This window comes from Hellea balneolensis DSM 19091 (genome assembly GCF_000428525.1).
GTDB classification, from domain to species: domain Bacteria; phylum Pseudomonadota; class Alphaproteobacteria; order Caulobacterales; family Maricaulaceae; genus Hellea; species Hellea balneolensis.
This window is the reverse complement of sequence record NZ_AUAC01000002.1, coordinates 1150842-1236178: the sequence shown is the minus strand read 5'-3', so window position 1 is coordinate 1236178 and position 85337 is coordinate 1150842. Positions and strand designations below refer to the sequence as shown.

70 protein-coding genes (1 of these 70 only partly in view) are annotated in these 85337 nt (G+C 48.8%); 34 read left to right on the top strand and 36 right to left on the bottom strand.

Features of this window, described 5'->3' with window-relative positions; genetic code table 11:
* Positions 1-369 precede the first annotated feature (369 nt).
* Positions 370-1398, bottom strand: a complete 1029-nt coding sequence (locus F569_RS16745) for an IS110 family RNA-guided transposase (protein ID WP_051279389.1) — start codon at positions 1396-1398, stop codon at positions 370-372.
* 28 nt (positions 1399-1426) lie between these two features.
* Here F569_RS16745 and F569_RS0105960 point away from each other — a divergent pair, with 28 nt between their 5' ends.
* From F569_RS0105960 to F569_RS0105945, 4 genes are all read left to right on the top strand, one after another.
* Positions 1427-1699 carry a hypothetical protein gene (locus F569_RS0105960; protein ID WP_026941459.1) on the top strand — a complete coding sequence of 91 codons (273 nt, stop codon included), beginning with the start codon at positions 1427-1429 and terminating at the stop codon, positions 1697-1699.
* A gap of 65 nt (positions 1700-1764) precedes the next feature.
* Positions 1765-3150 carry a dihydrolipoyl dehydrogenase gene (gene lpdA / locus F569_RS0105955; RefSeq protein ID WP_026941458.1) on the top strand — a complete coding sequence of 462 codons (1386 nt, stop codon included), beginning with the start codon at positions 1765-1767 and terminating at the stop codon, positions 3148-3150.
* Between the two features lie 97 nt (positions 3151-3247).
* The gene (locus F569_RS16740) at positions 3248-4522 is read left to right on the top strand and encodes a serine hydrolase domain-containing protein (protein WP_051279387.1); all 1275 of its coding nucleotides are present in this window, start codon (positions 3248-3250) and stop codon (positions 4520-4522) included.
* 99 nt (positions 4523-4621) lie between these two features.
* Entirely contained in the window at positions 4622-5740 is a 1119-nt protein-coding gene (locus F569_RS0105945) for an acyltransferase family protein (RefSeq protein WP_084168820.1), read from the top strand.
* 23 nt (positions 5741-5763) lie between these two features.
* Here the strand turns inward: F569_RS0105945 and lpdA (F569_RS0105940) are convergent, their stop codons facing one another.
* The 17 genes from lpdA (F569_RS0105940) to arfB all read right to left on the bottom strand — a co-directional run bounded on the left by lpdA (F569_RS0105940) (position 5764) and on the right by arfB (position 24240).
* Positions 5764-7155 carry a dihydrolipoyl dehydrogenase gene (lpdA, locus tag F569_RS0105940; RefSeq protein WP_026941456.1) on the bottom strand — a complete coding sequence of 464 codons (1392 nt, stop codon included), beginning with the start codon at positions 7153-7155 and terminating at the stop codon, positions 5764-5766.
* 238 nt (positions 7156-7393) lie between these two features.
* A complete protein-coding gene (locus F569_RS0105935) occupies positions 7394-8638 on the bottom strand; it encodes a hypothetical protein (protein ID WP_026941455.1) in 1245 nt (414 codons plus the stop codon).
* A 133-nt stretch (positions 8639-8771) separates the two neighbouring features.
* Positions 8772-10163 carry a pyruvate dehydrogenase complex dihydrolipoamide acetyltransferase gene (locus tag F569_RS0105930; RefSeq protein WP_026941454.1) on the bottom strand — a complete coding sequence of 464 codons (1392 nt, stop codon included), beginning with the start codon at positions 10161-10163 and terminating at the stop codon, positions 8772-8774.
* Positions 10153-10587 (bottom strand): hypothetical protein, encoded by a 435-nt coding sequence (locus F569_RS0105925; RefSeq protein ID WP_026941453.1) that lies wholly within the window; start codon positions 10585-10587, stop codon positions 10153-10155. The genes F569_RS0105930 and F569_RS0105925 overlap by 11 nt, the downstream gene beginning before the upstream one ends.
* On the bottom strand, positions 10580-11977 hold the full coding sequence (locus F569_RS0105920) for a pyruvate dehydrogenase complex E1 component subunit beta (protein WP_026941452.1): 1398 nt from the start codon (positions 11975-11977) through the stop codon (positions 10580-10582). Before F569_RS0105920 ends, F569_RS0105925 begins: the two co-directional genes overlap by 8 nt.
* Positions 11977-12378: an MAPEG family protein gene (locus tag F569_RS0105915; protein WP_026941451.1), complete on the bottom strand. Its 402-nt coding sequence runs from the start codon at positions 12376-12378 to the stop codon at positions 11977-11979. Before F569_RS0105915 ends, F569_RS0105920 begins: the two co-directional genes overlap by 1 nt.
* Entirely contained in the window at positions 12378-12866 is a 489-nt protein-coding gene (locus F569_RS0105910; RefSeq protein ID WP_026941450.1) for a DUF3291 domain-containing protein, read from the bottom strand. Before F569_RS0105910 ends, F569_RS0105915 begins: the two co-directional genes overlap by 1 nt.
* The gene (pdhA, locus tag F569_RS0105905) at positions 12866-13873 is read right to left on the bottom strand and encodes a pyruvate dehydrogenase (acetyl-transferring) E1 component subunit alpha (protein ID WP_026941449.1); all 1008 of its coding nucleotides are present in this window, start codon (positions 13871-13873) and stop codon (positions 12866-12868) included. The genes F569_RS0105910 and pdhA overlap by 1 nt, the downstream gene beginning before the upstream one ends.
* 78 nt (positions 13874-13951) lie before the next feature.
* Positions 13952-14260: an FtsB family cell division protein gene (locus tag F569_RS0105900; protein WP_026941448.1), complete on the bottom strand. Its 309-nt coding sequence runs from the start codon at positions 14258-14260 to the stop codon at positions 13952-13954.
* 43 nt (positions 14261-14303) lie between these two features.
* Positions 14304-15167 carry an alpha/beta hydrolase fold domain-containing protein gene (locus tag F569_RS0105895; RefSeq protein ID WP_026941447.1) on the bottom strand — a complete coding sequence of 288 codons (864 nt, stop codon included), beginning with the start codon at positions 15165-15167 and terminating at the stop codon, positions 14304-14306.
* Positions 15168-15178: 11 nt separating this feature from the next.
* Entirely contained in the window at positions 15179-16468 is a 1290-nt protein-coding gene (gene eno / locus F569_RS0105890; RefSeq protein ID WP_026941446.1) for a phosphopyruvate hydratase, read from the bottom strand.
* 33 nt (positions 16469-16501) lie between these two features.
* Entirely contained in the window at positions 16502-16681 is a 180-nt protein-coding gene (rpmF, locus tag F569_RS0105885) for a 50S ribosomal protein L32 (protein ID WP_026941445.1), read from the bottom strand.
* A gap of 132 nt (positions 16682-16813) precedes the next feature.
* Positions 16814-19492: a DUF3857 domain-containing protein gene (locus F569_RS16735; protein WP_051279385.1), complete on the bottom strand. Its 2679-nt coding sequence runs from the start codon at positions 19490-19492 to the stop codon at positions 16814-16816.
* Between the two features lie 176 nt (positions 19493-19668).
* Positions 19669-21012 carry a malonyl-CoA decarboxylase domain-containing protein gene (locus F569_RS16730; protein ID WP_051279383.1) on the bottom strand — a complete coding sequence of 448 codons (1344 nt, stop codon included), beginning with the start codon at positions 21010-21012 and terminating at the stop codon, positions 19669-19671.
* Between the two features lie 84 nt (positions 21013-21096).
* Complete coding sequence (locus F569_RS0105870) at positions 21097-22248, bottom strand: hypothetical protein (RefSeq protein WP_154813650.1); 1152 nt, start codon at positions 22246-22248, stop codon at positions 21097-21099.
* A 16-nt stretch (positions 22249-22264) separates the two neighbouring features.
* Positions 22265-23647 (bottom strand): vanadium-dependent haloperoxidase, encoded by a 1383-nt coding sequence (locus F569_RS0105865; protein ID WP_162143748.1) that lies wholly within the window; start codon positions 23645-23647, stop codon positions 22265-22267.
* A gap of 173 nt (positions 23648-23820) precedes the next feature.
* The gene (gene arfB / locus F569_RS0105860; RefSeq protein ID WP_026941442.1) at positions 23821-24240 is read right to left on the bottom strand and encodes an alternative ribosome rescue aminoacyl-tRNA hydrolase ArfB; all 420 of its coding nucleotides are present in this window, start codon (positions 24238-24240) and stop codon (positions 23821-23823) included.
* A gap of 106 nt (positions 24241-24346) precedes the next feature.
* Here arfB and F569_RS0105850 point away from each other — a divergent pair, with 106 nt between their 5' ends.
* From F569_RS0105850 to F569_RS0105835, 4 genes are all read left to right on the top strand, one after another.
* Positions 24347-27061, top strand: coding sequence for a M1 family metallopeptidase (locus F569_RS0105850; protein WP_026941441.1), 2715 nt, complete (start codon positions 24347-24349; stop codon positions 27059-27061).
* A 3-nt stretch (positions 27062-27064) separates the two neighbouring features.
* The gene (locus F569_RS0105845) at positions 27065-28258 is read left to right on the top strand and encodes a hypothetical protein (protein ID WP_026941440.1); all 1194 of its coding nucleotides are present in this window, start codon (positions 27065-27067) and stop codon (positions 28256-28258) included.
* A complete protein-coding gene (locus tag F569_RS18815; RefSeq protein WP_051279380.1) occupies positions 28255-29223 on the top strand; it encodes a Gfo/Idh/MocA family protein in 969 nt (322 codons plus the stop codon). The genes F569_RS0105845 and F569_RS18815 overlap by 4 nt, the downstream gene beginning before the upstream one ends.
* A 125-nt stretch (positions 29224-29348) precedes the next feature.
* Positions 29349-30671 (top strand): GntP family permease, encoded by a 1323-nt coding sequence (locus tag F569_RS0105835; protein WP_026941439.1) that lies wholly within the window; start codon positions 29349-29351, stop codon positions 30669-30671.
* Here the strand turns inward: F569_RS0105835 and F569_RS16720 are convergent.
* Positions 30654-31157: a gluconokinase gene (locus tag F569_RS16720; protein WP_034387267.1), complete on the bottom strand. Its 504-nt coding sequence runs from the start codon at positions 31155-31157 to the stop codon at positions 30654-30656. The genes F569_RS0105835 and F569_RS16720 overlap by 18 nt on opposite strands.
* Before the next feature lie 49 nt (positions 31158-31206).
* Positions 31207-32244: a PLP-dependent cysteine synthase family protein gene (locus F569_RS0105825; protein ID WP_034387264.1), complete on the bottom strand. Its 1038-nt coding sequence runs from the start codon at positions 32242-32244 to the stop codon at positions 31207-31209.
* A 105-nt stretch (positions 32245-32349) separates the two neighbouring features.
* Between F569_RS0105825 and F569_RS0105820 the strand changes: the two genes are divergently transcribed.
* On the top strand, positions 32350-32817 hold the full coding sequence (locus F569_RS0105820) for an Lrp/AsnC family transcriptional regulator (protein WP_026941437.1): 468 nt from the start codon (positions 32350-32352) through the stop codon (positions 32815-32817).
* 54 nt (positions 32818-32871) lie between these two features.
* Here F569_RS0105820 and F569_RS0105815 read toward each other — a convergent pair whose 3' ends face one another.
* Together F569_RS0105815 and F569_RS0105810 are read right to left on the bottom strand one after the other, a co-directional pair.
* Positions 32872-33552, bottom strand: coding sequence for an oxygen-insensitive NAD(P)H-dependent nitroreductase NfsB (locus F569_RS0105815; protein ID WP_026941436.1), 681 nt, complete (start codon positions 33550-33552; stop codon positions 32872-32874).
* Positions 33553-33582: 30 nt separating this feature from the next.
* Complete coding sequence (locus tag F569_RS0105810) at positions 33583-34380, bottom strand: SDR family NAD(P)-dependent oxidoreductase (protein WP_026941435.1); 798 nt, start codon at positions 34378-34380, stop codon at positions 33583-33585.
* 104 nt (positions 34381-34484) lie between these two features.
* On the opposite strand from F569_RS0105810, the gene F569_RS0105805 reads away from it, so the two are divergent.
* The gene (locus F569_RS0105805) at positions 34485-34832 is read left to right on the top strand and encodes a winged helix-turn-helix transcriptional regulator (RefSeq protein ID WP_026941434.1); all 348 of its coding nucleotides are present in this window, start codon (positions 34485-34487) and stop codon (positions 34830-34832) included.
* 15 nt (positions 34833-34847) lie between these two features.
* On the opposite strand, the gene phoB is transcribed toward F569_RS0105805, so the two are convergent.
* The 3 genes from phoB to F569_RS16710 form a co-directional block, all read right to left on the bottom strand.
* Positions 34848-35531, bottom strand: coding sequence for a phosphate regulon transcriptional regulator PhoB (gene phoB, locus F569_RS0105800; RefSeq protein WP_026941433.1), 684 nt, complete (start codon positions 35529-35531; stop codon positions 34848-34850).
* 18 nt (positions 35532-35549) lie between these two features.
* Positions 35550-36248 carry a phosphate signaling complex protein PhoU gene (phoU, locus tag F569_RS16715; protein ID WP_034387260.1) on the bottom strand — a complete coding sequence of 233 codons (699 nt, stop codon included), beginning with the start codon at positions 36246-36248 and terminating at the stop codon, positions 35550-35552.
* A gap of 160 nt (positions 36249-36408) precedes the next feature.
* Positions 36409-37665: an ATP-binding protein gene (locus tag F569_RS16710; RefSeq protein WP_162143747.1), complete on the bottom strand. Its 1257-nt coding sequence runs from the start codon at positions 37663-37665 to the stop codon at positions 36409-36411.
* 377 nt (positions 37666-38042) lie between these two features.
* Here F569_RS16710 and F569_RS0105785 point away from each other — a divergent pair, with 377 nt between their 5' ends.
* The 5 genes from F569_RS0105785 (at position 38043) to F569_RS18810 (ending at position 48071) form a co-directional block, all read left to right on the top strand.
* Positions 38043-39473 (top strand): efflux transporter outer membrane subunit, encoded by a 1431-nt coding sequence (locus F569_RS0105785; RefSeq protein ID WP_034387258.1) that lies wholly within the window; start codon positions 38043-38045, stop codon positions 39471-39473.
* A gap of 64 nt (positions 39474-39537) precedes the next feature.
* On the top strand, positions 39538-40920 hold the full coding sequence (locus F569_RS16705; RefSeq protein ID WP_162143746.1) for an efflux RND transporter periplasmic adaptor subunit: 1383 nt from the start codon (positions 39538-39540) through the stop codon (positions 40918-40920).
* Complete coding sequence (locus F569_RS16700; RefSeq protein ID WP_051279375.1) at positions 40917-44144, top strand: efflux RND transporter permease subunit; 3228 nt, start codon at positions 40917-40919, stop codon at positions 44142-44144. Before F569_RS16705 ends, F569_RS16700 begins: the two co-directional genes overlap by 4 nt.
* A 38-nt stretch (positions 44145-44182) precedes the next feature.
* Entirely contained in the window at positions 44183-46273 is a 2091-nt protein-coding gene (locus tag F569_RS0105770) for a M13 family metallopeptidase (RefSeq protein WP_026941431.1), read from the top strand.
* A gap of 169 nt (positions 46274-46442) precedes the next feature.
* A complete protein-coding gene (locus F569_RS18810; RefSeq protein WP_051279373.1) occupies positions 46443-48071 on the top strand; it encodes a sensor histidine kinase in 1629 nt (542 codons plus the stop codon).
* 429 nt (positions 48072-48500) lie between these two features.
* On the opposite strand, the gene F569_RS0105755 is transcribed toward F569_RS18810, so the two are convergent.
* A complete protein-coding gene (locus tag F569_RS0105755; protein ID WP_026941429.1) occupies positions 48501-51014 on the bottom strand; it encodes a cellulose biosynthesis cyclic di-GMP-binding regulatory protein BcsB in 2514 nt (837 codons plus the stop codon).
* A 109-nt stretch (positions 51015-51123) separates the two neighbouring features.
* Between F569_RS0105755 and F569_RS0105750 the strand changes: the two genes are divergently transcribed.
* Positions 51124-51453: a DUF1491 family protein gene (locus F569_RS0105750; protein WP_034387255.1), complete on the top strand. Its 330-nt coding sequence runs from the start codon at positions 51124-51126 to the stop codon at positions 51451-51453.
* Here the strand turns inward: F569_RS0105750 and F569_RS0105745 are convergent.
* Positions 51450-52838 (bottom strand): MATE family efflux transporter, encoded by a 1389-nt coding sequence (locus tag F569_RS0105745; RefSeq protein WP_026941427.1) that lies wholly within the window; start codon positions 52836-52838, stop codon positions 51450-51452. The genes F569_RS0105750 and F569_RS0105745 overlap by 4 nt on opposite strands.
* 191 nt (positions 52839-53029) lie before the next feature.
* Here F569_RS0105745 and F569_RS0105740 point away from each other — a divergent pair, with 191 nt between their 5' ends.
* The 5 genes from F569_RS0105740 (at position 53030) to pstB (ending at position 58344) form a co-directional block, all read left to right on the top strand.
* Positions 53030-53758 (top strand): porin, encoded by a 729-nt coding sequence (locus F569_RS0105740; protein ID WP_026941426.1) that lies wholly within the window; start codon positions 53030-53032, stop codon positions 53756-53758.
* 27 nt (positions 53759-53785) lie between these two features.
* Positions 53786-54883, top strand: a complete 1098-nt coding sequence (locus tag F569_RS0105735) for a substrate-binding domain-containing protein (protein WP_026941425.1) — start codon at positions 53786-53788, stop codon at positions 54881-54883.
* 132 nt (positions 54884-55015) lie between these two features.
* On the top strand, positions 55016-56260 hold the full coding sequence (gene pstC, locus F569_RS0105730) for a phosphate ABC transporter permease subunit PstC (RefSeq protein WP_026941424.1): 1245 nt from the start codon (positions 55016-55018) through the stop codon (positions 56258-56260).
* Complete coding sequence (gene pstA / locus F569_RS0105725) at positions 56261-57550, top strand: phosphate ABC transporter permease PstA (protein WP_026941423.1); 1290 nt, start codon at positions 56261-56263, stop codon at positions 57548-57550.
* A gap of 23 nt (positions 57551-57573) precedes the next feature.
* Entirely contained in the window at positions 57574-58344 is a 771-nt protein-coding gene (gene pstB, locus F569_RS0105720) for a phosphate ABC transporter ATP-binding protein PstB (protein WP_026941422.1), read from the top strand.
* A 3-nt stretch (positions 58345-58347) separates the two neighbouring features.
* Here the strand turns inward: pstB and F569_RS0105715 are convergent, their stop codons facing one another.
* Genes F569_RS0105715 through rfbC form a run of 4 tightly spaced genes read right to left on the bottom strand, consistent with a single transcriptional unit; the run spans position 58348 to position 61725 of the window.
* Positions 58348-59289, bottom strand: a complete 942-nt coding sequence (locus tag F569_RS0105715) for an ABC transporter ATP-binding protein (protein ID WP_026941421.1) — start codon at positions 59287-59289, stop codon at positions 58348-58350.
* 14 nt (positions 59290-59303) lie between these two features.
* Positions 59304-60161 (bottom strand): dTDP-4-dehydrorhamnose reductase, encoded by an 858-nt coding sequence (gene rfbD, locus F569_RS16690; protein WP_034387250.1) that lies wholly within the window; start codon positions 60159-60161, stop codon positions 59304-59306.
* Positions 60158-61177, bottom strand: a complete 1020-nt coding sequence (rfbB, locus tag F569_RS0105705) for a dTDP-glucose 4,6-dehydratase (protein ID WP_026941420.1) — start codon at positions 61175-61177, stop codon at positions 60158-60160. The genes rfbD and rfbB overlap by 4 nt, the downstream gene beginning before the upstream one ends.
* Positions 61174-61725, bottom strand: a complete 552-nt coding sequence (gene rfbC / locus F569_RS0105700; protein ID WP_026941419.1) for a dTDP-4-dehydrorhamnose 3,5-epimerase — start codon at positions 61723-61725, stop codon at positions 61174-61176. Before rfbC ends, rfbB begins: the two co-directional genes overlap by 4 nt.
* A 76-nt stretch (positions 61726-61801) precedes the next feature.
* Between rfbC and F569_RS0105695 the strand changes: the two genes are divergently transcribed.
* Together F569_RS0105695 and F569_RS18805 are read left to right on the top strand one after the other, a co-directional pair.
* Complete coding sequence (locus F569_RS0105695; protein ID WP_026941418.1) at positions 61802-65293, top strand: mechanosensitive ion channel domain-containing protein; 3492 nt, start codon at positions 61802-61804, stop codon at positions 65291-65293.
* Positions 65294-65400: 107 nt separating this feature from the next.
* Complete coding sequence (locus F569_RS18805; protein WP_084168810.1) at positions 65401-65958, top strand: TetR/AcrR family transcriptional regulator; 558 nt, start codon at positions 65401-65403, stop codon at positions 65956-65958.
* On the opposite strand, the gene F569_RS0105685 is transcribed toward F569_RS18805, so the two are convergent.
* Positions 65955-67874 (bottom strand): beta-galactosidase, encoded by a 1920-nt coding sequence (locus F569_RS0105685; RefSeq protein WP_026941417.1) that lies wholly within the window; start codon positions 67872-67874, stop codon positions 65955-65957. The genes F569_RS18805 and F569_RS0105685 overlap by 4 nt on opposite strands.
* A 78-nt stretch (positions 67875-67952) precedes the next feature.
* Here F569_RS0105685 and F569_RS0105680 point away from each other — a divergent pair, with 78 nt between their 5' ends.
* The 8 genes from F569_RS0105680 to F569_RS0105645 all read left to right on the top strand — a co-directional run bounded on the left by F569_RS0105680 (position 67953) and on the right by F569_RS0105645 (position 77682).
* Positions 67953-69965, top strand: a complete 2013-nt coding sequence (locus tag F569_RS0105680; RefSeq protein WP_026941416.1) for a TonB-dependent receptor — start codon at positions 67953-67955, stop codon at positions 69963-69965.
* Positions 69966-69982: 17 nt separating this feature from the next.
* The gene (prfA, locus tag F569_RS0105675; RefSeq protein WP_026941415.1) at positions 69983-71050 is read left to right on the top strand and encodes a peptide chain release factor 1; all 1068 of its coding nucleotides are present in this window, start codon (positions 69983-69985) and stop codon (positions 71048-71050) included.
* A gap of 3 nt (positions 71051-71053) precedes the next feature.
* On the top strand, positions 71054-71449 hold the full coding sequence (locus F569_RS0105670; protein WP_026941414.1) for a DoxX family protein: 396 nt from the start codon (positions 71054-71056) through the stop codon (positions 71447-71449).
* A gap of 72 nt (positions 71450-71521) precedes the next feature.
* A complete protein-coding gene (locus tag F569_RS18800) occupies positions 71522-72223 on the top strand; it encodes a head GIN domain-containing protein (protein WP_026941413.1) in 702 nt (233 codons plus the stop codon).
* A gap of 14 nt (positions 72224-72237) precedes the next feature.
* Positions 72238-72651 carry a hypothetical protein gene (locus F569_RS0105660; protein WP_026941412.1) on the top strand — a complete coding sequence of 138 codons (414 nt, stop codon included), beginning with the start codon at positions 72238-72240 and terminating at the stop codon, positions 72649-72651.
* A 118-nt stretch (positions 72652-72769) separates the two neighbouring features.
* Positions 72770-75796 carry a TonB family protein gene (locus F569_RS0105655; RefSeq protein ID WP_026941411.1) on the top strand — a complete coding sequence of 1009 codons (3027 nt, stop codon included), beginning with the start codon at positions 72770-72772 and terminating at the stop codon, positions 75794-75796.
* A gap of 15 nt (positions 75797-75811) precedes the next feature.
* Positions 75812-76543 carry a hydroxyacylglutathione hydrolase gene (gene gloB / locus F569_RS0105650; RefSeq protein WP_026941410.1) on the top strand — a complete coding sequence of 244 codons (732 nt, stop codon included), beginning with the start codon at positions 75812-75814 and terminating at the stop codon, positions 76541-76543.
* An 8-nt stretch (positions 76544-76551) separates the two neighbouring features.
* Complete coding sequence (locus F569_RS0105645) at positions 76552-77682, top strand: CDP-glycerol glycerophosphotransferase family protein (protein WP_051279371.1); 1131 nt, start codon at positions 76552-76554, stop codon at positions 77680-77682.
* Between the two features lie 137 nt (positions 77683-77819).
* On the opposite strand, the gene F569_RS0105640 is transcribed toward F569_RS0105645, so the two are convergent.
* Positions 77820-79418: an isocitrate lyase gene (locus tag F569_RS0105640; protein WP_026941408.1), complete on the bottom strand. Its 1599-nt coding sequence runs from the start codon at positions 79416-79418 to the stop codon at positions 77820-77822.
* The gene (gene aceB / locus F569_RS0105635) at positions 79418-81055 is read right to left on the bottom strand and encodes a malate synthase A (RefSeq protein ID WP_051279370.1); all 1638 of its coding nucleotides are present in this window, start codon (positions 81053-81055) and stop codon (positions 79418-79420) included. The genes F569_RS0105640 and aceB overlap by 1 nt, the downstream gene beginning before the upstream one ends.
* A 149-nt stretch (positions 81056-81204) precedes the next feature.
* Here aceB and F569_RS0105630 point away from each other — a divergent pair, with 149 nt between their 5' ends.
* Positions 81205-82635 (top strand): helix-turn-helix domain-containing protein, encoded by a 1431-nt coding sequence (locus tag F569_RS0105630; protein WP_026941406.1) that lies wholly within the window; start codon positions 81205-81207, stop codon positions 82633-82635.
* Positions 82636-82667: 32 nt separating this feature from the next.
* On the opposite strand, the gene F569_RS0105625 is transcribed toward F569_RS0105630, so the two are convergent.
* A complete protein-coding gene (locus F569_RS0105625; protein ID WP_026941405.1) occupies positions 82668-83903 on the bottom strand; it encodes a hypothetical protein in 1236 nt (411 codons plus the stop codon).
* Between the two features lie 216 nt (positions 83904-84119).
* Between F569_RS0105625 and F569_RS18795 the strand changes: the two genes are divergently transcribed.
* Positions 84120-84851 (top strand): helix-turn-helix transcriptional regulator, encoded by a 732-nt coding sequence (locus F569_RS18795; RefSeq protein WP_051279368.1) that lies wholly within the window; start codon positions 84120-84122, stop codon positions 84849-84851.
* A gap of 76 nt (positions 84852-84927) precedes the next feature.
* Positions 84928-85122 carry a zinc-finger domain-containing protein gene (locus F569_RS0105615; protein WP_051279366.1) on the top strand — a complete coding sequence of 65 codons (195 nt, stop codon included), beginning with the start codon at positions 84928-84930 and terminating at the stop codon, positions 85120-85122.
* Here F569_RS0105615 and F569_RS18790 read toward each other — a convergent pair.
* Positions 85119-85337, bottom strand: partial view of a TonB family protein gene (locus F569_RS18790; RefSeq protein WP_026941403.1) — the 3' portion only. The gene runs 714 nt beyond the window's last position; 219 of the gene's 933 nt are visible here — the last part of the coding sequence; its start codon lies beyond the right edge, outside the window; the stop codon is at positions 85119-85121. The two genes, F569_RS0105615 and F569_RS18790, sit on opposite strands and share 4 nt — an antisense overlap.

Genomic DNA, 85337 nt, shown 5'->3' with positions numbered 1-85337 from the left:
TTATCTTGCTCTCCTAATCGTTTCTCTCGTTTGCGTGCACATCATCGGTATCTCCTGTGTTTCTCGTAGATGTATCTAATTAATTTGTCAGCTCTTCTTTGAAGATCAGGTGCGCCGTGCTCTCCTGCGCACTTCCCGGCGGCCAAAGCGCTCGTCTTTCGGCGCTGTGTCTCTCCGCAAGGGTGCAATCCGGCTTCGGTTAAATGGGGCAACAGTACAGGCTAAACGTCGTGGTCCATGCCAAGCGGCATGCTCACAAGCAAGATATCGGGCTTCCCATAATTCAAAGTCTACACCATCTCCTCACATCCGCTTTCGCGGTGTCTCACAAAATCATTTAAGTCAGTTGTTTCTTTCAATGCGTCTCCTTTATGTCACCATCAACGGGTCATCAAAGAAGGTTCCGTCCCGCCACATCGCATGCATGATAACCGCCAGCTTACGCGCCACAGCAACAAGGGCTTTCTTATGCCCGCGTCTTTTTTCAATCGATAAGCCCCAGTTCTTGAGCGCCAAGCGGCCCTTATAACGCGACAGCATGGCGCTTGCCGCCGTATACAGCGCCCTGCGGACATCACTATCGCCTGCCTTTGAGATGCGGCCTTTAATGTCTATTGAACTCCCGGACTGCCAACATTTTGTCGTCAGGCCAAAATAGGCCCCGACATCGCGTGAGCGTTTGAACCGGGCCGGGTCATCCACCCCCGCCATAAAGGACAAAGCCGTCACAGGCCCGACGCCGGGTATCTCCATAAAACGGCGCGTTAGCTCCGTCTCGCGCGTGATCTTGACCACTTGCGTGTCCAGTTTTTTGAACTGCTCCCAAAGCCCGGCGCGCGCATCCAGCATCGTGCCGATGAGGTCGCGCGTAAAGGGCTCATCATCTGTCAACTCGCGAATGCGCTTGTCAAAGCCCGCACGGCCTGTCCCCTTTATACGGATGCCAAACGCCTTGAGCGAGTGCCGGATGGCGTTTTCAATATCGAGGAACTTACGTTTGAGGTTGCGGCGGTGAGTCAAAAGTAGCCGCAGACGGTATGTGCCTTCCGCCTTCATATGCGCCCGTTTAAACCAACCCGTACGCATAATATGGGCCAGACCCAAAGCATCCGCCGCATCCGTTTTATTGCGCTGCGCCGACATCGCCGCCCGCGCATGACGCGCCTCAACACAGATCACAGGCAAGCCAAGGGCGAGTAATTCGGACTGCAGCCAAGGGGACAAAGCCCCCGCCTCGTGCCCTGCACGGCGCAGCGTTCTGCGGTAAGGTTTAAGACTATTTGCTATCACTTGCGGGTCGGTCGGCACTTCCGTTTGAAGCAAGACCGTTCCGTCAACATCGACAACACATAATGCCGTGTCTTCAACACCAACATCTAATCCGACAAAATAATCCATTACTCACCCTCCTTTGAAAAAGGAGAATGTGGACTATCAAGGCCGTTTGGTAAAATTGGGGGTGAGGTTTCGGAAGGCAGAGCGATTACTCCGGCTAATCCTGCGCAAAAAGCTCTGTTTACCATTTTTCTATGCCTCATTTTTGGGTGCAGTTATTGGATTTATTCCCTCCATTTTTGATACGCGTTTCAAAGCTGTGATGGGCGACGGTGATTATGGCTTTATGATTTTCATCTGGTTTATGTGCATTTTCATCATTTGGTTTGCACGTAAAATGCTCTCCAGAGGCATTATACGTTAGGGCTGTTGACCTTAAATCGCGCCGCGCGTAAGTGAGATGCTCACTAAGCAGATGCGGAGTTTTTCATGTCAGACAATTATGATGTCATTATTATTGGCGGCGGCCCAGGCGGCTATAATTGCGCCATTAGGTGCGGCCAATTGGGGCTAAAAGTTCTGTGTGTAGAGACTCATACAAAATTGGGCGGGACATGTTTGAATGTTGGCTGCATCCCTTCCAAAGCCCTGCTTCATGCCACTGAGATGCTTGAAACCTCACAAAAAGACTTTGAAGGCATGGGCCTAACAGGTGAGGTTGGTTTTGATCTAAAAAAGATGATGGCGGCCAAAGACAAAACAGTCAGCGGTCTTACATCGGGCGTTGAGTTTTTATTCAAAAAGAACAAAGTCGAACATATGCAAGGCTTCGGTAAGATTATTGACGCGACCACTGTTGATGTTGATGGCAAAAAACTAACCACAAAAAACATTGTTATCGCAACGGGCTCAGAAGTTGCAACACTTCCGAATGTTGAGATCAATGAGAAGACGATTGTCTCATCAACAGGCGCCCTTGAGCTTTCCTCTGTTCCGAAGAAAATGTGCGTTATTGGCGGCGGGGTTATTGGTCTTGAATTGGGCTCTGTTTGGAGGCGGTTGGGCTCAGACGTAACTGTTATAGAATATCTGGATCACATTATGCCGGGCATGGACGGTGAAGTGCAGAAGCAAGCGCTGCGGGTTTTCAAGAAACAAAAAATGAAATTTGAACTTGGCCGTAAAGTCACCGGCGTCGAGAAATCCGGAAAGAGCTTAACTGTAAAAACTGAGGCAAGTGCTGGCGGTAAAGAAAAAGATATCGAAACGGATGTTGTACTGGTTTGTATTGGACGCCGTCCTTATACTGCGGGATTAGGCCTTGAAGCAGTGGGTGTCGAGACAGATAAGCGCGGCTTTGTTTTGACGGATCACTTTAAAACAAATATTTCTGGAATTTATGCGGTTGGGGATTGCACCCATGGACCAATGCTTGCCCATAAAGCTGAAGATGAAGGCGTAGCTGCCGCAGAAATTATTGCAGGTAAAGCAGGCCATGTGAATTACGATGCGATTCCGGGCGTGGTTTACACCTATCCGGAGATCGCCAGTGTTGGAAAGACTGAAGAAGAGCTGAAAGAGGCTGGTATTCCATTTAAAAAGGGTAAGTTTTCTTTCACTGCCAATGGACGGGCACGTGCCAATCATCAAACAGACGGTTTTGTTAAAATCTTGGCGCATGAAGAAACAGATGAAATCCTTGGCGCGCATATGATTGGCGCGCATGTTGGTGACTTGATTGCCGAAGTTACATTGGCGATGGAATTTAAGGCCGCTTCAGAGGATATCGCCAGAACTTGCCATGCTCATCCGACAATCACCGAAGCGGTTCGCCAAGCGGCTATGGATGTCGAGGGATGGACAATGCAAAGCTAAGGTTTTGCCAGTAACAAAATCATAAGCCGCCATGCACAAATGTGCTTTGGCGGCTTTATTGTTTCATGCTAACCTTTGAAAAAAGATCGGGGATATCATGAAATTCGCACTCACACTTTCGGCCATGCTGCTTATGGGCTGTTCAGCCGCCACATCACCCACGCCGGAGCCTAAGCCTATGCCAAAATTTGACAAGGCCGCGATGGATACATTGCTCAGCACGGCGGTAGAAAATGGAGACGTTATTGGGACATCTGCGCTAGTCTTTAATGAGGGCCAAACGGTATACACAGGTACATTTGGCCTGAGGGACCGGGAACGTAAAACGCCTGTCACACTCGATACGGTATGGCGCATATATTCCATGACGAAACCCGTTACGTCCGTCGTTATTATGGATTTGCAGGAAGAGGGGAAGTTAAAGCTCTCTGACCCGGTCTCTGAATATATTCCAGAGCTTGGAAATATGCAGATCGCTAAAATGGGCGAGGACGGAACGCCCTCCTTTGAACCCCAAGCGCGGCCTATAACGATTGAAGATCTTCTGCTGCACCGTTCAGGTCTGGGCTACGGTATTTTTGGACCCGTAAACCCGGTTGCGGCCGCTTATGAAAAGGCGGGATTGTTCACACCAGAAGAAACCCTTGAAACAAAAATGACCAAGTTGTCTCAGCTGCCCCTTATGTTCCAGCCCGGAGAGGCGTGGTATTATAGCTATTCAATTGATGTGCTGGGCCGCATTGCAGAAGTGATTGAAGGCAAGACCTTGGGCGAGATTATGGAGGCTCGAATCTTCTCTCCGCTAGGTATGAACGAGACCGGATTTGGCGTAAGGCCAGACCAGAAAGCCCATTTCGTGTCTAATTATTTTATTGCGGAAGATGGCTCGTTTGCTTTGGCTGAAGATGGCCAGACAAGCCCTTATTTAAATCCCGATAATAAGTTCCAAAGCGGGGGCGGCGGTCTGGTCTCCACATTGGGCGATTATGCTCGGTTTGCGCAAATGATGCTCGAGGGCGGCGTCTATAACGGTCACCGTGTTTTGGATGAGGCGACAGTCGAGCTGATGATGCAGGACCATATGGGGCAAGATAAGCCTTATTTACTGCCGTGGATAGGTCCGGCGCAAATGTCTGGATTTGGTTATGGCGGTTCAATAGAAATCGCCGATACGCCCGAGAAGTTGGCCAAAAGCGGTAAAGCTAAAGGGCAATGGGGATGGAGCGGCGCTGCGCGAACAGTCTTTTATGTTGATCGCCCCAATAACGCCTTTGGCATTATCATGCTGCAATTCTTTAGTGCTGAAGACCCACAGATTCATGACGACTTCCGCGCTTTGGCTTATGAGCAGACCAAAGACACTGCGCCGTAAGTCTTTTTAGCCGAGATTTAGGAGCCGAAAAAAAAGCCGGTTCATATTTCGCTTATTTTAACCCCTACCAGCTAAGAATATTGGCTGAATAAGGGGAATATGATGTTCAACGCCGTAAAAATTCGTGACGGACACGATAATTTTTTCACGCCGCTCCGGCTGATATTCGCGTCTTTGGTCGTGATTGGACATGCTTATGTCATCGCTTTAGGCGGTACGGAACATGAGCCTCACGTGTTTTATCATTACACTTTTAGCTATATTGCGGTGAATATGTTCTTCATTGCTTCGGGCTTTTTGGTAACGAAATCCATGCTCTTTCGAGGAGATAGTGCGAGTTTTATATCCGCGCGAGGGCTTCGAATTTATCCGGCACTCATCGTTCACATGCTGTTTTTGATGCTAATTATCGGGCCTTTCGTGACCAATCTTCCTCTTAAAGAGTTCTTTTCATCACCTGATTGGTATTTGCAGCCTTTGAAAGTTCTGACATTTATTGACACAGATATGAATATGCCCGGAATTTTCTCAACAAATTCAGAGCAAATAGGATCTGGCGCCTTATGGACACTTCGTTATGAATTTTTGGCCTATATCGGGACATGGCTGTTATTCTTAATCGGTGGCTTGCGTCATAAATGGATGATTGCAGCGCAATTTGTCCTGCCTTGCTTGGCTTGGGTGATAGGAAAACATTTTGGAATTTTTGAAAAACTTCCTGCCACAGTCGAAAGTCTTGGGCGTTTTGGGATCGCTTATGGTCTCGGCGCTGCGCTTTATGCTTACCGCGAGAAAATTTCATTCCATATATTGCTCATACCCGTCTTTCTTGGACTGACATGGCTCACGCGAAATAATGTTGCCGTGCTGGAAATATTTATGAATCTTATGTTGGCCTGGGGCGTTATGATTGCAGCTTATATGAAAGCTCCAAAGCTTGAATGGACACAAAAGCTATCAGATGTCTCATATGGAATTTACATCTACCATTGGGCCATATTGCAGAGCCTATATTATTTCTTCCCGGATCTAACGGTATGGCCCCTCATTATTATTGGCTATGTGATTACCTTGGGTCTATCTCAAGCCTCATGGCATATCGTTGAAAAGCCCACATTGCGCCTGAAAGGCCCCATGGCGAAGTTTCTGCAGAGCCTCATGAATAAGGTCGGCCTGCGGCGTAAATCACCCAAGCCTATGCCACGCCTTGGCTCGTAAATCTTAAGTCTGAGCCTTAGAGCCTAGAAATGAATGGTGCGGTCATAGGCATCCAGCACCGCTTCATGCATCATTTCTGATAAGGTTGGATGCGGGAAGACCGTCTCCATCAGCTCATGCTCTGTCGTTTCCAGCTTTTGCGCCACAGTATAGCCTTGAATAAGTTCCGTGACTTCTGCGCCGATCATATGCGCGCCTAGCAGCTCGCCTGTTTTGGCATCAAAGACCGTTTTGACCAAACCTTCAGGCTCGCCTAGCGCAATGGCTTTGCCGTTGCCGATAAAGGGGAAGCGCCCGACTTTGATGTCATAGCCGGCCTCTTTGGCCTGGGCTTCAGTGTAGCCCACGCTTGCGACTTGAGGATGACAATAAGTGCACCCCGGAATGGCATTGGCATCGAGTGGATGCGGATTACCGCCCGCAATTTTTTCAATGCATATAATGCCTTCATGCGAGGCTTTATGCGCCAGCCAGGGCGGCGTTGTGACATCACCAATCGCATAAAGCCCATTAACGCCGGTAAAGCTATACTCGTCAACGGTGATATGTGTGCGGTCGATTTTTACGCCGAGCGCTTCAAGGCCCATATCTTCAGTATTGCCGACAATCCCTATGGCGAGGATAACGCGGTCAAATTCAGCCGTTTCGGATTTACCTTTATGTGTCAGCGTAGCCGTAACGCCTTTGGCGTGGGTTTTAACGCTGGCTTGCGTTTCTGTGCGAATTGTGACGCCGCGCTTTTCAAAAGCTTTGCGCGCCATTTTGGAAATCTCTTCGTCTTCGGCTGGAAGGATGCGGTCTACCATTTCTACAACCGTGACATCAGATCCAAAAGCGTCGTAAAATGAAGCGAACTCCATGCCGATTGCGCCGGAGCCAATGACAAGGAGCTTTTTCGGCATCGTGTCTGGCACCATGGCTTCGCGGGCTGTCCAGATGAACTTTCCATCCACCTCTAATCCTGCTTGCGGGATTTGCCGTGCGCGTGCGCCAGAGGCGAGGATAACATGCTTCGCTGTGTAGTCTTTGTCTTGAACACTAACGGTTGGCGCGTCCTTGCCGGCTTTCAACGTTGCAAAGCCTGCAATGACAGTAACTTTGTTCTTCTTCATTAAGTGTTTAATGCCGCCTGAGAGTTGCCCGGCGATATTGCGTGAGCGTTTGACAATGGCCTTTAAGTCAAATTGCGGAGACGCCGAAAGGCCATAATCGGCTGCATGTTGCATATTATGATAAACTTCAGCCGAACGGAGCAGGGCTTTGGTTGGGATACAGCCCCAGTTCAGGCAAACACCGCCTAAATCCTCTTTTTCTACAATCGCGGTTTTAAAACCTAATTGGCTGGCGCGAATAGCGGTAACATAACCGCCAGGGCCGGAGCCAATTACAATAACGTCAAAAGATGTTTCGGACATGAAGTAACCTGTCGTGATGCAAAGAATATTCTTACGTATCTATACAGATTTCAGCTCAGCTTTGAACCGCTATTTTGGCAGGAAGGCTATGCTAATTATAATGTCATAGCGACACAACGCAAAGCGTTGACGCTACCCATGCGTGAGTGTGTCGCCAAAAGGCAACTTTTACTTAAGACACGATATTCAGCTATGGGTTCCGCTAGCGCTTCGCGCTGACGCGGAATGACGACCTTAGCTACTGCATATCTTCGGGCAGTTGATCCGGGGCTATCATCGCTTCAATGACTTGCAAGCGCATGACGTCGCGCAGGGCATCGACTTCTAGCGAGTCTAAAATACCGAACGCCTCTTGAGCATTGCCGTCCTTGGCATGCGCGACGGCCATACGGTTACGCGCTGTGTCGCGTAATTCGACTTGCTCGATCTCTGTCATAGCGCGGCTGGCAACTTTATAGTCCCCATGCTCTAAGCCGTAAGAGACAATATCCAAATAAGCGCGATCGCGCAGCTCTGGCATTTCAATCTTCGCAGCTTCAGCCATGACGATGTTAACCGTGCCTGAAATATCCTTGGCTTTAGCTTTTTTCAAAAGCGTGTGACCCGAGGTATCCTCAGTGATGCCTAGCTCTTTGATATCTTCAGAGCTCATACCGCCCATGCCGTCTTTGGAGGTAAAGACGCGTATGCGCATGTCTTTGTCAGTTTCATCAAGGTTCGTTTCTGACTTAACTGTCTTTTTAACGATTTTCATGATTTTTCCGTCACCCATATCAATGGTTTCGGTTTCAATTCTGGTTTTACCATCCTCATTTTGAATGATTTTGACTTCGACGTTTTTCGTCTCGCCATCAGGGCCCTCACCTATGAAAATCGCATTGTCCTTTTTGACGATCTCTTCAATGATGATTTTTTTGTCATCGCCGGTCGCCGTATCATCTTTGACCCAAATATTCTCGGTCTCCATGACGCGCTCTTCAAAGCCCTCAGCTTCGGCCACTTCAATTTGCGTTTCTGTCAAGGCGTTATCTGTATCTTCGATGATATATGACGCCGTGTCCGAAGCCGTACTTTTTTCAGCCTTTGTTTCACCACTGTCCTCGGATTGGGTCTTTTCAGTTCTGAGATATTTATCGAGCCAGTTTTTTTTGGGCTCCTCTTTGACTTCAGCTTTCTTCGTCGCAGATTGTGATATCATTGGCGCTTTAGCGGAAATAGTTTTGCCTGAGGGCGTCTTGACACTTGGAATATCGGCTGAGCTTTCGGATATGTTATCAGATGTGGAGTCGTGCGGGTGATCATCTTCGCCGCCAACCAAAACATCATCAGCTATTTCAGCGGTTGTGTCAGACCATGTTTCCTCGGCGGCCACACGCGTCTCATAGGAGTTTGCAGCCTCGACCTCTGTGCCAAAATAGACGACTCCGCCGGCCATAAGAGACATAACGGTTCCTGCAATAACAGACTTCATGATCATAGCCATAACTCTCAAAAGCTTTAATACTCTATTAACTATAGATTATGACCAAAAAGGGGCAAGGGTACTCCCCTATAAAGGGAAGACTTTTTACAGTTGCAGGTTATGCGTTGCGGGGCGGTAATAAGCCCCTATACGATTAAAGCATCATAGTAATTGGCGACTCCACATAGCGCTTAAAGTGCTGGAGCCATTTTGCTCCTAAAGCCCCGTCTACAACGCGGTGATCACAGGTGAGGGTGACGGTCATGACGGTGGCCACGGCGAGCGCGCCGTCTTTGACAACTGGACGAGGGCCGCCGGCCCCGACAGAGAGTATCATACCATGCGGTTCATTGATGATAGAGCCAAATTCCTTGATGCCCATCATGCCAAGATTGGAAATGCTGAACGTGCCGCCCTGATATTCTTTCGGCTTAAGTTTTCTATCACGCGCGCGGGCGGCGAGGTCTTTCATCTCGCTTGAGATAGTGGACAAGCCTTTATTCTCCGCTTCGCGCACAATCGGCGTGATTAACCCGCTATCAATCGCCACAGCCACAGCGACATCGGCATGCTTATGCATCGCCACACCATCGGGCGTGTAACTCGCATTGGCTTCGGGCACATGTTTTAGGGCAAGGGCAGACGCGCGGATGAGCATATCATTGACGCTGATTTTCACGCCTTCAGGCGCTTGGGCGTTAAGCTCTTTGCGCATTTTCAACAGCTCATCAATTTCGCAATCAATGGTGAGCGGGAAGTCAGGGACATTGTTGTTGGAATCCGCGAGGCGTTTCGCCACGACTTTCTGAATACCGTTAAGCGGGACGAGGTCGTAAGTGCCCGCCTCGACGCCAAGTTTAGCGAGATAATCCGCACCGCCGCCAAGGACAGGGCCGAGTTCGGTTGAGGTGACTTCGGGGGCTGTGTCTTTAGCGGGCGCATCGGTTTTAGGCGCAGATTTAGCCGCACCGCTCGATTTAGCCGCTTCGATATCGGCTTTGATGATCCGTCCATTCGGGCCGGAGCCTGAGATAGAGGCAAGGTCAATATCTGCATCTTTGGCGAGACGCTTGGCGAGGGGGGAGGCTTTGATACGGTCCGCACCGCTCTTCTCTTCTCCCCGTTCACGGGGGGAAGTGGCCGGAGCATCAGCGGAGGTCGATGGGGGGCTGTCAGAGTCTTGATCCGACCCATCGTTCTTAGTCGAGGGTGACCCCCCATCCCCCCCTTCGGGGGTACTTCCCCCCGCTTGCGGGGAGAAGGAGCCGCCCGCCTCATACCCGTCTAGCGCACTCGCATCCTCATCCTCTTCGAGCAATATCGCAATCGGCGTATTGACCTTCACGCCTTCGCTCCCGGCCTCGACGAGCAGTTTGGCGACGGTGCCTTCTTCGACGGCTTCGACTTCCATCGTCGCTTTATCGGTCTCAATCTCGGCTAAGAGGTCACCGGAATTGACAGTATCGCCTTCTTTGACAAGCCATTTAGACAAAGTGCCTTCTTCCATGGTCGGAGACAGGGCAGGCATGAGGATTTCAATGGGCATAGGGAACCTCTGTTATTGTAGGTAGGTCTGTATCAATTACGTTTAGTAGTTCTTCATCGGCACAAATCATAAAATGTCTTTGGTGTTCTTTTGATGCATCAAATACGACTTCAGTTTTTGCCCAGTTATTTATTATCGGAGAATTCAAAACTTCATACACATTGGGTTGGAGAAAGGGTTCAAAATTTTTCTTTGCATTGAAAATACCAAGATGATCTGACTCTTGAGAGGAGAAGATTACACCTCTCCCCCAGTTAAAGTTAATTTCAAAAGAGCGAAAATTGTTCTTTTTATCTTTACCTAAAACAATCGCTTTGGCGGTTCCTTCTACTTGTTCCCATTCAAGATTGGTTATGTCCTGAATGACGACTCGATCAGGAATATCGAGTATTTTAATGATCTCAGAGTGAGACCAATCAAACATAACAAACCTTCTTAGCCGCTTTCACCACATCCTCGGTTCCCGGCAAGCTCAGCGCTTCCAAATTCGCGGCATATGGCAGGGGCACATCCACTTGGAAGACACGTTCCGGCGGGGCGTCTAGGTAATCGAAAGCTTCGGCGACAACGCGGGCGGCGATTTCTGAGCCTATGCCGCTTTGGCCCCAGCCTTCTTCGGCACAGACCAAGCGGTTGGTTTTCTTTACGGACTCTATAACCGTATCACTGTCCAGCGGGCGGATTGTACGTAGGTCGATGACTTCAGCGTCAATGCCTTCAGCGGCGAGCTGTTCAGCGGCCTCTAAGCAACGCCCGACCATGCGGCTATGGGCGACGAGGGTGACATCCGCGCCTTCGCGGCGGACTTTCGCTTTACCAATCGGGATAAGGAAATCATCCATATCGGGCACCTCAAAGGTCTCGCCGTAAAGCAATTCATGCTCGAGGAAGACAACAGGGTTCGGGTCGCGAATGGCGGCTTTCAGCAGGCCTTTGGCATCGGCGGCGTCATAAGGCGCAACGACTTTCAGACCCGGTACATTGGCATACCAACTGGAATAATCATGGCTATGCTGCGCGCCGACGCGAGAGGCCGCGCCGTTTGGCCCGCGGAATACGATAGGACAGCGCATTTGACCGCCTGACATATAAAGCGTCTTAGCGGCAGAGTTGATGATGTGGTCAATCGCCTGCATGGCGAAGTTGAAGGTCATAAATTCGACAATCGGACGGAGACCCCCCATGGCCGCGCCGACACCGATACCGGCAAAACCATATTCTGTAATCGGCGTATCAATGACGCGTTTGGAGCCAAATTCCTGCAAGAGCTCGCGGGTGACTTTGTATGCCCCTTGATATTCAGCAACTTCTTCGCCCATGACAAAGACTTTTTCGTCGCGGCGCATTTCCTCGGCCATAGCATCACGGAGCGCATCGCGGACGGTGGTGTCGACCATTTTGATATTGGTCGGTATGGCAGGATCACTTGGTACGTCCTTCGAGACGGTCGCTTTCGCGCCCTCCTCAGGATGAGGGGCAGTCGTTTGAGGTTTTGGAGAAGTGGGTACTGTTTGTGTCTCCTCATCCTGAGGAGCCGCGACAGCGGCGTCTCGAAGGACGCTTTCGTCTTCGCCGTCCTCAAGCAATTGCAAAATCACTGTGCCGACTTTGACGTTATCCGTGCCGGCTTCAACCGTGATTTTTCCAACAACACCCTCATCGATGGACTCGACTTCCATCGTCGCTTTATCGGTTTCAATCTCCGCCAGAATATCGCCGGACGAAATCGTATCGCCCTCTTTAACGAGCCATTTCGACAGTGTGCCTTCCTCCATGGTCGGAGAAAGCGCGGGCATTTTAATATCAATAGCCATTAGGTTAAAAGCTCCCAGAGGATCATAAGTATTCCGGCGATGGAGACAAACCACGCCAATGTGCGTACCCAAGGTACGCCCAGCCAATATGTCGGGGCAAAGACAACACGCCCCCAGAAAAACAGAGCCGCGCCAAGGGCGGTTAAATCTGAAAAACTATTTGTGACGGCGGCGACTAAAACCAGCGGCGCAAACATGCACATGCTTTCAACGAAATTAGCTTGTGCGCGTTTTGTACGGCCATGTAGCGGCGTCAGCCCGTCTTTGGGCATGTTATCACGAGGTCCAACAAGTTCAGACAAACTGGCTTTTTTTGATAATGTTGCCGCGATAGCTTGCGCCAAAATCATGACGAAAAAGAGCGCTACGCTCCAGACGAGATATTTAAGTTCAATAGCCATTATGCACAGTCCTTTTTGGGGAAATTGGTTTTGACGGGAGCACCGCTATCAGAAAACGGCGTTTGAAAATCAAAGGCCTCAGGCGAGGGGCCATGGGCGCGGATAGCATCGAGTTTAGTCTTGGCTTCATCCATGGACGGGATATGGCCGTCTTCGACCCACCATAGAACCATATGATTGCGGCTCATGGGGTTAAACCAATCATTCTTGCCCTGCATAACTTTGGCATGTGCCGTTTTGTAAATGAAATGAAACAAGCTTTCGATATCGGCCCAAACAGACATGTTCACGAGGGTGTAATCATTCTGCCCCTCCATGCGTAGCGACAACGCTCCATCCGTTTCGTCATCATCGGTCAGGCGCCAGATAAATCCTGGCGAACGATCTGCCATAGCGTTGATGATATCCACGCGGCCGGTAAAGCCGTCCATGCGGGCGTCCTCGGTGCCATATTTGGCTTCAGCGATATTTAGCTGCGCCAGTTGCATTAGGCGGCATCAACCGGAAGCAGCACATCCGTATAAAGCTCAGACGGATCTGGCTCGGGGCTGGTCTGGGCAAATTCGGCGGCGTCTGCGACAATGGCTTTGATCTCTTTATCAATGGCTTTCAGCTCGGCCTCATCGACCCATTTTTCGTCCAAGAGGTGAGCTTTTGCCATATCAATGGGGTCGCGTTCGCTGCGCGTTTTAGTCACTTCATCGCGGGAGCGGTATTTAGCAGGATCAGACATAGAATGGCCACGATAGCGATATGTTTTCATTTCCAAAATCATCGGACCTTTGCCGTCGCGGGCATGTTTGATCGCTTTTTTGGCAGCGTCGCGCACTTCGAGGACATTCATGCCGTCCACTTGCAGGCCTTCTATTTCAAAGCTTGAGCCGCGTTTAAACAGCTCTGTTTCGGCGGAGCTTCGCTGGACCGATGTGCCCATAGCATATTGGTTGTTTTCAATCACGAACACGACGGGAAGGTCCCAAAGCTTGGCCATGTTAAAGGCTTCATAGACTTGGCCTTGATTGGACGCGCCGTCGCCAAAGAAGGCGAGGGAGACATTACCATTTTCGGTATATTTATTTGCGAGGGCGAGGCCAGCACCAATCGGCACTTGCGCGCCGACAATACCGTGACCGCCATAAAAGTGCTTCTCGGTAGAGAACATGTGCATGGAGCCACCCTTACCGCGTGAATAGCCGCCGCTGCGTCCCGTCAGTTCAGCCATAACGCCACGTGATTCCATGCCGCAAGCGAGCATATGGCCATGGTCGCGATAGCCTGTAATCATTTGGTCGCCCTCAATCATGCCGGCACGCGCCCCGACGACAACGGCTTCTTGGCCGATATAAAGGTGACAGAAACCTGCGATTTGGCCCATGCCGTAAAGCTGTCCGGCTTTTTCTTCAAAGCGGCGAATGAGCAGCATATCGCGATAATATTTGAGAAGTTCTTCTTTATCCGTCTTAAGCTTCTTTGCCGTTTTTTTCTTGGCCGCCATAGTCACACTCGCTCATAATATTACGCATGTGAATTAAGCCACAATGCTCAAGGAATATTGACTGTCTTATGAGTGTTTTTAAGGGGTTGGGTCAAGCCAAATCGTCTTTTCATTCGGACGCGAAACAAAAAGCATTTCTCTTGATTTTCTGTCAAGCATATCCAAATCAAGCTGGGAAGCCTTAAGGCTATCTGCATGGGCTTCGAGAGCCTCTCGCCGTGCTGTCACGGCTTCAAGTTTAATCTTATTTCGTTCAATATCATTTTCATAATCAACCCAACGCATTAAGCCTTGTGAGCCTGAAAAAGCATGAAAAGCCAGATAGATATAAAGCGTAATGAGCGCGAAAAACGGCCATTTATTGCGTATTTTCTTTAGGCGTTCCATGAGCCATCTATGCGCGGTTTATGGTTAGGATTGCGTTAATAATTTACGAAAAGCGGGCGGCCTCAGCAATGCGGCTCAGCCCCGCTTTGCCCTCAGGTGTAGGGAGTAACATATAAACATGAGCCAAGCCTTCGGCCAAATCGAGAGCCGGCGTGAGGCCAGCCGCGCGCATTTTCTCAACCGAACTCATAATATCAGGATGCAGCAGATCTTTATCGGCGGTGAAGACCCATGTCGGAGGTAGGGACGCTAGATCGCCGAAAATGGGGCTAATCAGCGGATCCTCCAGGCTTAGCTCTCCCGCATGGCGCTCTGCAGCGAGGTGAACTTTGCTGCCGTCTAGTAATTGCTCTTCATCATGCTGCACCATATCTGGATGCACCATGCGCAGGTCTATCCAGGGCGAGAGCATAACAAGTTTATCTGCCGGCGTCTTAGATTTAATGAGGCTTTGGGCCAGAACCATGGCGGCATTGGCCCCCGCAGAATCCCCCATCAGGACAACTTTGGACGGGTTTAGCTGCTTTATTGTTTCGTCATAATGGGCGCGGATCCAATCATGTGTTCCTGGGGCATCAATATTTGGAAAGAGAGGATAGTCCGGCGCGGTGAGGGTAGCCCCGGCTTGCTGCGCAATCTTGCCCATCATAGGGAAATAAAAATACGAGAACCCAGCCACAAAGCCGCCGCCGTGAATATAATATATTAGCGTATCATTGCCCGCATAGCTCCAGACAGGCTGCCCGCGAAATTCCGTGCGGTCAATATTATAGCGCTTGCGCTGCCCTTTCGTCGGAGCGGCGGTATTGCCTTTGCCGCGCTCAAATTGCTTGGCTAGTATTTTTCGCCCGCCAATAAGCCTTAGAATATTGATAAATGTTCTGTGTCTAAAGCTTATGGTGGTCAAAATCAGATCTCCTAAGCGCCGTAACCTTTAGGCATGACAGCGCGTCCGGCATATTCCGCCATTTCGCCGAGCTGCTCTTCAATGCGAAGGAGCTGATTATATTTAGCTAAGCGGTCAGACCGGGCGAGGGAGCCTGTTTTAATCTGTCCGCAATTTGTTGCCACGGCCAAATCTGCAATCGTTGTATCAGAGGTTTCGCCTGATCGGTGGCTCATGACAGCCGTAAAGCCCGCGCGGTGCGCCATATCAACAGCGTCCAAAGTTTCAGAGAGCGTTCCAATCTGATTGACTTTGACAAGGATAGAATTCGCCGCCTTAGTCTCAATACCCGTTTTCAGGCGCTTGGGGTTCGTTACGAATAAATCATCCCCGACAAGCTGGCATGTGCCGCCAATCTTCGCGTTCAGCGTAACCCAACCATCCCAATCGTCCTCAGACATGCCGTCTTCGATAGAGATAATCGGATAATTTGCAGCTAAGTCAGCGAGGTAATCCACCATCTGGTCTGAGGTCAAGGATTTGCCTTCGCCTTTGAGGTTATACATTTTACCATCGTAAAACTCAGTCGCGGCCACATCCATGGCAAGGAAAACATCTTCGCCGGGGTTATAGCCCGCCGCTTCGACAGCGCTCATGATGTAATCCAAAGCGTGCTTAGACCCGTCAAGGTTCGGCGCAAAACCGCCTTCATCGCCAACATTCGTATTGTGACCATCAGCCTTCAATTTAGCTTTCAGCGCATGGAAGATTTCCGCGCCGCAGCGTAGGGCCTCAGAGAAGTTTTTCGCGCCGACGGGCATGATCATAAATTCCTGCACATCAATGGGGTTATCCGCATGTTCGCCGCCATTGATGATATTCATCATCGGCACAGGCAGTACGCGGGCATTCGCGCCGCCAACATAACGGTAAAGAGGGGTCTCCATAGAGGCCGCAACAGCTTTGGCCAAGGCGAGCGAAACGCCGAGCATGGCATTGGCGCCTAATTTGCCCTTATTCTCTGTTCCGTCCAGCGCAATCAGAATAGCGTCGATACCGCGCTGGTTTTCCGCGTCGAGGCCGAAAAGCTCATCAGCGATAATCGTGTTGACATTAGAGACGGCTTTTAACACGCCTTTGCCCAGATAGCGGGATTTATCACCATCGCGCAATTCGACGGCTTCGTGCTTACCTGTTGACGCACCAGAAGGCACCGCTGCACGCCCAAAAGCCCCATCGGAGAGGCTAATATCGACTTCTAATGTAGGATTTCCGCGACTATCCAGGATTTCCCTGGCGAAAATTTCTTCAATCTCGACCATGGGTGGGTCCTCCGGTAATAGTGTAATTAAGCGCTAGTCTTTAGGCGTTAAAACCTGACGACCACGATACATACCTGATTTCAGGTCGATGTGGTGTTGACGACGCAGCTCTCCGCTATCCTTGTCTTCGACATAGTTGACAGCCGTTAGCTTATCATGCGCGCGGCGCATGCCGCGGCGTGAATTGGAAATTTTACTCTTTGGGACAGCCATCGGGGCCTCCATAAATCAATAATAAAGCGAACCCACAAGGCATGAGTCCGCTGACGTGGCGGCCTAGTAGCGGAAAGCGAAGCAGGTTTCAAGAGAATATGTGCGTCTTTGGGGCGGGAATTGGGTTGGTAATTATTCACCTGTTCGAAAAGTGTTTATCCATTCCTGCGCTCTATTACGGGCCTCATTTACCTCTTTTTCAGAAAGGTCACTTTTAAATCTAAAATTGGAACCTGTATCAAACCCATTTGCAATGAAAGCCCATTTTAAGGCCTCCACTTCATCACGCTTTATCATGGAGCCATCTTTATATCGTTGCGCCAGAGCTCTATGAGCGTGAAGGGAATCATTATCAGAACTAAGACGGTACAATTCCATAATGCGAGCATCTGATATATCCGGGAAAAGCTCGGGGTTTCTAAAGTAAATGTCAGCTAATAAAAAAATACCTTCCTTTTTGTCTTCTGATGTTTTCAGATATTTAGCTGCTTTTTTTAGATCTGTTTCTTGTAATGCATAATGCCGCCCTAATTCAAAGTTTGCTTTTTTGTGGCCCTGCTCTGCGGCTTTTTCTAACCATTCCAAAGCGTCCTCAGGTGTATTGTAGATTTGGCCTTTCTGCAAAAATTTACCCAACTTATATTGCGCCGAAACATCTCCTGTTTTGGCTTCAGCCTCTAAGGTGTTTTGCCGGGACACAGCTCTGGACTCAGGAGATATAATTGCAGGTTGGCACGGGACATCAGATCCCGTCCAATCCATGTCATAGGTTGCCGGGACGGGCTTTTGATTTCCCCAGGGAATCATTACTTTGTTCGGATTATATTCGATTATTGCCATAGAGTTATCAAAATTGCTGATACGCTCATTATCATGTGTCGCCTTTTGAGTGGTGATTTCCTGGTCCTCGACACGTGAAGACCTGACCATACGAATCGAACGATCATCATGACGTTCCATCATGCGGTAATATCTACGTCCAAAAATTTCATTTTGGTATGTTGTATTATAACCCCAATTTTTTAACTTTGTTGCATCAGGTAACCTCACCGTCGTGACGTGACAGCTGTAACTTCGTTTAGAGTAAAAAGGGATATCTCCATATTCTCCTTCAGAACGCTGACGTCTTGATGGCGGGCTAAATCCACCGCCCGGTAATGTGAGCGTATATATGCCCCTAGATTTCTTCTCCCAATCAACGGGACCAGTTCCTTTTATTGTAAGAATGCTTGCTTGGCTGTCAGTGTCATATCGATATGTTACATCTTCAACGACATTCCAGGCGTCTGAACCTGTCAGGGCATTTTTGTAACCAGTTTTTAACTGCTCGGCTGTGAGCGCGGAATATTGCATATACTCTGCAAGTCCTTCGACACCTCGCTTTACCATAATGCGTTTTTTTCGGGCAGGTTTGTCAAATCCCTCTCGAGCATCATATTCGGTAATTCCCATGTCATGCGGGAGCTCAAAAGCTGCATTTTCTACGCTTTGAAGGGTTTCACCTTTTGATGAGAGTGGGAGTATCCAGCGATAAGGAATTATGGGGTTTAAACTAGGCTCAATGATCGCTGGTAAGGTTGGGTCGAGCCAGTAGTTTTGCCCGTCAATTTGAGCACGTAAGATGACATGATCAAAAAGTAAGGGGTTTGGCAAGCGCGCATCAAACCCGTCATCTGTTCCGGAATTATTCACTAATATCAATTCCGCCTCGATATTTAATTCGCGTAGCAACGCCAGTAGCAAAGCGGCTTTTCCTTTACAGTCCCCATAGCGGCGCTTCCACGTTTCTTCAGCAGTTGCAGCCCGAATATTTCCGCCATTTAAGCCAACATAAATATAACGCACTTGTTGTTGAACTAATTTGAGAGCTGATTTTATACGATCTATGTCTTGGGGATTGTTTTTTGCTATTCGTTTTACCTCATCAATTAGGTTTGAGCTTTGCGAAAATTTAGAAGCGTCATCATAAAAAGTGTGAAATTTTTTCGAAACTGCAGGCCAAGTCTCAAAATCACTATACTCAAGAATTCTCTGCCAACTATAGCGCAATGGGGCCTCTTTTGCAGGGGTTATAATCTCTGCATTGTTAAGTGTAATGGAAATGCTGTTAGCCGTTTTCGTAAGAGAGTCCTTAAGGTCATCTGTTGTTTGAAGATTTGGCTTTTGCCCTTCATCCCAAATGATACTGGCTTTGTAAGCGCCGGATTGTATTGCGGCGGCCAGTGATATCATACCGTAACTTTTATCGCCCAAGGTGAGATCGTGAGACGGAGTTGTGTAAGCCCATTCCAGTTCATCGCCCACGCGCAAGTCCGGTACGCGCAATATCGCCGTCAGAAATCCGTTCAACATGGACTGTTCAAGTTGGTCTTCTTGGCGGACAACTTCGAAACTATTATCCTTCAGAACATCTATGACCTCTCCGTCTCTGTGGACTAAAAGCTTATGTAGAACAGGGCTGCCGGTTTCAGGGTTCCAAACCAGAGATAAGTTTCCAACTTCAAGAGCGCGGGAGTCCAATAGGGATATGCGTTGGTTTGTATAGGTGGATTGCCCTTTTTTGTTTAAATGAACGGCCGTATCGTTACGCCTTAGAAAAATAAGCCCCGTTTGATTTTCGGGCTTGGGTAATAATTCGGACGCATCTGCCCAATCAGGTTCGGGGCCGCGCTGAACAGTATCTGATTTTACGGGTTCAGTTGTGACTTGGGCCGTGTTATTGACTGCCTCAGAGACATCCTCTTTGCTTTGCCCATTGCAGCCCACAATGAAAAGCAGAGGCGCCAAAGATATTAAACTAACAGCCCGCATAGATTCACACTCCCACTGTATGATGCAATTAAACTACTTTCGCGCAAGTCATTTATGGGTGTTTAGGGGGAGAACGTGAATATGCCCCACATTTAAACCCCCTTATAAATAAGTTATTCAATCGCAAGAAAAATAGAGAGAGCAGATCTTAACCTAATGACGCCGCATTTTTTAATTTATATGCCGTCACTAGATTTATCGATTTTGGATTTAAGCGCATGCATGGGTGCGGAAAGCGCTATTTCGTGACGGACTGCGAAGGCTTCGTGATTGGTCTCAATTTGTTTTAGAACATATAGGTAATTGACCATGACACCAAATGAGTTAGCTCGTCCGCGATCTGACGTATCAGCTAAGACGTGAATATTTTCAATTCTGGCGCCATTGCCCAGATGAAAGCGTGCCACACTATTTTGCAGGCGATGTGAATTCGGTTGACGCGCCGTTAAATAAGCTATTGCCGCAGATCGGAGGCTTTTTTTCACATGTTTATGTTGATCAACATTTTCATACCAGTCAGTTCTTTTCAGGAACGTCAGATCGCTCTGAGAGACACCAAATCTGGCCGCACGATCATTCTCGACAAGCCAATCTTTAAACCCGGGTATCGGGGACAGAGTCACAAATTTTTTAAGTTCAGGATGTGTCTGCTGCAGATTGGCGACAACTTGCTTTATCAAGAAATTTCCAAAGTAAATCCCCTTTAGGCCGAACAAACAATTATTGATCGAATAAAAAGTTGCGACCTTGGCTTTGTCCAGGTCCAAAATCGGGCGCTCAGGTGCTAGGATATCCTGAATGGAACCGGGAATATCTTTGCAAAGCGCGACTTCTACAAAAATTAAGGGTGTATCCGCGAGATTAGGATGGAAGAATGCATAGCAAAGCCGGTCAGGTGGATCCAGCCGCCGTTTAAGGTCATCCCAACTTGTAATTTCGTGAACCGCCTCATAGGCAATAAGCCTTTCTAGAACAACAGCAGGGCTGTTCCAACTTATCGGTTCCATCGTCAAAAACCCGCGATTGAACCAAGTCTTGAACAAGTAGAGAAAATCCATGTCCACCGGCTTTAATTCCGGACTTACTTTTAAAAACTTCAGTAAGTCAGTGCGCATATTTACTAAAGCCATAGTGCCGCCGGGCGCCATATTCATTCGCTTGAATAAGTCTTGGCGTTTAGGCTCCATGACCTGCATTAAATTTTTCAAATTATCATGGCTTGGAGTCTCGCTATATTTTTTTGAGACTTCGACAAGCTTATCTTTAGGTCTGCCAAATTCAGTCAGCAGAAATTCGAAAAACTCTAATCTCTCAGCCTGTGAGCATTGATTATAAGTCTTGTGTACGTTGAGAGCGGTTTTAATGCCCGAGGCCTGACCGCGGGCGGATAATAAAGAAATGCAATCTCTTTTTAAGCTTTTCAAAGGCGTCTGGCCTTTTGGGGTTTTACCAATCGCGCGCGTGGCAATATTACGGCCTTTGCCAACAAGACCTTGAAAGTAGGTTTTTGAAAGAGTCATAATTAAACCCCATAGCAAGTTTTATGAACTTAGCGATTATCATCAACATAAGTATTTTCGATATGAGGCTCTGAAGACTTCTCATCAGAATCCGTAACTTAGGGCGGCAATTAACCGTGTGTCTTTGTTATCCAGATATTGCGTGCCGTTGACGGCAATTTGTCTATCGCGGTGATCTAGGGCGACAGTGGCGGCGACCCCGCGGGCGATATCGCGGCGCAGTGTTATAATACCGGCTGTTTCGTCTTGGCCTTCAATGCGTCCATATTGCCCTTCGGCAGATAGGCCCCACGCGCCCGCTTTTGTAGATACCCCTGCCGAGGTGAACCAGCGGTCGGCGTCTTCGATTTTCTCAAAACCTGCCCCGACGTCGAATCTGGAACTGCCATAGACATATTCTGCAACGCCGCTGACAGATTTGGTGTCCAGCTCAGTTGTGCCGTCTGCGGCAAGTAATTGACCTTGATTATGACGAGCGGTGAAACGGTAATCGCGCACGCCGATGGGACGCTGGAAACTGACGCCTACATCATAATTCGCGTCTTCATCCACAACGCCGCTAATTATGGCCGGGCCAAAACGTCCGCGATAACCGCCGCTCCACCGGTTCAGTTCGCCTAGTGCGCCATTTCCGGATAATTGCGTTATGCCAATGTTGCGCGCGCGCCGCGTTTCCTCAAAGACAAGATCAGAGACATTACCGCCAAAAATGGTTCCCCATGATCCGCCCGCAAAAGCGGCGACGTTATCAGAATAGGCATTATTGTTCGCCCCGATATTATTATAACTCCCGCCATAGACGGCGCCGACTGTAATGCGGTTAGGAAGTTGACGTTCTACGCTGACTTGGTGATTTACGACGGGGTTTTCATTGACGATGTCCTCAGTTCTGAAACTATATCCAACTGGTGCATCTAATCTTCCGCGCAAAACAAGCGTTGTCCCGGCAACATCGAAGGCGACAGGCGCTTCAAAGAGAGAATTGAGGTCATAATTTACATCGACAGGCCTGTAATTTTGTTGCCCGCTATAATTTTGCTGAGCTCGTCCAGCGCCATAGGCGCCTGAAGTGTAGCCCGCCCCCTGATAGCCATAGCCTGGATGGTATCCATTATATCCTGGGTGAGCATTTTGATAGCCATTGTTTTGATAACCATTGTAATGAGATTGCCCATATTGGTTTTGACAAGCTGTTGTCATCAATGTGCATAAAATGACTGTTGGTAGAATTTTCATTTTTATGTGGGACATCTTAGCAGCACCGCGGAAATGTGTTTGTAAAGGCGTGCTGCGCGATGGCCCGGCCCGCTCGCATAGCTTGTGTATGGTCGGCCATCCAGTGAACGCCGCCATAAATTCGGCTGAGACCATTTTCTTCAGCTATCTGGGTTAGGCTTGTCCAGTTACGGCGAACCCCGCGCAGTTGAGGCCAGAGGACACTATCGGGAGATATGCCTGAAAGGTTTATGCGATCACTGCCATAGAAAGCGGCGGTTAATTCTGCACCTGCCGCCCCAAATGTTGAGTGCCCAGACGTATAGGCCGGAAATTCAGGGGTTGGGATATAGCTTTGCCAATTGGGATGGCATTCTATGCGCGGATCACGGGAGCCAAGCTTGTTCATACGAGAGCGAATGGCCGTTTCAGGTCTTAATATATCATGTGCATATTTACTATCCCACGCTGCGATAGACGCATCACACTGTGTCATGCCCAAAAGGGCGAAGGCACGGGCTCTATCCACAAAGTTCATCGGTTTATGTTGCAGCACCTGAGCCGCGAGGTAGAGAAAATGTCCGGGCGGGGTAATACCCCAAGGTCCATCCTCCCAGAATAAGGCGATCTGGGCTTGATCTGGTGTACGCAGCGCACTTTGCGCCCCGCCAATACGGCGGATATGGTCAAACTCTTGCGCAAATTCGGGGCTCATAGGATCATGAAAATCCGGAACGCGGAACTGAGCTGAATGGGTCATTGTCCAGGGTTTTATCTTACCATGCCCCGGAAATAAGGAACGGGAATAGGTATCAAAGGCGGGGCCAGGCTTGGCGGAATAAAAAGGTCCTGTCGGGGACCAGCCCAAAATATCTTTACGGCGCGGATATCGCCTCAAGAAGTAATTGACTTTGCTAGGTTCTGAACCGTCATTGGTTCGCATTTTAACGACTTTAAGGCCGACATGTCGTCCCCATTTTGCGCCGCGTGTTTTGGCGGCTCCGTTTGGAATTTTTGCAAAAAAGCTATTTCGCTCACCCAAAAAGGGTTGCTGAAAGGCTTCGGACGCCGCTGTCGTAAAAGCGGCGGCATAGGCGGCATCTAAATCAGCGCCCACGGGGCCATATCCGATCCCATAAGGCTCGGCATAATTACGCGTAATGCCATTTACGGCTAAAAACCCGGCGACTAGTGGCAATGCAAAATTATAGGCCGCGCGGGGCGGCGGCACGCGTTGATCGCGTGTTTGCTGTAAAATGACATCTAGCCAATGAAAAACAGTATTATTATTTTGGGGGGCCAAAACCTGTGTAAGGTAGGAACTGCTGCTGCCCATGGGCGCGACACACCCTGCCAAGCCCGTTGCGGCGAGGCCTGTTGCAGCCAAGCCGCCCATTAAGTTTCTTCTTGATATCGTCATTATGCTAGCCGCTTTATGTTTCGGCATCGTGGTAAATGATTATGGCTAAGCTCTTGTAAAGAAACGTGGTTAACGCACGTTAATTCCGTGCGCGTGACTTAAATTAGAAATGGCGAATAAAAGCTATCGCAGATAAGCGCTTTGGCGAGACTTTTAAAAAGATCTGAAATCGATCAATCAAAGTCCCGAACCTTACCGCGAAGCTTTTTGACTTCGCCGCGTTCCGCTTTTTTCTTTAGCCGCCTCTTAGTGCTCCCAAAGGTTGGGCGCGTTGGGCGTCTATAGGTTTTTTGTTTTAAAGCCTCTTTGAGCAAGGCTTGCAGGCGGTCGAGCGCTTCTTGTTTATTGCGCTCTTGTGTTCGGTGGTTTTGAGCCTTGATAACAATAACGCCGTCTTTGGTGATGCGTTTGTCACGAAATGACATCACACGTTCTTTATTACCTTCCAACAAGGACGAGGCGTTTATGTCATAACGCAAATGAATGGCAGAGCTGACCTTATTCACATTTTGCCCGCCGGGGCCTTGGGCGCGAATGGCCGTCATCTCAATCTCATCCAGGGGGACAGTTATGCGGGGGGTAATCCGAAGCATGTCCTATTGTGCAGGATTTCGCGCGCGACGTCACGCTTTTAGAAATTATTTGTGCGCAGCGCCCTTTAAAGACTAAGGTTATAAAAACAGATAAACGGGATTCCATATGACCTTTCTTCGCGCTCTTGCCCTCAGTACTGCTTTAAGCGTTTCACTGGCCGCCTGCCAAAATGAGGCGGCGACCCCGGATAAGAGCTCTGCTGAGGTCTTTCGGGTGGACACCATCCCCCATGCGCAATTGCCCGGTAATGTCGTCCCGCAGGAATATCGCGTGGATATGAAAATGGATCCGGATGCGGTGGGCTTTAGCGGCGTGGTTGAGATTGATGTCGAAATTCTAAAGCCGACGGATAAGATTTGGCTGCATGGCAAGACTATGACGGTTAGGTCTGCGACAGCGATGATTGGCGACGAGCAAATGCCGTTGGTCTTTACTGAACTCCCCGCGGCGGACGCGCCGTCGGGTATCGCCCATCTGACATCCGAGACTGTTTTGCCAGCAGGTAAAGCCACGTTCCGCATGGCCTATGAGACGCCCTATAACCAAGCGCTGAATTCGGCCTATCAAGTCAAGCGCGGCGGCGAGGGCTATATCGTCACGCAGTTTGAACCGCTGGGCGCGCGGGAGGCGTTTCCGAGTTTTGATGAACCGAAATATAAAGTACCGTTCACGCTGTCCATTACGGCGCCGGAGTCGGATTTTGTTTACTCAAACACACCTGAGGTGAGTAACGAAACCACAGAGGAGGGGTGGATTAAACATCAATTCGCTAAAACCCGTCCATTACCGACTTACCTCATCGCCTTTGGTGCCGGGCCTTATGATGTGAATGACTTTGGCGATATTCCGCCCAATAGCATTCGTAAAACCCCATTGGCGCAGCGCGGATTTACGGCCAAAGGGCAGGGCGATGAGATTTCTTACGGCCTTGCCGGAACCGAGCCTATCCTGACGGCACTCGAAGAATATTTTGGTACGCCTTATCCTTATGAAAAGCTCGATATCATCGCCGCGCCGGAATATGCCTTTGGCGCGATGGAAAATCCGGGCGCGATTGTGTATCGGGAATATCTGATGTTGCTAAATGAAGACTCCCCGCTCTCGCAAAAGCGCGCCTATAATCGCGTCCACTCGCATGAGCTTGCCCATCAATGGTTCGGTAACCTCGTCACCCCTGTTTGGTGGGAAGATATCTGGCTCAACGAAGCCTTCGCGACATGGATGGGCAATAAGGCCATTGATATCGCTTATCCTGACGCCAATTATGACCGCGTGACGCTCAACGCCTCGCTTGGCGCGATGAATATCGATACGCTCTCCACCACGCGCCGTGTTCGCGAACCGCTTTTGCGGTCTGAAAATGTGATGGATCAATTTGACGGCATTACCTATCGCAAAGGCGGCGGGACATTGGATATGTTTGAAAGCTATGTCGGCGAGGAAAAATTCCGTGACGGCGTGCGCCTGCATATGGAGCGTTACAAAGACGGCGTGGCGACAGGCGATAACTTCTTTCAAAGCATTGCCGACGGATCAGGCAATCCGGACGTTGTTGACGCGATGAAGAGCTTTGTGGATCAGCCGGGCGTGCCTTTGGTGAAGGTGGAGGTGGACTGCCAGGACGGTGATATGAACACACTGGTGAAAGTTTCGCAGTCACGTTATGTGCCATTAGGGTCGAAAACCAAGCAAGGGCAAACCTGGCAAATCCCTGTTTGTGCCTCAACTCGACAAGGCGAAGCGACAGCTAAAACATGCTCGCTCGTCAAAAAAACATCAGAAACAATTGAAGTTCCCAATCGTGATAAAACATGCGCGCCATATATTGTGCCAAATGAAAATGGGTCGGGTTATTATCGGTTTACAATGGACACGCAAGCTTGGCACAACCTCATCTCGAACCTCGATAAGCTCAACACACGCGAAGCGCTCTCAGCCCAAGACAGCCTCGTCTCGGCATTCCGCGCGGGCGAAGTAGATAGCGCCGTTTTCCTCAAAGGCTTAGAAGCTTTCGCCAAGCACCCTGAATATGATGTCGCATCAGGTGCAGGCGCGCTACTCGGATTTATGGATAGTGAGCTAGACGCCGAAGACGATGTCGCGCGTTTGGTGCGGGATATGTTCGCCGAGCGCTATGCCGCTAATGTTGGAAAAGATACGGTTGAGGGTAATTTGCTCGTGCCGACACTCGCCTCCCGCCTCGTATATCTAGGACAAGACAAGAAACTCACCGCCGAAATGGCGGCCAAAGGCGCGGCCTATCTCGGCCTAAAGGGTAAGGCTAATAAGAAAGCCGTCGCGCCCAATTTGGCGGGCCTCGCGCTCGCCCAAGCCATGAAAGCCCATAGCGAAAAAGCTTACGCCCCGTTGCTGGAGATGGCGAGCAACGGCTCGGCCTTTGAAAAAGGCGCCGCCCTCGGTGCGCTCTCTTCAACAAATGACAAAACCATCGCGGCAAATCTCCGTGACTTGGCTTTGGCCGAGGACAGCCCCCTCACAGGCCGCCAAGCTAACTCACTCGTGGGCGGCCTTATCCGCTCTGATATGCATGGCGAAGACACATGGGAATGGTTGAAGGATAATTTTGCGACATTCGTGGAAAGAAAAGTTCCTGACGTGCGCCTCGGCGGTATGCCCGGCTTTGCCCGTGGCTGTTCGCTTGAGCGCCGCGACGAAGCTAAAGCTTTCTTTGAAAGCCAAGCCGACATTATCCCAGGCTATGAACGTAGCCTCGCGCAAACGCTGGAACGCATTGAGCTTTGTGCCGCGCTGAAAGAGGCCAAGGCGGACGAACTGACAGCGGCGTTGAAAGCACGATAATCCATGAGCAAAGCCGAGATTAAATTCCCGCTCAAAAGCGAAACCCTGCTCACCACCATCGATGCGTGGTGGGCGGCTTTTGCTGATTATGAAGGCGAATTAAATGCGGCCTTCACGACTGGCAAAGAGATAGAGCCTTCTATCGTAGATTTCATGGCAGAGATTAAAAAGGTTAGCCCTGATATGTGTTGGGAGTTTTCAAAAGGCGAGCATAAACCGCACCGTTTCACAATCGCGCCCGAACGCAACTACCCGCTTGAACCAGTCGCAAAATTGCTCAAAGAGCAGGCGCCTGAGTTAGAGTTTTTCGAGATCGGCGTGGACAGGGACGCGACCCCTTGGGAGTGGATGCAAGGCGAGGCGGATTCGCGTTTCACTTGGGATAGCCACGAAAACATCTATGTCAGCCATACGATAGGGCGGCAGAATTTTATCGATCTGACCTTCTACATTCCCGCAGATAAAGCGGATGCCAAACAAGAGGCGAACTCATTTCTGCTCGCGGAATTGGCCCTTGGCGAAAAGGTTGTGGCCGATTGGATTGGCTATGTCGATGTTGAGGTCTTGAAGACGACAGGGTTGTTCAAAAAGAAAGCCGCAGAACCGCCAGCCAATGCCTATCCCATCAAAGATATCCGCGCCCGTATCGCGGCGGAAATTGCGCGCTTTAAGAATACATTGCCGAAAGAACCCTTTCGCAGACGGGTCGAGGCGATGGAATGGTCTATATTTAAGATGACCGAAAATGATTCCCAGACCAATTATCTTGGTGACATATATGTTGCGAGCATTTGTGATGCCGATTTGTTTTCGGCGCTTTATAATGGGCGTAGCCGTTTCAATAGTCAGAGGTTTTCTGGTTTAGGAGAGAGTTTTGTTCTTGTTAAAATCAATGGGGCTTCATCAAATCTGGGTTTGAATCAATTGTCCTCACGCAGTGAAATCGAAGACGCTTTGACAGAGTCTTTTCAGGCGATATCATCCGGCGCCGTAGTGGGTGGTGGTATGGGGCAAGAAAACGCTTATATTTTCCTAGCCCTTGAAGATGAAGCTACTGATTTAGATACCGTCATCGACACTCTACGAACCCAAAAACTCGGCGAGAAAACATGGGTATTTTTCTGCGACTCTCGCCGTCAATGCGAATGGGTGGGACTCTGGGATGATACGCCCGCGCCTGAGCTCTCCATTAGATGATCCGCATTGGTGTATTGGGCGCAGCCCGCATCGCGCCTAAGGCGATTATTGCGCCAGTCTCTAAGCGCGGCGATTGCAAAATTACGGCCGTGGGATGTCGTAGCCGCGAAAAAGGATTGCAGTTTACCGTCGATAATCAACTCATTGCCGAAGTGATGGGTTATAAAGAGCTTTGCACTCATCCCGATATTGATTTGGTCTATATCGCCCTGCCGCCTAGCGCCCATTTACAATGGGCCGGTCTTGCGATGGAACACGGCAAAGCGGTGCTATGCGAAAAGCCGGCGGCGATGGGCGCGGCGGATGCGAAGGTCATATCCGAGACCAGCCTGCGCACGGGGAAGCCCTTTATGGAGGCTTTCCATTATTATTTTCATCCTGCTTTTCAATCATTTTACAAAGACACCAACCGCCTTATGAACTCCGGCATGCCATTGATTTTTGAAGGGCATTTTAGCGCGAGCATCCCAAAGCGTTCCGGAGAGCTGCGCTATAAGCCCGAACTGGGCGGCGGCGCTTTGATGGATTTGGGGTGCTATCCGCTCCATGCCTTTCGCCAAATATTCGGCCCTCTAGATGTCATCGATATCGAGGCCGATATTCAGGGCGGTGTAGATGTCTCGCTTACGGCACATTTGTCAGGTGAAAATGCGGCAGGGAAAATCTATTGCAATATGACGGAAGGCGCGGAACGGGCTGATTATCTACGGGTCTCCGAAGGCGCTGGACGTGCCTCAGAGCTTGAGAGCTTCGTCGCGCCTTATCGAGGCTATAGCTTACGCGCGACACAAGACGGGGAGTTTACCGAAAGGCAGATTGGCGAGACAGATACGACCACATATGACTATCAACTCGCGCATTTTATTGAGGTTATATCGGGGCAAAGACCGCGCTTAACTGTCTCTGATATGCTTGATCAAGCGAAGACGATTGAAGCCATATATCAAAAAGCGGGATTGCGCTAAGCTCTCATGTGATAGCCGCAGGGCATAGCCCACTTGCAACCATGCTCAACCCCTATAATAGACATATTAGAATATGCACACATCAGTTCATTAGAGATTGTCATGTGCCTAAAGGGGATTGATTTATGGACACGATGATGCCGCTTTTCATCACGGCTGCAGGGCTGGCTGTGCTCCTATTACTGGTTCTTCGGCTAAAAATTCCGGCATTTCTTGCCCTCATTGGCATGAGCCTTTTGATTGGTATGGCTGTTGGCATGGCGCCTATAGACGTGATCAGCTCAATGCAAAAAGGTATGGGCGGCACGCTCGGTTTTGTGGCGATAGTCGTGGGACTCGGCGCAATGTTTGGCGCGTTGCTCGAAGCTGCGGGCGGGGTAACAGCTGTATCCGAATCCTTGCTGAAACGTTTTGGTGATGAACGTGCGCCATGGGCTTTGGGACTTGTTGGGTTTTTAATCGCTATTCCAGTGTTCTTTGACGTGGCCTTTATCATTCTTGTGCCTGTTATTCACAAGCTCTCGCAAAAATCGGGTAAAGCGCTCTTGGTTTATGCTTTGCCTCTACTCGCAGGGCTCGCTGTGACGCATGCCTTTATCCCGCCTACGCCCGGGCCAATTGCGGTGGCGGATTTGCTAGGCGCAGATTTGGGATGGGTTATATTGCTCGGCGCAGCCGCGGGACTACCGGCGATGATATTAGCCGGGCCTGTGCTCGCCCGGTTTTATAAAAATACAGCCGTCTCAACTGAACCTGAAACGCCAATAGCCGCAGAGACACCTATCAACTTCTGGCATGCGATATTCGCAATTCTATTGCCACTTTTTTTAATCATAGGCAGTACAGTTGCAGGTCAAGTCTTGGCAGATGGCCGCTTGAAATCTACACTTCAAGTTCTGGGTCACCCCTTTACAGCGCTTATTATTGCTGTGGGCTATGCTTATATCGCCTTTGGCGTCTCGCGCTCTATTCCGCTGGATAAGCTTCAAGATATTATGAACCGGGCTTTACTACCGGCAGGTATTGTTATTCTTATTACCGGAGCGGGCGGTGTGTTAAAACAAGTACTTATCGACTCCGGCGTTGGCGCACAACTCGCCGCCGTAATGACGGCTAATTCCATTCCGCTCTTGCTATTTGCCTTTTTGGTTTCTGCGATTGTCCGCGTGGCGCAAGGCTCGGCAACCGTGGCTATGTTGACGGGGGCGGGGTTGACTGCACCTTTATTGGTGGGGGCTGATTTATCGGCGCCTGACAAAGCCATATTGGTCATCGCGATAGCGTCGGGGGCAAGCTTGCTCTCCCATGTTAATGATAGCGGCTTCTGGCTCGTGAACCGCTATCTGGGCCAGACCGAAGCTGAGACTCTTAAGTCCTGGACTGTTGCCTCGACTGTTGTCGGCGTCAGCGGATTTGTCGTGGCGTGTTTGCTAAGCTTGGTGTTCTGATTGAATAATATCGCAAACTTTTTGTGTGATAACGTCAACAGGCCGAAATATATCCAAGGTGATAGCGTCTTGCGGATTATCCAAAGCTTTAAATTGAGAGCTCAATAATTCGGGTTTAAAGAAATGTCCTTTCCGCGCTGCAAGGCGCTGCGCGATTTTTTCTTGGTCTCCGTGAAGGTGGATGAAGTGGCATTGATTATTTAATCCTGATTGCAAGCGGTCACGCACAACTTTGGACAGGGCAGAACAAGCCAAAATCATTATTGCGGATTTCTCCTCTGTGACCTTACAGGCTTGGATGATGGCATCCACCCAAGGCAAACGGTCTGCATTAGTTAAGGCGGTTCCGGTTCTCATTTTTTCAACATTAGCCGTAGGATGAAAATCATCGCCTTCTAAAAAAGGGATATTGAGCTGCTTTGCCGCCGCGCCTCCAACCGTGCTTTTCCCGCATCCTGCGACGCCCATTAAAATATATACTGTCATGGACAGCTTTAAAGCCGAGGCCGTTCAGAATGACAACGGCTTAATGAGGCTAACAAACCTCGTAATCTATCAGCGTCACGTCCGTAGAGAGATAACCCTCTTTTACAGGCTCTATCTTCGTCAAATCCGTTGAAAGGTATTTTTTATTATCGTCACAGAATATGGTGACGACTTTAGCATTACCGCCCATTTTTTGCTGAACTTTCAGCGCGGCGATGAGGTTCGCGCCCGACGAAATACCCACAGCCAAACCGAGCTCTGCGCTGAGTTTTTGTGCCATAATAATGCCGTCACCATCATTGACACACACAACATCATCAAGCGTTTTGAGGCAGACAATATCCGGGATAAATTCATCTGAAACGCCTTGTATGCGGTGCTTGCCGACTTTGTGACCCGTGGTTAGGGTTGGGCTTTCAGCGGGTTCCATCGGGTGGATTTTGACAGTTGCGTTATAGGCTTTAAGGGCGCGAGCCACGCCCATTACAGTTCCGCCCGTGCCAACACCCGCCACAAAGGCTTCGGGAACGCACCCTAATTGATGCATGATCTCCGGGCCCGTAGAGCCGCAATGGGCGTTACAATTATCCTCATTGGAAAATTGACGCGGCAGGAAGACATCATTTCGGGTTCGCGCCAAGTCCTCGGCCATTTGAATAGAGCCAACAAAGCCGCCTTGGGCGTGGCTGACAAGACGCACATCCGCGCCATAGCTTTTCATGAGCGAGATACGTTCCTGGCTCATCCAATCAGGCATATAAATGCGAACGGGATGACCGAGAGCGCGGCCCAAAGCGCAAAAAGCAATGCCTGCATTTCCGCTGGTTGCTTCGACAATAAGGTCGCCTTTGCGCAAGGCCCCGCTTTCATAGGCGCTACGAAGCACTTCGAGTGCCATACGGTCTTTGATAGAGCCAGATAGATTGAAATACTCAAGCTTGGCATAGAGGCTCACGCGGCGGCCTTGATAGTCCAAGTTGAGTTTTATGAGCGGCGTATTCCCGACAAGGCGGTCAATAGTTTTAAACATGGGCGGCAGAGAGGCCTCGCCTTGTACAGAAATTTGAGTGTCTAAAATTGAAACCATAACATATCCTTTTTTTATATAAATATGCGGGTAGCCGTCTAAAATCTTCTCAATTTTTGACTATTCTGACTATTATTTCATAAAAATATTCGATATAATTCCGCTATGAGTAAAAATATTGATGATAATGATGTTAAGATTTTAAATATCTTACAAGTCGATGCGACCCGATCTCTTGAGTCTATCGCAGAGGAAATCGGCGTGTCGCTCAATACCTGTTGGCGAAGAGTTCAACGGCTTGAGGCGGAAGGTGTTTTGGAACGCCGTGTGGCGCTGATTGACAATGAGAAGGTGGGATTGCCGCTGACGGTCTTTGTCTCCGTCCGCACGGATGACCACTCAAAGGCCTGGGCGGACAGGTTTTCAGACGCTGTCAACCAGATGCCGGAAATTGTCGAATTTTATCGCCTGGCAGGGGATGTGGATTACATTCTGAAAATAATGGTGGGGAGTGTGTCTGATTATGACCGGGTCTATCAAAGGCTAATTAGTAAAGTTAAACTGTCAAATGTTTCCGCCAGTTTCGCAATGGAAAAGATGAAATTCACGACAGAGTTGCCACTGGGGCGATAGTGCGACTATCGGCCAATTATCTCGTAATTGGCCGATGTCACGTTATGTCCGGGCCTAAACCTCTGTTAATATAGTGGAGAGTGGCAGGCGTGATTTTGTTAGAGCTGCATTATAGTCTTCTTGCGGATCATGATAGCCCACACAGACGATTGCCAAGCTGTTAAACCCTTTTTCGCGAAGGCCGAATTCCTCATCCAATACGGCTGTGTCAATGCCTTCCATCGGCGTTGTATCGAGACCGAGCGCGGCGGCACCCAACATAAACTGCCCCATATTTAGATAAACTTGCTTATCCATCCAATGCTGGGCGTCTTTCATGCCTTGCTGATGGATGTTGAAAAACATCTTTCTGGCGCCATCCATTCCAGTCTTGCGTTCGGTTTTAATGTCATCAGACTCCGCGTCAAAGCGGCCATCTTTTTCTTCTTGATCAAGAATTTCAGCGAAAAAATCTTCGCTTACAGCTAGCTTGGACGCAAAAACAACAACATGTGAGGCGTTGTGAATAGAAGGCGAATTAAACGGAAATTTCTCTTCCGTGGACTTCGCGACGCGCGCTTTGCCTTCAGGGGTGGACGCCACGATGAAATGCCAAGGCTGTAAATTTGTACTGGATGGGCTCAAGCGTAATAATTCTTTGAGCTTATCAGCTGTCTCATCCGGAATTGTTTTGGACGCGTCATAGGCTTTGGTTGTGTGACGCTTGCGGGCGTAATGTAAAATATCATGGTCCATTGTCATGTCTCCTTTGGGGCGTGAGTTAAATTAATCAAGTGTATTTTGAATGGCTTGAACGAGTTTAGAAATTTTCTGCTCATTCATTCCGTCAGGATGAGGTGCGGCAAAGCGCTGGCTGTCATTGTCAAAATAATCACCGCTATGGCCTTCAAATTCATCTGAAAGAGCCGCCTTTACCAAAATATCTGCGCCAATGCTGACATCGTTATCAGATCCACCCCATCCTTCTTTGACCATATTTGTGTTGAGCAGTGAGCCTGGATTTACGGCAGAAAATAAAGGGCCATTTGAGTGCTCGCATGCCATATGGCGTGTCCACATTGTAATGGCGAGTTTACTTTGGGCATAGGCGGGCATGTCGCCGAGCTTTGTATCTCCGGACAGAGCGCTCAGATCTACAGGCGCTTGCGCCGCTGATGAAAGGTTCACGACACGGCCCGTCTCAGGAATAATCGGCATTAGGCGATGCGTAAGGATATATGGCGCAAAGAGATTAACCGCAAAACGCAAATCGAGTCCTTCATCAGTGCGCGGGTGGGCGGTTTTGTAAACCCCTGCATTATTGATCAAAATATCAATGCGGTTATGTTTGTCCAATGTGGATTTTGCCATATTTTCAACATTGGCCATATTTGAGAAGTCAGCTTTGTAGGACTCTATATTGCCTGCGCCGCTTACCGCGGCGAGCGTCTCTTTAACATTCTCCAGCTTCTCCGCATTGCGGCCATGTATCAAAAGCCCATGACCTTGCGCGGCAAGCAACTTAGCGGTCTCAAGACCAATGCCGTCTGTCGCGCCCGTAATAAGAATTGTTTTTAAGGTCATGCAGAGCTCTCATTTTCAGTGTTCAAATGTTTAAATGCGTGACACCTAAATAAGTTCCACTATATTTATTGCAAGTACGCACAAATTTAAACTATACATACAAAATGGATACTAAGAAAACATCGCGCTTTGAAAATTATGACTGTTCTGGCGGCTGTCCCGTAGAAGCGACCCTGGAGGTCATCGGCGGAAAGTGGAAGGGTGTGATTTTATTCCACCTTCTTGGCGAAACAAAAAGGTTTGGTGAATTGCAAAGGGCAGTTGGATCTGTAACGCAGCGTATGCTCACGAAACAATTGCGAGAATTAGAGCGTGAGGGTCTTGTTCACCGCAAAGTCTATCCTGTTGTTCCGCCCAAGGTGGAGTATAGCCTGACAGAAAAGGGCCAAACCCTGAAGCCTATCATCACTTTGCTACAAAGTTGGGGGCAAGAGCATCTTCTGGAACGATAGCTTTGGCGCTAAGTTTTAAGCCTCAAAAGCATAGCCAGCTGATCTGACCGTGCGGATGGGGTCGGTCTTGCCATTTTTCTTAAGGGCTTTACGCAGCCGCCCGACATGGACATCTACGGTGCGAGCTTCGACATAGACATCGCGGCCCCACACAGCATCAAGCAATTGTTCGCGGGAAAATACGCGTCCCGGATTGCGAATAAAATAATCCAAGAGTCGAAATTCTGTGGGTCCAAGATGTATCGGTGTATCCCCGCATTTGACGCGAAAGGCCTTGGTGTCAATCTCTATATCGCCTTGACGAATAACATCCTGAAGCAGGCTAGGCTTAGCACGGCGGAGTAGGGCGCGCGTGCGGGCAAAGAGTTCGGGAATAGAAAAGGGCTTAACAATGTAATCATCAGCGCCGTAATCCAACCCTGTGATACGATCGGTTTCATCACCGCGCGCGGTTAGCATGATAATCGGCGTTGTTTGTGTTTCTTCACGGCGGCGCAAACGGCGGCAAGCCTCAACCCCAGAGAGCTTTGGCAACATCCAGTCCATTAATATGATATCGGGCGTACGTTCAGCCGCCAAAAGAAGAGCCTCCTCGCCATCTCTGGCAATGCCAACCTCATAGCCTTCTTTTTCAAAATTATATTCGAGCAAAGTTGCAAGCGAATCTTCATCTTCGACAATTAGGACATAAGGTTGCATGGGGTTCTATCCATTGGGTTATAAAGAGCGTTGGCCTTCAAGTGAGGCGTCATTGACAAGCTGTTTGCCGTGAACGGTGAAATAGACCGATTCACAAATATTAGTGGCATGGTCGCCTATCCGCTCTAAATTTTTGGCGACAAAGAGAAAGCTGGCACAGGCCGTAATAGTTCTCGGGTCGCCCATCATATAGGTCAGCAATTCGCGGAAAATGGCATTATACATTTCATCGACATCTTCATCTGCGATCCATATTTGAAGCGCCTTTTCCGCATCCTCCCTCAGAAGAGCATCCAAGGCCCCTGAAAGCTGCGTTTTGACAAGCTTACCAATACGGCTCACGCCTTTGGCAAGATCAATTTTATCTTCTTTATTGATGGAAATGGCCCGGCGGGCGATGCCTTCTGCCAAATCGCCAACACGTTCCAAGTCATTAGCGCAGCGTATAGCGCCTATAGTGCGGCGTAAATCTGTGGCCATAGGGTGACGCAGGGCCATGAGGCGCAATGCGTCCTCGTCAATTTGTTCTTGGAGCAAGTTAGCGCGTTTATCCATTTCAACGACTTTTTCCGCCAAGTCTGAGTCGCGTTTCTTGATTGAACGTACTGAGTCGGCTGTCATGGTTTCAACCAGACCTCCAAGCTCGGACAGCATTGTTGTCAGTTGATTAAGGTCGTCATCATATCCGGATACAATGTGATCTACTAATTTTTGCATTTTCTGTCATTCCTTGCCTAAGGACTGAAGCTGAAAGAGTCAGTCAGTTATCCTTAAGATGCACGATAACATATCTTGTGTAATTATGACAGACTTATGACAGTGATATGACAGTTCAAATAATTATGCAAAGCTCTGCCTGCCGTGATACGCAACGTGATCACTGCGGCGCGGACGGAAGAATGACGGTGAATTCTGTGCCTTCGCCTCTGGCACTTTGAATTAAAAGTCCGCCGCGATGGCGTCTTGTAATATGTTTAACAATGGCCAAACCAAGCCCTGTACCTTTGTCTTGAGAGCTAAGGTCGCCCGCGATCCGATAGAAACGCTCCCCAATGCGGGGGATGTGTTCTCTTGAAAAGCCGGGACCTTGATCCCTGATCGTCATAATATAATGAGGCCTTTCGGGCGTTGAAACAGGCACAATTCGGCGGGTTGAGGCAAGGCCTGAAAAAGAGCTGCCTGTAAAAGCTTGCCCCGGTGTCCATTTCTCTGTGTAATCAATAGAGAGCGTTATTCGGGTGCCATCCGCCGAAATTTTGAGGGCGTTGTCGAGTAAATTTAAAGCAAGCTGAATCAATTCATCTTGATGCCCAACAACCAAGCATTTCTTTTTTGATTTTAGCTTCATCTTTATGCGGCGTTTATCCGCATATATTTCTTCAGCTTCAATCGCGGCTTTCGCAGCCAAGTGCAGATCAGCAGTCTCATTAGGCGCAATATGTTCGACCTGCTCTATACGGCGCAGTGATAAAAGATCATTGATGAGGCGCTGCATTCGCTCGGCCTGACTTTGCATAATGCCTAAGAATTTTTCGCGGGCCTCAGGATCATCTTTGGCGTGACCTTGAAGTGTTTCGATATAGCCTAAAAGAGAGGCTACGGGTGTCTTTAATTCATGAGAGGCATTGGCCAAAAAATCTGCGCGCTGACTATCAACCAAATTATATTCGGTGACATCGTAGAAAAACAAAAGCGCCATGGGGCGGGGAGGGTCAAAAACATCCGGCGTAAAGGGCGATGCTGTAACGCGGATGTAACTGTCTGTCGGATTTTCAACATGATAAATAACAGCATCCGTTTTGTCGCCTTTCAATGCGTCTTGCACCACGGCTCTGACAGTTGGTTCACGGATATAGGTCGAGAGCGGGCGTCCAAGGTTTGTAATTTGAAGAAGTTTTTGCGCGGCCGGATTGGCATAAATCACTCGCTCGCGCTGATCGATGATTGCTACAGCATCGGTGATATTGTCTGCCATATTGGCTTGCGCCGCAAGATAGTCCTGCTCAGCCTTAAATGGGGACGTCCCAGACCCTCGCTCCGAGGGCGTTTTATCGTCTGAAAATCCGTAAGCTATCAGGATTGATGCCATGAGAGCTGCGAGGGTCAATGTTCCGCCAAGGGGTACACTAAACAAAAAGCTTAGTCCTAGTAGGCTGATGAGACTGACAGTCAAAACAACTGTTAAGTCCTGTACGGACAGGCGTCTATTTGTGGGCTCAGGATTCATGGATAATAGAGGTTGTCTTACGCATTTAGGTCAATCAATGAGGTCAGGGTCTTCTCTCACCATAAGCCCATTAATTGGACCTCTTGCAAGTAAAATGATACAAGCGGCTTGCTTTATTTGCTGTCAAAAATTTAAAGTTTTCGCCATTCTATAAACGGATTTATGAATTTAATTCGTATATGTTTAAGCAGAGAGCTGCTTTTTTGGTTTTTATTGTTTTTCAATAAATATTGATTGACTTTCGCTAAGGCGCTGTTATTTAAGAATGCAAGGAGACATGAATAATGCGTTTTACGATTCTTTTGTCGGCAAGCGTGATCGGACTGTCAGGGTGTGCCAGCCTAAACAGCCTGTCAAAGATCAAGCCAGAGCCGACTCCCGTTGCCGCACAACAGGTAACACCTACAGCGCCCATTTGGGACGAAGCTGCGCCCGAAGACCTGCCCACGACAGATTGGGTTGGGAGCTTTTCTGACGCCACATTGACCCAATTGGTGAGCGAGGCCTTGGATGCGAATACGAATATTCGCTCCGCCGCCGCGCGTGTCGATGCCGCCATGCAGCGCGCGAGGATTGCTAAAGCTGATAAGCTTCCGGCTGTAAATGCTTCGAGTAGCTACACGCGTACGCAAACCAATTTGCCTTTCCAAACCCCGACAAATATCGATCTTGGCGTCACAGCTACATGGGAAGCTGACCTATGGGGTCGGATCAAGGATGGTGTTAATGCCAGCAATTTCGAGCTTGGCGCAACACAAGCGGATTATGCCGGCGCCAGGCTCTCGATTGCCGGTCAAGTCACGCAGGCTTGGTTTGATCTTATTGAGGCCCGGCTTTTAACTGAATTATCAGAGCGCGATGTTGATACACAGGAGCGGGCCCTTCGCTTGACCCAACGCAGATTTGAGGGCGGCGTTACAGGCTCATCAGATGTCCGCCTCGCGAGATCATCAGTTGCCAATGCCCAAGCTCTGCAAGCGTCTCGCGAACAACGTTTGTCATCCATTACGCGTCAGTTGGAAGTTTTGCTGCGCCGCTATCCTGCAGAGGAAATTCAAGCTGCGGCAGATCTGCCGGTGCTGCCTCCGCTATCCGGGGCAGGAACGCCGGGATATGTATTGCGCAAACGTCCTGACATTCTGGCTCTTGAGCAACGCTTAAAAGCACAGGGCCTTCAAATCGATATTGCGCGTAAGAACCTGCTGCCGACATTATCCCTTCGCGGTACAACAAGTTTGGGCGCTACAAGCTTTGAGGAACTTTTTGACATTGATGCCTTGGTTCTTCGATTAGTCGCCAGTGCAGCTATGCCGATTTTCCAAGGGGGGCGCTTGAAGGCCAATGTTGCGCAACAAGAAGCGCTCCTGCGTCAACAGCTTGAGAGCTATGCTGGAGCTGCTTTGACGGCCTATCTCGAAGTTGAAAACGCGCTTGATGGTGAGCAGCGCCTCTATGAGCGTGAGCTGGCCCTCAGGACCTCTCTTGATGAAGCCCGCGAGGCTGAAAACCGTTTGGAGTTGCGTTATACCGAAGGTCTTGCAACAATCCTGCAACTGCTTGATGCGCAATCACGCCGTCTTTCAGCGGAAGGACAGCTGATCGGGGCCCGAAAAGAACGCTTGGCCAACCGTGTGCGTATGCACATTGCTCTTGGCGGCGGCTTAGAAACTGATGGCGTATTTGCCTCATATAATGCGGCGAGTGCTGCGCCTTAAAATGGAAAAATAATTTATGTCTTCTGACACTCACACATTGCCGCAAAAAAATAAAAGCGGATTTATGAGAAAATTTTTGATGATTTTCATCCCCATCGCCATCGTGTTGGGTTTCTTTGTTTTGACCAGTATTATTATTGCGCTCAACAAAAAGCCTGAGGAAAAGAAGCGCTCTTTCAACACGCTTGCGGTTATTGCAGATTATGCTGTGCAGGATGATGTCCAGCTTTCAGTCACGACGCAAGGTGAAGCGAGGCCGCGCACTGAAATTGATTTAGTGCCCGAAGTTGGGGGTAAAATTGTTTATGTGTCTCCGAATTTTATTGAGGGCGGTATAATTCGCAAAGGTGAAACGCTTATTCGCGTCGAAGATTCTGATTACAAAGTGAACGTCATTCGCGCTAAAGCCAATATTGCGCAAGCTGAACAAGTCCTTATCCGTGAAAAAGCAGAAGGCGAAATAGCGCGCCAAGACTATGAAGAATTGGGACGGGGTGAAGCCAGCGCATTAGCTTTGCGTCAGCCGCAGCAAGCTCAAGCAGAAGCCTCACTCATGGCGGCTCAGGCCGAACTTGAAACAGCAGAGCTGCAATTAAAACGCACAGCTGTTCGTGCTCCTTTTGATGGCCGCGTTCGTACGAAAAGTTCAGATCTTGGGCAATTCGTTTCCCCAGGTAGAGCCCTTGGCCGTATATTTTCGACTGATATTGTTGAGGTGCGGCTGCCTTTGACGGATGCTGATTTGTCCAAAATTGATTTGCCGATTGCCTTTGTAGCAAAAGATCGCGCTTCCGCCCCCGACGTCACGTTAAGCGCTGTGATCGGAGGGAAAACACAGTTCTGGAATGGTAAAATCATGCGGACAGACCCAACATATGATACGCAAACACGAGCGTTGTTTGCAATTGCCGAAGTTTTTGATCCATATGGAGATGGGTCCTCTGAAAACGGCGTGCCTTTGCCGCCAGGACTTTTCGTTGATGCAGTGGTTAAAGGAAAGACATTTGAGAATGTTATTGTTCTCCCCCGCGACGGACTTCGCCCTGAAGATGAGGTTTATGTTGTAAATGATAAAGGTAAGGTCGATGTGCGTGTCGCCGATGTTTTGGATACGGATGCGGATAAGGCTTTCCTGTTTAGCGGCGTTGAAGCTGGAGAGTTGGTTGTCTTATCTCCGATGGAAAAATCACGCGTCTCCATGACGTTAAAAGTTCTAGATGCGGAAGATCCGACAAAAATACTCGTCGATCCGCCAGAGCCCGAATGGATGAAAAAGATGAAAGAGGCCGAGAAAGACGGGAAGAAGAAAAAACGCCGTTGGGGTAAAAAAGACGGCACGTCAGACGAGAAGATTGACGAGCCGTCAGCCAAAAAGAGTGATAAGAAAAAAAGTAATGAAGCGGATACAGGGGATGGCAGTGCCGCGACATCGGAGAGTGAGCAATGAGATCTTTAATCACATGGTTTGTTAAAAACCCGGTCGCAGCCAATCTAATGATGTTCGTCATGTTTGTGACGGGCATTTTTGGCTATATGAATTTAGAGCGTGAATTTATTCCGCAAACGACATTTAATGGCATAACAATTTCCATGTCTTGGCCAGGGGCTAGCCCGCGAGATGTCGCTGAGCAGCTTGTCGTCCGAGCTGAAGAAGCCGTCGATGGTCTGGACGGTGTGGATTATATTGAATCCACTGCTAGTGAAGGCTCCGGTACTATTAATGTGCGCACCAAACTGGGCGTTGATTATGAAAAATTATTGGATGAAGTGAAATCCCGTGTTGACGGTATCCGTAACTTACCCCCTGACAGTTTCCGTCCGCAGGTTTTTCGGTGGGATGCCCGTCCCGATATAATGTATCTTGCGCTTTACGGCCAGAAGGACCGGCTGACCTTACAGCGCGAAGCAAATGAATTACGTCTGGAGCTGACCAAACTTACTGGATTACAGCTTACGGAACAAATTTCAAAGATACCCGAGCAAGTCACGATTGAGGTCTCCGAGGATGCGCTTAAGCGTTATGGTCTGACCTTTACTCAAGTCGCGCAGGCTATTTCTGGGACATCTGTGAACCAATCTGCCGGCACGGTAGAAACCTCGGGCGGTAATTTGCAATTACGGGCACGAAATCTGGCTGATAACAAAGCGGATTTTGAGAAAATTATTGTTCGCCAAACAGCTCAGGGCGGTACAGTGCGTGTGGGTGATATTGCGAAAGTCATTGACGGTTTTGATGATGATAAATTCGCCGCGACATTCCGCGGACAGCCTGCCGCTATTTTCCGTGTTTCCAGCCCAGATAAAATGGATATTACAAGTTCCGGTGAAGCCATCCGGAAGTTTGAGAAAGAAATCAACGAGAAACTTCCTCCAGATTTGAACTTCGGTATATGGTTTGACGGCTCTACAATGTTTGATAGCCGTATGGATCTTATCGGCGGGAATGCTCTCTCCGGTATGGTCTTAGTGTTAATTACCCTCATGCTGTTTTTGCGTCCCGCAGTGGCCGTGTGGGTGACCGTGGGTATTGCGGCTGCATTTGTCGGATCATTGGCTATTGCCGGAGCGATTGGTGTCACGCTGAATATGATTTCGCTCTTTGCGTTCCTATTGGTGATCGGGATTGTTGTGGATGACGCCATTGTCGTCGGCGAGTCAGCTTATTTCCATGTTGAAAATGGAATTTCAGGAGAGCGCGGCGCTATAGCCGGTGCCAATATGGTCGCTAAGCCTGTCTTTTTTGCGGTTATCACAACCATCATGATGTTCATTCCGTTCTTGTTAATGACGGGGCCCTTCGCGTCTATTCTGGCGCAAATTAGCTTGGTTGTTATTGCCGTGCTGTGTTTCTCGCTTTTGGAAGCTTTCTTCATTCTCCCGGCTCATTTACGCCATTTGAAGCCTATTGATCATGACGAACAAGGGCGTCTTATGCGGTTTCAGTCAAAATTGGCGGGGTCACTTGTCAGCTTTGCGCAGCATAAATTTCGTCCTGTCATCGCGACGCTTATAAATTACAGATATATCACACTCTCAACCTTTGTTGGTATGATGATAATGGCTTTCATGTTGCTCGGCGCAGGTATTGCGCCGCGCGCTTTCCTGCCTGAGGTCGAAGCGGATATGATTCAATTTTCTGCGCGTTTTCCGGAAGGGACAACATTCGAACGCCGCGAACAAGTTCGCCAGCAGGTCGAGGCCGGAATTAAAATGCTCAATGAAAACGGACAGGAAGACTTCGGCGTCGAAGAAGGCGTGAATGTTATTGCTAATCCCGGAACAATTACCGAAAGCCGCGGCGTTGAGGGCTTTCTTGGTCTTACTGTCACGTCGGAACGAAATAATGCATCGACCAAAGCCATCGCAGATAAGCTCGAAGAATATGTCGGGCCTATTCCGGATGCCTATCGCGTTAATTACGGAACCACCGAAGGCGGAGGCGAAAATGGTGGTGGTCTCTACTATGGTATAACGTCCTCTGATCCCGAAGCACTCAAAGTTGCGCTGCTAGAACTTAAAGAGGAAATCGAAGGCTTTAGCGCTGTAACACGTGCTTGGGACAGTCTTGAAAGCTCTGCTAGCGAAGTGCGGTTCAATATGAAGCCAGGCGCGGAGACATTGGGTATCACCTTGGCAGATGTCACGCGCCAAGTGCGCGAAGCGTTTTATGGCCGTGAGGTTCAACGTCTTCCGCGTAATGGCGAAGACGTTCGCGTAATGGTACGTTATCCAACAGCGGCCCGCGAAAGTATTGACAGTTTGAAAGAGCTTCGCATTCGAAGTGCTAACGGGGTTGAAGTCCCGCTTTACTCCGTGGCCGAAGTTGAATTCGCCGAAGGCGTCGGACGTATTCGCCGCCGTGACCGTAAGCAAGTGAACTATACAGGAGCACGTGTGCGCGGAGATCAACAAGAAGTTGGCAAACTCAAGAAAGACTTAAACGAGAATTTCTTCCCGCAATGGGAATTACGACATCCGCTCGTCTCGCGCATTCAGGTTGGGGATGATGAAATCCAAACGACTTTCGTCAGAGAGTTAATGATTTCAGGTTTTGCGATTTTAATTTCCATGTATATTTTGCTCGCAATTGCCTTCCGCTCTTATGCGCTGCCGCTCTTGATTATGATCGCGATTCCCTTTGCCTTTATTGGTATGATTTTTGGTAATCTTGTGACGGGCGTGCCTTTCGGTATCTTCAGCCTTTTTGGCTTCTTTGCTGCCTCTGGCGTTGCCGTAAATGATAACTTGGTTCTCATTGATTACGTCAACAGATTACGCGACAAGGGGGTAGGAGCTTATCAAGCTATGCTCGACTCTTGCGTCGCGCGTTTCCGCCCAATTTTATTGACATCGGTGACGACCTTCATCGGCATAACGCCAATCCTGTTTGAGACGTCCACCCAAGCTGAGTTCCTCAAACCCATGGTTGTTGCGTTGGCCTTTGGTGTCTTGTTTGATTTCTTCCTGACTCTCATGTTGGTGCCGGCCATGTATGGTATCGGTGTTGATATTCGCCGCTTCTTCCGCGGATTATGGCGTGGAGAAAAACAGCCAGGCCTCGGGTCAACATATGATCCGAAAATGGCTTTGGCTTTGGACGATATGGAACTCGATGAGGATATCATTGATGATATCCCGCCATCAGTTGCCACGCCCGCACCTGCAGAGTAACTAGAACTTACATTTATAACCTAAAAGGGATGCATAGCATGACACTTAAAAATATCCTCGCGCCAAGCCTGCTGGCGCTGAGCTTGAGCCTCGCCGCGTGTAATAATAACGGAACAGATACATCGTCCTCTGAAAAATCTGAGGCGGTCAAAACCGAAGCTTTATCAACTCAACCTGTTTTGGGAACTTTTGGTGTTGCCACAGAATATATGGATACCTCTGTTAAGCCTGGAGACAATTTCTTTAAATATGTGAATGGCGCTTGGTTAGACAAAACAGAAATCCCGGCCGATAAGTCCTCTTATGGAGCCTTTACAGCGCTGCGCGATTTGTCAGATGAGCGCGTCAAAGTCATCATCGAAGAAGCCGCCGCAAAAGATGCCGCTCCTGGTTCTGAGGAACAGAAAATTGGTGACTTCTATGCCGCCTTTATGGATATGGACGCGATTAATGCCGCGGGCTTAACCCCGATCGCGGCTGATCTTGAAAAAATTGCCGCTGTAACAACCAAAGAAGAAGCTGCCACAATCATGGGCGACCCGTCGATGGGTGTCCGCGCTCCTGTTGGAGGCTGGGTCGATGTCGACGTTAAAGATGTTGAAAATTATATATTTTATATCACTCAATCTGGGCTAGGTATGCCTAATCGCGATTATTATCTGGATGAGGGTGAGAAATCTGATGAGCTTCGCGCGGCCTATATCCAATATCTCCGGGCTATGCTCGAAGCCGCGGGGGATGAAAACCCACTTGGAAGTGCCCGTAAGGTCATGGCTTTTGAAACGTCTATGGCACGTGTGCATTGGACAAATACAAAACGTCGTAATCGTAGCCTGACTTATAATAAAATGCGTCTTGAGCGTCTTACGAGCTATGCAAAAGGCTTTCCTTGGACTGAAATGCTGGCGTCTTCGGGCTTGTCCGATCAAACGCATTTTGTTGTACGCGAGAATGATGCCATTCGCGGCTTGGCTCGTATTTTTGATCGCGCTGATTTGGACGTTATCAAAGCTTATATGAAAGCGCATTATGTCGGAAGCATGGCCTCCTATCTTCCCAGCGAAATTGATGAAGCCCGCTTTGCGTTTTACGGGAAAGCCCTTCGCGGTACCGAGGTTCAGCAAGACCGCTGGAAGCGCGCTGTAAGTCAGATTGATGGTACGATGGGCGAAATGGTTGGTAAGGTTTATGTAGAGAAACACTTCCCGCTTGTTGCGAAACGAGAAATGGATAAGCTGATTGAGAACCTGCGAGCAGCCTTTAAAGACGGTATCGATAATCTTGAATGGATGGACGATGCGACAAAAGTAGAAGCTCAAGATAAGCTCGCGAAGTTTAATCCGAAAATCGGTTATCCGGACGAATGGACAGATTATTCTGCCCTTGAGGTGGATCGCAATGATTTGATCGGAACGATTAAATCCGCCAATATTTGGTCCTGGAACGATAATATTGGAAAGCTTGGCGGTCCAATTGATCGGGGTGAGTGGGGTATGAACCCGCAAACAGTGAACGCTTATTACCGCGCATCTCTGAATGAGATTGTCTTCCCTGCAGCTATCCTGCAAGCGCCATTCTTTGACCCGGCCGCAGACCCGGCTGTGAATTACGGCGGTATCGGCGCGGTAATTGGCCATGAAATGGGGCATGGGTTTGATGATCAGGGCCGCAAGACAGACGGGAACGGTGTACAACGTGACTGGTGGACCGAAGAAGATGGGAAAGCTTTTGAAGAGCTGTCCGGAGCTTTGGGCGATCAGTATAGCGAATTTGAGCCGCTGCCGGGAGAGAATCTGAATGGTAAACTGACTATGGGTGAGAATATCGGTGATTTGACGGGTATCACTATGGCCTACGCAGCTTATAAGCGCTCGCTTAATGGTCAAGAAGCGCCTGTCATTGACGGCATGACCGGAGATCAGCGTTTCTTCTTGGCTTATGGCCAAATCTGGCAGCGTAAGTTCCGCGAGGAAGCTATGCGGGCCCAGATTAAAAACGGGCCGCACAGTCCGGGTGAATTCAGAGCCAATGGTATCGTGCGAAACTTTGATGCTTGGTATGACGCCTTTAATGTTCAGCCTGGTGACGCGCTTTATTTGCCGCCTGAAAAACGCGTCAAAATCTGGTAAAGTCTGAAAACCCCGTTGTTTCAGCGGGGTTTTTTCTTGAGAGTACGTCCAATAACTTTGGATAAGCATGAGGTGTATTATCGCCTTAAACGCGTTTTTGAGGGGAAAAGCCTCGCTTTGCGTTGCGAATGAAGCTTTATTGGGGAGTAATTGTAAAAACGGAGACAGGATGACCGTATCATCACGCCATAATGGCCTGATTATGCCAAGCCTCGTTTGGCTTGCGGCCTTGGCGGCTGCTTTTTTAGGCGCGTATTTAAAGGGGCTTGATATAAATGCGATCTGGCCAATGGCCGCGATTGCTTCTGTGCCGGCTTTAATATCCCTTCTGTTTTCGCCGATTTTACGCCGGGAATGGGCGCAGCTTATCGTTATCTTTGCGTGGTTGTCTCTTGCCATAGTCGCCTGTATTTCCATTGCCTATATTCCGATGGCCGTATTATTTCTCTGTGCGCCTGCTGCGGCAGCCTTGTTTGAAAAAGAAAAAGTCGTCGAAGCGATGGTGATGGCCGCCATCTTTGCGGCGTTGTTATGGTATGCGGGACAACAAGGTTATATTCCCGAAAGCCTAACAAGTGAGACCCAAACTTTATGGGGTAAGCAGGCCGGCTTGATCGCAACCATCGGTCTGATGATAACAACAATGTTTGCTGCCGCGCGAAGCAAAAACGCGAGCATAGCCGAGACTCCCGCTCTTCCCCCGCATCTCTCTGTTGAATCAGAAGCTTTGCTGAATGCCATTGACGGCGCCGCATTACGTTTTGATGGACATAACCGTCTTGTGTCATCCAATATCCAAGCTAGCCAGTTATTCGGATTTGCCCAAGGGTTATCTCAAATGCCTTTGGGGTCTTTAATGTCTCATGACTCTGAAACGCAGAAAAATATTGAGGACTTAATCGCGCAAGCCCGCTTAACGCAAAGATCGCAAAACAAGCGACTTCAAACCCGTTTCGACACGGATACACTCTCCTTTCTGGACGCTGTGGCCACTCCGATAAATCCATCCGAAGTTCTCCTACATTTGCGCGACGTAACTTCAGAAGAAAACCGCGTCGAGTCGATATTAAGATCAAATGCTTCGGTGCAGCAGGATAAGGATGATATGACATTATTTTTCGCCGGTGTCAGTCATGAACTACGTACGCCTCTGAATGCAATTATTGGATTTTCAGACATGATGCGATCGCGTCTATTTGGGCCTCTGCCCGGAAAATATGCGGAATATGCCGATCTGATACATGATAGCGGTCAGCATATGCTCGACTTGATTGGTGATGTGCTTGACTTGTCCAAAGTCGAAGCTGGTAAATATGAGCTGCATTATGATCACTTTGATGCAGCGGATGTTATACGCTCTTCTGTGAAAATGATCCGCCCCGCGGCAGACCAAGCTGAGGTCGTGTTAAGCGTTGGGATTGATGATAATGACCCTCTCTTGCTCGAAGCTGATCGCAAAGCATTGCGCCAAATTCTGCTGAACCTTTTATCCAATGCCATTAAGTTTTCGCATAAGGGCGGCCATGTTATTGTCGCGGCAAAAATTGCGGGCGACACGCTTAGCCTGTCTGTTCAGGATAAGGGCGTGGGTATGAGCGCAGAAGATGTCGCCTCTTTGGGACAGCCTTATCAGCAAGCCGCGAGCGCAGCTATGGTTGAAGATCGCGGGACAGGCTTAGGCTTTGCTCTTGTAAAATCTCTAGCTGAACTTCATGGCGGACGTTTCGCTGTGGCCAGCCAATTAGGTGAGGGAACAACCGTTGATATCTTCCTGCCTGTTGAGCGTGCAGCCCCTTAATTAAGATTTTAGATACAGCTCTCCTGCGGGTCGAGTCGGCTTTTTTAAACGAAAGCCGCGAAACGCATGAAAGCCTTGATAAAGGGCATTCTGCGGGAGCCGCGCCTGAGGCACGCCTGGGAATACTATAAACACAGGAAACGACTCCCGCAGCGGTGATTTTATCTGCGCGTAAAGGAACGTCGCAGAGGTTGGCATCTCAGCGGTCGTAACTCCGCCGCGCCCTACCTCACCGTCCCGCCTTAACAAACCTACGCGATTGTCTGCCCAAAAGCGGGAACGCCCCACTATAGCTTGGGGGAAAGAGGGTAAGGATTTATCTCTTAAATTAAACCTTAAGGCTCTGAAAGCCTTGAGCTTTGCATCACACAAAACAAGAATTGATAATGTGAAGGGCCGTCCTGACAGCGGCACACATAAAAAAGAGACTTATCTGCGTCTCTTAGCGCCGCGGCTCGGCTTGGCCAATCCCAAAAGCAGGAAGAAAAAGGCAGCAGCGGCCATAAGCATGATGATGAGGGCGCTAAGCTGCTCTTCCTCATGGCGCGATTGTGCTTCAGAGGTTGTGAATGTTTCGAACTTTGACTTTAAACTCTCGCCCCAAGTTTCGCTTTTTGCATATGAGGATTGCTCGGCATCTTTGGATATCAGATTAGTCCAAGCCTTACTGAGATTCGTGCTCGCATTTGCGGCCCACGCCTTAAACGCAGAGGGTTTCGATGCTGGCTTAATTTCGGAAAACCCGCGAAGTTCCGGCACTGCAGGAGTTTTAGCCTTAGAGGAAATTTCAGGCGCTATGACAACTTGCTGAGTTGAAACCGTCTCTTTTTTCGCCCCGCCCAAAAGAGACGCTGCGCTGAATTTTAGCTCGTTAAATTTGGCCCCTATCGCGCTTATGTCAATCTTATCCAATGTTGGCCAGTCAAAACTAGGGACTTCAAATCCGCCGATTTTAGTCCCTTTCGTCTTTGGTAAGACGAAGCCCGGCACAGACATGGCAGTTTGCGCCATGATGACTTTTTTATTATCCCAACGCGCAACACTGCCTTCCATCTTGTTCCAGGCTGTAGGCTGTATCAATTGAGAGGCGACATTTGAAAAAGATCGTCCCGGGACATTTGTAATGACGCCCACAACCCTACCGGTGCCAAGGGGCGAAGGATAAAGCGCGGCGACACCGCCATTACGGATACGGCTGGCGGCAGCTTGGCTCTGTGCATAAAGTTCTAAAGCGCCGTCAACATCGCTCGCCGCAAACCGATCAATAGAGGCCACGCGGCTTGTTCCGCTGAGGCTCTGACCTTTAAGCGCCGATTGAAGGCCCTTTGGCGCGGCATCTCTGATACGTCTGTTCAACGCTGTGTTGGGCCCGACGATCAGAACGTTTTTATCACTATCAATGGCCGTTAAATTTGCGGCCCTAAGGACATTAGCTTCAGTCCAGCCATGACCGGAGGATTGGGCAATTTTTGCCATTATCTTTAGAGAAGCATTATAATCCCGTAATGATTTTGAAGGAAGTATGACGACAGTATTGGCGCCTTTTTCAATAGAAAAAGGCCCGCCTGTTGCCATGAAGCTGCTTAGCTCAGCCACAGGTGAAGACGCTGTTTTGTTAATGGACAATTTAGAGCCATCGCCCAAATAAAAGCCCGGAAGATCTTGGGTGAAATTACAAGCAGCTCCAGGCTTAACGGCCAATTCAGGCGTCAATGAGAGCTGATTGCCGGTGCCTTGCAGGCTACCCTCGGGAATTTTAAAGGCAACGGATTTGCGAGATTTATTGAGAGGCGCATAGCCCAAGGAATTTCCATTAAGCGAGACTGATAGGCGAGAATTTTCAGACACAACTTTATTCTTCGCCAAGCGAAGAAGAAGTTCGCCAGAGCTGACTGAAGGATCGCTAACATCAAAGGTTAGTGTTTGAGGTCTTGGCCCCCAGCTATTTTCAAAAAAACCTTCGTTGAAATTTGAGAGTTTTTCAGTGCCATCTACGCGCGGATTCGGGGTATCCAGATAAGGCTGCATCGCCATCTCACCTAAGCTGGTGGTTTCGCGGTGAGCATTAGGTAAGCGGTAGGTCGCAAAGGCTTTTGCCGTCTTCATGACCTCAGTATTTGTATCGCCTGTTATGACCACTTTCATTGGATAGCCCTCATGAATGAGAAGGCGCGGGCCGCTTCCGTTTAAGATTTTTTTATCAGTAACCCATCCGCTTAATTGATCGCGGCGGCCCAAAATGATGTCAAATGAACTTGCGCCTGAATTTGTTTTAAACTCGGGAAGCTCCGTCATGCGAAGACCGATACCTTGAGCGGCGAGAAGCTGTAACTTGGACGTGTCCTGACCTCTTGCCAAAATGCGGACTGACTTAGGGGCTGTCATAGGATTGCGCAATCGTGCATCTACTTCCCGGATATCAAAATTACGCACTTTGGCGCGGGCTTTGATAATGACAAGGCTGTTTTTGAAATCCAATCGCCACCCGCCATGTTGCGGTAATAGGCATTCTTCGCCTGCCGGAACATCATAGGTAAAACGGATTTTATTATTACGCGGACGAATGCGGGCAGGGTCTAGCTTGATGCGCGCGTCAAAACCCTGGCCGCGCGTAATAACGGGCGTCGGTTTTCCATTGTTAAATTGTACCATTAAAGGCGTGCGCCGACTGACTTTACCCATAGGATCTGCTGATAGCAGTAGCTCAACGCCATCCGTCCAATCTGTGTCACTGGCATCAAAGGTGAATTCAAGACTGGGATTACGCCAATCCAAGATACGGGCTTCAAGCCCGTCAACATTGCTGAGACTAGTTTTATAAACAATGCTGCGGCCTTGCGGGGTGTGAACGGCTGCATTTGCCGTGACAGGTATAGCCAAAGCGCCTAAGAACAGAGCTGAAATGACCGCTTTCAGCGCGGAATTCTTATTATTGTGGGACATTGTCCGTGACCTTATGTTTAACATAAGGTTTGCGGAGCAAGAAAAGTGCCAAACAGGGCATTGATGTTAAATGAACTGAGATAGGCTCCTATAAGGACATGCTGCAATTATGACGCCAACTCTAAAAGCCGGATTTTGGACATCCGCTCTTATCCGCCGCGCCGAAACGGCAGGGGCTTTTGCGGCCGTTGTCAGGCAAGGGGACAAGGATGCCGGCGCCTGCCTTGTGAAGGTTAGGTTATTAGATGGCCAAGCCGCTTTATACCGTCCCATTCGTAATATGGCCGGCGAGCGGGTTTGGCTGCCTAAGGGTCCTGAAAATGAAGCCGAAATTGATCTTTATATCAATAACCGCGTTGATGATGATCCGGATATTTGGGTCATTGAAATTGAAGATCGCAAAGGGCGTCATTTCCTAACGGAGCCTATCGACGCTTAGCGCAATTGCCGCCATAATCTTGCGCCGAGCAGGATAGAGGCCGTGATTAATCCTGCCATCAGGCCATACCAGACACCATTGGCGCCAATCTCGGTTTTGAGGGCCAGAACATAGGCAACGGGGAAGCCGACGAGCCAATAGCTAATCCCTGTAAAGACCATTGGCCAATTAACGTCCTTAAGGCCCCGCAAAAGTTGATTGGCCGCGACTTGAAGCGCGTCAAAAAACATGAACGCTGTTGCGATGGGTAAAAAGCCTATAACGAGGGCAATCACCTCAGCATTTTCAGCTTTTTCCAAATTAAGATAAAGCGAGGCTGTGACTTCGGGGAAGAACCCAACTGGAATAGCCAAAACCATAATCGCGATAACCGAGGCCACGAGGGTCGTGCTAGCTGCGCGGCGTGTGGCGGGTTTATCGCCTGCGCCCTTGGCGAGTCCAATCCGCACGGCCCCTGCCATTGACATACCCCAAGGCAACATAAAGGCGAGAGCGGCCACATTCAGCGCGATTTGGTAGGCTGCTTGCTCCATGACGCCAATGACGCCCATAATTAAGACGGCTGCATTGAAAAGCATGCCTTCAAACCATGTAGTTACGCTAATGGGCGCGCCCAAAATAATAACCTCTTTGAATCGGGTCCAATCAGCTTTCCAGAAATTCTTGAATATCTGAAAACTATTCGCGCGTTTGTCTAAGCGAATATAGAGTACGAAAAGTAAAAAGCCGAAAATATAGGACAAAGAGGATGCGATGCCCGCGCCTAAAAGCTCAAGCCGCGGCGCGCCAAAGTGCCCGAAAATAAAGATATAATTCAGCAAGGCATTCATGGCCGTAACCGTCATGACCAGCACAAAGGGAATCTTTGTCTTTTCAAGCGCCGCCAAGAAATTACGCAAAGCCATTGTCGCCATGGCAAAAGCCAAGCCCGGCCCTAACGCCAAGACATAGACGCCAGCTTTTTTCGAGACTTCAGGGTCTTGGCCCAAAGCAAGCGCAAGAGGTTCAGTAAATGTAAGAAGCCCAATAATGAAGGGCGTCATCATAAAGACAATCCACAATGTCATCCGCACAGAGCGGCGGGCATCTCTGGTGTCATTTTGATCGGCGCCAAGGGCTTGCGAGACCAATGGCGAGACGGCCATAACTGGGCCTGAGCCAATCATCCAAAGCGCAAAATATATCACGGTTCCGATGGCGGCAGCGGCTAAGTCTTCGGGGCTAATACGGCCAATCATTAAGATGTCGATGGTGAAGACAAAAAACTGGGCGAGTTGTGCAGCCGCCATGGGAATGCCAATCCATAATAGAGCGCGCATTTCGCCCCACCATGTTTGCGGTAAATCCGCTTTTTGCGGCATTTGATCTGTCAGTGTCTCAGACATTTGCGCCTGTTAAGGAGAAAAGCCTGAAAGATAAAGACAATTCGAAAAGCAGAACAAAGTGTCAGTGTCACAAAGCTGTCATAAAAAATGTAAAAAACTGTCAAACGACTCTGTCATAGGGCTGTCGAGAGCTCGAAAACGTTGTTAAAACCAAGGCCGAAAACGGCCCATCGTGTTAAGACGTTAGAACGATGACATATATTTTGAAAGGCAGCGTGGCTGCTTCACTTATGGCTGCAATGCTGGCAACATCTGAAATTAGTCATGCGCAAGATTTTACGATAGATTTTGGTGGGCGTCACATGCTCGATTATGCATTTGCCGATATTAGTGGCCCTGACAGCAAAATACGGGATGAAGAAATCCGCCGGTTGAGAGGTAAGGTCTCGGGAAAGCTAGGGTCTAAATGGTCTTATAAAGTTGAGACAACAATAGATACGGAATCTGATGGTTTTAATCTCATTCTCGAAGATGCCTATGTTCAGTTTAAACCCGGTATTGGAAACTGGGCTTTTATTTTTGGGCAAGACAACACAACCGTTTCTATGTTGGAGCAAGAGTCCTCACTGCATAGCGGCACTTATGAAAGAGCAGCTTTTACCGATGCTTTCGGGTTTTCCCGCCGGCTTGGCGTCGTGGCCAAAACAAAAGGCTATAAAGGTAATAAGTTTACGCGTCCGAAAGTAGACAAGCCATTTGGTCAAGGAGGCTTAGGAGCTTTGTCATTCATTGCGCATTATGACAATCTTGACCTTCAGGATGCTGTTTATACTGGCAAGCTTGACACATTTGCGTTGGGAGCAGATTGGTGGCCTACGAGTAAAACCCGATTGGGCGTTAACTATTTCAACGCAGATGCCGAAAATGGATCTGCCGATAAAGGCGAGGGCATTGTTGCTCGCGCACAATTTGAATTTTAATTACTTATGCGATCAAAGGTGAATGCTATGATTATGAAAACACTTATATTGGGAACAGCCAGTGCGGCTTTCCTTATGGCTTGCGGCGGTGGCGACACGGCGGCTGTTAAAGAGAAAACAAGCGAAGCCGTCAATGAAACAGCGGAAAAAATGACTGGCGGCGATATTCGTGTGGTCGGGTCTTCGACTGTCTATCCGTTCTCAACAAAAGTGGCTCAAGAGTTTAAAAACAAAACAGGTTACAATGTAGTTGTTGAATCTACAGGTTCAGGCGGTGGCCACAAATTATTCTGCTCAGGTGCAGATGCGACAACGCCTGATATTACAAATTCATCGCGTCGCCAGAAGAAGTCTGAATTTGATAATTGCGTGAAAAACAATGTCGGCGATGTTGTTGAGGTAAAAATCGGCTTTGACGGCATTGTGCTAGCGAATGCTGTTGATGCCGCCGTCATGAATATGAGCCTCAAAGATGTTTACATGGCCTTCGCCAAAGAGATCCCAACATCCGACACTGATTGCACCATGCAGGAAAACCCATACACTATGTGGTCTGAGATTAACCCCGAGCTTCCAAGTGTTAAAATCGAGGCCTACGGCCCGCCCCCGACATCCGGAACGCGTGACGCTTTTGTCGAGATTGCGATGGAGGGCGGTGCAAAATCCGTTGCCTGTATGGCTGAGCTTCTTAAAGCAGATAAAAAAGCCTTCGCTAATAATGCGCATACGCTGCGTGAAGATGGCAAATGGATTGATGCGGGCGAGAATGACAATGCGCTCGTGCAGACATTGGTAAATACCCCAACGGCTGTAGGTGTCTTTGGATATTCTTTCCTCGACCAAAATGCTGATAAGATTAAAGGGGCAAATATTGACGGCACAGCCCCTGAGTTTGAGAACATCGCTGCCGGTGATTACCATGTTGCGCGCTCGCTATATTTCTACATTAAGAAAAGTCATGTCGATATGACGCCGGGCCTTCAGGAATTCGCGCTTGAGTTCACATCTGACGCTGCTGTTGGGCCGGGCGGATATCTTGAAGAAATCGGTCTAGTACCACTTCCTGATGCAGATCGTGCCGCTGTTCGCGCGACTGTCGAGAACATGACGCCTTACAGTCAGTAAGCCCTAAATTGGCATAAAATTTAATCAACAGGCGGCGTCCACGGTTATCTGGACGCCGCTTTTTCTATGTCGTAAAGCTTTCACAAATCTGTATTAGAGACAGATAAAATATTAGGGACATAGGCGGATTCGGTGGGTCAAATCTCAATCTATATGATGCTGCTTATTGCAGTGCTGACGATAGGCGGTTTTGTTTATAATCGCAGCTCGGCCTTGGGTAAGTTTCGCGCGGCAAGGGCTGCTGCCGGCGGTAAAATGGCGCCTTTAGCCTGGCACTCCCAAGCTAGCTATCATGGCTATTTTACCGCTTGGTTGGTGGCTCTCTCAACTCTCGCTGTTTTTATAGTCGGACGTGTTATTAACGGTCAGGGCATGGTGTTTAACGGGCTCTGGCTCGCGGCTATTATTCTTACGGGACTTGCGGTTACGATTATTACAGGCCGCAAAGTCAGCGGCACATTCAGAGCCCGAACCTATGTTGAGCGGTTCATTCACGGATTGCTGATTTGCTTATCCGTCATTGCTGTTCTGACCACACTCGGCATCATTGCCTCGCTCTTGTTTGAAAGCTTACGTTTCTTCCGCGAAGTGCCTTTCATGGATTTCCTTTTCGGGCTTCAATGGTCTCCGCAAACAGCGATGCGGGCTGACCAAGTCGGGCAAAGCGGCTCCTTTGGAGCTATTCCGGTCTTTGCGGGTACATTTTTGATTATGCTTGTCGCGATGGCGATTGCAGGACCTGTCGGATTGATGATCGCCATATACCTAACTGAATATGCCTCTGCAGGGGTGCGTAAATGGGTGAAGCCTGCCATTGAAATTCTTGCGGGTGTTCCAACAGTCGTTTACGGTTTCTTTGCTCTGCTGACATTTGCGCCCTTTGTGCGAAGTTTTGCTGAGACCCTCGGATTTTCTGTTCCTACCCAAAGTGCGATTGCGGCGGGTGTGGTGATGGGCGTTATGATTATTCCCTTTGTGTCTTCTCTGTCCAGTGACGTCATCAATTCCGTGCCGCAAACCTTGCGTGATGGATCTTATGCCTTGGGCGCAACGGAGTCAGAGACGATGAAGCAGGTCGTCTTTACCGCCGCGCTACCGGGCATTATTGGAGCCTTTATGCTCGCTATCTCCCGCGCGATTGGCGAGACCATGATTGTCTACATGGCGGCGGGTAAAGCAGCTAACCTGACGGCTAACCCGTTTGAAGCTGTGACCACTGTAACGGTCCAAATCGTAGCCTTGCTCACGGGCGACTCTGACTTTGATAGTGCCAAAACCTTAGTAGCCTTTGCTTTGGGCTTAGTGCTTTTTGTTATTACGCTGATTTTAAATGTTGTCGCGCTGACTGTTGTGCGGCGCTATAGGGCGAAATATTAAATGACTGATACAAGCTTTACCTCCGAAGCCGCTCTGAAACGCCTTAAGAAACGCCGCGGCAAAGAATGGCGGTTCCGTATCTGGGGGCGCGCCGCAATTGGCTTTGCGCTTGCTGCCTTGGCATGGCTTTTAATCAGTATCGTTGGCACCGGCTATACGGCATTTCAGCAGAATTTTATGACCCTTGAATTTGAGCTCAGCGAATCTGTGCTTGCGCCTGACGGCACTCGCGATCCTGAAAAGCTGCGAGGCGCAAATTATCGCCGGATAGTGCAAACAACCATGTATGAGCTTTTTCCAGAGGTTACGGACCGCAAAGCCAAACAGGAATTATTTGGTCTTACTTCGGCCTCCGGCGCGACGAATAAATTACGGCAGATGGTGTATAACAACCCCGAGCTTATTGGGCAGACCATTAACGTTACAGTTCCGGCTTCTGACCAAATTGACCAATTACTCAAGGGCTACATCAAACGCGATACAGATGAGAGCCGCCGTAAGGTCTCCGACCAACAAATTGCTTGGGCCGACACGCTTAAAGAGCGGGGCGTCATTAAGAAGAAATTTAACCGCATCCTCTTTATGAATCCTGACAGCCGGGATCCTGAACTCGCGGGTATCGCGAGTGCAGTGATCGGCTCTGTGATGATCTTAGTCGTCGCTTTTGTTCTGGCGTTCCCGATTGGTGTGGGCGCGGCGATTTATCTGGATGAATTTGCGCCGAAGAATAAATTTACGGATTTCATTGAGATCAACATCAATAATCTAGCGGCCGTGCCCTCTATTGTTTTCGGTTTGTTAGGTCTGGCTGTGTTTTTGAATTTTATGGGTATGCCGCGCTCAATTCCTTTAGTGGGCGGTATGGTGTTAGCTTTGCGTGTTTTTCCGACCATTACGATTGCAACGCGGTCAGCTTTACAAGGCGTTAGCCCCTCAATTGTTGATGGCGCGCTCAGTCTTGGCGCATCACATACTCAAGCGGTGTTCCAGCAAAAGCTTCCACTCGCGGGACCCGGCATTTTAACGGGCTCAATTATTGGTATGGCACAAGCCTTGGGCGAAACCGCGCCGCTGTTGATGATTGGTATGGTCGCCTTTGTGACTGAGGTGCCGAACTCAATCACAGAGCCGGCCACGGCGCTTCCCGTTCAAATCTTCCTCTGGTCAGACAGTGCGGAACGGGCTTGGGCAGAACGGACATCAGCCGCTATTATCGTATTGCTTGTTGTTCTGATTACGATGAACGGCTTTGCCATATGGCTGCGCAACCGCTTGGAACAAAGACGCTAAGCTGCGCCAGAAGAGATTTTGATATGACTGAGACAATTAAAACCAAATTTACCTGCCGCGATGTGCGTGTTCATTATGGTGATTTCGAAGCCCTGCATGGTATTGATATTGATATTCCTGATCGCGGCGTGACGGCGTTTATCGGGCCATCAGGTTGCGGGAAATCTACTTTCTTGCGCACTTTTAACCGTATGAATGACACGATTGATGGATGCCGCGTCAGCGGGAAAATTCTCATGGATGGCGAAGATATTTACGATAAAAATTTAGACCCTGTTTTATTGCGTGCACAAGTCGGGATGGTGTTCCAAAAGCCCAACCCCTTTCCAAAGTCTATCTATGATAATGTGGCTTACGGGCCGCGTATTCATGGGATGACCTCATCCAGGGCAGAGCTTGATAATTTGGTTGAAAAATCCCTTCGCCGCGCAGGATTGTGGGATGAGGTCAAAGACCGCCTCAAGCTCTCTGGCACAGGCTTATCGGGCGGACAGCAGCAACGCTTGGTCATCGCGCGGGCTATTGCGGTTGATCCTGAAGTTATTCTTATGGACGAACCGGCCTCGGCGCTTGACCCGATTGCGACTGCTAAGCTCGAAGCTCTGATTGACGAGCTTAAAGAGCGTTATTGTATTATTATCGTGACCCACTCCATGGCTCAGGCCGCGCGTGTGTCTGATAAGACAGCTTTTTTCTATATGGGTGATTTAATCGAATTTGATAATACGGATAAGATTTTCACAAATCCTGGCAATAACCGGACCCAAGACTATATTACAGGCCGCACTGGTTAGTGTTTAAGCATCTTGCGCATAGGTGAGGGAGAGGAAGACATCTTCCAGATCCGGCTCCTCTGTGCGCAAATCCAGAATAGATAATCCTGCAGATTTAACTTGCGCCAACAGTCCTGAAATCGAATCTGTGCCGCTACGATAGGTGATCGCGATTTGGCCAGTCTCCGATATGTTAGCTTCAAGACCGCTCAGCTCTTGGGGAAGGGCCTTAATCGGTTCTGTCGGGGTAATCACCAAGGTGCGTTTATCAAGACGCGACATTAGGCTTGTCTTGCTTTCATTAGCGACGATTTCACCGTGATGCATGATCGCGATTTGATCGCAAAGCGACTCTGCTTCTTCGAGATAATGCGTTGTCAAAATAATCGTTGTGCCGCGCGCATGTAGCTCTTGGACATAATCCCAAAGTTGTCGGCGCAGCTCAATATCAACGCCCGCTGTAGGCTCATCCAGAATAAGAACAGGCGGATTATGGACGAGAGCTTTGGCAATCAATAAGCGCCGTTTCATGCCGCCCGACAACTGCCGCACATAGGCATCGCGCTTATCCAAAAGGCCAAGCGCAGATAATATTTCTTCGCTGCGGCGTTTGGCTTTGGGAACGCCGTAATAGCCCGCTTGCAGTTCCAACGCTTGAAAGGGCGTGAAAAAGACATCCATCGCAATTTCTTGGGGAACGATACCGATAGAGGCGCGGGCTTGGCGGGTTTGGCTTTGAACATCATAGCCGCAAATTTTCACCTCACCGTCTCCTTTATTCACCAAGCCGGCAAGAATATTGATCAGTGTGGATTTTCCTGCACCATTCGGTCCGAGAAGCCCGAAAATAGATCCGCGCGGAATAGTCAAATCCACACCTTTGAGCGCATGTTTTGCAGGCGCTTTTTTGCTCTTGGCATAGGTCTTTGTAAGGTTTTTAATTTCAATGGCGGGGGCGTGTGTCATAAGCCGTCCTTAGCTTATCTTTCCATATCTTGGAAAGCTAATTCGAGGCCCGTTTGCCATGGTTCCAAAAGGTAATTGAAATCCCGCTCAAAGGCGGAAATATCTAATGCAGAATTTACGGGACGTTTGGCGGGCCGGGGAAAATGCGCTTCGCCCACGCGCTCTATGTCTGGGACTATCTTGGCGCGTTTAAAGATGGCTTCGGCGAAGTCAGCCCAGCTAATAACGGGGCCGCTATTGCTGACATGGTGAATCATGGGCTTGGACGGAATGCCCTCCAGCGCTGCGAGGCAGGCTTCGGCCAAATGCCCGGCATAGGTTGGGCGGCCAAATTGCGTACTGACGAGGTTTAGCTGTGTCTCGGTTTTGGCGAGATGCAGCATGGTTGTAAAAAAGTTTTTACCTTCCGCGTCATAGACCCAGCTCGTTCGCAATATCACACTTCTGCCATCCGCAGCTATGACGGCGCGTTCTCCTGCAGCCTTACTCCGGCCATAGGCATTCAGCGGTGCGCGTTTATCCGCAGGATCGTAAAGGCCTGATTTTGCTCCATCGAATACATAATCTGTGGAGACATGTATGAAAGGTATATTGGCCGCCTTGCAAGCAAGCGCCATCATGCCCGGTGCTTTGGCGTTGAGCCGGTTGGCATCTGCCTCTCGCTGTTCCGCGCCATCTACATTTGTAAATCCACTGGCATTTATAACGGCCTTGGGCGCGTGATGACGGATAAATCCAGCTATGTTACGAGTCTCCGTAAGAAGATTGAATTCGTCTTTACCGTGACAGCTATGTACCTGGCCGCGTGCGGTGAGTGACCGTTTTAACGCGCGGGCCAGTTGCCCATTTTTGCCAAAGATCAATATACTCATATGAGGCCCAGGCGCTCTCCGACGCCGCTGCGCTTAAGTAGCGGCTCCCACCAATTGCGGTTCTCGAGGTACCAGCGAACAGTTGCGGCAAAGCCTTCATCCGCGGATATTGTTGGTTCCCACCCCAATTCGCTTTTTATCTTAGAGGCATTAACCGCATAACGCCTATCATGGCCGGGTCTGTCTGTAACAAATGAAATGAGATCAGAATATTGCCCTGAGCGACGAGGCCGCTCAGCATCCATAATTGCACAGATTGTATGTACTATATCGATGTTACGCCGTTCATTATTCCCACCAATATTATAGGTCTCGCCAAGCCCACCTTTATCCAAAACAGCGAAAAGAGCTTTGGCGTGATCTCCGACATAGAGCCAGTCGCGGATATTTTCGCCCTTGCCGTAAACGGGGATAGGCTGTTCTGCGAGGCAGGATAATATAATAACCGGAATGAGCTTTTCCGGGAATTGAAACGGCCCGTAATTGTTAGAGCAATTTGTGATCAATACTGGCAAGCCGTAAGTGCGGCCCCAAGCGCGAACCAAATGATCACTGGCGGCTTTACTGGCGGAATAGGGCGAGCTTGGCGCGTAAGGCGTTGTCTCTGTAAAGGCTGGATCTGAGGCTGAAAGGTCGCCATAAACCTCATCGGTTGAGACATGTAAAAATTTCACACCATGATCTCGCGCCGCCTCAAGCATATTAAATGTGCCGTTTATATTGGTGCTGATAAAGTCGGCTGCGCCCTCTATAGAACGGTCTACATGGGATTCGGCGGCCATATGGATGACGGCGTCTGGCTTGAATGTCTCGAAGACATTCTTAAGCGCTGTACCGTCTCTGATGTCCAGATGTTTAAAGGTGTAATGTGGGCTGTTCTCAATGGCCGCTAGGTTTGCCGCGTTTGCAGCATAGGTCAGAGCGTCAATATTAACGACGTCACGGCCTTGTGCGATGGCTTGGCGGATAAGTTCCGACCCGATAAAGCCGCAGCCACCTGTCACAATTAGTGTCATGAGAAAGGGCTTTCAAAAGCGGCAAAAGCTTCGCCGGATTGATCGCGCTTGGAAATAACGGGCGCATCAAGTCCCCAATCAATCCCCAGTTGGGGGTCATTCCATATCACAGACCCTTCACTTTGAGGGGCGTAATAGTTCGTTACTTTATACATGACTTCGCAATGTGCTGAACGGGTAACATAGCCATGTAGAAAACTGGGGGGGACCCAGAGCTGCGCGCGTGTCGTATCGGATAAGTCTACGGAGAGGTGCTGACCATATGTTGGGGAGCTTTTTCGGGCATCTACAATGACGTCCATAATTCTCCCGCCTTGGCAAGAGACTAATTTACCTTGGGCATGAGGAGGGGCTTGGTAGTGCAGACCGCGTAACGTTCCAATCTGGTCGGAAACAGACAAGTTATCCTGAACAAATTCAGCCTTGGCTCCTGTTACCTCCTCAAAGATATTTGCCTTGAAGGTTTCCGCAAAAAAACCGCGGCTATCTCCATGTTTTTCGGGTGTGAAAAGCACAGGTCCTTGAATTGAAAAAGTCTCGATTTTCATACTCTGCTTTTGACCGTAAACAAAGATATGTGCAAGCTGTCCCTTGCGTAAAATTCATGCAGACATTGAGCGGCTTATGTCATATCAAAAGGCTATGAAAAGACTATTCCCATATTCGGCGTTCATAATTGCGGCGCTGACATTATTTTTCATGACGCCGCTGGCATATGGGCAAACTAATGAAGCGCAACTCACCGAGGCTCCGGATTTTACGACCAGTAGTCTGGAAGCGGAAATAGAGGCAATTGCGAATGTTGACCAGCTCACGGAGGAGCAACAAGATCAAGTTAAGTCTTACCTTGAAACGGCTATTACATCTTTATCAAGCGCAGCTAAAAATCTTGAGAACCGTGCTCGATTTCAAACCGAATTGGAGAACTCACCTGAAACAGTGATGGAACTTCGGAACTCGGTTGCAGAAATTCAGCAGGTGCTTACGCGTGAGCCGGAAAAAATCCCTGAGCCTATGCGGGAAGAAACGCTTCTGAAGCTTGAACAGGATTTAATTGCAAAGGAAACTGATTTAAGAGCGTTGCGCTCAGAGCTTGAAGGGTATGAAACCGGACTTCAAAACCTCGCCGCGCGGCAGCTCTCGGCGCCGAAAGAGTTGAATGAAGCCCGCTCTAAGATTGGGGAAATCACCACGACCCTTAATGCTTTGGGTGAGGGTGATTTAGACGTCGTTGCGCGTGCGAACCGTAAAAGTCTTCAGGCCCGTAGATATTTTCGCCGCACTCAAATCTCCGCTTTGGAGCAAGAGATTGCAGGTCTGTCCAAGCGCCAGGAAATCGTCTCCTTGCGAAGCACTTTGGCCGACCTTAATCTTCAAAAACTGACTTCCGAAGTGCAATATTTGTCTGAGAAAACAGGACAAAGGCGCCTTAATGAAGCGGCTCAGTTAGAGGAAGATGCTCGAATGCGCTTGGGCGCTTATGCGGACATGCATCCCGTTGTTGTTGAGCTAGCCGAGCGGAATATTCAACTTACGGAAGAGATTGTTCAGCTAGCTTCCGGCGCGGCAGATATTTCGAAACGCACAGCGGCGACCCGTTCAAGGCTAGATATTGTTGAGAGTGATCTGCGCGTCGCCGAAGAGCTGATTGACAATGGAGATTTGGACAGGCGTGCCGGAGCCACATTAAGACGGCTGTCCAATCAATTAACGCCCGCAAATGTTCTCAAAGCGAATATCAGAAAGACTCGGGATTTACGTGTTGACGTTACGCAAGAGGGCTTGATCGCGCAAGAAAGCTTAAGAGAAATTCCATTTGGGCGTGTTGATACGGAGGCTCTTTTAACAGATGCGCGTATCTTGAGGCCTGACCTTGAAGATTTCACAGCCGCAGAAAAAGAAGCTCTACAAAATTTAAAAATCGAGCGCCGCGAGCTTTTACAGCGCGTCATCACCGCGGCTTCATCCCGCAGATCCGAGATTGCAAATTTAGCTCAACAGCAGGAGGCCTTACTCGAAAGTTCTAATAAACTTGAAGTTATGCTCGATGAAAAATTACTCTGGGTGCCCAGTGTGCCGGCAATAGATTTTGAGTGGCCGGCTAAGGTGGGCAAAGGCGTTTTCACCGTCTTTTCACCTCGAAACATCGCGCTGACATTTGATGTCTTTATGTCTCAGCTCCAAAGATATGGGTTCTTAGCCTTTATGTTCTTTCTAGCCATTTTTTCCTGCATATATGTTAGGAAAAGCCTTTGGGAGGATATTTTGGACCGCGCCCAAAAAGTCGGCCGGGTACAAAAAGATAACTACTGGCATACGCCCTCTGTAATCTTATCCTGCATTGTCATAGCATTGCCTTTCCCATTATTGTTCATGATGCTTTGGTTGATTTTTGAATCAAGTTCGTCTCCTGAGCCCTTTATAGCAGGGCTTGCGAACACGTTTTTATATGTGTCTTTGTTTTCATTGTTTTTACTGACTTGGCGGGCCTGGGACCGTGATAAATCTTTATTTGCGGCGCATTATAAGCTGCCAGCCGGGTTTCGGAAAAGCGTCAATAAGGAATTCAGATGGTTTATTCCTCTGGCTGGGTTATTTACGGGTCTGATTATTTTGACGAGCTCAAGTACTGACCCCGATGTTTATGAGGGGTTCAGCGTATTTGCATTTGTCGTTACCGCTATAGCGTTATCTTACTTTGGTTTTAAAGTACTGTGGAACCGCCGTGATGTTCTGTCATCTCAATTTTCGGAAGACAGTTTCTTTAGAAAACATAGAAACCCACTGACATTTATTGTCGTCGCACTCCCGATGATGGCCGGTGGCTTGGCCCTTTATGGATATTATGACACGGCCAGTCAGCTTTTGGGACGGCTGTTTTTCTCGGCTTGGCTTTTCCTGCTCACTTATGTTGTGCAAGGCCTTATTAAACGGACGGTTCTGGTCGCGCAGAGACAATTGGCCTTCCGTCAGGCCATAGAAAAGCGTGATGCCGCCGCCAAGGCGCGCGCAGAAAAATTAGAGGCAGAAGAACGCGGGGAAGAGGTGGCGCCGCCGCCACCTGTCGATACGAGCGAAATTGATATTAAAGCGATTAGCCGCCAATCCTCTCAATTACTCAATACAGTTGTCGTCTTGGTTTTTGCGGCCCTGATGTGGGTGATCTGGTCTGACCTTCTGCCGGCATTGTCTATATTCAATGAAGTTAAGATCGGCTCTTACGCAGGACAAGTTTTAGATGATACAGGCGTGATGAAAGATGTTGCTGTTCCAATCACGCTTTGGAATCTTATTCAATTCTTTGTGATTTTGGGACTTACCTTCATAGCCGCGAAAAACCTGCCGGGCTTTTTGGAAATTTTTGTACTTAACAGAGCGGGTATAGAAGCAGGCTCGCGCTATGCCATTACCACAATACTGGGCTATATTATAATAGCCGTTGGCGTTGTTATTGGCTTTGATAAATTAGGTTTGCAATGGTCGCAATTGCGATGGATCGTAACGGGCCTATCGGTTGGTATTGGTCTGGGCCTACAAAAAATTATCGCGAACTTTGTCTCCGGTCTCATCATCCTATTTGAACGCCCGGTCCGTATTGGAGATTATGTGACTATTGGTGAGCAAAGCGGCACAGTTTCGCGGATTCAAATTCGCGCGACGACTTTGGCTGATCTTGAAAATCGCGAGATCCTAATCCCTAATGAGGCGCTTATCAGTGAGCGCGTGACGAACTGGACATTGTCCAATTCCGTTACACGAGTGACTGTCTATGTCGGTATTGCTTATGGCTCTGATACAGATAGAGCGCGAGAGCTTATGTTAGAAGCGCTCAAAAAGAATAACAAAGTTCTGGAAACTCCTGCACCACAAGTCTTATTCGTAGGGTTTGGTGATAGTTCTCTTGATTTTGAGCTTCGCGTCTTTTTGCGACATTTCGAAGACCGTGTTTCAGTTCGGCATATGGTTCATACCGATATCAATAAAGTTCTTGATGCGGCGGGCATTTCGATTCCGTTCCCGCAGCGTGATTTGAATATTGTTAGCCAGAATATGCCCCTGGATATCAATTCGGCTTCTCCGAGCCCTTCCAAGCCGCGTAAAAAGCCTCAAAGCTAAGCTCAGTCTCCCAATCATGTGCATTTATTGAGCTAACTGTCATTTTCTTTGGAACAGTTTGTTCTTGTAATGCGTTACATATATAGTTGTCGAAGAATTGGGGAAAAATGCAATCTTTACAGAGACGTATGCCGCCGGAGGCCCGCCGTAAGCAGCTGATTTCTGCCGCTATGAGGTGTTACGGGGAACTAGGTGTCGAGCGCGCGGGGCATGGTGACATCGCCAAGTTGGCAGGGGTTTCAACGGCAACGGTGTTTAACTATTTCGGAACGCGTGAAGCCCTGACGGAAACAGTCTTTCAATCTATTTACGATACATTTGCAGATGTTTTTCCTGTAGATACTTACTCTAAATCATATCCCAAAGACCCGCTTAAAGATCTGGCATCAACCTATATAGATTTTGTCGAAGACCACCCAGATATCTTAAAAGTTGTTTTAAATTGGTCCTCCTCTTTCGGGCAAAGCGTAAGGCCGCAATATTTAAAATTTCAAGATTGGATATTGTCTGGCGTTCAAAAAAGCCTTCATGCGGCGGAAAATGACCTTTCAGAATCGCGGATTATCTTGGCCGCGGCCTATAGCTATGCGCGCATGAAGCTCGACAATACGCCCGAAGATGTCCTTCAACGTTTCGTCGTGAGAACAATAAAAGCCATGAGTTAGGCTTTCCAGATTGCTGTGCGTGCGGGAGCTAAGATGTGGTCGCCATGGATGAAGTCAACGCTTTTTGCAAAGCGCGAGAGATCAATATCATTGGCGCCGTAATTGAACGCAAAGACGGCAGAGTCTGTGCGGCGTAATCTTAGGTCTTTGGGAAGCCAAAACGTCTCGATATTTTGTTGGTTTAAAACCTGCCGTAACAATGCGCGTAACCACTTTGGCTCGGGCCAAGTGGCTAAATAATCATAATCTTCTGTTTCAACAAAAGCAGGCAATCCGTCTTCAAAACGGGCTTTAACATTTTCAGACTCATCAATGAAATCACGCCAAATTTTACTGCGGTAGAATTGCTCATCCATCTCTATTTCCAATAGCGAACCCTCTCTTAGGGACTCTGAACGCCTGTGATGAATGGCGGATAATGGGCTTTGCTCAGGGATTTGATAATCCGCTGTTTTTGTTCCGCTGCGGGGGCCGAAGAATAATTTTGTCCCGGCTTGTTTTGCGCGGCTTAGCAGGGTGATTGGCATCACGGGAAGGCTGGGCGCGATGGCCAAATTATAGCCTGTCAGCTCTTGATGGGGACTAATAATATCAACAGACAGCCCCATGCGGCGAAGCGTTGTATAAAACTCAAAACAGATTTTTTCATAATGCCAACCCGTACCTTGGGGCTGAATGTCAAACATCCATTTGGCTTCATAATCAAATATGAGCGCGACTTCGGCGCGGTGGGGTTTAAGCTCACCGAGCTTTTCCAAAACCTCATGCGCGGCTTTGGCCTCGACTCCACCTTGGGCGAGATGATTATTGGAATCATAAAGACCCGCATGGTTTTGTTCCTGTGCGAAAGGAGCCTGCCGCCAGCGAAAATAAGAACAATATTCTGCGCCATGCGCCGCTGCTTCCAAGGCCCACAACCCGACCATGCCGTCTCGCGGGGCAGGGTTATTAGGCGCCCAATTCACAGGACCAGGTTGTTGTTCCATCACGCCCCAACGGCCCTTGGAACAGGCGCGGTAAAGATCGTGGTGAAAGGCGGCAAAGTCGGGATGACCGCTGCGCATCCATCGGAGTTTTTGCGCGTCCGTCCACCATTCTTGGTCCATGAAACCTAGGGGGTAACTATCCCATGTCGTGATATCTAAATCCGCGCCCAGTTTGTAATGATCGAAAGCTGTGAAATGTCCCATGACATTATGTGTAATATCAGCTTTGGTGTGTTCGCGGATAATATCAGTCTGTTCTTTGTTAAAGCTGATGACTTGGTCAGAGCTGAAGCGTTGAAAGTCGAGACGATGCGCAGGATTGGCTTCAGTGACCGTGCGGTCGGTGAATTGGATTTGGCCAAAATCTTGATACTCTTGCGACCAAAACACAGTGCCCCAAGCGGCATTTAAAACGCCTATAGTTTTATATTTCGCCTCCAGCCATTTTTGAAACGCTTTTTCAGCCCAAGGCGAATAGCTCTCAACTGTGTCGTGGCAGCCATACTCATTATCGGTCTGCCAAGATGTAATGGCGGGATTGGCCACATAGCGTTTTAAAACGGCCTCAGTAATACGGCGGCTCTCTGCGCGGTAGGTCTGTGACGAAAAACAGTAATGGCGGCGTGAGCCAAAGCGTCGGGGTTGCCCGTCTGCAGTATAAGCGAGCATGTCAGGAGTTTCATCTACTAACCATTTGGGCGGCGTGGCGGTTGGTGTGGACATAGTAATTTGAAGCCCTGCGGAGGCTAGGACATCTATGGCTTTATCAAGCCAATCCCACTTAAAATTATCGCGCGATGGCTCTATGCGCGACCACGCAAATTCGCCGATACGCACATGGGTGATACCCATCTCGACCATGCGCGCCGCATCGCCTTCCCACATCTCTTGGGGCCAATGTTCGGGATAATAGCAAGTACCTAATTTCATATCGCGCTTTTCAAAGCGATGGGCCTCTGCGTCAATCTTTTTGTTTGAGTAGGCGGCATTTTCGGGCATAGCGCTAGGATGAAATATCTTGCTCTAATACCGTTATTATTTGCCGTGTCTGCCTGGGGGCAGGACGCTGGGGATGAATGGATTATCGGCTCGGCAGATATACGTTTAAATGAAGTTTTCGTTGAAGGTATTTATGATAGCCAAAAGGACGAGCAAGACATAGCGGGTGCCATTGACATTGTTGATCGTGAGTCTTTGGAGACCATCTCGCTAGTCCATCCTGCTGAAGCTTTAAACCGTGTCGCAGGTCTCAACATTCACCGCGGAAGCGGACAAGAACATCTGACCGCTATTCGTTCCCCTGTTTTGACGGGCGGAGCGGGGGCAGGCTCATTCCTTTATCTCGAAGATGGCGTGCCTTTACGCGCAGCAGGTTTTGCCAATGTAAATGGATTATTTGAAGCAGGGACAGAGTTTGCAAATAAGCTAGAAATTTTCAAAGGCCCAGGGCCAGCCTTTTATGGCTCCAATGCTGTCCATGGTCTCATCAATGTGCAATCGGCTGATGTGAATAGCGTAAACCGTGTGAAGGTGATGGGAAGCAATGACGGCCTCTTATCTGCTCAAGCCGCAATGACTCAGAGCAATATTAGAGCCTCTCTGTCTCTCGTCTCCGATAATGGTTTCCGCGAGGATAGCGGCTTTGATCAACAAAAATTTCAGCTCAAATATCAAAATGACTTCGGGCCTTGGTCTGTGGAGTGGCTCTCCTCTTTGAACAACCTTAATCAAGAGACTGCTGGCTTTATCCAAGGCGATGACGCTTTCCGTGATGATAACATTCGTTTCACCAACCCCAATCCCGAAGCTTTCCGAGATGGTAAAAGTTATCGCACCCAAGTCCGGTTTGAGCGGGATTTGGACGATGGGAAAACACTCGCGCTAACGCCCTATGCTCGCCGCGCGGAATTACGCTTCCTACGCCACTTTGTACCCGGGCAAGCGCTCGAGAAAAATGGGCATAGCTCTGTCGGTCTGCAAAGTGCCTATTATGATGACAGCTTCAATATCGGTGCAGACGCAGAATATACCAAGGGCTTCCTTTACGAGTTTCAGGAGAACCCAAGCCGCTTTTCTTTCGTCCAAGGTCTGCATTATGATTATGAGGTTGAGAGTTTTGTCGGGGCAATCTATGCGCAGAAAGATATTCGTCTCGCTGATAATGTGATCCTCGATATTGGCGCTCGCGCGGAATATACGGATTATAATTACGACAACAACGCCAGTGATGGCCGCTCGGGCCGCTTCATTCGTGTCGCTGATCGTAGCGATGATTTCCTGACAATCACGCCCAAAGCCTCTTTGCGATATTATTTGGATAACGGAAATATGATCTATGCCCGCGCCGCCAGAGGGTCCCGCGCTCCGCAAGTCACGGACTTATATTCGGTGCAATTAACTCAAGTCGCGGGTGAAGCCGATGTCGAAACTCTGGACAGTCTGGAAGCGGGTTTTAAGGGAGGCTTCAGAAATTTCGATGTTGAGCTTGCAGCCTTCACCATGTGGAAAGACAATTTCTTTTTCCGCAATGCCAATGGCTTTAATGTCGTCAATGGCAAGACGCGCCATAACGGGGTTGAGCTAAGTTTTACGGGAGATATCACCGATTGGCTCTCCGTCTCGGGCGATGGTACGCTCGCTAAGCACACATATAATTTCACGGAAACAGTGGGCTCAGCCGCGAATAATATTACGGCGGGGGATCGGGTGGATACAGCGCCGGATACACTGGCTCACATACGGGCAACCGCGCGCCCAATAGATAAGCTTGAAGCAGAAATCGAATGGCGCCATGTCGGGAGCTATTTCACCAATCCTGGCAATACAGAGAAATATCCAGGGCATGATATCTTCGTGCTCAGAGGCCGCTATGATGTGAGCGACGCCATCACGTTTTTTGGACGCGTCGATAATCTTTTTGACATGCGATACGCGGATCGCGCGGATTTCGCCTTTGGGAATGAGCGTTATTTTCCAGGTCGTCCAAGGACCATGTTTTTCGGCTTGTCGTCAGAGTTTTAAACGCTTATCGACGCGCTATGAATATCCCGGACATAAAACTCGCCCAAGTCGTTGATCGTTTTGAACAGATTGAAGCTCGCATGGGCGCGACAACAGATAGCGATGAAATCGTACAGCTTGGAAAAGACTATGCCGAGTTAAGGCCAGTTGTCGAAGGCGTCCGTGCCTTGCAATCCGTGCGAGGTGAAATGGAAGACCTGCAAGCCATGCTAGACGATCCTGAAATGGGGGCAATGGCGAAAGAGGAACTTCAAACTTTAAAGGATAAGCTACCGGGGCTTGAAAAAGATGTTTCGCTGCTACTCTTGCCCAAGGACAAAGATGATAATGCCTCGGTCGTGCTCGAAATTCGCGCCGGAACTGGCGGCGATGAAGCGGCTATTTTTGCGGGGGATTTATTCTCTATGTATTCCCGCTATGCACAGCTCCAAGGCTGGAAAGTCGAAGTCGAAAGTGACTCGCCCGCTGATATGGGCGGCTTTAAAGAAATTATTGCCTCTGTATCCGGCGCAGGGGTTTACGGTAAGCTAAAATTTGAGATGGGTGTTCACCGCGTGCAGCGGGTGCCTGTCACAGAAACCCAGGGGCGCATTCATACCTCTGCCGCAACAGTTGCCGTTCTGCCGGAACCCGAAGATATCGATATCGGCTTCTCTATGACTGATGTGCGTGTTGATACGATGCGCGCCTCAGGAGCCGGGGGACAGCACGTTAATAAGACCGACTCCGCTGTGCGTATGACACATGTCCCGACTGGGGTCGTGGTTGTCTGTGACGCTAAATCCCAGCATATGAACCGCGCCAATGCTGAGCGCCTTTTAAAGATGAAGCTCTATGATATTGAAAAACAGCGGGTGGACTCCGAGCGCGCAGATGAGCGTAAAGATCAAGTCGGCTCCGGTGACCGTTCGGCGCGTATTCGGACCTATAATTATCCGCAGGGCCGGCTCACGGATCACCGCATAAACCTCACGCTTTATAAGCTCGATAAAATCGTAGCCGGCGATGAACTTGGCGATGTGATTGACGCCCTTATCAGCGAGGACCAAGCCAACCGCCTCGCGGCAATGGAAGCCGAAGCTTAGGATATGGACTATGTAAAGATTGCGCTTTGCTGGCTTCTCGCGCTTTTTTTCTTCTTTGCTGGCATTATGCATTTTGTTGAGGTTGATAGCTTTGTAGCTATTGTACCGCCGCTCTTACCGTTTCCACGCTTAATTGTCTGGGTGACCGGCATTATGGAAATGGCTTTTGCACTTGGCCTTGTCTTGCCAAAATATCGTAAATTGGCCGGGTTCTGGCTCGCGCCATTTCTTCTCGCTGTCCTGCCAGCTAATATTTATATGGCGATGTATAATATTCCGATGAGCGATAGTGTTGCCAGCTTAACAGCGCTTTGGATAAGAGTGGCGCTGCAATTTCCACTGATTGCTTTAATATTATGGGCCAGCGGTAATTTCAGACAGTCGAAGGTCAAGACCTGAATATATCGTTTTTCAATAAGAAATTGACATCAATCACGCTCTTTGTTATCGAAAAACAATAAGGAGACAATTATGCAAAAACATATTTTATTGAACGCTTTGAAAGCTGCGAGTGCCATCGCAATTCTTTTGGCGTCGACATCAATCGTATCGGCGCATGAGGTTGATGACAAAGACCGTATTGAAGAAACCCATGATATTATCGGCTTTGATAAGATCCGCATCACTGGCGTTTACGAATTAGAGGTTCAGGTTGGAGAAGACTTTTCGGTTTTCACTTCAGGTAAACATAAAGATGTCGAAGGCATGAAAGTTTACCGCAAAGGCAAAACGCTTGTTCTGGCGCAGGATGAAGATAGACAGGATAAGAGTATCAACCTGAATGGCCGAAAGAATAAAAATAATAGCGGCATTCGCGCTGTTATTTCGCTTCCGTCTTTGGAAGGTGTCGATATTACGGGAATCGGCTCAGGTGAGATTAAGGGCATTGATAGTAAAGATTTCGATATTGAAGTAGCCGGTATAAGCGATATGGAACTATCAGGGTCATGCGGACAGCTTGATGTTGATATGGCGGGACTCGGTGAATTGCGCGCCGAAGACCTTGAATGCGAAAATGTCGATGTGGATTTGGCAGGTATGGGCGAAATTTCGGTTTATGCCTCAGAGTCCGTGAGCGCTGACGCGGCAGGTATGGGAAGTATTGAGGTTTACGGTAATCCTAAAGACATTGAGAAAAGTAAGAGCTTTATGGCTTCCGTCAAAATCAAATAATGTTATGAGCCCTTATGGCTACAGATAAAAAACCTCTTAATAAAGCATCCTTAATAACGGCCGCCCTTGTGGCGGCTTTACCTTTCATTGCAGACCTTATTGTTTTCGGCACGACTGGCCGCGCGGATCGCATATTTGATGCGCCAGGCCTGCTTCTATTTAACGCCGGATTTGCAGCCGCGCCTTTCATATTGATTGGCTTGGTTATGGTCGCTCGAAAGTCCGTTACTCGCGCCTTATGGGTAGGGGCGGCCCTAAGCGCCTTTATTTGGCTGGCTTATGCCTTATCGGGTCGTCATTATCATCTGTCAGCCGAGGGCGGAAATGCCAATATCGCCATATTTATGGTTCTGATGATCTGGCCATTCCTCGTTACAATCATAATGGGAATTATCGGAAAATATGAACCCGATAAGATATCTAATTAAGGCTTAGTGCCAATATGTTGTGGATGAAGGGTGAGCTTATCCACAATATGCGTTGGCGGCTCTTGCGGCTATAACGTCAGTCTGTCTTAAGATTTCCAAAAAAGTGGGTTGGGAGACTATGATGGGACTTCAAGGTATAGCTACGACAAATGGCGCGAGCGTTATTTTTATAGAGCAAACTTGCGACAATGATCAGCTATTGGTCAGTCTCAGTAAAAATGGGACAGAGTGGCTATCGCCCGTCGGTTGGACAGATCAACAAAAAGTAACTCTGCTTGATTGCCGCCCAAATGGAAAAACAACTGAAATCGATATCCCTGCAGAATTTGCCGCAACAATTTCATCAGGCGATGTTTTGGTACTACGGTGTTCTGAACTGGACTTTGAAAAAGAAATTATTTGGGAAGCGTCAGAAATTGAAACGCGTCTTGCGAGTGAAACAGCCAAAGTTTCGGCAAGTTCAAAGGGCGGATTGTTGTCCCGATTTAAAAGTCCTAAAATAGACATTGCTGAAGAAACACGTACTGAAGCTGAAGTCAGAGCTGAAGAGGCGGAGCGCGCGGCTCAGAACTTCAAAGCAAAAATGGAAGCGGCTACCGCCGCCAAAGAAGACGCACAGCGCAAAGCTTTAGAGGCCGCCCGCGAAGCGGAAGCCGCGTTAAAAATGGAAGCAGACCGCATCGCCGAGATGGAACGTGCAGCAAAAGCTTTTGAAGAAGCCGAACGTTTAAAACAGGACGAACTGCGCCGCGTAGAAGAAGAGCGCCGCGCCGAAGAAGCGCGGTTGGCCGAAGAAGCCCGCCGTATCGAAGAGGCCCGCAAACGCGAAATCGCTGCCAAAAAAGAAGCCGAACGTAAAGCTGCACTTGAGCGTTACGAAGCGGCCTTGGATATTACGCGCAATGAAGAATTGCGTTTGAAAGACCGGCTTAAAGACCTGGAAAAGCAAGCCGCGTCAGGCGCTGAAAATCTTGCGGTTCAGACCGAAGATTTAGACGTTCGCCGTGCCAATGCAGACGTCATTGAAGGTAAGCTTGTTAAGCGTTTTGATAGCTATGAAAAAAGCGCCACTAAGCTTGATAAGCTGACGGCTGATTTATCAGCTTTGCAAGCCGAATCTGAAGTTCTGAGTGATAACCGTAAAACCGTGTCAGAGCGCCTCTCAGTCGCTGATAGGGCCTATCATGAGGCCCAAAAAGAAGCTGAGGCGGCTATGGCTTTCGCGCAAAAATGCCGTGAAGAGCTGGATGAGGTGCGCCAAGAGGAGGAAGCCCTTTCAGGCAAACTGTCAGCTATGTCTGAAGGTCTGTCTAAGAACAGTCACCTTGTAGCTGAGGCGTCCGAGAAATCCTATAAGCTAAAATCAAATTATGATCTGTCACAAACGGAGCTTGACCAAGCTAAAATCGAAATAGAGGCGCTTGAGCAGGCTCTGGTGGTTCAAGCCGAAAAAGATCATGCACTTCGCCTTGAAATTGAAGCCACGCAGCAGGCTGTCGAAGACAGTCAAGCCCGAGAAGCGGCGCACAGAAGCGCCATTGACCACTTGGAAGCCGGGGGAATGCCTGATGACATTGCGGAGCTCGATCTTAAAGCCAAGCCATTCGCAACATCCAAGATGCCAAATATAACAGATACCGATGTGTCTCATAAAGCGATTGTGAGCTCAGGGCGTAAAAGTAAGAGGTTTGGACGCGGGCGAAGAAGCCGTTTTTCTCGAGAAAAAGACGCTGAAATCAGTGTTGATGTCGAAGAGGTTGTGCTTAGCAAAGTTGAAGAGAAATCGGATGCCGTTTTATTAGCCGGCATTGATGAAAGCCCAAGCTTTATACGTCGTCATGGTTCAAGTTTTATGGCTCTAGGCGCTATTATTGGCGGCATCGCAATTTTGGGCGGTGGGCTCGCCTTAACTAAATCATCTCCGGCCAAATTGCAGGTGAAATCAAGCGCATCCACACCCACGAAAGTGGCAAGCGCTGTGACGCAAGTTGAAAAGCCCGTTACCAAAGAGCTTCCAGCGGTAGAAATAGCTCAAGACACTCCAGCAACAAAGCCTGAGGCGGCACCCATTGAGACACCTCCGAAGGTTGGGGTTGAAGCTAGCTCAAATAAACCTGTTCTGGAGGAGATATCTGCTGAAGCTGCAATACCGGAAATTTCAGCTGAGACCGATTTATCCGTTGAAAAACTTGCAAGTGTTGTGGATCCGGTTGGATTTGCCTTTGAACTGCCTGATATGCGGCCTCAAGAGACGGTAAAAGCAAAGGTCGAAACACCTGCATCAAAAGTAGTCCCTAAAAAACTGGCAGTTAAGACCAACAGCACTGAGAACCTGACTCCGACGAAAACGGCCACGCGGAAGGCGGTTAAATTGGCACCGCCAAGGGCCGCCTCTGTTAATTATCCTGAACTGACAGCAGATGTTCAAATGCGTCTTTCTGATTTAGGCTTTTACAGCGGTCCATTTGACGGGCTTCAAAATGGACAGACTCAAGAAGCCATCAAAGAGTTCAAATCGCTTTTTGGTATGGCAGATACAAGTTCCAAGATCACAGGTTCGCTTTTGACAGAGCTAAAAAAGGTCAAACGTGAGCAGGATATAGCCCAGAAAGAAGCGGAAGCCCAAGCTCAAGCATTGTTAAATGTTCAGTCCGTAACCCGGGTGGCGGAAATGGTTCCCGCTCTTGAGTTTTATGATACGCAGACTGCGGTTCCTGCGCAGCCTATCATTACAGACACGCTGCCAGCGAGTGAGCCTTTACCGTCATACATCGTCACAGAGCCAAGCCCTGTAAAGGTTGCGAGTGTTCCCGCAGTTAAAGTCGCCGCGCCGACACCGGTTATGAAGGATGTCATTATTGAAGCTAAAATGACCCGAAATGCGAGTGCAGTTTACCCAAGTAAAGCATCACGACGTGATTATTATGCCAATGTCGCGATTGTGGTGGGTTATGATGTCGGAACTGATGGACGGGTGACGAATGTGAACATTCTTTCAAATGATCATAGCGGGCTTCATAATGAAGCGTTTGAAAAGGAAGCTTTACGGGCGATAGAGAAAATGCGTTATGAGCCCAAAACTGTAAATGGCGAAGCCGTCATTTCAAGAGCGCGGCAAAAGCGCATTGTTTTTCGCGGAGAATAAGCCGTATAAACGCATATGACATCAACGTTAGAGATCGCTCTTTTCCCTTGCCTATCAGATAATTATGGATTGCTGATCCATGACCCTGAGAGCGGCGAAACAGCTGCCATTGATACGCCAGAAGCCGCCAAAATAGAGGCGGCTTGTGCTGAGCGAGGCTGGACACTTACGCAAATCTGGAACACGCATCATCACCCTGATCACGTGGGCGGAAATTTGTCACTTAAACAAGCGCATGGCCTCTCAATAACCGGTCCCGACCAAATAGAAGGCCGTATTCCTGGATTGGATAAAGGCGTGTCGGGCGGCGATGTTTTTTCCTTTGGCGCTCATGAGGTTCAAGTTATTTTCACGCCTGGCCATACGGTCGATCACATTATTTATTATGTTCCCGCCGCTAGCGCAGCTTTTGTCGGTGATACAATATTCGCGCTTGGCTGTGGCCGTCTCTTTGAAGGGAGTCCTGAAGATATGTTCGGCTCCATGGCCGCCATTGCTGAGCTGCCAGATGAGACAAAACTCTATTGCGCCCATGAATATACGCTCTCAAATGCACGCTTTGCAGTAACTGTAGAGCCTGATAATCAAGCTTTGCTTGATTATGTGAAATACGCCAAGGAGCTGCGAGAGCAAGGCAAGCCCACAGTTCCCACTTGCGTTGCAGCAGAAAAAGCGGCTAATCCGTTCATGCGGGCGGCTTCGGCGAAGCGCCTCGGTGAAATCCGGGCGGCTAAGGATAATTTTTAGCGTTGAGTGTGCAATTGACCGCCCTCGAACCCGTTGAGCACAAGACCATCGGATTACTACTGCTAGGGGGCATACATCATATTCTCCATCTAATTCCGATCGCGGCGGAGCTTGAAAAAAATCAGCAGTTTTCTGTCATAATATTTGTTACCTCCGCCGAAGAATATGATGTCTGTGATAAAGTGCTACAGGCTTTGGGCTCCACGCGAACACGGATTGAGCTTTTAAAAATTGGATCTATTGCAAAACGGATTTCACCCAAGCTTGGTATTCTTTTTCGGCATCTAAAGATATGGAAAAATTTAGACGCCCTTATTGTGGCGGAACGCACCTCCACAATGTTGAGGCATGTGTCAAAACGTTTGCCGACATTCATTCATATTCCGCATGGGGCCGGTGATCGGGCCAAAAGTTATGATAAACGTATAAGGCATTTTGATCATGTATTGGTGGCAGGGGTCAAAGATAAGCGCCGCATGATTGAACGGGGTCTGGCGCAAGAGGATAATTGCCATGTGACAGGCTACATCAAGCCTCATGCTGTAAAGCGAATGTTTCCGGCGGCGCCTAAAATTTTCGACAATAATCAAAGAACCGTCTTGTATAATCCGCATTTTGATGAGGCCTTATCTTCTTGGACTAAATTCGGGCGTGAATTGCTAAGTGCCTTTGCAGAACATGGGGATATGAATTTTATTTTTGCGCCGCATATTCGCTTATTCAAAACAAAGAGCATGGCCGAGCGGAAGGAGATTGAGGCTTTTTCTAAATTTGAAAATATACATATCGACCTAGGAAGCGAGCGCTCTACAGATATGAGCTATACGCGTGCTGCCAATATCTACATTGGAGATGTGAGCAGCCAGGTCTATGAATTTTTATCTGAGCCTAAGCCCTGCATATTTCTCGACGAAGCAAGAACAGATTGGCAGAATAATCCTGATTATGCGCATTGGGGCTATGGGCCTGTTTGCAATACTGTGGAGGACATCATGGTGGCGCTCGATAAAGTTGAAGCAACATTATCAGATTATGCAAAAGCTCAAATCGATGGATGCTTGGCTGCTAAAGGGGAGCCAGACTGGGATCCAATTAAAAGAGCAGCTGACGCCGTCACTGCTATCATAACTACAGCTTAGCTGCGCTTTATTTATACAAACGACCTCAGACATCCATTGGAGGGAGTTGGGTATCTGAGGCCTTGCGGTTGGTCTGTTACATAACCCCGCTAAGGCTGCGGGGTTATGTTCCATGTTTTGCCTTTCGGCAAAACAAGCTAGGCTGCATTCTCAAACTGGTTCATGGTGTTGTGTTCACCGCCTGCTTTGAGGGCGCGTTCGCCGCCTGTCATTTCTTTGAAATCATCGCCGAGATTTGAGCCGACCTCATGTTGATGTTTGACAGCAGAGACGTTGGTGCGAATTTCTTCACGCTGAATATTTTTGACATAAGCGAGCATTTTCTGGTCACCGAAATAGCCTTCTGACAAGTCATTCATAACCTTAGCCGTGCCGTGGAAGGTGGGCAGGGTGATAAGGTTATGGAAGACACCGGCTTCGCGCGCGATATCCGTCTGGAAGGCTTGAAGGCGTGCATCGGCTTCAAGTCCGAGCGCATCTTCGTCATAAGCGGCGGACATCAACTGCGTATTATCAGGATAATCTCCGGCTTTAACCTTTCCGCTTTCAATCCAATCTTCCCGCACTTGCTTTCGCAGATTCAGCGTCCAGTTAAAGCTTGGGCTATTATTGTAGGTGAGCTTGGCATGCGGTGCTTTTTCGCGAATGCGGGCGACCATAGACGCGATTTGCGCCACATTCGGCGTAGCTGTTTCAATCCAGAGAAGATCAGCTCCGCCATCATTCAGGCTTGAAATGCAATCCTCCACAACGCGGTCCTCGCCCGTATTGTCTTTGAATTTATACAAGCCATTGGGCAAACGGACGGGTTTGCGAAGTTCGTCGTCAATATACAGCGCAACATCGCCTTCGGTCAGAGGGTTCATATCCGTAACAGCCTCAGTCTCGAGCCATTTTGTGTATTCATAGGCGGCATCACCGACTTCATTAGACACAGGAATTTTCTGTGTCAGGCCAGCGCCAAGGCTGTCGGTCCGCGCAACAATAACGCCGTCATCTACGCCAAGCTCTTCAAAGGCCATGCGGCAAGCCCTTAGTTTTTCGACAAAGTCCTCGCGCGGAACTGTGACTTTGCCGTCTTGGTGACCGCATTGTTTCGCGTCAGAGACCTGGTTTTCAATTTGCAGACAACACGCGCCCGCTTTGATCATTTCCTTGGCCAACAGGTAAGTTGCGTGGACGTTACCAAAGCCCGCATCAATGTCTGCGATAATCGGGCGGACATAGGTTTCATGGGCGTCAATTTTCGCGATGATGGCGTCTTTTTCGGCTTGTGTGCCTGCTGCCTTTAGCTCCGCAAAGAGATCATTAAGCTCGACTTCATCGGCTTGGCGCAAAGATGTGTAAATCTCTTGAATAAGGTCCACCACAGATGTTTTCTCATGCATAGATTGATCAGGCAGATGGCCAAAACGGTTACGCAAACCTGCAACCATCCAACCGGAGAGATAAACATACGAACCATCTAACGTACCTTTTTGCCGCTTAATCGCGCGCATCATTTGCATAGCGTGGAAGCCGGACCAACAGCCAAGGGACTGTGTGAATTTGCTCGTATCATTATCATAACGCGCCATATCTTTGCGCATTTCAGTTGCCATAGCTTTGGCGATGTCCAGATGAGTTTCAAAAGTATTTTGTGTTTTGAGCTGAGCCAAATCCTCTAGCGTGATTCCAGCAGGGGCTCCATTAGGGTAGCGCTGCTGTAAAGTTTCAAGTGTTTGCGAGTATGTCATTAGTTAGTCTCCAATATGTCGTAAGCAGGAATTGTGAGGAAGTCGGGGAGCACTTGGGCTGTAGCCGTTTCCGTAAAAATTTGCGCAGCTTCGGGGAAGCGGCCTTCAGCAAAAGCGTCAGGACCATATTCTGAGGTCAAAGCTTTTAATTCCTCAGTGAAGAGCCGTTCATAGAGACGCTGCGTGAGTGTTTCCGTAAAGCCGCCTTCCATCTGAACAGTCGCGCCATGGGCGAGCCATTGCCAGATTTGCGAGCGGGAAATTTCCGCCGTTGCTGCATCTTCCATCAGGTTATGGATAGGCACAGCGCCGCGTCCACAAAGCCAAGCCGCGATATAGCGAATGCCGACTTCGATATTTGTGCGAACGCCGGCTTCTGTGACTGTGCCGCTATGCGGCGCGAGCATATCTTCATCGGTTATGCGCGGGGATTGGCGCTTCTTATGAATCTGGTGCTTGGACGGCATTTCCGCGTCAAAGACTTCCATTGCTGCAGGAACCAAAGCCGGGTGCGCCACCCATGTGCCGTCATGACCTAATCTGGCCTCACGCAATTTATCATTGCGTACCTTTTCAAAGGCGGCCGCATTAGCCGCTTCATCGCCTTTGACAGGGATCTGAGCGGCCATGCCGCCCATCGCATGGGCCCGGCGTTTATGACAGACCTCGACCAAGCGGGACGCATAGGCTGAGAGGAAATCACGGTCCATGCCGACTTGAGCGCGATCAGGCAGCAGGAATTGTTTATGATTGCGCAGAGTTTTAATATAGCTGAAAATATAATCCCAACGTCCACAATTCAGCCCTGTAATGTGATTCCGCAGAACATAAAGAATTTCCTCCATCTGGAAAGCTGCAGGAAGCGTTTCAATCAGAACAGTGGATTTGATGGTTCCGTTAGGAATATCGAGTACCGCTTGAGAGAAGTTAAAAACGTCATTCCATAGACGGGCTTCCTGATAGGCTTCAATTTTTGGCAGATAGTAAAACGGACCGCGCTCATCCGCGGCAAGTAACTTACCATTATGGAAAATATGCAGACCAAAATCGACGAGACTGGCGCTCATGGGCTGTCCGTCCACTGTGATGTTCTTTTCTTCAAGATGCCAACCGCGGGGACGCACGAGCATAGTCGCGGTCTCCGCGCCGAGCGCATAAGACTTCTTCTGAGTCTCAAGCGCTAGCTCTCCCCGAGCATAGTCACGCATATTGATCTGTCCTTCGATCATATTTGCGAATGTGGGGCTACTGGCATCTTCAAAGTCACACATGAACATTTTCGCACCAGAGTTTAGCGCGTTGATCATCATTTTACGGTCAACGGGGCCCGTAATTTCTACGCGGCGATCCTGCAAAGCAGCGGGGCAGGGTGCAACTTCCCAGACAGAGTTGCGCACATGTTGTGTTTCAAGCGGCTGTGTGGGCAATTCGCCATCATCAAAACGCTCTTGCTGTAATTTACGGTTTTCGAGCAGGATGCGGCGTTGCGGTCCGAAACGGCGTTCAAGCTCCGCAAGAAACAGTAAAGCATCAGGCGTGAGAACCTCGTCATACCGTTCCGCGGTCTTGCCCGTCACCTTGGCAAGGACGCGGTGGCGCGGGATGGGTTGATTCATATTTTCAGCGGGTGCGTTCATAGCGACCTCCTAACTTAAGTTTGTGGTCACACGATATTTACAAATACCAATATAAGTCTATAAGTAATTGTAAATTATAGGTATTTCTGTAATATTTGTGAAGTAATATGTGTTGTGTTTGTAAATGTTGTAAAATATGAGTGAATTCTATGGCCGCTAAAGACGAAAAACTACTGATCGGGCCGCGAATTACGCGCTTTCGTAAAACGCTGGGCCTGACTCAAGCGCGTATGGCGGAAGACTTAGGGATTTCAACCTCTTACTTGAACCTGATGGAACGAAACCAGCGCGCCTTGTCGGCTAAAGTCCTTCTGAAAATGGCGGAAATTTATGATTTTGATATTGCGGATTTCACAGGAGCAGGTGACGCGCATTTAGTGGCTGAGGTCTTTGATGCGATGCGTGATCCTCTCTTTAAAGGAGAGACATTGTCCAAGAATGAAGCCGAAGACCTTGTCAATGTCAGCCCAAATGCGGCACGGGCGCTGTTAAAACTTTACGGCAAGCACCGTGATATGGCGCTGAGAGCCAGCGAAAACGCACCGGATCGTGATCGGGTGGAATTATTGGAGCAGTCCTCACAGGCCGTCGAATCGGTACGTCGTTTCATACATTCTCAAAAGAATTATTTTCCGGCGCTAGATGTCGCCGCCGAAACCCTCGCCAAAGAAATCGGATATAGTAAGCCTCTTATTGCCGCCGCCCTCACAGACCGCTTGAAAGATAAGCACGGCATTACAGTGCGTGTTGTGCCTGTGGAAATCATGCCGCAAATGCTTCGTTATTTTGACCGTCATTCAAAACGCATCAATCTGTCAGAGCTCCTTCCACAATCGGGACGCCGCTTTCAACTCGCCTTTCAAATTGGTATGCTTGAGCACCGGGCTTTGATTGATGAAATAGTGGCCTCGGCTAATCTGTCGGGCCGCGAAGCTGAAGGGTTATGCCGGACCAATCTTGCCAATTATTTTGCCGCCGCAGTTCTGATGCCTTATGGGCGTTTCCTGAAAGAGGCCGAAGGCAGTAAATATGATATTGATTTGCTCTGCCATCGTTTCGGGACAAGTTTCGAGCAAACGGCGCATCGCCTGACCACCCTGCAAAAACCCGACGCGCGAGGTATTCCCTTTTTCTTTGTCCGGATAGATGTGGCGGGGAATGTGTCCAAACGGTTTAGCGCCGGACGTTTTCATTTCAGTCAATTTGGTGGAGCATGCCCGCTTTGGAATATTCATGAGTGTTTTCAAACGCCGGGCAAGACAGTTACGCAGATGATACAGCTCCCCGATGAGACGACATATTTTTCCATCGCAAAAATGGTCAGCCGTAGTGACGGGACCTATAATGCGCCCGCGCAAAAGCTGGCTATCGGGCTAGGCTGTGATATCGCTTATGCGCCGCGCCTCGTTTACGCGCAGCAATATAATCTTCAGACACCGAAGCCTACTCCGATTGGAATTAATTGTTATCTCTGCGAACGCCCCCATTGCCGACAACGCGCCCACGCCCCGCTCAATAAAACCCTAAGCTTTGATGAGCGTAGAAGAGGCGTGAGCCTCTATAGTTTTGATGAGGGGTAAGGGCGAGCATTCTCAGAGTGGTGTTGGTTTGGCTACCAACGCCGCTTCTTCTCGAATTTGTCATCTACTGTATCATTCGAGTAACGACCCTCAACTTGAGTCCAATAATATCTGTCCGTCATCATTGATTTTACACGCCAATCCGGTGTGGCGGCTGACAAAGCTGTTCCAGTTTTGACTCTTTTAAGAGGATTCCAATAACAGAACCATCTGAAACATTCACGCGCCCCTAATTTTACTTCATCTGGTGGCGAGTATTTTATAGTTTGCAAATATTGGAAAGGCGCAGAGACATGCTTGTCTCTTATATCTTTGAAAGTCTTAAATGGAACATCTGAAATGTACCATGGCTTCATGTCTTGATGAGCGCCAAGATTTCTTATTCGCTGCATACTCTGATCATCAAAAGTGAGAACTCCGACAACTTGTCCTGCGGCTACGGTGATTGAGTTCTGATAAACCTCGAAAATAACGCCTCTGTCTCTTAATTTTTCTGCAGCAGCAGCGCCTTTTTCCCCTGTTGTTGAGAAACGCCAAAAAGGTTTGAATTGATTTGAGTAAAATGGGTCTAATAAGGCAATTCTGTCTGGTTCAAGATTAGCAGGGATCCTGCGTGAACGGGCGTCATTGCTGATCCTCTCAGCGGTCGAAACCACGAGTTGATTTCCTAATGAATGGCCCACCAACCTTATGTTATTTCCCCTATAGCCTTTCATGGCTTTTCTATAAGAATCGTAAAAAAGGTCAGTTACGGTCTTACCAACAAGCTCACTGGGAAGTTCGTGTTTGTTAAATTCGCAATATTGGCCATTCAGACTATATTTGCAGTATTTACCGCCAACTTTTTCCTTAAAGCGCATCCCGTATATGCCCTTGTCAGACCAAATTTTGCTTTCAGCTTCAAGTACGCTGTCATCGGCAAATTCCCGCCAATAGAAAGCCCCGACATTCCATCCTCTTTTATGCCATTCTCGGGCTAAGTCGTCATCAAACCCGTGCTGAGTGTCGTGTTCTCTATAATTAAACCGTTCATACTTATCGTCCTTAATGAAATTGTTCTGTTGACCGTGGACGAAAATCATAGTGGGTTTGTTGGGGTGAAAATAACTTGAATCAGGATGCGAATCTGCACGCCTGAAATCGTTCATGGTTTTAAACCAATACATGCCATATTGCGGGGCTTCCGGCTTTTGGGCTTCTGCATTTAACGGAATGAGCAGGGCTGCTCCCAAAAAAATAAATAAGCGTAATATATAATTAATCAGCATAATTTTCCCCTTTGTTGTATAGTTTCATAGGGGACGGACATGTGTGTTCGTAAGTCCTGCCATTTGACACCCCTGTCATTTGATAAGGGTGTTGAGCGATCGAAACTTTATACTGATTTTTGAGACATGTATGTGTATGCTTGCATGATGCGCCCACACCTAAGACAACTGAAAGAGGACATTTTGTCTTGCTCTGCAAGAGACAGCGAAAGGTTAATGGGCTTATATCAACGTTACCTGGTTGAGTTAATCGGAGGGTTTCAAGTTATATGGCTGGCGGCTTACCGCGGCCAGTTTGGGCGCAAATTCTGGCACACAAAGATCATGAATGATTGGAAAATATTCGATATGATCTATCCTGTTGGGACTGATATTGATCAGGTGGAGGCGGCAAAAAAGTTCTATAAAAAAGCACATGAGACGGGCACATTGGGGCCTCAATTCATGCTGTCAATAAATAGTGCGGGAAAGACGCGTGCACTCTTATTGACCGATGCTATATCCAGAGAAGAGTGGCGCGAGCACTGGATGGGAAAGATAATGGAAAAACATGGCGTTGGCGAGCGTATGGTCGGGGCCTATACATTATCGGATACAGCTGAGAGTTATTTTATGATTGACCGCGCGCCCGGAGAGGCTCCTTTCGGGGAAAAAGACCGCGCACTTTTATACGATGCCTTGGTCGATTTTCCGAGAGTGCATTATTGGCTGTTTTTAAACCGAGGCTTAGTTGAACCGGCCAAAAAACCTTTATCCCCCCGTGAACAATCAGTTCTTCAATATTTATTAGGACCAAAATCCAAAGCTGAAATAGCTGAATGTTTAGGCCTCACAACAGGGACTGTTCAGAATTATATTATCGATATTTATAAAATATTTGATGTGAGTAGCCGATATGAGCTCGTTCAGCTTTGGTTGGATGAGGTTCCCAGGATCACCTCACCCTAGTGATAAGCTTTACCAATTGACCCAATCGCTTTGATTGCTTAATTGAGTGGACTTAAACTGATACTGGAAAGATTTTATGTCAAATCTTCAAATGAATGCTGATGACGTCACAATCGTCACCACGCGCCGTGTGGCTTGTGATGGCGGCGGCGGGGCTTTGGGGCACCCTAAGACTTGGCTAGATATGGGGCAGGATAACCAAGTGCGCTGTAAATATTGTGACCGTGTTTTTGCTTTGGCGGCGGACGCCGTGGATGTTGGGCACCACTAGGCGCCGGGATCGAAACGGTATCGGCGGACGACACCGACAGCGGCTTGCGGCTTTCCATCCACGGTTTGAGGATTAAACCGTGTGCGCATAGCTGCCCGTTCCGCGGCTCTGATAAAGTCTTTTTCATAGCGTTCGGCTTGAACCTCGACAAGCTCGGTCATGGCGACCCTGCCTTTTTCATCAATATTTAGCTTTAAGACGACCAGAGCGTCAAC

Coding starts and splice junctions, on each gene's coding strand:
- F569_RS16745 (WP_051279389.1), bottom strand. CDS start 1,398: ATGGATTATTTTGTCGGATTAGATGTTGGTGTTGAAGACACGGCATTA.
- lpdA (WP_026941458.1), top strand. CDS start 1,765: ATGTCAGACAATTATGATGTCATTATTATTGGCGGCGGCCCAGGCGGC.
- F569_RS16740 (WP_051279387.1), top strand. CDS start 3,248: ATGAAATTCGCACTCACACTTTCGGCCATGCTGCTTATGGGCTGTTCA.
- F569_RS0105945 (WP_084168820.1), top strand. CDS start 4,622: ATGATGTTCAACGCCGTAAAAATTCGTGACGGACACGATAATTTTTTC.
- lpdA (WP_026941456.1), bottom strand. CDS start 7,155: ATGTCCGAAACATCTTTTGACGTTATTGTAATTGGCTCCGGCCCTGGC.
- F569_RS0105935 (WP_026941455.1), bottom strand. CDS start 8,638: ATGGCTATGATCATGAAGTCTGTTATTGCAGGAACCGTTATGTCTCTT.
- F569_RS0105930 (WP_026941454.1), bottom strand. CDS start 10,163: ATGCCCATTGAAATCCTCATGCCTGCCCTGTCTCCGACCATGGAAGAA.
- F569_RS0105925 (WP_026941453.1), bottom strand. CDS start 10,587: ATGTTTGATTGGTCTCACTCTGAGATCATTAAAATACTCGATATTCCT.
- F569_RS0105920 (WP_026941452.1), bottom strand. CDS start 11,977: ATGGCTATTGATATTAAAATGCCCGCGCTTTCTCCGACCATGGAGGAA.
- F569_RS0105915 (WP_026941451.1), bottom strand. CDS start 12,378: ATGGCTATTGAACTTAAATATCTCGTCTGGAGCGTAGCGCTCTTTTTC.
- F569_RS0105910 (WP_026941450.1), bottom strand. CDS start 12,866: ATGCAACTGGCGCAGCTAAATATCGCTGAAGCCAAATATGGCACCGAG.
- pdhA (WP_026941449.1), bottom strand. CDS start 13,873: ATGGCGGCCAAGAAAAAAACGGCAAAGAAGCTTAAGACGGATAAAGAA.
- F569_RS0105900 (WP_026941448.1), bottom strand. CDS start 14,260: ATGGAACGCCTAAAGAAAATACGCAATAAATGGCCGTTTTTCGCGCTC.
- eno (WP_026941446.1), bottom strand. CDS start 16,468: ATGGTCGAGATTGAAGAAATTTTCGCCAGGGAAATCCTGGATAGTCGC.
- rpmF (WP_026941445.1), bottom strand. CDS start 16,681: ATGGCTGTCCCAAAGAGTAAAATTTCCAATTCACGCCGCGGCATGCGC.
- F569_RS16735 (WP_051279385.1), bottom strand. CDS start 19,492: ATGCGGGCTGTTAGTTTAATATCTTTGGCGCCTCTGCTTTTCATTGTG.
- F569_RS16730 (WP_051279383.1), bottom strand. CDS start 21,012: ATGACTCTTTCAAAAACCTACTTTCAAGGTCTTGTTGGCAAAGGCCGT.
- F569_RS0105870 (WP_154813650.1), bottom strand. CDS start 22,248: ATGAAAATTCTACCAACAGTCATTTTATGCACATTGATGACAACAGCT.
- F569_RS0105865 (WP_162143748.1), bottom strand. CDS start 23,647: ATGACGATATCAAGAAGAAACTTAATGGGCGGCTTGGCTGCAACAGGC.
- arfB (WP_026941442.1), bottom strand. CDS start 24,240: ATGCTTCGGATTACCCCCCGCATAACTGTCCCCCTGGATGAGATTGAG.
- F569_RS0105850 (WP_026941441.1), top strand. CDS start 24,347: ATGACCTTTCTTCGCGCTCTTGCCCTCAGTACTGCTTTAAGCGTTTCA.
- F569_RS0105845 (WP_026941440.1), top strand. CDS start 27,065: ATGAGCAAAGCCGAGATTAAATTCCCGCTCAAAAGCGAAACCCTGCTC.
- F569_RS18815 (WP_051279380.1), top strand. CDS start 28,255: ATGATCCGCATTGGTGTATTGGGCGCAGCCCGCATCGCGCCTAAGGCG.
- F569_RS0105835 (WP_026941439.1), top strand. CDS start 29,349: ATGGACACGATGATGCCGCTTTTCATCACGGCTGCAGGGCTGGCTGTG.
- F569_RS16720 (WP_034387267.1), bottom strand. CDS start 31,157: ATGACAGTATATATTTTAATGGGCGTCGCAGGATGCGGGAAAAGCACG.
- F569_RS0105825 (WP_034387264.1), bottom strand. CDS start 32,244: ATGGTTTCAATTTTAGACACTCAAATTTCTGTACAAGGCGAGGCCTCT.
- F569_RS0105820 (WP_026941437.1), top strand. CDS start 32,350: ATGAGTAAAAATATTGATGATAATGATGTTAAGATTTTAAATATCTTA.
- F569_RS0105815 (WP_026941436.1), bottom strand. CDS start 33,552: ATGGACCATGATATTTTACATTACGCCCGCAAGCGTCACACAACCAAA.
- F569_RS0105810 (WP_026941435.1), bottom strand. CDS start 34,380: ATGACCTTAAAAACAATTCTTATTACGGGCGCGACAGACGGCATTGGT.
- F569_RS0105805 (WP_026941434.1), top strand. CDS start 34,485: ATGGATACTAAGAAAACATCGCGCTTTGAAAATTATGACTGTTCTGGC.
- phoB (WP_026941433.1), bottom strand. CDS start 35,531: ATGCAACCTTATGTCCTAATTGTCGAAGATGAAGATTCGCTTGCAACT.
- phoU (WP_034387260.1), bottom strand. CDS start 36,248: ATGCAAAAATTAGTAGATCACATTGTATCCGGATATGATGACGACCTT.
- F569_RS0105785 (WP_034387258.1), top strand. CDS start 38,043: ATGCGTTTTACGATTCTTTTGTCGGCAAGCGTGATCGGACTGTCAGGG.
- F569_RS16705 (WP_162143746.1), top strand. CDS start 39,538: ATGAGAAAATTTTTGATGATTTTCATCCCCATCGCCATCGTGTTGGGT.
- F569_RS16700 (WP_051279375.1), top strand. CDS start 40,917: ATGAGATCTTTAATCACATGGTTTGTTAAAAACCCGGTCGCAGCCAAT.
- F569_RS0105770 (WP_026941431.1), top strand. CDS start 44,183: ATGACACTTAAAAATATCCTCGCGCCAAGCCTGCTGGCGCTGAGCTTG.
- F569_RS18810 (WP_051279373.1), top strand. CDS start 46,443: ATGACCGTATCATCACGCCATAATGGCCTGATTATGCCAAGCCTCGTT.
- F569_RS0105755 (WP_026941429.1), bottom strand. CDS start 51,014: ATGTCCCACAATAATAAGAATTCCGCGCTGAAAGCGGTCATTTCAGCT.
- F569_RS0105750 (WP_034387255.1), top strand. CDS start 51,124: ATGACGCCAACTCTAAAAGCCGGATTTTGGACATCCGCTCTTATCCGC.
- F569_RS0105745 (WP_026941427.1), bottom strand. CDS start 52,838: ATGTCTGAGACACTGACAGATCAAATGCCGCAAAAAGCGGATTTACCG.
- F569_RS0105740 (WP_026941426.1), top strand. CDS start 53,030: ATGACATATATTTTGAAAGGCAGCGTGGCTGCTTCACTTATGGCTGCA.
- F569_RS0105735 (WP_026941425.1), top strand. CDS start 53,786: ATGATTATGAAAACACTTATATTGGGAACAGCCAGTGCGGCTTTCCTT.
- pstA (WP_026941423.1), top strand. CDS start 56,261: ATGACTGATACAAGCTTTACCTCCGAAGCCGCTCTGAAACGCCTTAAG.
- pstB (WP_026941422.1), top strand. CDS start 57,574: ATGACTGAGACAATTAAAACCAAATTTACCTGCCGCGATGTGCGTGTT.
- F569_RS0105715 (WP_026941421.1), bottom strand. CDS start 59,289: ATGACACACGCCCCCGCCATTGAAATTAAAAACCTTACAAAGACCTAT.
- rfbD (WP_034387250.1), bottom strand. CDS start 60,161: ATGAGTATATTGATCTTTGGCAAAAATGGGCAACTGGCCCGCGCGTTA.
- rfbB (WP_026941420.1), bottom strand. CDS start 61,177: ATGACACTAATTGTGACAGGTGGCTGCGGCTTTATCGGGTCGGAACTT.
- rfbC (WP_026941419.1), bottom strand. CDS start 61,725: ATGAAAATCGAGACTTTTTCAATTCAAGGACCTGTGCTTTTCACACCC.
- F569_RS0105695 (WP_026941418.1), top strand. CDS start 61,802: ATGTCATATCAAAAGGCTATGAAAAGACTATTCCCATATTCGGCGTTC.
- F569_RS18805 (WP_084168810.1), top strand. CDS start 65,401: ATGCAATCTTTACAGAGACGTATGCCGCCGGAGGCCCGCCGTAAGCAG.
- F569_RS0105685 (WP_026941417.1), bottom strand. CDS start 67,874: ATGAAATTAGGTACTTGCTATTATCCCGAACATTGGCCCCAAGAGATG.
- F569_RS0105680 (WP_026941416.1), top strand. CDS start 67,953: ATGAAATATCTTGCTCTAATACCGTTATTATTTGCCGTGTCTGCCTGG.
- prfA (WP_026941415.1), top strand. CDS start 69,983: ATGAATATCCCGGACATAAAACTCGCCCAAGTCGTTGATCGTTTTGAA.
- F569_RS0105670 (WP_026941414.1), top strand. CDS start 71,054: ATGGACTATGTAAAGATTGCGCTTTGCTGGCTTCTCGCGCTTTTTTTC.
- F569_RS18800 (WP_026941413.1), top strand. CDS start 71,522: ATGCAAAAACATATTTTATTGAACGCTTTGAAAGCTGCGAGTGCCATC.
- F569_RS0105660 (WP_026941412.1), top strand. CDS start 72,238: ATGGCTACAGATAAAAAACCTCTTAATAAAGCATCCTTAATAACGGCC.
- F569_RS0105655 (WP_026941411.1), top strand. CDS start 72,770: ATGATGGGACTTCAAGGTATAGCTACGACAAATGGCGCGAGCGTTATT.
- gloB (WP_026941410.1), top strand. CDS start 75,812: ATGACATCAACGTTAGAGATCGCTCTTTTCCCTTGCCTATCAGATAAT.
- F569_RS0105640 (WP_026941408.1), bottom strand. CDS start 79,418: ATGACATACTCGCAAACACTTGAAACTTTACAGCAGCGCTACCCTAAT.
- aceB (WP_051279370.1), bottom strand. CDS start 81,055: ATGAACGCACCCGCTGAAAATATGAATCAACCCATCCCGCGCCACCGC.
- F569_RS0105630 (WP_026941406.1), top strand. CDS start 81,205: ATGGCCGCTAAAGACGAAAAACTACTGATCGGGCCGCGAATTACGCGC.
- F569_RS0105625 (WP_026941405.1), bottom strand. CDS start 83,903: ATGCTGATTAATTATATATTACGCTTATTTATTTTTTTGGGAGCAGCC.
- F569_RS18795 (WP_051279368.1), top strand. CDS start 84,120: ATGGGCTTATATCAACGTTACCTGGTTGAGTTAATCGGAGGGTTTCAA.
- F569_RS0105615 (WP_051279366.1), top strand. CDS start 84,928: ATGTCAAATCTTCAAATGAATGCTGATGACGTCACAATCGTCACCACG.